84 protein-coding genes, 2 pseudogenes and 1 riboswitch are annotated in these 80825 nt (G+C 35.6%); of the genes and pseudogenes, 57 read left to right on the top strand and 29 right to left on the bottom strand.

Features of this window, described 5'->3' with window-relative positions; translation table 11 throughout:
- Positions 1 to 185 precede the first annotated feature (185 nt).
- Both ACIQXF_RS13470 and ACIQXF_RS13465 read left to right on the top strand, forming a co-directional pair.
- Positions 186 to 1373, top strand: coding sequence for an MFS transporter (locus ACIQXF_RS13470; protein WP_402783627.1), 1188 nt, complete (start codon positions 186 to 188; stop codon positions 1371 to 1373).
- A 312-nt stretch (positions 1374 to 1685) separates the two neighbouring features.
- A complete protein-coding gene (locus ACIQXF_RS13465) occupies positions 1686 to 2486 on the top strand; it encodes a copper amine oxidase N-terminal domain-containing protein (RefSeq protein WP_402783626.1) in 801 nt (266 codons plus the stop codon).
- A 418-nt stretch (positions 2487 to 2904) separates the two neighbouring features.
- Here the strand turns inward: ACIQXF_RS13465 and ACIQXF_RS13460 are convergent, their stop codons facing one another.
- The gene (locus tag ACIQXF_RS13460; protein ID WP_402783625.1) at positions 2905 to 5088 is read right to left on the bottom strand and encodes an MMPL family transporter; all 2184 of its coding nucleotides are present in this window, start codon (positions 5086 to 5088) and stop codon (positions 2905 to 2907) included.
- 240 nt (positions 5089 to 5328) lie between these two features.
- Between ACIQXF_RS13460 and ACIQXF_RS13455 the strand changes: the two genes are divergently transcribed.
- The 7 genes from ACIQXF_RS13455 (at position 5329) to ACIQXF_RS13425 (ending at position 11358) form a co-directional block, all read left to right on the top strand.
- Positions 5329 to 5865 (top strand): TetR/AcrR family transcriptional regulator, encoded by a 537-nt coding sequence (locus ACIQXF_RS13455; RefSeq protein ID WP_402783624.1) that lies wholly within the window; start codon positions 5329 to 5331, stop codon positions 5863 to 5865.
- A gap of 838 nt (positions 5866 to 6703) precedes the next feature.
- Positions 6704 to 7531 carry an AraC family ligand binding domain-containing protein gene (locus ACIQXF_RS13450; RefSeq protein WP_402783623.1) on the top strand — a complete coding sequence of 276 codons (828 nt, stop codon included), beginning with the start codon at positions 6704 to 6706 and terminating at the stop codon, positions 7529 to 7531.
- A complete protein-coding gene (locus ACIQXF_RS13445; RefSeq protein WP_402783631.1) occupies positions 7531 to 8160 on the top strand; it encodes a LysE family translocator in 630 nt (209 codons plus the stop codon). The genes ACIQXF_RS13450 and ACIQXF_RS13445 overlap by 1 nt, the downstream gene beginning before the upstream one ends.
- Before the next feature lie 283 nt (positions 8161 to 8443).
- The gene (locus tag ACIQXF_RS13440) at positions 8444 to 8632 is read left to right on the top strand and encodes a hypothetical protein (RefSeq protein WP_402783622.1); all 189 of its coding nucleotides are present in this window, start codon (positions 8444 to 8446) and stop codon (positions 8630 to 8632) included.
- A 52-nt stretch (positions 8633 to 8684) separates the two neighbouring features.
- A complete protein-coding gene (locus ACIQXF_RS13435; protein ID WP_402783621.1) occupies positions 8685 to 9950 on the top strand; it encodes an MFS transporter in 1266 nt (421 codons plus the stop codon).
- The gene (locus ACIQXF_RS13430; RefSeq protein ID WP_402783620.1) at positions 9925 to 10380 is read left to right on the top strand and encodes a hypothetical protein; all 456 of its coding nucleotides are present in this window, start codon (positions 9925 to 9927) and stop codon (positions 10378 to 10380) included. The genes ACIQXF_RS13435 and ACIQXF_RS13430 overlap by 26 nt, the downstream gene beginning before the upstream one ends.
- Before the next feature lie 225 nt (positions 10381 to 10605).
- Positions 10606 to 11358 carry an SDR family NAD(P)-dependent oxidoreductase gene (locus tag ACIQXF_RS13425; RefSeq protein WP_402783619.1) on the top strand — a complete coding sequence of 251 codons (753 nt, stop codon included), beginning with the start codon at positions 10606 to 10608 and terminating at the stop codon, positions 11356 to 11358.
- A 97-nt stretch (positions 11359 to 11455) separates the two neighbouring features.
- Here ACIQXF_RS13425 and catA read toward each other — a convergent pair whose 3' ends face one another.
- The 3 genes from catA to ACIQXF_RS13410 form a co-directional block, all read right to left on the bottom strand.
- Positions 11456 to 12109: a type A chloramphenicol O-acetyltransferase gene (gene catA / locus ACIQXF_RS13420; protein ID WP_402783618.1), complete on the bottom strand. Its 654-nt coding sequence runs from the start codon at positions 12107 to 12109 to the stop codon at positions 11456 to 11458.
- 164 nt (positions 12110 to 12273) lie between these two features.
- On the bottom strand, positions 12274 to 12795 hold the full coding sequence (locus ACIQXF_RS13415; protein ID WP_402783617.1) for a GrpB family protein: 522 nt from the start codon (positions 12793 to 12795) through the stop codon (positions 12274 to 12276).
- A 255-nt stretch (positions 12796 to 13050) separates the two neighbouring features.
- Positions 13051 to 14103 (bottom strand): NAD-dependent epimerase/dehydratase family protein, encoded by a 1053-nt coding sequence (locus tag ACIQXF_RS13410; RefSeq protein ID WP_402783616.1) that lies wholly within the window; start codon positions 14101 to 14103, stop codon positions 13051 to 13053.
- Positions 14104 to 14798: 695 nt separating this feature from the next.
- Between ACIQXF_RS13410 and ACIQXF_RS13405 the strand changes: the two genes are divergently transcribed.
- From ACIQXF_RS13405 to ACIQXF_RS13380, 6 genes are all read left to right on the top strand, one after another.
- The gene (locus tag ACIQXF_RS13405) at positions 14799 to 15305 is read left to right on the top strand and encodes a phage tail protein (RefSeq protein WP_402783615.1); all 507 of its coding nucleotides are present in this window, start codon (positions 14799 to 14801) and stop codon (positions 15303 to 15305) included.
- A 12-nt stretch (positions 15306 to 15317) separates the two neighbouring features.
- A complete protein-coding gene (locus ACIQXF_RS13400; protein ID WP_402783614.1) occupies positions 15318 to 15818 on the top strand; it encodes a phage tail protein in 501 nt (166 codons plus the stop codon).
- Positions 15819 to 15840: 22 nt separating this feature from the next.
- Complete coding sequence (locus ACIQXF_RS13395) at positions 15841 to 16365, top strand: phage tail protein (RefSeq protein ID WP_402783613.1); 525 nt, start codon at positions 15841 to 15843, stop codon at positions 16363 to 16365.
- A 49-nt stretch (positions 16366 to 16414) separates the two neighbouring features.
- Complete coding sequence (locus ACIQXF_RS13390; RefSeq protein WP_402783612.1) at positions 16415 to 21376, top strand: S-layer homology domain-containing protein; 4962 nt, start codon at positions 16415 to 16417, stop codon at positions 21374 to 21376.
- Positions 21377 to 21632: 256 nt separating this feature from the next.
- Entirely contained in the window at positions 21633 to 22430 is a 798-nt protein-coding gene (gene ant(9), locus ACIQXF_RS13385; protein WP_402783611.1) for an aminoglycoside nucleotidyltransferase ANT(9), read from the top strand.
- A gap of 424 nt (positions 22431 to 22854) precedes the next feature.
- Positions 22855 to 23058: a hypothetical protein gene (locus ACIQXF_RS13380; protein ID WP_402783610.1), complete on the top strand. Its 204-nt coding sequence runs from the start codon at positions 22855 to 22857 to the stop codon at positions 23056 to 23058.
- A 20-nt stretch (positions 23059 to 23078) separates the two neighbouring features.
- On the opposite strand, the gene ACIQXF_RS13375 is transcribed toward ACIQXF_RS13380, so the two are convergent.
- Complete coding sequence (locus ACIQXF_RS13375; protein ID WP_402783609.1) at positions 23079 to 23225, bottom strand: hypothetical protein; 147 nt, start codon at positions 23223 to 23225, stop codon at positions 23079 to 23081.
- Positions 23226 to 23421: 196 nt separating this feature from the next.
- Here ACIQXF_RS13375 and ACIQXF_RS13370 point away from each other — a divergent pair, with 196 nt between their 5' ends.
- From ACIQXF_RS13370 to ACIQXF_RS13360, 3 genes are all read left to right on the top strand, one after another.
- Complete coding sequence (locus tag ACIQXF_RS13370) at positions 23422 to 24471, top strand: Cfr family 23S rRNA (adenine(2503)-C(8))-methyltransferase (protein ID WP_402783608.1); 1050 nt, start codon at positions 23422 to 23424, stop codon at positions 24469 to 24471.
- Positions 24472 to 24557: 86 nt separating this feature from the next.
- On the top strand, positions 24558 to 25205 hold the full coding sequence (gene rplC, locus ACIQXF_RS13365; protein ID WP_402783607.1) for a 50S ribosomal protein L3: 648 nt from the start codon (positions 24558 to 24560) through the stop codon (positions 25203 to 25205).
- The gene (locus ACIQXF_RS13360; RefSeq protein ID WP_402783606.1) at positions 25199 to 25828 is read left to right on the top strand and encodes a hypothetical protein; all 630 of its coding nucleotides are present in this window, start codon (positions 25199 to 25201) and stop codon (positions 25826 to 25828) included. Before rplC ends, ACIQXF_RS13360 begins: the two co-directional genes overlap by 7 nt.
- Positions 25829 to 26014: 186 nt before the next feature.
- On the opposite strand, the gene ACIQXF_RS13355 is transcribed toward ACIQXF_RS13360, so the two are convergent.
- Positions 26015 to 26401, bottom strand: a complete 387-nt coding sequence (locus ACIQXF_RS13355) for a gamma-type small acid-soluble spore protein (protein WP_402783605.1) — start codon at positions 26399 to 26401, stop codon at positions 26015 to 26017.
- A 157-nt stretch (positions 26402 to 26558) separates the two neighbouring features.
- Between ACIQXF_RS13355 and ACIQXF_RS13350 the strand changes: the two genes are divergently transcribed.
- The 3 genes from ACIQXF_RS13350 (at position 26559) to ACIQXF_RS13340 (ending at position 29838) form a co-directional block, all read left to right on the top strand.
- Positions 26559 to 27170, top strand: coding sequence for a class I SAM-dependent methyltransferase (locus tag ACIQXF_RS13350; protein WP_402783604.1), 612 nt, complete (start codon positions 26559 to 26561; stop codon positions 27168 to 27170).
- Positions 27171 to 27555: 385 nt separating this feature from the next.
- Positions 27556 to 28092 carry a PadR family transcriptional regulator gene (locus ACIQXF_RS13345; protein ID WP_402783603.1) on the top strand — a complete coding sequence of 179 codons (537 nt, stop codon included), beginning with the start codon at positions 27556 to 27558 and terminating at the stop codon, positions 28090 to 28092.
- A gap of 24 nt (positions 28093 to 28116) precedes the next feature.
- Positions 28117 to 29838, top strand: a complete 1722-nt coding sequence (locus ACIQXF_RS13340; RefSeq protein WP_402783602.1) for an MFS transporter — start codon at positions 28117 to 28119, stop codon at positions 29836 to 29838.
- Between the two features lie 553 nt (positions 29839 to 30391).
- Here ACIQXF_RS13340 and ACIQXF_RS13335 read toward each other — a convergent pair.
- The 3 genes from ACIQXF_RS13335 to ACIQXF_RS13325 all read right to left on the bottom strand — a co-directional run bounded on the left by ACIQXF_RS13335 (position 30392) and on the right by ACIQXF_RS13325 (position 32762).
- Positions 30392 to 31696, bottom strand: a complete 1305-nt coding sequence (locus tag ACIQXF_RS13335; protein WP_402783601.1) for an alpha/beta hydrolase family protein — start codon at positions 31694 to 31696, stop codon at positions 30392 to 30394.
- Positions 31697 to 31874: 178 nt separating this feature from the next.
- On the bottom strand, positions 31875 to 32312 hold the full coding sequence (locus ACIQXF_RS13330; RefSeq protein ID WP_402783600.1) for a DUF3021 family protein: 438 nt from the start codon (positions 32310 to 32312) through the stop codon (positions 31875 to 31877).
- Between the two features lie 12 nt (positions 32313 to 32324).
- A complete protein-coding gene (locus ACIQXF_RS13325) occupies positions 32325 to 32762 on the bottom strand; it encodes a LytTR family DNA-binding domain-containing protein (RefSeq protein WP_402783599.1) in 438 nt (145 codons plus the stop codon).
- 531 nt (positions 32763 to 33293) lie between these two features.
- Between ACIQXF_RS13325 and ACIQXF_RS13320 the strand changes: the two genes are divergently transcribed.
- The 5 genes from ACIQXF_RS13320 to ACIQXF_RS13300 all read left to right on the top strand — a co-directional run bounded on the left by ACIQXF_RS13320 (position 33294) and on the right by ACIQXF_RS13300 (position 36368).
- The gene (locus ACIQXF_RS13320; protein WP_402783598.1) at positions 33294 to 33791 is read left to right on the top strand and encodes a S4 domain-containing protein; all 498 of its coding nucleotides are present in this window, start codon (positions 33294 to 33296) and stop codon (positions 33789 to 33791) included.
- A gap of 170 nt (positions 33792 to 33961) precedes the next feature.
- Positions 33962 to 34627 carry a copper amine oxidase N-terminal domain-containing protein gene (locus tag ACIQXF_RS13315; RefSeq protein WP_402783597.1) on the top strand — a complete coding sequence of 222 codons (666 nt, stop codon included), beginning with the start codon at positions 33962 to 33964 and terminating at the stop codon, positions 34625 to 34627.
- A 12-nt stretch (positions 34628 to 34639) separates the two neighbouring features.
- A complete protein-coding gene (locus ACIQXF_RS13310) occupies positions 34640 to 34882 on the top strand; it encodes a hypothetical protein (RefSeq protein ID WP_402783596.1) in 243 nt (80 codons plus the stop codon).
- 37 nt (positions 34883 to 34919) lie between these two features.
- On the top strand, positions 34920 to 35795 hold the full coding sequence (locus ACIQXF_RS13305) for an FAD:protein FMN transferase (RefSeq protein WP_402783595.1): 876 nt from the start codon (positions 34920 to 34922) through the stop codon (positions 35793 to 35795).
- The gene (locus ACIQXF_RS13300) at positions 35796 to 36368 is read left to right on the top strand and encodes a ferric reductase-like transmembrane domain-containing protein (protein ID WP_402783594.1); all 573 of its coding nucleotides are present in this window, start codon (positions 35796 to 35798) and stop codon (positions 36366 to 36368) included.
- 130 nt (positions 36369 to 36498) lie between these two features.
- Here the strand turns inward: ACIQXF_RS13300 and ACIQXF_RS13295 are convergent.
- From ACIQXF_RS13295 to ACIQXF_RS13285, 3 genes and pseudogenes are all read right to left on the bottom strand, one after another.
- Positions 36499 to 36678: pseudogene (locus ACIQXF_RS13295) on the bottom strand (transposase); the annotation flags it as partial.
- A gap of 279 nt (positions 36679 to 36957) precedes the next feature.
- Complete coding sequence (locus ACIQXF_RS13290) at positions 36958 to 38094, bottom strand: sensor histidine kinase (protein WP_402783593.1); 1137 nt, start codon at positions 38092 to 38094, stop codon at positions 36958 to 36960.
- A gap of 104 nt (positions 38095 to 38198) precedes the next feature.
- Positions 38199 to 38870, bottom strand: coding sequence for a response regulator transcription factor (locus tag ACIQXF_RS13285; protein ID WP_402783592.1), 672 nt, complete (start codon positions 38868 to 38870; stop codon positions 38199 to 38201).
- A 165-nt stretch (positions 38871 to 39035) separates the two neighbouring features.
- On the opposite strand from ACIQXF_RS13285, the gene ACIQXF_RS13280 reads away from it, so the two are divergent.
- On the top strand, positions 39036 to 39938 hold the full coding sequence (locus ACIQXF_RS13280; RefSeq protein ID WP_402783591.1) for a DMT family transporter: 903 nt from the start codon (positions 39036 to 39038) through the stop codon (positions 39936 to 39938).
- Positions 39939 to 39963: 25 nt separating this feature from the next.
- On the opposite strand, the gene ACIQXF_RS13275 is transcribed toward ACIQXF_RS13280, so the two are convergent.
- On the bottom strand, positions 39964 to 40650 hold the full coding sequence (locus ACIQXF_RS13275) for an ArsR/SmtB family transcription factor (RefSeq protein ID WP_402783590.1): 687 nt from the start codon (positions 40648 to 40650) through the stop codon (positions 39964 to 39966).
- An 86-nt stretch (positions 40651 to 40736) separates the two neighbouring features.
- On the opposite strand from ACIQXF_RS13275, the gene ACIQXF_RS13270 reads away from it, so the two are divergent.
- Positions 40737 to 41057 (top strand): antibiotic biosynthesis monooxygenase family protein, encoded by a 321-nt coding sequence (locus ACIQXF_RS13270; protein WP_402783589.1) that lies wholly within the window; start codon positions 40737 to 40739, stop codon positions 41055 to 41057.
- A 298-nt stretch (positions 41058 to 41355) separates the two neighbouring features.
- On the opposite strand, the gene ACIQXF_RS13265 is transcribed toward ACIQXF_RS13270, so the two are convergent.
- Entirely contained in the window at positions 41356 to 41835 is a 480-nt protein-coding gene (locus ACIQXF_RS13265; RefSeq protein ID WP_402783588.1) for a helical membrane plugin domain-containing protein, read from the bottom strand.
- 4 nt (positions 41836 to 41839) lie between these two features.
- Positions 41840 to 44776 carry a formate dehydrogenase subunit alpha gene (gene fdhF, locus ACIQXF_RS13260; RefSeq protein WP_402783587.1) on the bottom strand — a complete coding sequence of 979 codons (2937 nt, stop codon included), beginning with the start codon at positions 44774 to 44776 and terminating at the stop codon, positions 41840 to 41842.
- Between the two features lie 586 nt (positions 44777 to 45362).
- Here fdhF and ACIQXF_RS13255 point away from each other — a divergent pair.
- From ACIQXF_RS13255 to moaA, 3 genes are read left to right on the top strand one after another with little or no spacing between them, the layout of a single operon-like run.
- Positions 45363 to 45710 (top strand): Na-translocating system protein MpsC family protein, encoded by a 348-nt coding sequence (locus tag ACIQXF_RS13255; protein ID WP_402783586.1) that lies wholly within the window; start codon positions 45363 to 45365, stop codon positions 45708 to 45710.
- A 12-nt stretch (positions 45711 to 45722) separates the two neighbouring features.
- The gene (gene fdhD / locus ACIQXF_RS13250) at positions 45723 to 46526 is read left to right on the top strand and encodes a formate dehydrogenase accessory sulfurtransferase FdhD (protein WP_402783585.1); all 804 of its coding nucleotides are present in this window, start codon (positions 45723 to 45725) and stop codon (positions 46524 to 46526) included.
- 23 nt (positions 46527 to 46549) lie between these two features.
- The gene (moaA, locus tag ACIQXF_RS13245) at positions 46550 to 47566 is read left to right on the top strand and encodes a GTP 3',8-cyclase MoaA (RefSeq protein ID WP_402783584.1); all 1017 of its coding nucleotides are present in this window, start codon (positions 46550 to 46552) and stop codon (positions 47564 to 47566) included.
- Between the two features lie 280 nt (positions 47567 to 47846).
- On the opposite strand, the gene moaC is transcribed toward moaA, so the two are convergent.
- Genes moaC through ACIQXF_RS13230 form a run of 3 tightly spaced genes read right to left on the bottom strand, consistent with a single transcriptional unit; the run spans position 47847 to position 49403 of the window.
- Positions 47847 to 48329, bottom strand: a complete 483-nt coding sequence (moaC, locus tag ACIQXF_RS13240) for a cyclic pyranopterin monophosphate synthase MoaC (RefSeq protein ID WP_402783583.1) — start codon at positions 48327 to 48329, stop codon at positions 47847 to 47849.
- Entirely contained in the window at positions 48322 to 48912 is a 591-nt protein-coding gene (gene mobA / locus ACIQXF_RS13235; RefSeq protein ID WP_402783582.1) for a molybdenum cofactor guanylyltransferase, read from the bottom strand. The genes moaC and mobA overlap by 8 nt, the downstream gene beginning before the upstream one ends.
- Positions 48909 to 49403, bottom strand: a complete 495-nt coding sequence (locus ACIQXF_RS13230) for a MogA/MoaB family molybdenum cofactor biosynthesis protein (RefSeq protein ID WP_402783581.1) — start codon at positions 49401 to 49403, stop codon at positions 48909 to 48911. The genes mobA and ACIQXF_RS13230 overlap by 4 nt, the downstream gene beginning before the upstream one ends.
- 151 nt (positions 49404 to 49554) lie before the next feature.
- Between ACIQXF_RS13230 and ACIQXF_RS13225 the strand changes: the two genes are divergently transcribed.
- Genes ACIQXF_RS13225 through moaD form a run of 5 tightly spaced genes read left to right on the top strand, consistent with a single transcriptional unit; the run spans position 49555 to position 53064 of the window.
- The gene (locus tag ACIQXF_RS13225; RefSeq protein WP_402783580.1) at positions 49555 to 50571 is read left to right on the top strand and encodes a thiazole biosynthesis adenylyltransferase ThiF; all 1017 of its coding nucleotides are present in this window, start codon (positions 49555 to 49557) and stop codon (positions 50569 to 50571) included.
- Positions 50572 to 50584: 13 nt separating this feature from the next.
- On the top strand, positions 50585 to 51874 hold the full coding sequence (locus ACIQXF_RS13220) for a molybdopterin molybdotransferase MoeA (protein ID WP_402783579.1): 1290 nt from the start codon (positions 50585 to 50587) through the stop codon (positions 51872 to 51874).
- Entirely contained in the window at positions 51838 to 52362 is a 525-nt protein-coding gene (gene mobB / locus ACIQXF_RS13215) for a molybdopterin-guanine dinucleotide biosynthesis protein B (RefSeq protein ID WP_402783578.1), read from the top strand. The genes ACIQXF_RS13220 and mobB overlap by 37 nt, the downstream gene beginning before the upstream one ends.
- Positions 52359 to 52838: a molybdenum cofactor biosynthesis protein MoaE gene (locus ACIQXF_RS13210; protein ID WP_402783577.1), complete on the top strand. Its 480-nt coding sequence runs from the start codon at positions 52359 to 52361 to the stop codon at positions 52836 to 52838. The genes mobB and ACIQXF_RS13210 overlap by 4 nt, the downstream gene beginning before the upstream one ends.
- Positions 52831 to 53064 carry a molybdopterin converting factor subunit 1 gene (gene moaD / locus ACIQXF_RS13205; RefSeq protein WP_402783576.1) on the top strand — a complete coding sequence of 78 codons (234 nt, stop codon included), beginning with the start codon at positions 52831 to 52833 and terminating at the stop codon, positions 53062 to 53064. The genes ACIQXF_RS13210 and moaD overlap by 8 nt, the downstream gene beginning before the upstream one ends.
- Before the next feature lie 512 nt (positions 53065 to 53576).
- Here moaD and ACIQXF_RS13200 read toward each other — a convergent pair.
- The 3 genes from ACIQXF_RS13200 to modA all read right to left on the bottom strand — a co-directional run bounded on the left by ACIQXF_RS13200 (position 53577) and on the right by modA (position 56129).
- Positions 53577 to 54416, bottom strand: a complete 840-nt coding sequence (locus ACIQXF_RS13200; RefSeq protein WP_402783574.1) for a bifunctional 5,10-methylenetetrahydrofolate dehydrogenase/5,10-methenyltetrahydrofolate cyclohydrolase — start codon at positions 54414 to 54416, stop codon at positions 53577 to 53579.
- A 49-nt stretch (positions 54417 to 54465) separates the two neighbouring features.
- A riboswitch (ZMP/ZTP riboswitch) is annotated at positions 54466 to 54549 on the bottom strand.
- 134 nt (positions 54550 to 54683) lie between these two features.
- Positions 54684 to 55340, bottom strand: a complete 657-nt coding sequence (gene modB, locus ACIQXF_RS13195) for a molybdate ABC transporter permease subunit (protein WP_402783630.1) — start codon at positions 55338 to 55340, stop codon at positions 54684 to 54686.
- Between the two features lie 3 nt (positions 55341 to 55343).
- Complete coding sequence (gene modA / locus ACIQXF_RS13190) at positions 55344 to 56129, bottom strand: molybdate ABC transporter substrate-binding protein (protein ID WP_402783572.1); 786 nt, start codon at positions 56127 to 56129, stop codon at positions 55344 to 55346.
- Positions 56130 to 56290: 161 nt separating this feature from the next.
- Between modA and ACIQXF_RS13185 the strand changes: the two genes are divergently transcribed.
- The 3 genes from ACIQXF_RS13185 to ACIQXF_RS13175 all read left to right on the top strand — a co-directional run bounded on the left by ACIQXF_RS13185 (position 56291) and on the right by ACIQXF_RS13175 (position 58160).
- Positions 56291 to 57214 (top strand): substrate-binding domain-containing protein, encoded by a 924-nt coding sequence (locus ACIQXF_RS13185; RefSeq protein WP_402783570.1) that lies wholly within the window; start codon positions 56291 to 56293, stop codon positions 57212 to 57214.
- A gap of 123 nt (positions 57215 to 57337) precedes the next feature.
- Positions 57338 to 57469: a DUF3951 domain-containing protein gene (locus ACIQXF_RS13180; protein WP_402783629.1), complete on the top strand. Its 132-nt coding sequence runs from the start codon at positions 57338 to 57340 to the stop codon at positions 57467 to 57469.
- Complete coding sequence (locus tag ACIQXF_RS13175; RefSeq protein ID WP_402783569.1) at positions 57459 to 58160, top strand: SIR2 family NAD-dependent protein deacylase; 702 nt, start codon at positions 57459 to 57461, stop codon at positions 58158 to 58160. Before ACIQXF_RS13180 ends, ACIQXF_RS13175 begins: the two co-directional genes overlap by 11 nt.
- 32 nt (positions 58161 to 58192) lie before the next feature.
- Here the strand turns inward: ACIQXF_RS13175 and ACIQXF_RS13170 are convergent, their stop codons facing one another.
- The 3 genes from ACIQXF_RS13170 to crcB are packed head-to-tail and all read right to left on the bottom strand — an operon-like array spanning position 58193 to position 59244.
- Positions 58193 to 58540, bottom strand: a complete 348-nt coding sequence (locus ACIQXF_RS13170; protein ID WP_402783567.1) for a hypothetical protein — start codon at positions 58538 to 58540, stop codon at positions 58193 to 58195.
- A 15-nt stretch (positions 58541 to 58555) separates the two neighbouring features.
- On the bottom strand, positions 58556 to 58885 hold the full coding sequence (locus ACIQXF_RS13165; protein WP_402783565.1) for a fluoride efflux transporter FluC: 330 nt from the start codon (positions 58883 to 58885) through the stop codon (positions 58556 to 58558).
- Entirely contained in the window at positions 58882 to 59244 is a 363-nt protein-coding gene (gene crcB / locus ACIQXF_RS13160) for a fluoride efflux transporter CrcB (RefSeq protein WP_402783563.1), read from the bottom strand. Before crcB ends, ACIQXF_RS13165 begins: the two co-directional genes overlap by 4 nt.
- A gap of 468 nt (positions 59245 to 59712) precedes the next feature.
- Between crcB and ACIQXF_RS13155 the strand changes: the two genes are divergently transcribed.
- The 7 genes from ACIQXF_RS13155 (at position 59713) to ACIQXF_RS13125 (ending at position 67479) form a co-directional block, all read left to right on the top strand.
- Entirely contained in the window at positions 59713 to 60510 is a 798-nt protein-coding gene (locus ACIQXF_RS13155) for a cupredoxin domain-containing protein (protein ID WP_402783561.1), read from the top strand.
- A gap of 12 nt (positions 60511 to 60522) precedes the next feature.
- The gene (locus tag ACIQXF_RS13150; RefSeq protein ID WP_402783559.1) at positions 60523 to 62031 is read left to right on the top strand and encodes a hypothetical protein; all 1509 of its coding nucleotides are present in this window, start codon (positions 60523 to 60525) and stop codon (positions 62029 to 62031) included.
- Positions 62032 to 62453: 422 nt separating this feature from the next.
- Positions 62454 to 64196, top strand: a complete 1743-nt coding sequence (locus ACIQXF_RS13145; RefSeq protein WP_402783557.1) for an ABC transporter ATP-binding protein — start codon at positions 62454 to 62456, stop codon at positions 64194 to 64196.
- Entirely contained in the window at positions 64193 to 65929 is a 1737-nt protein-coding gene (locus ACIQXF_RS13140) for an ABC transporter ATP-binding protein (protein ID WP_402783555.1), read from the top strand. The genes ACIQXF_RS13145 and ACIQXF_RS13140 overlap by 4 nt, the downstream gene beginning before the upstream one ends.
- A gap of 617 nt (positions 65930 to 66546) precedes the next feature.
- Complete coding sequence (locus ACIQXF_RS13135; protein ID WP_402783553.1) at positions 66547 to 66960, top strand: hypothetical protein; 414 nt, start codon at positions 66547 to 66549, stop codon at positions 66958 to 66960.
- A gap of 112 nt (positions 66961 to 67072) precedes the next feature.
- The gene (locus ACIQXF_RS13130; protein WP_402783551.1) at positions 67073 to 67273 is read left to right on the top strand and encodes a hypothetical protein; all 201 of its coding nucleotides are present in this window, start codon (positions 67073 to 67075) and stop codon (positions 67271 to 67273) included.
- 29 nt (positions 67274 to 67302) lie between these two features.
- Entirely contained in the window at positions 67303 to 67479 is a 177-nt protein-coding gene (locus ACIQXF_RS13125) for a hypothetical protein (RefSeq protein WP_402783549.1), read from the top strand.
- Positions 67480 to 67558: 79 nt separating this feature from the next.
- Here ACIQXF_RS13125 and ACIQXF_RS13120 read toward each other — a convergent pair whose 3' ends face one another.
- The 3 genes from ACIQXF_RS13120 to ACIQXF_RS13110 all read right to left on the bottom strand — a co-directional run bounded on the left by ACIQXF_RS13120 (position 67559) and on the right by ACIQXF_RS13110 (position 69368).
- A complete protein-coding gene (locus ACIQXF_RS13120; protein ID WP_402783547.1) occupies positions 67559 to 67777 on the bottom strand; it encodes a hypothetical protein in 219 nt (72 codons plus the stop codon).
- A 146-nt stretch (positions 67778 to 67923) separates the two neighbouring features.
- Entirely contained in the window at positions 67924 to 68703 is a 780-nt protein-coding gene (locus tag ACIQXF_RS13115) for a hypothetical protein (protein WP_402783546.1), read from the bottom strand.
- 353 nt (positions 68704 to 69056) lie between these two features.
- The gene (locus ACIQXF_RS13110) at positions 69057 to 69368 is read right to left on the bottom strand and encodes a hypothetical protein (RefSeq protein ID WP_402783544.1); all 312 of its coding nucleotides are present in this window, start codon (positions 69366 to 69368) and stop codon (positions 69057 to 69059) included.
- Positions 69369 to 69831: 463 nt separating this feature from the next.
- Between ACIQXF_RS13110 and ACIQXF_RS13105 the strand changes: the two are divergent.
- The 11 genes and pseudogenes from ACIQXF_RS13105 (at position 69832) to lepB (ending at position 78274) form a co-directional block, all read left to right on the top strand.
- A pseudogene (locus tag ACIQXF_RS13105) lies at positions 69832 to 70588 on the top strand (SDR family NAD(P)-dependent oxidoreductase).
- A gap of 27 nt (positions 70589 to 70615) precedes the next feature.
- On the top strand, positions 70616 to 71050 hold the full coding sequence (locus ACIQXF_RS13100; protein ID WP_402783542.1) for a MarR family winged helix-turn-helix transcriptional regulator: 435 nt from the start codon (positions 70616 to 70618) through the stop codon (positions 71048 to 71050).
- Between the two features lie 50 nt (positions 71051 to 71100).
- A complete protein-coding gene (locus ACIQXF_RS13095; protein WP_402783540.1) occupies positions 71101 to 71457 on the top strand; it encodes a hypothetical protein in 357 nt (118 codons plus the stop codon).
- 655 nt (positions 71458 to 72112) lie between these two features.
- On the top strand, positions 72113 to 73033 hold the full coding sequence (locus ACIQXF_RS13090) for a VanZ family protein (protein WP_402783538.1): 921 nt from the start codon (positions 72113 to 72115) through the stop codon (positions 73031 to 73033).
- A 502-nt stretch (positions 73034 to 73535) separates the two neighbouring features.
- Complete coding sequence (locus ACIQXF_RS13085; RefSeq protein WP_402783536.1) at positions 73536 to 73949, top strand: GNAT family N-acetyltransferase; 414 nt, start codon at positions 73536 to 73538, stop codon at positions 73947 to 73949.
- On the top strand, positions 73942 to 74142 hold the full coding sequence (locus ACIQXF_RS13080; RefSeq protein WP_402783534.1) for a GNAT family N-acetyltransferase: 201 nt from the start codon (positions 73942 to 73944) through the stop codon (positions 74140 to 74142). The genes ACIQXF_RS13085 and ACIQXF_RS13080 overlap by 8 nt, the downstream gene beginning before the upstream one ends.
- Before the next feature lie 390 nt (positions 74143 to 74532).
- On the top strand, positions 74533 to 74775 hold the full coding sequence (locus ACIQXF_RS13075) for a DUF3888 domain-containing protein (protein ID WP_402783628.1): 243 nt from the start codon (positions 74533 to 74535) through the stop codon (positions 74773 to 74775).
- A gap of 638 nt (positions 74776 to 75413) precedes the next feature.
- Positions 75414 to 75665 carry a sulfite exporter TauE/SafE family protein gene (locus ACIQXF_RS13070; protein ID WP_402783532.1) on the top strand — a complete coding sequence of 84 codons (252 nt, stop codon included), beginning with the start codon at positions 75414 to 75416 and terminating at the stop codon, positions 75663 to 75665.
- Positions 75666 to 76097: 432 nt separating this feature from the next.
- Positions 76098 to 77033, top strand: coding sequence for an LCP family glycopolymer transferase (locus tag ACIQXF_RS13065; RefSeq protein WP_402783530.1), 936 nt, complete (start codon positions 76098 to 76100; stop codon positions 77031 to 77033).
- Between the two features lie 294 nt (positions 77034 to 77327).
- Complete coding sequence (locus tag ACIQXF_RS13060) at positions 77328 to 77498, top strand: hypothetical protein (protein WP_402783528.1); 171 nt, start codon at positions 77328 to 77330, stop codon at positions 77496 to 77498.
- Positions 77499 to 77716: 218 nt separating this feature from the next.
- Entirely contained in the window at positions 77717 to 78274 is a 558-nt protein-coding gene (gene lepB / locus ACIQXF_RS13055) for a signal peptidase I (RefSeq protein ID WP_402783526.1), read from the top strand.
- A gap of 525 nt (positions 78275 to 78799) precedes the next feature.
- On the opposite strand, the gene ACIQXF_RS13050 is transcribed toward lepB, so the two are convergent.
- Both ACIQXF_RS13050 and ACIQXF_RS13045 read right to left on the bottom strand, forming a co-directional pair.
- A complete protein-coding gene (locus ACIQXF_RS13050; RefSeq protein ID WP_402783524.1) occupies positions 78800 to 79273 on the bottom strand; it encodes a hypothetical protein in 474 nt (157 codons plus the stop codon).
- Between the two features lie 28 nt (positions 79274 to 79301).
- Positions 79302 to 79772, bottom strand: coding sequence for a DUF3879 family protein (locus tag ACIQXF_RS13045; RefSeq protein WP_402783522.1), 471 nt, complete (start codon positions 79770 to 79772; stop codon positions 79302 to 79304).
- Positions 79773 to 80825 lie beyond the last annotated feature (1053 nt).

The following is an 80825-nucleotide window of genomic DNA, read 5'->3' as shown; positions in this document are numbered from 1 at the left end:
TGGTTTTGGCTACCGAAATGATGCCCATCTTTTCCTCCGTTTACGTTTGGAAACAGGTCATTGATTTTGTCATCCCCAGATTTTGGTGATGAGCCAAAAAATTGTAATATTAGTATGTACGAATATTTACAATTTTGTTACTATGGATGTTATTAATTGAATATGAAACAACAAGGAGATACAGCATGTGGCGTAATCGGAATGTATGGATTATTTTATTAGGTGAATTTGTCGTTGGCCTTGGCTTGTGGGCTGGGATTATAGGGAATTTAGCATTTATGCAAGAGGTTGTTCCCTCTGATTTTCACAAGTCATTAATTATTTCTTGTGGGATATTAGCAGGTTTAGTAGTAGGTCCGTTGGCAGGCCGTATTATTGACCAGTCGAAGAAAAAAACAGTTGTCCAGCAGGCAAGTTTAGGGAGAATAGTCAGTGTCTTATTTATGTTTATGGCATTATATACGAACTCGGTTATTTGGATGATTCTATTTTTAATCACATTACAAATTGCTGCGGCTTTTTATATGCCTGCACTACAATCTATCATTCCAATGATTGTTAAGGATAATGATTTAATGACATTAAATGCTTGGCAAATGAATGCGCGAACGATTTCAAGGATTATTGGTACTGCAGCTGCAGGATTCATGTTAAGTTTCTTTGAGCTGAAATGGTTATACATCATTTCATTTATCGTCTATATTATTATGTTAGTCATTACGAGCTTCCTACAATTAGATGAATCGACTAATCAGTCTTTAACGAAAAAGGAAAAGGGGAATTTTAAAGAGGTTTTACCAATGGTGAAGGAACATCCTGTTGTAATCATGACTCTCGTTTTAATGTTAATTCCAACATTATTTTTAGGTTCTTTTAATTTAGTGATTATGAAAATTTCTGAGATTCATCAGTCTACGACCATCTCAGGATTACTGTATACAGTGGAAGGCATTGGTTTCATGTTAGGTGCAGCAGGTTTAAAAATGATTGCTGAACGCGTTCAACTGGGAAAACTACTCTTTACACTAGCTTTTATCATTGGTTCGATGGAGCTTATGCTACTATTGTCAGATATTAAATTCTTTGCGTTAATGGCATTTGGCGTTTTTGGTTTTTCAGTAGGTTGCTTTTTCCCAACTACAATGGTGATTTTTCAAAAGCAAGTACCAAAGGATTTCCATGGACGGTTTTTTTCATTCCGTAATATGATAGATTCTGTTGTCTTTCAGGTCGTTTTATTGTCAACAGGGATGATGCTAGATTTAATCGGTTTAAGTGGAATGGGACTAGTTTTTGGGATTATTAGCTTAAGCTTAACTTTTACATTTTTACTATACTCAAAGAAAAAGAATGTTGTTATGCATGCACATTAAAAATAAACAAAATGAACTGTCAAATCTGTATTCCATTTTGACAGTTTTACCTTCATTATTAAGTTTTTATCTATGGTGATACGATCCTATTTGAAATTGATGAGGTTAAAATTTTACTTTTAAAAGAATCTAAGAAAAATAGGAAAACCAGATACTAACATTACTCTAAACTCAAACGTTATTGCTCCTTTAAGTATGAGTAATCCAATATGGAGGATCTGCTAGAGCATTTGAGATTTTTACTAGTGCAAGTACATTAGGTAAAAATAATTTTACTGGAACAAATATTAATAAATAGAAGAGGTGTATATTATGCATACTAAATTCAAATTAATACTGTTATCTCTATTTGCTTTGATTTTGTTAATAGTCGCTCCACAAGGTTTTAAGGCCAATGCTTCATCGTTACCAGCTAAAGAAACACCGATTTATTTAAAAATGGATAAATATTTTATTCTCTATACACGACCAAGCGAGCCGTTTCTTGATCAGCAAGGACGCTTGTTAGTGCCTCTGCGTACTATACAGGATTTAATGGGTGGTGAGGTTTCTTATAACCATCAAACGAAAACTGCTACTGTTAAACTTTTAAACCAGACCTTTGAGTTAACAATTAACGCCAAAACAGCCTATGTTAATCAAAAAGAAATAACGATGGATACGGTTCCTGTGTTAAAAAATGGAGCAATGTTTTTACCACTTCGTTTATTTTTAGATAATACAGATATCGAGTACAAATGGAGAAATGATGTAAATTTGCTCCATATAACAGATAAGCGCGTTGTAGTAGGAGAACCATTTGAAAGTTTTGCTGGTAATGATTTTACGGCTGGTTATCTTGATGAGGCTTTCCACCTAAGTGCGTTTAAAGTCCAGAATTCTAGTATTAGCATCAAGGCACAAAATATGACAGGCAACACTGTGGCACACGGTAAAACAGATATTCAGCCACTAGTTCAATTCAATTCAGGTGGTTTTTCAGTAGACTCATATACACGACCTGGAAATAAAAAGATACCTGAAATTAATATTGGACAATCCTTTTGGGTTACTAAAGGCATAGGTATTCATGATCCAGCCTATATTATAGCTGTAGGAAGAAAAGCAAATTAAGCTATAAACCCCTTAAGCACGAGGGCACTGAAAAAGTAGATTTACGCCATGAATATTGGTGTAAATCTACTTTTTGTATCATAAAAAATAAACAATAAGCAACGGCTATCAGTACGACGATGGTTATGACAACATTCGGAAATGTTTCGGAGTAACCAATGGCTTTAAGGGTTTAGATATTAACATCCTCTCTTTCAAACATATGGTTACATCCATATCTTACAAAAGATTGTTTAATGATTTTATTTAATACGACTGAAGAACTTTTTTATAAAAAATTAAGATCATTTTTGTATTTCCTGTTGCATTAGAGCGCCCATTAGCCGTTGTAGAAAAAGGACTGAAGAATAATAAGAATCAACTTCCTTCAGTCCCATTAGTTAAAATTATTTATGCATTACTCGAAATTAACATTTTTTTATTTCTTCTTCCTTTTTTCTTCTATTTCTTTCATAAATGATTCTCCCTCAATATCTAAATTTGGTAGTAATTTATCTAACCACTTTGGCAAGTACCAAGAAGCTTTTCCCATTAAGATCATCACTGCTGGTACAATAGCCATTCTTACTACAAAAGCATCAAATATAACGCCAAATGTGAGTGAAAAGCCCATTGCTTTAATTATTGGATCTGGAGCTAACATGAATCCAGTAAATACTGAAATCATTATCAACCCTGCAGCTGTTACTACTCCACCACTATCTTTTATACCTGTTAAAACAGCTTTACGTGCATCCTTGGAATGTGTAAATACTTCACGCATTCTACTAACTAGAAAAACTTCATAGTCCATTGCTAACCCAAATAAAATTCCAATCACAATGACTGGTAAGAAGCTTAATACAGGATTAGCAACGGGAAATCCAAATAAATCAATTAAATTTCCATCTTGAATAACAAATACAGTAAATCCTAATGTTGCACCTAAAGATAGTAAGAATCCTAGTACTGCTTTTAATGGAACTAGAATAGACCTGAATACTAGTACTAATAAGATGAATGAAAATCCAATAATTAATAAAGCGAATATTGGCAATGCATCACTCAGTTTTTGTGATATATCAATGTTTACTGCCGTAGTACCTGTAACCATTAATTTTATATGTTCCGATTTTTCCAAGGTCTTTGCTTTTTCTCGAATATCGTTTACAAGATCTTTTGTTTCTGAATCGGCAGCTCCTGTATCTGGAGTTATAGAAATAAGATACAATTCTCCTGAAGGTCCAGGAATTGCCGGACTAACATTTTTTACATTTGATAACCCACTTAGCTCTTCTATAGTATCACTTAATGCTACTTGTAGATTGGTTGTTTCGCTTGAGGTTTTAGCAGCTACAATTAATGTTGAAAGATGGCCAGGGCCATAAGCTTTGGTAAGTAAGTCATATGCTCTTCTTTCTGTTGTCTCTTCACTTTTCGAACCGTTATCTGGTAATGCGAGTTCCATATGGAAAATAGGGATAGCAATTATAGATAGAAGTGTAATTCCAATAATTGCCACCTCCCGCGGGCGTTTTGCTACGAAATTTCCCCATCTATCGGAAGTGGTTTGTTTTTTATCACGTTTAATAATTTTGCTTAAAAAACTATTCTTTCTATCTGGTCCCACTTTATGTCCCATCAGACCTAAAAAAGCTGGAACCACAATTATTGCAATAAATATTGCGAATAATACGCAAAGGGCAGCAGATAGACCCATCATTGTTAAAAATGGTATTTTTGCAACAGATAAACCTAAGAGCGCAATGATGACTGTTATACCAGCAAACACTACAGCACTACCGGCTGTTCCATTTGCAATTGCTACAGACTCTTGGACAGAATATCCTTCTTTCCTTTGTTGTCTAAAACGAGTCATAATAAAGAGAGCATAATCAATGCCTACTGCCAGTCCCAACATTGCTGCTAACGTTATTGAAACTGAGGTAATATCCAAATAATTTGTTCCAATCATAATTAAAAAAATTCCTGTAGCTAGTCCAATAACCGCCGTAATAATTGGCAATCCAGCCGCTAATAAGGAAATAAAAGTAATTGCCAATATAACGAAAGCAACAATTACCCCAATTACTTCTGTTATTCCTCCAATTTCCATTTCAGAAAATGAAACATCACCAGAAAGTTCTGTTTGAATGCCAGCATCACGTATATTTTCGATGTTTTCTATAATATTTTTCTTTGATTTTTCCGATACCTTGTCTGCTGCTACATTATAAGTAACAATTGCATAACCAATATTCTTATCTTTATTTATATTCCCTAACTCTAATGGGCTTGCTACAGAAACAATATAACTATCTTTTTCTTTTATCACTTTCAATGTATCCGTAATTACATTATTAATCTCTTCAGAATCTAGGGTTTTATTTTCAGGTGCATTAAATACTAACTGTACTTGACTTGTATTAGAGGGGAATTCCTTTTTAATGAGGTGAAGGGCTTTTTCTGATTCTGATCCAGGTATAGACATGTCCTCAGAGAAATTTGACCCCAGGTTCATTGCAATAATTGCTATCACAAAGAGAATTAATATTGAGCCTCCAATTATTTTTTTACTATTGTTTGCCGCCAATTTTCCTAATTTATAAAGATACTTTGCCATTAACAGCTTCCTTCCATCCTAATTTTACATACAACACATTAAAACAACTAGTTATTGCTTAAACAAAAAGTTATTAATTAAACACCTTGTTGATTTAATGGCATAGACATAGTATATTAAGGCTAATTGAAGGTAACAATAAGCAAAATAAAAACAGGTGTTATTAAATAATCATTTATTAATTTTTTGTCCATTTAAAAACATATTAAAGTGAATTGGTTACTAAGGGAGGGGAAAAACGTGGTTGGTACACCAGGAAACCGAAGAACACTGTATAGTAAAAAGGTAATTATAGAGGCTTTTTTACTGCTGCTACAAGAAAAAAACTTAAATAAAATTACAGTTACGGATATTTGCAAAATGGCAGATATTAATCGCGGAACTTTTTATTCTTATTATAATGATCCCTTTGATTTAATGAGAAGTATTGAAGAAGAATTGATAGAGAAAATGATGAGTACAATTAATATTTCAGGAGAACAAAATATACTAAATGAACTTTTGAAATTGATACTTATAAATAAGGATCTCTGTAAAATCATTTTTAATGAAAAAAATGGCTCTCGTGTACTAAATACAGTTTTGAATTCTGCACATGATATAGCAATTGCAGAAATAAAAAAACAGTTACCAAATGCTAATGAGACTCATTTAGAATATTTTTTCACTTATTCGACAGGAGGAATCATTGAAGTAATTCGAAAATGGATAAATGATGATATGAAAATTCCAACTGAAGAAGTTGTACAAATCTTAGAAAGTATGAATGTCACTTAATCTCAATAGATTTGTTATTAGGAATAATTATCATTAACAGGTAAAGAGATTCTCTATATAAATAGCCCTTTATCATTGAATAATTTGAAAATTATTCAATATCGAACAGTTAAAGAGATGGTAATCTACTTCAACAAACGGAGGCGTTTATTGAATAAGAAAAATAACAATTTATTATTCATTTTTTAAGGATATAAATTAAATGAATCTAAATTGAAACAACTTCAAAGAGCTATGCTACTTATAATTTGTAGTAAGGCTCTTATCTTTTTGATTAAAATTAAATAACTTTACGAATTCAAATCACAAGAGGGGATTAATTATAAAACAGTAGCGAAAGAATTAGGATTAATCATTCAATGGTAAGACATTGGGTTTCAGGCAAAAGACTACTAAAATGCCACAGCAGAAGAATTTTATTACTCTTTGTAATATGGTAACTAAACAACAACACTTGGATTAGTTACAAAGTAAACAATGTCTTTAAGGAGTTGCCCGGATTGAAATGAAGCCGTTTCCCTCAGTCATATAGAAGATACAGATATACATATCTCAAACAAAGTATTATTAATTGATTAGTATAAATAATGTCTGCTTCTTAGGGAAAGTAGACATTTTTATGTGGAAATAACGATGTACCTCTAATTGTTAAAGGATAAAATCTTCAAGGTATTGATTAAATAAAAAATAGAACAAAAGAGATTCATTTATTGGGTTCGGTACTTAGGGAAGTTTGAACCAAAAGAATCTTTTCAAGGGGTGTATAAGCGCAATATCATACAAGAAAAGCTTTATCATAAATGATATTCTAAAATTGTCATTACGAGGGGGGATCGGAATGTTAAATGAAATTCGAACGGTTTATCTTGATTCTGAACTAAACATCGAAGCTTATCGATTTAAAGGAATCATGCAAAAGTTTCCTTCTCACTTTCATGAATATTATGTGATTGGATTTATTGAAGAAGGTCAACGTTCTTTAGTTTGTAAAGGTGAAGAGTACATAATTAATCCCGGAGCTTTATTATTATTTAACCCTTATGATACGCACAGTTGTGAGCAAATAGATGGTAAAACATTAGATTATCGGTGCATCAATGTAACACCAGAAATAATGAAAAAGATGGTTTTAGAAATCAATGGCAACGAATGCCTCCCGTGTTTCAACCAAAATGTTTTATATCATAGCGAGCTTATAGACAATTTAAGAGAACTGCATTTGAAAATCTCACAGGATGAGAGTGAGCTTAAAAAGGAAGAACTCTTTTTATACTTATTGGAAGAGCTTATTCAGAATTATTCTGACCTAGAAACACCTTTACCAGTTTCTGAAAGCACTCATGAAATTAAAGCGGTGTGTACCTATTTAGAGGAGAATTATACGAAGACGATTACGCTTAATGATTTAAGTGCTTTCTCAGGATGGAGCAAATACCACTTACTAAGAACTTTCACACAAAAAATGGGCATCTCCCCTAACAGCTACTTGGAAACAATTCGAGTAAATCATGCCAAAAAGCTTTTGGAACAAGGGATAAGGCCCATTGAAGTAACTTTCTTAACAGGATTTAGTGATCAAAGCCATTTGACTAAATTCTTTAAAAGACAGGTTGGGTTAACACCAAAACAATATATGAGGATTTTTGAAAATGAAGGAGGTTCATGATGGAAAACTTATTAGCGTATATCTTAATGGCCCTTATGATGTCTATGTTGCCCGGTACAGATACAGTACTTATTATGAAGAATACGCTTAGCCACGGATCAAAAGCTGGACGTTATACGATACTTGGCATGGCAACGTGTCTTACTTTTTGGACCATTATTGCTGTTTTCGGTTTGTCAGTTGTCATTGCCCAGTCCCTATTTCTTTTTAATACCATTAAGTATATGGGAGCTGCCTATTTACTTTACTTAGGCGTAAGATCATTTTTTTCGAAAAGTACACTCTCGTTAGAATCCGTTCAAGTAGAATGCCAGCACCCTCACAAGTCAGCGCACCAATATAATAAAGAGTCCTATTTACAAGGAGCCATTAGTAATATCCTTAACCCAAAGACGATCTTGGTTTACATAACTTTTATGCCACAATTTATTGATCTTAATGGAAATACAAATCAACAATTAATCGTGTTAGGATTAATACTCACTATAATAGCAGTGGGATGGTTTATGATTTTGATTTATCTAATAGATCATCTGAAGAAGTGGCTGAATAAACCTAAGTTCCAAATAATCTTTCAAAAGTCTACTGGTTTAATGTTAATCGGATTTGGAGTAAAAACAGCTGTTTAGCGTGTTCAAAGAAAAATAGTTTTATTACTTGTAGCACCGACTTCATTTACTGTCGGTGCTACATTTGTGCACCTGGCATGCACATGAATTATAGGGTGTAAGGTTCCGAACTCTGAAGACAGATGTAAGGGTAAACCAAGATGCTGGTTTATTGTGGGATTAAAAACAAGTGAATTACATTTGAGGGGGAATTAATATGAAAGTAGGCTCGGCATCATTTTGGAGACAAAAGAGCTGGAGAAAGCGTGGCATGCATTTAGGTTTGCGAACGCTGCATTAATGAGTGAAGCCCGTTGAATGTGAAAACATCGAGCATCCATGGTATAAAGTTAAGGATGAAATGAATAAATTTGAAGAACTGACAGGTGAGCTTTTAGCTTGTGGAACATGTTTAAAATCAAGATTACTAGATAAAACAACTTCATGTCCAATTTCTACTATGGATGATTTGTTAAAGTTGTCGAATGGGTAGATAAAATGGTAACGTTTTAATCATTGAGAGAGAAAGAGGGTGTGTTTGAAAAATGCATGGAAAAGCACAAGAATCCATTGAGAGTTATATAGATTCACCCGAAAAGCTAAAGAATTTGTATAAACGTGTGTTAATCGTTGTCAGTCTCTCACAAATTTTTGGTGGGGCAGGGCTTGCGGCAGGTATTACGGTTGGTGCTCTGTTAGCCCAACAAATGCTAGGAACGGATGCTTATTCGGGAGTACCTTCTGCTTTATTTACATTAGGTTCAGCAGGGGCAGCTTTAATCGTAGGGAAACTGTCACAACGTTATGGGCGTCGCACAGGTTTATCGACAGGCTTTATTGTTGGTGGACTTGGTGCAATTGGTGTAGTCATTGCGGCGATGATGAATAGTGTCATTTTATTATTCGTTTCTCTATTAGTCTATGGGGCAGGGACTGCGACAAATTTACAGGCACGATATGCAGGGACAGATTTAGCCAATAATAAACAACGAGCAACGGCTATTAGCACGACAATGGTTATGACAACATTCGGAGCAGTTGCAGGTCCAAATTTAGTAGAACTTATGGGGAAATTTGCCGTTTCTATTGGTGTTCCCGCGCTTGCAGGCCCATTTATCTTATCAGCAACAGCATTTATCCTAGCTGGTCTTGTCCTATTTATTATGTTGCGTCCTGATCCATTAGAAATTGCCAAAAGGGTAGAAGCTCAAAGACAAAAATATGAACAAGAGAATAAGACAGAATCCTCTAATAAAGCAATCAATAAAAGAGGTCTTACAGTTGGTGCAACGGTTATGGTTCTTACTCAAATTGTAATGGTTGCTATAATGACGATGACACCAGTACATATGAAACATCATGGTCATGGTTTATCGGAGGTTGGAATTGTTATAGGATTTCATGTCGGTTCCATGTATCTTCCGTCGCTCGTAACAGGTATTCTTGTTGATAAAATCGGACGAACGGCCATGAGTATTGCTTCGGGAGTGACTTTGTTATTTGCCGGTTTATTAGCGGCATTCGCACCAAGTGATTCTATGGTTCTATTAATTGTTGCTCTATCTTTACTAGGATTGGGCTGGAACTTTGGTTTAATAAGTGGTACTGCACAAATAGTAGATTCGACTGAACCTTCTACTAGAGCAAAAACGCAAGGGAAAATAGATGTTTTAGTTGCACTAGCAGGAGCTTCTGGGGGCGCTCTCTCTGGAATGGTAGTGGCTAATGCAAGCTATGCAATACTATCTTTAGCTGGAGGTCTTTTATCATTAGTACTTATCCCGGTTGTCATTTGGTCTAGAAAAGCTTAAAAATGTTGGTCAAAAACATAAAACAACAAGAGAAATGAGCCTGCTGCTAAAAAAATTCGGAGGGAGAAATTATATGAATTTTAAAAGAGTAAGACTTTGGTTGATTTTTCTCATCCTATTACTTTTATCAGGTTGTGATGGAGAAACTTTTATATTTTCGGGAGAAAGTAATAATTGGAGTGTACATTATGAAGTTGAGAAAGGTGATAGTTGCCAACCAACCAGTGGGACTATAAAATTTATTGGAAATGAACCTATTCCGAAAAAAATAGAGTATTCCTATGATAAAGCATCAGGTGTTGCGCCATTAGATGAACATGGTGTTTTTGTGTTACCTATTGGATGTACACATGAAACGGAAAATTCAGAAATTGAAATAACAATAACATGGGATAATCAATCAGAAACGATACCTTTAACAGTTAAATAATCATATATGCTCAATTAGTTGATTCGACAGAACCTTCCACACGAGTAAAAACGCAAGGAAAAATAGATGTTTTAGTTGCACTAGCAGGAGCTTCTGGACACTGAGTTAAGCTAACTAGTAATGTAACAAAAGACTCATTTTCTCATATATAAAAATCTCCTTCGCAAGGTTTAACGATGTAAAATGTAGAATTACTAGTAAAAACATTTTGTTAGGGGAGAAGCTATGCATAACTTATCAGGAAAGGTTATTCTCATCACAGGCGCAAGCTCAGGTATTGGGCTTGCTACCGACGAGTTGATGGCATCTAAAGGGGCTAAAGTAATTATTAATTATAATTCAAATGTGAAGGGTGCTATGGAAGCCGTCCAACGTATTCAAGAAAAAGATGGAGAGGCCATTGCAATTCAAGCTGATATTATGAATAAAGAAGAAGTGAACTCAATGGTTGAACAAGCTATTTCTTCATTTGGTACAATTGACGTTTTAGTTAATAACGCTGGTGGTGGCATACGCCAAAGTACATTTATGGATATGACTGAAGAGCTATGGGAAGAAACGTTCAAATTAAATGTAAATAGTGTTCTCTTATGCTCTCAAGCTGTATTAAGACATATGATTCCGAAAAAAGGCGGAAAAATTATTAATGTATCTTCAGCGGCTGCACGTATTGGAGGTGCAGGAGAAAGTATTCATTACGCTTCTGCTAAAGGGGCGATAAATACAATGACGATTGGAATGTCCAGAGAGCTAATTGAATACGGAATTATCGTGAATGGAGTAGCACCTGGAATGGTAGAAACACCTTTTCACGATAAATTTGCTCCTGGCGATAATCGACTTGAGCGTATGGCTTCATCTGTACCTATGAAACGAGCTGCGACACCTATAGAAATAGCAGAGGTAATTGCCTTCCTTTCTTCCGATGCTTCAAATTATATTCTCGGAGAAATTGTGAATGTTAGTGGTGGGAGATAATTTAAAAGTAGGAATTTTATAAGGGGAGATTAGAAAAGCGTTCCTGTAATAAGCTGGAACGCTTTTCTACAAAAGAAGTAGGTTTAGTAGAAAATATTCAATCTAATAACCAACCATAGGATTCATTGGCAAAATTCTGAAGATAATTCATGAATAAGCCTGCATGATAACCATCACAAACAGCGTGGTGCATTTGTAAAGAAACAGGAAGATAAGTGGCATCTCCCTTCTGCACAAATTTACCTGCAGTGATAATCGGTAAAAGGTAATTACCTCCATTATGAATGTTAAGATTAAAACCAGTAAATGAACTCCATGGAATCATGGATAGGTGAAAAACATTTTCAGGAATAGGGGATTTCGGAAATAAACTTATCCTACCTTTATATTTCTTTAAATCACTTTCGTAATTCTGATGGAACTGTTTAAAATTATCCGATGTTTCTGTCCAAATGCTGGAAAATGTCTCTGATTCCTCATTAAAAATCGTGTAACTTGGATTTAATTTTTCCCAATACCCTAATTCACCTTCACTATTAAAACATGTTCTAAATGCAATGTTAGTGTTGACAGCTTTTGTCACCATATAGATGAATGTTGGGTAAAACCTAAAATTATATTTTTTAATGTTTTTATACAGAATGCTAATATCTATTTCTGATGTCATACTAAATGTTGTTTGTTGGTTAAGATAATGCTCAAAATATTCGTGTCGATGCCATTTTTTTCGATCAATTTTATTGAAAATCATTATTATTTGCCTCCTAAATATTATTTTATTTAGAAGGCTATTTTCACTGCTTTTTTCATTCATTACACCCTTTCTATGATATTGTCTGATAAAAAATTATTTTACTTAACATTCTATATCCCTATTATATAGTAAAGAGGGCATTAAAGGACAACCACATTATATTAACGGACAGTCCAATGCCATTTAATAGCATCTTTTTCAACGTTTTTAACAAAATCGTCTTTCCCGTCGCAATAGCAATCAATATCATTTGGATGCTGCATGGCAAGTTGGCTCTTTATTTCTCCATACTGCCTGCAAACTTCGGGATGCACTCGAAGGTAATCTCTAAATGCTAAATGTCTTTCTATTTCTTTAATGTTGCTATATTGAAAAGCATGAATTTGATATGTGCGATGATCGCCACCTTTACGGAAATATCTTCTTCCAATTATCCCGAATTCGCCCTTAACTTCGTATCCAATCTCTTGAAATTGCTTAGAAAATGAATCCAATTTGTGAATATCATTGACTACTAGTAAAATATCAATAATGGGTTTTGCTTTTAGACCTGGAACTGATGTGCTTCCAATATGAAAACTATTCACCAATTCTTCTTGAAGGATAGCCCTAACAGAACGTTCCTCTTTCTGATAGTCGCTGCTCCAATTATGGTTATAATCTACAACTTTTATAATCCTCATTCAATACACCCCATTCATTATTTTATGTTACTTGACAAATTTTATATGATTATAAAAAATCTAATGCATTGTCAATGATGCTGTTTGAAAAAAAGAACGATGAAGAGTTTTATAGCAACTTTTCATCACTCTAAAGGGAGGTAAGCAAACACTCAATCTTTATTTTTGCTTATCTGTACCGAAAGCGAGGCGTCAGGTCTATGAATTTTTACTTTCTCGAGGGCAATACATTTTCTCGAGAATCTCAACGTCTTCTTATGAAGGTTGATCGGTACTTATCACACCGACTTTGCGTAATTCATTTAGTATCGCATCGTCTTTGTCATCATCATGACCAATATCCTCTGGTAGATGAGCCAGTTCCCAATCAAGCGTTTTTTTCAATCCTTCTTTAAAGGAGAAAATTTCTCTGTAACCTAGTTCCTCACGAATTCGCTTGGATTCGACGATGATATTTTGTTCTGTGCGCAAGGGGATACCTAGTTCATCTGGAAGGTGACCGGATGGAACTTGGATGATTTTACCTTGCCAATTCAGCTGGTCACCAATAGCATGAATGAAATCTAGCATCGTTCTAGTCTGAAGCTCTGCTATGTTATAGAGGCGCCCAGCTGCTCGCTTATTCGTAATCGCTAATGCAATGCCATAAGCAACATCCTCCACATATCCGTGTGACCAGAACCAATTTGCATAACCTTCATTTAGCAAAATAATTGGTCGGCCATGATGTAATGGCTTCAATTTGAAATAATGAAACAGTCTATGCTGTGGATCGTTTGGTCCGTAAACTGCGGGTAGGCGTACAACGGTTGCGGTCAGGTAAGGGTCGTTCATGACCATCTCTTCTAGAGGGATTTTGTCATAACGATTGCACCAATCATCGGAATCCTTAGTGGGGTCTTGGTATGGGTAACGATTGTTTCTAACAGCAGAATCTTCCGAAATCGGCAATGGCTCTAACGGTCCTTTGTCAGCCTGTCGGACTACACCATAGGCGCGATAAACATCCTGACTACTAATCATCACAAGCCGATTGGTAATGCCGCGGAATGTATGTAATACAGGCTCGATGTCTTTCTCTGTGTAAGCAATCATATCTACTACAACGTCAGGAGATAAGGATTGAAATGCCGCTTTGTGTTGCTCCAAGTGCATTTTGTCCCCATATATGTGCTTCACGGTGGAAGGCAAGTCAAATTCAGTCTTGCCTCGATGGAACAAGGTAATATCATGATAGCCCATAGCATGAAGATGGCGAATCACGTATGGTCCGATAAAATTAGTTCCTCCAATGATGAGAATTTTCATTCTGAACACCTCTACTTTCTGTTGTTTTGTTATGTTTAATATAACACAATGGCTCTTATTGGGTAATGAGGGTCTATTTGTATATTTGGTTGTTGTCAGTTCGTGTATTGTTTGATGTGGAATTCTTCAACAGCTTACTATTAAACCATGATAAGCAATAATCTCCTGCAGATAAGTATCAGTAAGTGTTATTTTTTTAAATGTTAATTCACTAAGTATTAACATTCGTCAGTATTATATTGTTGCTCTTTTTAGTATTTTTAAATGGAATGTACTTAATGAGAGAAAAGCTCTGAAGATCACGTAGAGGAGGATGTTTATTTTAGATTGATGTAAGAGTGAGTCCATCCACTTCGTACAATTAATTTGAATGGAATATGCTTTCCACTTATAGCGTGATTTGTTCGCACTTTTTGTAAATGCGATTTCCTCCCAATAAAATAAGAGCACTTATTCACTTATATGTACATTCTGAACATTGAATTCTATTAAGGAAGTGATATAACACGAATACATAAGTCAATGTCAAGGGATAAAATTTTGTTGTTTAATAGAATTGGTTAAAAAATGAATTATTGGATATCTAGGTAAATAAAATTATTTTATACGGAATATTCAAAATTTTCAACTAATTATTTCTGTTTTACAGTATTGTATTTTTTAAAGTCATAGATTCTTAAAGGATGGTGTTATTAATGGAAGCATACGTCGGAGAAATTCGAATGTTTGCAGGTAACTATGCCCCAGAAGGTTGGGCTTTGTGTAATGGTCAGCTATTATCTATTGCAGAAAATGAAATGCTTTTTTCATTAATTGGTACAACCTATGGTGGAGATGGACAAGCGACATTTGCATTACCTAATTTTCAAAGTAGAGTCGTAGTTCATCAAGGACAGAATCCAACGACTGGTACTAACTTTGTAATAGGTAAAATGGGAGGGGTGGAGTCTGTCAATTTAATCTCAGCGCAGCTCCCGGCACATACGCACCAGGTAAAGGCTTCTTCATTTGAAGGCACAACAACTAGTCCAGAAAATGCTGTTTGGGCAAAAGATATACAATATTCGACGCAACCACCAAATAGCACAATGAATGCCGCCATTGTTTCAAGTGCTGGAGGCAATATTCCTCATAACAATGTAATGCCGTTTTTGACAATTAGTTATATTATCGCTCTTTTCGGTATGTATCCAATGGAATAGGAGGTATGAAGAATGTGTGAACCATATGTAGGTGAAATTAGATTGTTTGGCTTTGGGATAGTTCCGAGAGGATGGGCACGATGCGATGGGCAAGTATTGTCAATTAATACAAACCAAGCCTTGTATTCAATATTGGGAGCAACTTATGGTGGTGATGGAAGAACGACATTTGCATTACCTGATTTAAGAGGAAGAGTTCCAGTTCATGTAGGAAACGGTGTCACATTAGGACAAAAAGCTGGAGAAGAGACGCATGTATTAACAATAAATGAAATGCCAGCCCATAGACATATTGTCAGCGCTAGTTCAGAAAGCGCTACGTTGAAAGTGGCTTCTGGAAATGTATGGGGCCCCTCTTTTAAAAACATTTATGAAACAGCACAGCTTAATACACAAATGAACATACAAGCTTTATCAGCAGCGGGAAATTCGCAGCCACATCAAAATATGCAGCCTTACAGTGTGGCAAATTACTGCATAGCTTTAGTTGGAATTTATCCATCAAGAAACTAGGAAAGAAAGGAGGTGGACGAAAGTGTCAGAAGCATATATTGGAGAAATCAGAATATTTGGCGGTAACTTTGCACCAAGAGACTGGGCTTTTTGCGATGGTCAGCTTATAAATATTGCTTCGAATAGTGCATTATATGCTATTTTGGGTACCACATATGGAGGAGATGGAAAAACAACGTTTGCATTACCAAATTTAAATGGTAGAGCAGCGATTCATCAAGGGACTGGTGTAGGATTAACGCCTAGAATTATAGGCAGTAGTGGCGGTGTATCCTCTGTAACACTGTTGGAAAATGAGATGCCTAATCATAATCATCTAGCAAATTGTAACAATCTTCAAACCACTAATAATGATCCAACTGGAGCAATATGGACGGAACAACAAGGGAAAGGCTCTGTCCCTGTCTATACGCCACAAGTAAATAAACAAATGAATCCATTGGCGATTGATGTAGCTGGTGGAAGTCAACCGCACAACAATATGCAACCATATTTAGGGCTGAGCTTTATTATTTGTTTATATGGAGATTGGCCTCCTAAGAGTTAAGGATTAATTGAACGAAGGGTGTGAACAACCAAGAAGGAGAGAATATAGAATGGCAAAAAAGATATTAACAATAACTTTGTGTTTGGTGTTAATTGTTTATAGTCAATTGGCAGGAATAGGGTTCGTGTCACCTTTAAAAGCGGAGGCTGCTGCTTGTGATCCATCTAATTTCCCGAAGTGTATACAGGATTTAACAGAAGCAAATTGGATCAGTGATGCAACAAATGGTTTTCAAGTGTCTGGTGTTACAGGAAATGATGGCATTAATTCATTTGAGTATAGTAATCTCCCCCCTGTTGGTCATTCTTTCAATCTAGATGAAACTTCAACAAAATCGATTAGAATTTCTGCTGGAGATGGATTTGCAAATGGCATATTTGATTTAAAAAGTTTGACATTTCAAACTACTAATGCTTATCCTGTTGAAGATTTATTTACTATCGAAATCAAAGGATTTGATATTTCAGGTACTCAGAAGGGATCTCCAATTGAATATGGAAGTAAACCGAATGAAACGATCAATGTGGTTCCTATTAATTTAGAAGGGATTAATTCTTTTGAGATTACTGCTAGTGTTCAACCAATAGACGTAATGGGGGCAAGATTATGGGATTTGGTGTTTACACAGTTTATGATAGATAATCCTACTATTCCAAATAATAATCCACCGATAATTACAAATGGTGCTATTACTTCCTCAAATATTACTACATCAGGAGTACAGTTGGACTGGGCTAAAGCATCTGACGATATAACAACTCAAGGGGATTTAGAATATCGGGTCTATCAATCTAGTAGTAACAATATTGATACGGTTAATGCAATTGAATCGAATGGGACACCATTAGTAAGCGGTTATGCCAAAGATATTAATTCTTTTATTGTGATTGGTCTTGCTGCCAATACAACCTATTATTTTAATGTTATTGTCAAAGATACCGATGGCAATAAGAGTGCATATACGATGCAGCAGGTAACAACCCTTTCCTTAAATAAACCACCAATATCTAGTAATGGAACCGTAAATGTAAACGAGGGCCAAGTGTATACATTTAATAGTACATCCTTCGCTTTTTCTGATGAAGATGCTGGGGATACTTTGCAACAGATTCAAATCAATGCAATCCCTAATAGCGGACAGCTCTTTCTAGATAGCAATGATAATCAGCAATTTGATGCTGGGGAAGCTATTGCAAATGGTACAACAATTAGTAAGGCAGATTTAGATGCAGGTGAATTAAAATATATTACCGAAAATGGCTCTTCTTCAGCTTTTACATTTAAGGTAAGCGATGGTATTGATTTTAGTACTGTCTATACGATGAATCTAGTCGTCAATGCACGGCCAGACGTGATAATTTCATCAAATAAGCCTAGTCCAACAAATAGTATTCCGATTTTTATAGCTATTGTTTTCAGTGGGTCAGTGACAGGTTTTACGGTTGCGGATATAGATGTTACAAATGGAAATGTTACATCTTTAGCAGGAATTGGTAACACATATACAGCCCTAGTATCACCAATTGCAGATGGAGCTGTGAAAATCAAAATTCCTGAAAAGGTTGTTACAAATAGTGGTGGTGCATTAAATAAAGCATCAAATGAATTACAAATAATCTATGATGGCACACCTCCTACTGATATTGAACTCAATAATACTACTGTACAAGAAAAGCAACCCCTTGGTACAACTGTTGGAACATTGACGGCAACAGATGCAGGAAGCTCACAAACATTCACGTATTCATTACAGTCTGGGGATACAAGCTTCTTTACGATTGATGGAAATGTATTAAAGACAAATATGCTGTTTGAATACGATACGAAAAATAGTTATAAGATTACGATAAGAGTAACAGATGAGGCTGGCAATACGTTTGATAAGGACTTTACAATCCAGATTACTAAAAATAACGCACCAACAGGCTCAATTGTGATAAATAATGGAGCAGCTTATACAAGTTCTACTAATGTTACCTTAACAATGACAGCAACTGATTTAGAAGGAGAAGCGATAGAAATGCGCTTTTCGAATGATGGTACTACTTGGTCTAGTTGGGAGCCAAAAGTATCATCGAAAAATTGGACGTTGTCAAATGGGGAAGGTAGTAAAACAGTATATATGCAACTAAGGGATTCTGCTGGCAATATATCGATTGTTTTCTCAGATACAATTGTGCTAGATACAACATCTCCAGTCATAATTGGGGTTACAAATAACGGTGTTTACAACACTGATGTAACAATTAGCTTTAATGAAGGAACGGCTACCTTGAATGGAGCTGTCTTCACAAGTGGAGCCACTGTAAGTACATCCGGAAATTATACTTTGGTAGTAACAGATAGTGCAGGTAATACGACAACCATTACATTTGTGATTGATAAAGCTCTGCCACTAGCTGTAGAGGTGAAGATCAAATCGAATAATCTGGATCCTACAAAGGCTAAGGTAGGAGATACGATCACATTAACAATGAAAACAGATAAAAATATCCAAATACCAACAGTTACCATTGCGGGGAAAACTGCAACTGTAACGGGAGCCATCACAAACTGGCAGGCAACATATGTTATAGCGAATGGTGATTTAGAGGGAACAGCACCTTTTACCATTAACTTTAAAGATTTACAAGGCAATTCAGCAACAGAGGTAACTGACGTAACTGACGGAAGCTATGTCATTGTCGATGGTATAAAGCCAACTGTAAAGAAGGTGACAATGGTTTCAACTAATGCCAATCCAGCAGTTGCTAAAGTAGACGATGTTATCACAATTGATTTTGAGTCAAGTGAGGACATTGTATCACCAAATGTAACGATTTTAGGACAAACAGCAAATGTAACCGATAAAGGTGATGGGGATGCTAAAACATGGCAAGCAAGCTATACGCTGAAGCCCGGAGACTCAGAGGGACCAATTAGCTTTACAATTGATTATCAAGATTTAGCGGGGAATGATGGCTTACAGGTAACAGAGGTTTCATCAGGAACAATTGTGGTGTTTGATAAAAAGGCACCTGAAATAACAACCTATTTCCCAATGCATCAGGCAATTAATGTTCAGCCTACAGAAAATCTCGTGTTAACATTTAATGAAAAGATCTTACCTGTAACTAGTAAAAACATTATCATTCGAAATGCTGCGGATAACCAAATTGTCGAAACAATTGGTGTTACACAAGCAAATGTTTCTATTACTAATGAAACTGTGACAATAAATCCTACAGTGGATTTGGCCCAAAATATTTCTTACAGCATTCAAATTGATGCTGGAGCCTTTACTGATTTAGCGGGTAATGCGTATGAGGGTATTACTGATGACACTACTTGGAATTTTACGACTAGCGCACTGCCAACATACACAGTTACGTATGACGGTAATGGGGCTGATGGAGGGAAAGTACCTACAGATGCAAAGCAGTATATAACTCAGGAGACAATCACAGTTCTGGGTAATACAGGTAATTTAATGAAAGCAGGATTTACATTTGTAGGATGGAATACGAAGGCTGATGGAAAAGGTGTTACTTATAAAGTTGGGCAAACTATTCAAATGGGGAAAGAGAATTTGATATTGTATGCTTTATGGTCAAAAAACAATGTACCCGGAGATGGAGGGTCATCAACCCCGAGTCCTACTCCAACACCTGACCCAAGTCCTGGCTCTGTTGCACCAAGTAATCAATTAAAGGTAAATGTTGTAGATCCGAGTATGCCAGACGAGGTGCTCCTACAAACAGTGCTAACACGTGTATTTAGTAACGGTAGCTTCCAGGATACAGTAAACTTTACAGTTGCAAATGCAAACGAGTTTCTTCGGAAATTAGCGAGTAAGGAAGAAAAAAGATCTCGACTTGTGATGCCCGATATGGACCAACCTGCAAGTGAAACAAAGGTGATACTTGCTAGGGAGGCTGCTAAGCGATTAACGGAGGGCAAATCACATTTCGGTATAGATATGGGAATTGTCAAAATAGATGTTCCTTTTGCTTCAATGAATGATTTCAATGAAGATATTTACTTCCGAATTATACCGATTAGGGATGCACTATTGCAGAAAGCTATCGAAGATCAGGCTAAACAAGCAGAAATAGTATCACAACAGAGTAATGGCGCTAATGTAAGGCTCGTTGGTCAACCTTTAGCTATTGATACAAATTTACAAAATCGTCAGGTAACATTGCTGTTGCCATTACCAGCGAACGTAACATCCGCTCAACAAGAAAATATGATGGTTTACGTAGAGTATAGTAATGGATCAGCCGAATTATTACGTGGGCGTTTTGTAGAATTTACTAAAGGGCAAACAGGTATTGTCTTTGATGTACAGCACTTTTCTACTTTTTCTTTACTATATGTAGAACAAGAGCAGGAAGAAGAACAACCCGAAAGAGAACCAATAGAGGTAAACAGAACATTTGCCTCATATATTCAAGGCTATACAGATGGCACTTTCCGTCCGAATGCAGATGTCACTCGTGCGCAAATGGCAGCAATGTTGGCAAGAAACCTAAGTGACAATCATGTACCAGAAGCATCTAATTTATTTTATGCAGATACAGCTAATTCTTGGGCAAGAAATGACATTGAGTATATACGTACGCAAGGAATCATGCAAGGACGCCAAGATCGTTCATTTGTTCCGAATGACATGATTACTAGAGCCGAAATGGCGGTCATTGCTGTAAGGTGGATTGAGAAGCAATGTGTAGAGGGGGCTACAGCTTCCCCATATTGTGAAATGAAGGCAAGTGGCAAAACGTATAGTGATGTGGCGTCCACACATTGGGCAGCAAAGGAAATCAATCACATAAGCGCGATAGGTATAATGGTTGGCTCAGGTAATGGTCAATTTAGACCTGAAGAGAAACTAACACGTGCACAGGCAGTAAAGGTACTAAATCGAATTTTTAATCGTCCAATACCAACTGAGGAAACAGAACAAATCTTTAAGGATATTCCAAGTGAGCATTGGGCATTCTTTGAAATTCAAGCAGCTACAACGAAATGAAATCATGAAAGATAATTACCGGAAAAATATCTTTTTATTAAGTAAAAAACGGATTTGGAAGATACATAATTTCCAAATCCGTTTCTTTTTATTCGATCATTTGAAAAAAAGTACGATAATTTATGTTAAAGTTTGATGAAATGGTCTGTATAAAGTGTTTCTTTTGTTCAGAAATCGGTCATTTAATGTATACCAATGAAACCAATATTAAACGTACATTAGGCGAACAAAATCAGAAGAGAGGAGTTTGTTGTTGATGAGCAATTTACGTAACGAAAAAATACCTAAACAAGCGATACAAGCATTAAAAATCTTAGAGGAGTTGCTTGGAAGTTCGATCGTAGGGGTATATCTTTTTGGTTCTGCAGTAAATGGTGGCTTACGCATAAACAGTGATGTAGATGTCCTAGTGGTTGTGAATGATAGTTTAACTGAAGTAACACGAAAAAAACTAACAGACAGACTAATGCTTATATCTGGAAAAATAGGGAATGCAGATTTTGTGAGACCACTTGAAGTTACGGTTATAAACCTTAGCGATGTTGTACCTTGGCTATATCCACCAAAAAATGAATTTATCTATGGTGAGTGGCTCAGAAGTGAGTTTGAGAAAGGAAAAATCCAGGAACCAATCTATGACCCAGATTTGGCTATTGTTTTAGCACAAGTGAGAAAGAATAGCATTTCTCTATTTGGTCCTGATGCTTCAGATATACTTGACCCCGTCCCGATGACCGATATTCGAAGAGCGATTAAGGAGTCTTCGCCTGGATTGATTGAGGGTATCAAAGGGGATGAGCGTAATGTAATTTTAACCCTAGCTCGAATGTGGCAGACAGTGTCTATCGGTGAAATTTCTCCAAAAGATGTGGCTGCAAAATGGGCTTCACCACGGTTGCCCAAAGAATATTCTTCTATACTCAACTTAGCCAGAAAAGCGTATCGAGGAGAATATGTTGATAAGTGGGAAGGACTGGATTTTGAGGTGACAGCACTCGTTAATCATATGAAAAACTCTATAGAATCGTGTCTTTGCCAGACCGAGGAAAAGTGATAACAATATAATGGGAGTTTTGTGCACATTTTCCGGAACTTATCATTAATGAGGTATAGAAGAATCCTCAAACGGAAGTAAAGGGAAAGTTGTTTTAATAAACCTATGAAACCACCTTTCACTTAGCTGAAATTTTATTCTGTACTTAACTAATAATGGCTACTAAACAACATTTGGAAGAGATTCAAAGTAAGATGAGGTCAGGGGTTAGACACCCCCCTCCTACACGATTTAACAAATGAAGCAGGTTGCTAACTGACCTGCATCATGTTGTTGCTGTCGCTACGCTTTCGCACAGACAAAACCATGTTGCTGTCGCTACGCTTTCGCACAAAAAACATCTGCAGGCCTAAGCACAAAATCGATTCCTGACGCAATTATGCTGAGGCATAATTGATACTTTACATAGGGGAATGTTTATGATATGGTACTTAATACTAATATTGACAAGAAAGAGGTGAAAGCAATGATAACTGTTTTTAGAATTTTGTTTGGTAAAACTGCAAAAGTTGGAAATCGTTTGGCGCACAAAGGGAGTAGTCTGTCCTTTTTTAAGCCAAATACCCATACAATAACAGTTATCGGAGCTTTTTCTCTACGGCAAATAAACTATAAAACAATGACATAATGTCCTTGTTTTATCTTCATTCAGCAGCTGAATGCGATGTTGATTACTTTTTCAGTGAGTGTCCAAACACCTACTGAAATAGAGGAACTCAGTCTAAAAACGCCACGTCCTGTGGTAACGACTGAGTGACCAACATCACGTTGGCCAATGCCTCTGGTGGATGCCACGGATTTTGAATTGTGCTCGCACAATTCAAAATCCAGACGCAATTACGCCAAGGCGAAATTGATTTGTTTGTGCGTAATTTTATTTAAGCGTAACACCGATAATTATGTCGGTGTTTTTTTGTGCCCTAAAAAGGCTAGATAATAACTCCCTTCTATCTACTCAACAAACGAGAGTTTTATGGAAGGATGAGAAAACATGCAACAAAAAAACAAATATATAAGAATTCAAGAGTTCTTGAAGCAGAATGGATTTCCTAATTTTAGAATGAATCAAATCACAAATGCTATATTCCAAGGGAGAATAAATAATTTCGAAGACATAACGGTTCTACCTAAATCCCTAAGGAAAATGTTAATACAGGAGTTTGGCGAATCGATTTTAAACCTTACTGCATTACAAGCACAACATTCTGAACAAGTTACAAAAGTTTTATTTGGAATTTCAGGAAATGAAAAAATAGAAACGGTAAATATGAAATATAAAGCTGGTTGGGAGTCATTTTGTATATCCTCACAGTGTGGTTGTAATTTTGGTTGTCAATTTTGTGCAACTGGAGATATAGGTTTAAAACGCAACTTAACGTCAGATGAAATTACAGACCAAATTTTGTATTTTCACTTAAAAGGACATTCAATTGATAGTATTTCTTTTATGGGAATGGGAGAAGCATTAGCTAATGTACAAGTTTTTGATGCTTTAAATGTACTTACAAATCCGGAGCTGTTTGCGTTAAGTCCTCGCAGGTTATCTATTTCGACTATAGGTATTATTCCAGGCATTAAAAAAATGACCCAAAACTATCCGCAGGTCAATCTGACGTTTTCATTACATTCTCCTTTTAATGAACAGCGAAGCAAGCTAATGCCAATAAATGAGCGCTATCCATTATTGGATGTAATGGACACACTTGATGAGCATATACGTGTGACCTCAAGAAAAGTTTATATTGCTTATATTATGTTGCCAGGAGTTAATGATTCTATTAAACATGCAAAAGAAGTAGTAAACCTTTTAAGAGGTAGATATAAGAGAGGGAACTTGTTCCATGTAAACATCATTAGATATAACCCAACTGTTAGTTCACCTATAAGGTTTGAAGAAGTAAATGAGAATCATGTTGTAAACTTCTATAAAGAATTAAAGTCAGCAGGGATTAATGTTACCATTAGAAGTCAATTTGGCATTGATATAGATGCTGCTTGTGGTCAATTGTATGGAAACTATCAAAAAAACAATAACCAATAAATAAGGGTGAGAGTAATGTTTAGAACGTGGGAAGTCCCCTAATAGTTTATTACTAACAATACATCAAAATTATTAGGAGGATATTTATGATAAAAGGAATCTTAGGAAGAAAAATAGGCATGACTCAAGTGTTTAGTGATAGTGGAGATCCTATAGTTGTGACAGTTGTTGAAGTGGAAGAGAATGTTGTGTTACAGAAGAAAACGTTGGAAAGTGACGGATACGATGCAATTCAAATTGGATTTTCTGATAAGAAAAATCCAAACAAAGCTGAAATTGGAAGAAGTCAAAAGGCAAATACCAATCCTAAAAGATTTGTTAAAGAAATTCGTGGAGCATCATTAGAAGTTGGAAAACGTATTAGTGCAGATATATTTCAAGAAGGTGACATAATAGATGTTACTGCTATATCTAAAGGAAAAGGATTTCAAGGTGTCATTAAAAGACATGGACATAGTGGAGGTCCTGCATCTCACGGTTCAAGATTCCATCGAGCTCCTGGTTCCATAGGTGTTATCGCTAAAAATGATGGCATGAAAGTGGCCAAAGGAAAAAAAATGCCCGGACGTATGGGTGGAAAACAGACCACTATTCAAAATCTTACAATTATAAAGGTTGATAGTGAACGAAACTTGTTGTTAATTAAAGGAAATATTCCTGGAGCTAAAAAGTCGTTTGTAAAAATAGAAACTGCAATTAAAAAATTGAATGAAAATGGTGATGATTCGTGTTAAATAAAAAGAATAATACCGGCCAAAGTATTAGTAGAGATCATGTAGTTATTACGGATTTTTTGATGTTGACAGACAATGATAAAATTGAACTACCGCCCATCGTAGCGAGAGTTAACGACTTTGAAATAAGTTTAAACTATTTAAATATTGAGCTGATTAACGACATGAAGTTGGGTATCATACCTTCTGAAATGTCTTCATCAGACCTTCTTGAGAGTTATTATTGTGCCCTTGAATCAGTCATTGAACATGAGCTTATTTCACAAAAAATGAATGAGGATAGAAGTATTTCTAGATGGGAACCTGAGAAAGATCAAATTACTGTTTGTATGCAAGAATTATTTGACGAGTTTGGAATCGATGTATCGGAAGAATACTCTAAACAGGAGATTGAAGAATTAGTATTGCAAGAATTGCGTATACAACGATTTATCGATAATCAGTTGGGAGACAATAGCGTATCCAAGGAAGAGATTGAACATGAATACCAAAATTCACCTGAAAACGGGGAAATACAAAAGGAATACATTCGTATTATCCTTGAATATGAAAAGCGAGAAGAGCAATATAAATCCTTTGTTCTCGAATTGAAAAAAGCAGCGTCAATTGAAACTTATTTATAATTTCGCTTGTCTAAAAAAGAAATAAGAAATTTGATGAATCCTTCCAAGTTTTTTGGAAGGATTTTTTCTATTTCTTACGTCAAGTGAAGAAACACTTGAGATATGTATTCTATATCAACAAAATGACAATTCCTAATATGGAAAAACCGGCAGAAAAAAGGTTGCCGGTTAGGGATGATATTCATTTTATTTTGTACCGTTTTCATTTCCAAATCGACCAGAAGCTTGTTTTTTGTTAGCTTCTGCTTGTTGGATTTGTTGTCTAATTTGATTCACATCAGTTTCATTCCCGAATTCTTCATTCATCGAATTCATTGCACCAGAAGCTTGCTTTTTGTTAGCTTCTGCTTGTTGGATTTGTTGTCTAATTTGATTCACATCAGTTTCATTCCCGAATTCCTCGTTCATCGAATTCATTGCACCAGAAGCTTGTTTTTTGTTAGCTTCTGCTTGTTGGATTTGTTGTCTAATTTGATTCACATCAGTTTCATTCCCGAACTCTTCGTTCATCGAGTTCATTGCATTTGGGATTTTTTGATTAAAGTTTTGATTGTTGTTATTCATGGATTTCACCTCCTGAAATTAGTCTGTGCAGAAGATGCTTTATTATTCGTAGATTTATTATAATGAGGTAACGAAGCAATTAGTTGAATTATGATTTGCAGAATCGTATCTTAAATAAATGGCAAGTATATAGGTTAGTTTATTAAGCCTGATTGGAGAGATAACTATGGGAAATACTGATAAGTTTGAAATGATAGCTAATATTTATGACACTCCTGAAAGGATTCAAATTGCAAAGGTATCATCTGATGCTATCCGGGATTATTTAGTTGACGCTAAAAGTAAGAATGCTATTGATTTTGGGTGTGGAACTGGTCTTGTTGGAATGAACTTGTTAGATGAGTTTAATTCAATGCTTTTTCTGGATACATCACAAAACATGGTTAATCAGATAAAGCAAAAAGTAACTAATTTTAATATTCAAAATGTAGATACGTTATGCTTTGATATGGAAAAGGAAACTATAACGGATTTACATGCAGACTATATTTTTATGGCTCAGGTTCTACTCCATATTCAAGATGTTGAACTAGTTTTATCAAGATTAATTGATGTTCTTGAAGAAGGAGGACATTTACTGATTGTAGATTTTAATAAAAATGAAAATATAGTTTCAGACATTGTTCATAACGGATTTAATTTAGAAGAGCTAACCGACATTATGACAAAAATAGGGTATAGGGATATTCAATTCAAAACTTTTTATAAAGGAAATAAAATATTCATGGGGCAAGATGCGTCTATGTTTATTCTTGATTCGAAAAGGGGACATCAGTAAAGAATGGCCTTAAATATTTCAGTTTCAAACATGGAAAAACAGGCGGTCGTTCTAATGGCTTTACAAGTGTGGTAATAAGTGAAAAATGAAATCATTGCTAAAATCCATTTTAATAAAGTCAAAAGTTTATTTGTTCATGCAAATACACATTTAAGACTGAATCCAATATTGGTTTCAGTCTTTGTTTTTGTTAAACAGATATAAGCGTTTAATTCAGGTTTAAATGGTCTAATTTTCAATATTCGTTTCTTGTTGGGCAACATCTTTCAGTTTATTTGGTTTTAGTGGTTAAACTTTACAAAATAATAAATTTCTTATATAATCAACAATCATATTAACAATGTTTATATGATTGTTGATTATATAACTGTGTGAGGTGCTTATTTTGAAAGGAAGAGATGTTGTTTTAGGGTTACTCATGGAAAAAGAATTATCTGGTTATGATATAAAAATAGTTTTTGAAGAAGTATTTACGTATTTTTTTGATGGCAGTTTTGGAATGATTTATCCGACTTTAAGACAGTTAGAAAAAGAGGGGAAAATAAAAAAAGAGGTTGTAATGCAAGAAGGTAAGCCAAATAAAAAAATGTATTTCATAACAGATGAAGGAAGGGAAGAGTTTTATCAATATATGAAGACAGATGTAGAGAAGGATGTTCTACGTTCTGACTTTTTAATGCGGATGTACTTTGGGAATTATACTGATACCCAAACAATGAAAAAGTGGATTGAAGAAGAAATTGAGAGAAAAGAGGCGTATGTTACAGATCTTCTTTTAAAATATGAAAAGTGGAAAGAAGGCATTACATTTGCGGAAGAGATTTCATTAGATGTTGGGATTGCATCTTATACTGCACAAGTTGAAACATTAAAAAATAAATTAGCGCAATTAACAATACAAGAAAAAAGAGATGAAAAGTAAAGTTTCATGAGGGTGGGGAAAGTTATGGAGCAACCAAAAGGATTCAAAATCGTTTTCTTAATGTGTTTAGGGATATTTTTGTGTATGATTGATACGACAATTATGAATATTGCCTTACCAGCAATACAGACTGATGTGAACACATCTTTGGAGAAAATGTCTTGGATCTTGAATGTATATACGATGTCTATTGCGGTATTAGCGATACCTCTAGGAAGGGTCGCTGATATCTTTGGAAAGGCAAAATTATATATTTTAGGTTTAATAATTTTTGGAGTTGGTTCAGCGTTATGTGCTCTTGCAAATACGGGGGATTTTCTAATTTTTTCTCGTTTTATTCAAAGTATTGGAGCTGCTGTTTTGTTTCCAACAAGTATGGTAATTGGAGTATCGGCAGTTCCATTGGCAAAAAGGCATATTGCGCTTGGGATTTTAGGAGTGACACAAGGGTTATCGGCAGCCATAGGTCCTGTACTAGGAGGTATTATTACACAAAATTTTGGATGGAGATGGGTATTCTTTGTAAATCTCCCTATTTGTGTCATTGGTGTTGTTTTATGTTTCATTATGTTAAAGATAAAGAATGAAGAACGAGTAGTTGCTAAAATTGATTGGACTGGATTAGTACTTTCTAGTTTTGCTATTTTCTTTTTCACACTTGTTTTAGTTAGAGGGAATACATGGGGGTGGCTGAGTAACTTTGCATGGATTTGCTATATCATCAGTGCTATTTCTTTTATTCTATTTATCTTAGTTGAAAGAAAAGTTACATCACCGATGATAAATTTACTGCTATTTAAAGATCGTACTTTTGTTGGGGCTTCTATTGTGGTAATACTTAGTAATTTGTTTTTAATTGGTGTAACTGTTTTACTTCCTACGTTTCTCACAAAAATACAACACCGAACAGAAATTGAAGCAGCTTTTCTAGTGACACCTATTTCTGCCATGATATTTCTAGTTTCTCCATTTGGTTCACTAATTATGAAGAAGCTTGGTAAGGTTCGGGTTATATTAGTGGGATTTATAGTTATGAGTTTTGCTTATTATTGTTTACAAATGATAGGAGTAGATTCAACAAGTAAAGAAATAATTATTCCGTGTATGATTTTAGGTGTTGGATATGGTTTAGTTGTTGGGCCAATTACTATATTAACAGCCTCTACATTTGAGGGTGAATTATTAACTGCTTCCCAAAGTGTTGTGTCCATGCTTAGACAAATAGGAATTGTATTGGCTGTGGCTATTTTTGTATCAGGCTTGACTCATAATTTATCAATAAATAAAGAAAATGTTTATCGCTATGCGGAAGAAAAAGTGCATGAACTTCATATCGATAAAGTGGAGCAAGAGCAAATATTAACAGTAACAAGGGATAGAATACAAAACAAGGACTTAGAGTCGAATATAGAAAAGAAACTTGGAACTGAAAATATGGGCATAAGTCAACAACAAAAGGAAAGCATGATTAAAGAGAAAGTAAATAATGCTTTAAATGAAGTCCCGGTAGAATACAGAGAAATAAAACGGTTAGAAATTACAAATCAAGTAACGAAAGTGGTTGAAGAAAAAATAGAGGGCATAAGGAGAGAAATTGATTCATTCTCGGATGATATTAGTCATTACGCTGAAAAAGAAATGGCAAAAAGTTTTACAGATTTATATAAAGTGAGTGTACCAATTATTTTTCTCTGTAGTTTAGTGGCTTTTATGTTTCGTAATAGAAAATTTGAAGTTGAAAGATAAAAGGACAAAATGTATTGTAAATTGTTGCCTTAAGATTTAGCATCTTAAGTATGAATAAACGGTTTCTGTACCGCTTAAAGAAAATGATTAGCTTTGTAAGAAAGATTGAACGTTTGTATTTTATTCTTAAAATTCAGAAAGTTATAAAAATTATGTGAGGACTTTGTTATCATTGCTCTTTCTTTACTAAGGTTGGTATGGAAGTTTGGTTAATTAGCGGTACCGCTCAAATAGTTGATTCGATAGAGACTTCCACCCGTACAAAACGCAAATTGATGTTTTAATTGACGTAACAGGAGATTCTGACGGTGCTCTCTCAGGTGATGGTAGTAGCTAAGTTAGTTTTACGACGCAGTCATTAGCAGGGGGCGTTTATTCTTAATTCTTATTTCGTTTGTGATTTGGCTAGAAAAAATGAACACTCTGATAAGTTCGCTAATTCGAATAGTTTAATAGAGGAAGCCCAATTAGACTTTGGGTTTCCTCTATTAAAATTTTGATCGCCGTATCCTCAATAACGACCACAAAGTGCCAGTTACGACAGAAATTTTGTTCAATATGTCTCTTTGGGATCGAAATGACCAATGCCTTTTAATTCATAGTTAAAAAATTCAAGAATTAATTCATTTTCAGTTTCAATACAGTAAGATTGATCAATGTCGGCTTTTCCTCCTTGTAGAATATTTGCCAGTATAGGAGAGAAAAGGGGTAAATCGGTCAAGCTTAAATGTTTTGCCCCTTGAAGATGAACAGTATATGCTTCTTTGAAGTGTTCATTTTTGGGGTTGTTTGCTATTAAAATGGAGTTGCTCTCGAGCTGTCCCCATACATCGTCAGAATAAATGTTAAGAAGTGGGGTCGTAAAGTCTTTGCTGCTAGCTACAAAATCATCCATTTCTTTCTTATAAACAAGCTCACTAAAGAACGGGGAATCAATATTTACAACTGCACTTATATCATTACGCTCTCTGTCTAACCAAACACTCGATGCACCACCCATTGAGTGTCCAAACACACCAATTTTCTCTGTATTGATATGTTGATAAATAGGGTCATTATCACTTTTGGCTTTTGTAAGTATTGTATCAATAACAAAATTCATATCGTCTGTTCGCAGTTTCATCCATTTTTGAATGATATTGTACTTTTCTTCATTCGAGTAAACGCCTTTATTCGTATATTTTTCGAATTCCTGGCGAAAATCTGAACTGACCATAGCTACGGTTCCATCCTCTGAACGAGTATAGAAGGAGTGATAGGGATGATCAATTGAAACGACTACATAACCGTGGCTTGCCAGCTCAGTATACGTTGATCTGTTGCTTATCTTGATACCCATTGCCCCATGTGAGAATACCAATAGAGGGTATGTTCCATCTCCCTTTTTGGGATACCAAAATTCCACATTAACAAATCTATTGTCTCCCTTATCAGTAAATTCCTCAATACGATTCTTATCAATATATGTGTCAGTAGCTGTTGCGACTTCATATTCTCCTGTCACTTTTGGTGATGGATGCTGCGGAAAAACAATTGTAGGTGCAAAAGCAAATACCAATGCCAATATCGTAATAATGGTTTTCCACACAATAGATGAAGTTTTGTATTTATGGTTATTAGTTTTGTTATGAATAAGAGAAATGGTTCCCTTTACTGCCAAAATAAAAAGTACTATAGCAAGCATGACCCAGCGAAAACTCCAGACAATCACCGATGAAACAGTAAGTATTACAAATACAATAAATACAGTAACCCTAACCCAACTCTTTATTTTTTTATGATTTTGCTTAGTCGCTATGCAGTAGATGGCAAAAGCAATCTCAAAAATCAAAGCTATTAATAATAGTAATATTCCCATAATCGTTCCTCCACTTCATAATTTTTTATGAAATCATCATAATAAACAGATGGGAGGATGTATATGGAAAAACGGTAAGTTGTATTCACAAGCCAATAAGATGCAAAAAAACGGTAAGCATTAATACTTACCGTAAGATAATTTGCTGCAGTCAACTACTGCTTGTTGATTTACTTGACTACTCACCAAAGTCTTTTTTTAATGCCTTTAGTTTTTCATTGATTTTTTTTGCATCTTGTTTATCATTTCGCCATGACAGAAGACGAACAATGATATAGATTACGGCAATTTGAAGTGCAAGACTGATTATACCTAATGCACCATCTACAAGATTAATAGCGCTGCCAAGGACAATCAATAAAATCTCCAAAGTGAAGAAATGAATTATAATCCTTATACGCATTTTCTTCTCACTTAGATCATTAGGAGAATATAAAATAAATCCCGTTAATGCACTTAAAAATGAAATTGCCATAATGATATAAATCGATTTCAAATCAAAGGCCATATCAGGATAAAATATTTGTCGCAATATAGTAACAATCATGATTATAGATGCGAAGATGATAAAGAAATTTTTAATTATCTTTTGTACTACAAATTCAAAAAAATTCATATGTATCCCTCTTTACAAACCAAGCATATTTTTAAGGACAGGCACATACTGCCTTGATATAACAGTACGTTCTCCATTATCTAGCACCGCTTCGAATCGACCACTTATGGTCGGATAAACAGATGAAATTTTCGTGATGTTCAATATAGTTGATTTCGATGCGCGAAAACAGTTTTTTCCTTTGCATAATTCCTCTAACTCGTATAGTTTTTGTTTTACCTCAAAAACGTTGTCTTTACAGTAAATAAAAACTTTGCCCTCGACTGCCTCAAAATAATAGATATCACTAAGCTTAATGCGGTGAATACTATCATTTTGATGTCCGAGTAAAACGGGATTTTCAGTTTTTAGCTTTTTGATGATGTCATAAATTTCGTCATCAACCTCATGACACCTAATAACAATCTCTTCTTCTAATTCTTGGCTTATTTCTTCTAGTGAAATTTTCATATTATCACCCACGAAAATTCAAATTAATTCAGTTTACTCGATTCTGTATAAACTTACAAATGAAGCACCGCTAAAAAGGCTTGTTTATCCTAATGATAACACCTCCATATACAATCTTTTTTTACATTTTATCAGATTAGCGTTTGGATTTTATGATAGTATCCAGAATCTGCTAAGTCAAGTGAAGGAGAAAGGGCATGTTAATAATTGTTGTATTTGTATGTAAGTATATGGTAATATCGGGATAACTCTATTTGGATAGAAAGGATACAGGAGAACACGTATGCCAACATTTACTTTGTAATGATCAATAAATTGGATAGCATTGCCCTCAAAAAAACAATGTTTTTTTCAAGGGGGTAGTATGCCCATTTTTCTCATTACAAAGGAACGTAGCAACCCTGTAGTCTCAATGCGTCAGGAGGTCCTTGTGTAGGATCTCCTTTTTTATTGATACAATAAATTTTACATTGTACTACGAGATATCCAAATAGGCGCTTGCGTACCTTTATCTTAAGAGGTGAAGGATTAATGTTAAATATTACATTCCACTGGAAGCTTTCTCAATTATCAGAACAAACTGTCAAGAAGCACTGCAAAATGTGTGGGAAAGTATCTGTTTTTACAGATACAAATGTACGAAGGCATAACGCAAATGGAAAAAATATTTACCAATATGCAATTTATAAATGTGAAAAAAATCATACGTGGAACAAGAAGTTAGCTATATATAAAACGTTCTCAGAGCACATCGCTGAAATGGAGGACCATAAAGAGGAATTTTCAATTTTGTCAACGATTGCGATATCTAGCTTAGCAGAACAAGGAATAAAGGTGATACACATTGTACTAGATGATGTGACAGGTAAACATCGAATTGATAAAGTGCTTGCAAACCAAATTGAAGATTGGAGCCGGTCACAGATCATCAAAAACATTGACAAAGGAACGATTCAATTAAATGATCAAGTCATTAAATCTAGTTCAAGATTGTCAAAGGGTGAACGCATTTCTATTTTCATTGACTGAAAGATTTTAAGTACTCTACGTATTAAAAATAATTGCATTATGAGCCATTTCTAAGTACAGAGTAATCTGTCTATAGAAATGGCTTTTTGTATGTGAAAATTTGTTTTAAAAATTCAGTCTCGTATCATTATTAAAACCTACAATGAAATCAAAGGAAAGGAGTGTTGTAGATGAAGATGAAAAAAATTAGTCTTGTTGTAGCTCTAATATTGGCAGGTTTTGCAACAAATGACGTAGTCGTGCATGCAGATGATCACAAAAAAGAAGATAAGAAATATGAAAAGTATAAAGAGTATAAAGAATATAAAGAGTATGACGACGATGATGACGATGACGATTACGAAGAGGAATATTATTATAAGGATGAAAAAGAAGGTGAAACTTACTACTACCAAGATGCTGTAACTGAAAAAGGTACTTGGAATATTTGGACACAAACAGTTGCAGCAGATAAAGAAGTACTACCCTTCACAAACTCTCAAAAGGTCACGGTAAAGGTAGAAGGTACAAATAAGGAGCAGAGCCTTTTTGTTATTCCAAAAGACGGAGAATTTTTTGTACCAGGAAAAATGGTAGCAGAGGTTTTAGGAGCAAAAGCAACCTTTTACAAAGCAAGTAAAATTTTAGATATCCAAGATCAAGCAAATGAATTAATTTTCCGTGCTGGAACTAATGTTGTCTATGATAACAAGGTGAAAACACCATCTCCTGCACAAGCATTTTATGTAAATGAAGAATTGTATGTACCTATTAGTACAATAACGAATGGCTTAGGCTATATAGCGGAATGGCAGGAAAATAATCAAACGTTTATATGCCAGCCAATTATGAAATAGGGGGGAAGCACTATGAAAGATCCGAAAAAATCAAAATGGGTATTAGGTGCGTCAGGGATTCTGTTATCTGCAGTATTACTAACTCAGATGAACAGTCCAACACAAGCCGAAACTACAGGTACAAATAATATTCAGGATGTAGATCAAAAAAATATGACAAAAAGAGAAAAAGAGCTAGTGCAGCTTGATTGGACAAACTTTGAAGTTACAAGTCAACCCGCTGTCAAAAGCGAGCGCAAAACAAAAAGAACTTAATGGAGTTGGTCGTGTGGATACACTAACTTTACACATAATGAATACAGAATTTTATTTAGCCATGCCAAAAGATGTGCACTTCAAGTGGAAAGAAAAAGCAGAGAAATGGCTTCAATATGTAGCACAAGAATGGTCAAGGTTTCAACCAAATAATGAATTGTCACAACTAAATGATTTAAAAGTTGGAGAAACGTTACGTATTAGTTCGTCTCTATTTGATTGTTTAGTGCAAGCAAATAAATATTATCAACTTTCAAATGGTTTATTTTCACCGTATCTTAAACGCCAATTAGAACAGCATGGCTACAATCAATCTTTCCCGTTTGACTTTGCTAAAAGCAAGGCATTTCAAAATCAGTCTCTGATTGTAGATCAACCATTCCAATTTTTAGACGGTGGGCAAGTGATGAAGGTAGCCCAGCAGGAAATTGATTTAGGCGGATTTGCTAAAGGGTATGCCATTGAAAAATTGGCGAATTGGCTTGAGCAAGAGGTATCCTCTGACTACGGACTAATAGACGGTGGAGGGGATATGAAAATGTGGTCTTCTGGAGAAAAAACTTGGACAATCGGAGTTGCAGATGCCTGGAATATCGATAAGGAAATTAGCTCCATTAAAATGAAAACAGGGGCCATTGCTACATCTAATCGAGTTTATCGAAGCTGGACACAAGGACCAATGAAGAAACATCATTTATTGAACGGTCAAACAGGTGAAATCGCAGATACAGAAGTATTACAAGCTTCAGTGGTTACATCCTCTTTATGTGATGCAGAGGTTGGTGCAAAACTCTGCTTTCTTATGAATGAGGATGAATTGCAGCAATGGTTCGAAAATAATTGTCAACAAAGTGCACGTTTTATTGTTAAAGAAGGGCAAGCAGCTTCTTGGAGAATGACAGGGGTGAAATAAATGCTTATAAGTACATGGGAATGGATTCGCTTATTAGGGTTTTTAGCGTATTTTTACTTTACAATTTCCATTATATTTGGTTTATTGAGGAAATCATCGTTTGTAAAATCACATAAAAATTTAATTTATCATATACACCAAAATGCAGGATGGTTAGGGTTAATCACTGTGATAGCCCATATGCTTGTGCTGATAATTGATAGTTATGAGCCTTATCGTTTAACAGAGATTTTAATTCCGTTCTCAGCTAACTATCAGCCGTTATCATCAGCACTTGGAACAATAGCATTTTATTTGTTTATAATGGTAATCATAACATCTGATTTATGGATTCGAACAATGAATCGCTCCTTATGGAAAAAAATTCACTTTCTTGTGTTACCAGCATGGGTCTTATCACTTGCCCATGGGGTGCTTATTGGAACAGATTCGGAAAATCCTTTAATAATCATGTTTTATGTAATCTCTGCTGGTCTTACTTTGTTGGTTTTGGTAGCAAGAACAGTAAGTCAGCTGAAGAAAAAAACAGATGGTTCAACATCACATAATAATAAAGAATCGGCTGGGACATAACTAGCTGATATTCAAGAAAAAAGAGAAATCGATGCTTTTCGATTTCTCTTTTTCTTGTTTGACCAAGTCTTTCTATTTTCTCTACCCTATTTTTCTGTTAATGACAGTGTATTTCCAAAAATTTATTTCCAATTTTCACCATTGTTCGTGGGTGATAGGCGGGGCAACCTGTGCTTCGAAGAAATAAATCGAACGCTTCATTTGGAATGCTTTCCACTAAGTCATGGATGGCGTAGGCAATATTTTCTTGAAGTTTTATTTCTAAATCTAGCGGTAAAACAACTTGATTCATGTTATAATTTCTAAACATAAGGACACTTCTTTCTGATTGGTTATGGTTTGGTCACTTTAATTTTATCAGAAGGTGTCCTTTCTTTTTATCAAAATTTATATGTTCAAATACAAAGCCTGGGGAATTTTACGAACAGTAAAATTCCCCAGGCTTCTTGTTATTTATTGAGGTTTTGTCCCAGCCTCTATCACTAAAACTCAATGAAAGATATTAGGTGAAGATTACCTCCACAAAACCCATATTAAGACTAAAATCAGTGGGGATGAAAATCCCCACTGATTAAGCATTTTATGATGATCAATTTTTAAGAGGGAATTCAATATGGAATGTAGTGCCTTTACCAACTTTACTTGTTGCGTAAATTTTTCCATTATGCTGTTCAACTATTGCTTTTGCTATGGCAAGGCCTAAACCAGTGCCATTTCGTTGACGCGAAGCATCACTTCGATAAAATCGTTCAAACACTAAAGGCAATTCCTGCTCAGTCATACCAATCCCACTATCGGCAACAGTAATTTTTACAGCTTCTTGATTCTTTGAAAGTGTAAGTGTTATTTTCCCGCTATTTGTATATCTAATCGCGTTCTCTAATAATATATAAAGCAGCTCTTGTATTTTCGATTCATCACCATGAAGCTCAATGTTTTCTTGAATTTCAGTAGAAAACTTTATTTCAGAAGGCATAATCCTTTGAAATTTTAAACTTACTTTTTCGAGTAAAGTAGATAATGATATTAATTCTTTATGAAGGGCAACCTGTTGCTGGTCGTGTCTTGCTAAGAATAACAGTTTATCTATTAGCTCCTTCATTATTTCAGCCTCATCCTTTAATTCGGCAATTAATTCTTTTCCAAGTGGGCTTAACTGTTTAGCTTCCTCTAATTCTAAAATTTCTAGTGAACTATAAAAAATACTTAGTGGTGTTCGTAATTCATGAGAGGCATCGGATACAAATTTCTTTTGCTTATTAAATGACCATTGAATGGGTATCATCGCTTTACCTGCTATATAATAGCTCAGTAGTCCAATTAAGACTGTGGAAATACAAGTTAAGAATATTAGTAAATACCTTACATTTTGGAAAAAGTGCTGCTGTGATGTCACAGATTTACCAACAATTATATATCCCTCTACCGCATCGTTGTTGAAAATTGGCTTTTTTACAAGCAAAAAATGTTCTTTTTGCCATTCATAATGTTTTTTAAGTTCTTCACTTGGTTCACTATTGTCAAATACTTTTTCAATCTGTTCTTTCAGTCCTTTATAGGATTCATCACCATGGACAAACTTGTGATCCTTTGTATAAATGTAGTAAAAAAAATTGCGGTTTGGGTCATAGCTTAAAATTTGTCTGTTTGCATGAGCATGTTCAAAAAAATCGTGCTCTTGCTTACTGTAGAAATCTTCTAATTCTAATATTTGTTGACTTTCCATTAATTTAACGAGTGAAAAATATATAACAATAACGAATAGCGAAAACAATAAAAAATAAAGCGTTGCATATAAATAAGATAATTTTTTCCTCGTTGTATGAAACATTAGTTATCCCTCAGTTTATAGCCAATACCTCTGACATTCTGAATACGTGATTTGGATTGGCCATCATCAATTTTTTTTCGAACAAGCTTTACTAAAGCATCTAAAGAATTATTCGAAACATCGTAATCGTAGCCCCATATATAAATACAAATTTGTTCTCTTGTTAGCACACGACCTTTATTAATAAATAAATATTCTAAAAGCAAAAATTCATTTTTAGTTAGCTCAATATCTTTATTATTGTACAAAAATACACGGGAATCTACATGCAGTTGTAAATTATCTATTTGGATGACCTGTTCAATGACTTTGTCTTTTCTTCGGAGTAATGCGCGAACCCTTGCTAATAGTTCTTCCATTTTAAATGGTTTTACTATGTAATCATCTGCGCCACTATCCAGTCCTTTAATAATGTCTTCTGTGTCATCCTTTGCGGTCAGCATTAAAATACTACCATTAAATCCAGTGTTTCGTAACTGTTGACAGACTTCAATTCCACTAAGTTTTGGCATCATCCAATCTAAAATCACAAGATCATATTTTTCTGCTAAAGTATGGTCTAGCGCATCCTGCCCATTCTCTGCCTCAGTGACATTGTGAAATTCTTTCTTTAAAATATGAACGATATTTCTTCTTAGTCGTGCATCATCTTCTGCAAGTAATATTCTCAAGGTAGCTTCCTCCTATTTACCATATTCAACTAACTATACGCGTAAAAAGTGATAAGAAACTGAAAAATCCCTTTCTCATCAATAACTTTATGTATTCCATACTTCGATAACAGTTGTAGTTTTTCCTATTTATAATGAACTTAGAAGTAGAAATGGGGGATAACAATGAATATTTATAAATTTATAGCTTTATTAGTTTTAACGACTTTTCTCATGGGATCATCATTTGCCATTGTCAAATTAGGGTTGCCGTATTCATCACCATTGTTGCTAGCTGCATTACGCTTTATACTAGCGGGGGCCTTGATGGCTGTCATCGTAGTTGCCTTAAAAAGGCCACACCCGACCTCATCAAAAAGCTGGATGAAAATTTTAATAATTGGAGCCTTTCAAACCGCTGGCGTTATGGGCTGTATTTTTTTAAGCCTACGTACTATTACCGCAAGTGAATCATCTATATTAACATTTACAAATCCATTGCTCGTCGTCGTATTCGCTACTTTATTTACAAAAGCACGTTATCGATTATATCAATGGTGTGGCGTTTTGCTGGGCTTAATGGGTGTTATAATTACGATGGGAGCACAATTTGAATTTAAAATAGGTATTATTTTTGGCGTTTTTTCGGCTATTTTTTGGGCAATGGCGACACTGTTAGCTAAAAAGTGGGGTGTATTATTTGATATCTGGATCTTATCTGCTTATCAAATGCTATTTGGTGGCTTATTACTTTTACTAGCTAGTGTCGTGTTAGAACAACCATTTTTTATTATTAATGGTCATTCAATCATTATTTTATTATGGTTAAGCGTTTTATCATCCATTGTACAATTTGCGGGGTGGTACTATCTTTTACAAAATAGCGATCCAGGAAAGACGAGTTCCTTTTTATTTTTAGCGCCTTTCTTTGGTGTATTAACAGGTTGGCTACTTTTAGATGACCCGTTAAAACCATCATTAGTTGTAGGTGGGATGTTTATTCTTGTTGGTATCTTTTTAGTGAATCGTAACTTTTCTACTTCGGCTATGAAAAATATCCGTGGAAAGATTGTAATTGATAATCGATAAATCTAGTCTTACCGCGAAAGAGATATTAAATGTCAAAGTGAAAAACTTCTTTAAAGCCAGTTCGTCCTTTTTCGGTGATTTTGATGGCTCGAATGGATGGGATACGAGTAATCCATTCTAAGTGTAATAAATGTGTAAGTAATCCGTGACCGAGTGCACCAGCTAGATGGTAACGTCGTTCACTCCAATCTAAACATGCATGGGAAAATGATCGACGCTTTCTTTTTAAATCATCTAAATCAAGACCGAAGTCTGTAAAAAACTTTACGCCTTTTGAGGTGATGAGAAATTGTTTTTCTTCAAGCTTTAAATAACCCGCCGTCACCAATGAGTCCGTTAATTGAATGCCTAGTTTACCAGCTAAATGATCATAGCAAGTTCTTGCATCTTGTAATAATTTAATTTGGCTGGATTGTTTTAAAGAGCGTACTTCAGGGGGAGGGGAAATCGCTAAAAAGGATTCTAGTAATTGGGCAATTTCTGATCCTGCTAACTGAAAATATCGATGGCGACCTTGTTGCTCAACTTTCACAAGTTTTCCTTCTACTAGTTTAGCAAGATGAAAGCTAGCAGTTTGCGGTTTTATGGCAGCCATATATGCTAGTTCGCTTGCAGTATGAAAACGACCATCCATCAAACTTGCGAGCATTGTTGCTCTTGAAGTTTCCCCAAGTAGAGATGCAATTTCAGCTATATTTGGATTAATGCTCATTCGTCACATTCCTTTCTACATTCATATTTCGATTTTAATCGAAGTATTTATCATTTACAATAAAAGTAACAGAGGAGGAGAAATTTATGGAAACTTATTATGCGGTAATTTTTACATCTCAAAGAACAGAGGTAGACGGAGAAGGCTATGGCAAGATGGCTGAAATAATGGATGAATTAGCACAAAAGCAGCCAGGTTTTCTTCGTGTGGAAAGTGCTAGAAATGCCGACGGAAAGGGAATTACTGTGTCCTATTGGGAATCATTAGAGGCTATTCAAGCATGGAAAGACAATACCAAGCATTTAGTAGCACAACAATTCGGTAAAGAGAAATGGTACAAGCAATATCATGTAGAGATTTGTAAAGTCATGAAAGATTATGCTTTTAGCAAAGAAGATTTTAAATAGAGATATGAAAATTTTGCTCCATTCATGTCCATCTCCATTACAATCTGTGTATCTTTAAAAAGATGTAAAAAAGTTATAATTAAATAGGAAGAAACTCTGAATCAAAGGTTGGATAGCAATAATGAACGAAAAAGGAGGGGGGTTCGAACAGTGGCAAAGTAAAAACCCCCTGTCTTGTGCAAAAGACAAGGGGGGCTTTATTGATCAGTATATCTTTTGTTAGGAGGGGAAATGCTTCACCGATATTAGTATCTTCGTTATATACCGAAGAACCAGTATTTTGCTTCATGTAACCATCTTATTCTTTTAAGCCTTTTCCAAGTCCTTTTAAGAAATGGACCCCAAAATTGAGCGCGCGATTGACATCTGGATCATTTAACATTTTAACTAGCTTAAAGGCACTAATTTTTTCATCTGCCTCAAGTGCTTTATTGGCTTCATCTACACCGGAATTTAAGCCCTCAATGAGCTTTGTAGTTGTTTCAGGATTTAGTTCAGTTAATGCCCCAGCAACACCCATTAAATTATTGATAATATTCGTCACTGGCTTGCGTGTTAATTGTCCTAGTGCAATATGGGCAACTTCCTCTTTAGCTTCAAGTAGTTTGGTAGCTGCCTCAAGTGCACCAATATCATTTAATTCTGCCATGATGGTAAAGACTTGATTAACCGTTTCTTCATTTTCAGATAGAAGTTGTTTTAGATTCTCTAATTTTTGTTCCTTAAGTTGTTCTTCCGTTAACTGCTGTTTTTTTATGCTTGTAATGGGTACAGCCATGCTATCACTCTCTTTCGTTAAGTGTTGTTAAGTGAACGTAGCCAGGACGATTCCATTTACGTTGTACCTCGACACCATTTTGAGGATGACGCTTTTTATAGCGTGGGTTTGTTCGAGGAAGTGGCGATTTTCCTTTTGGTTTTAGCACTTCCACTCGTATTTTTGTTTGTTTATAAGCCGGTGTTGATGTATTAATATCTGCAGCAGGGCCTGTTAAGAAGTTAATGGCTGAATCTTTGCTAACAGAGTTCATTGGTAAGAATAACTCATTACCTTGCACACGATCTGTGACGAGGGCATTTAACTTTAGCGCGCCATATGGAGATACTAAACGTAGTAGGGCTCCATCTTCAATGCCTCGTTCTTTCGCTAATTCTGGTGATACTTCAACGAAAATCTCTGGTACTTTCGATTGAATACCTTTCGATTTATTTGTTAGATTTCCTTCGTGGAAATGTTCAAGCATTCGGCCATTATTAATATGACAATCGTACTGTGCTTCAAATTCAACAGGTTCTACCCAATCATGTAAGGCAAAACGGGCTTTTTTGTCAGGGAAGTTAAAGCCATCTTCATAAAGTAAAGGTGTATCTTTACCATCAAGGCTACCCCAGCAGAAGCTACCCCAACCTTCTAATACATCATAATTGGCTTGAGAGAAAATTGGAGAAAGGCTAGCCATTTCATCAAAAATTTCACTAGGGTGTTTGTAATCCCAATTTGCTCCTAAGCGACGAGCAACGGCTTGCAAGATTTCCCAATCTGCCTTTGACTCACCAAGTGTTGGTAAGACTTGATACAAGCGCTGAACGCGACGTTCCGTATTGGTGAAAGTACCTTCTTTTTCAAGCGAAGGTGCTGCTGGTAAAATAACATCCGCATATTGTGCTGTGCGTGATAGGAAACAATCCTGGACAACAAAAAAGTCTAATTGTGAAAGAACCTCATCTACATGGTTGGCATTACAGTCAACCAGAGCCATATCTTCTCCCACTAAATACATCGCTTTCATCTTACCTTCCATAATCGCATCTAACATTTGCATATTATTACGACCTGGTTGTGGTTGAATTTTAACACCATAAGCTTTTTCAAACTTTGCTCGTACCTCATCATCTGTAACCCTTTGATAACCTGGGAATAGATTTGGTAGTGTACCCATATCACAAGCACCTTGAACGTTGTTATGGCCGCGAAGAGGGTAGGCTCCTGCACCGGGACGACGATAGTTACCAGTTGCTAAAAGAAGGTTAGAAATAGCGGCAGATGTATACGAACCACCTGTATTTTGTGTGACACCCATACCCCAAAGAACACAGGTACCGTCAGCATCACGAATCATTTCAGCAACATGGATTAATGTTTCTTTAGTAATACCAGTCATTTCCTCAGCGTAATCTAGTGTGTATTTTTCAAGCACTTGTTTTAAATCATCAAAATACAGAACATTTTCTTGAATAAAGGCTTCATCATGCCAACCTTGATCGATGATGTATTTTGTTACGGCCATTAACCAAACTTGGTCAGTCCCTTGTTTCGGATGCATGAAGATGTCTGAACGCTCAGCCATTTCATGTTTACGAATATCGGCAACTATTAATTTTTGCCCATGTAACTTATGCGCACGTTTGACACGTGTCGCCAAAACAGGGTGACCTTCTGCAGGGTTAGCACCAACAATGATGACAAGACCCGCCTTTGCGATATCTTTGATGGTGCCAGCATCACCACCCATACCCACTGTACGTAATAAACCATCAGTAGCTGGTGATTGACAGTAACGTGAACAATTATCTACGTCGTTCGTTTCAAACAATTGACGTGCCATTTTTTGAATTAAGTAATTTTCTTCGTTCGTAATTTTAGAAGAGGAGATAAAGCCAACAGAACCAGAACCGTACTCTCGTTGAATACCGCCAAGTTTTGTCGCGATCAAATCCAATGCTTCGTCCCATGATGATTCAACAAATTCATCATTTTTACGAATTAATGGCTTTGTAATACGTTCCTCAGAGTTGATGAAGTCCCAGCCAAATTTCCCTTTAACACAAGTAGAAATGGCATTTACTGGACCATCGGAAGGTTGTACTTTTAAAATTTTACGATCTTTTGTCCAAACTTCAAAAGAGCAGCCTACTCCACAGAAAGTACATACAGTTTTCGTTTTGCGAGTACGTTTACTCCGCATAGCCGCCTCGATTTCAGAAACCGCAAAAATTCCGCTATATCCCGGCTCAACTTCTTTAATTAAGCTAATCATTGGATCTAACATATCCTGTTTAAGTCCAGTCATAAATCCAGCCTCTCCAAGCATGGATTTTTCCATTAATGCGTTACATGGACAAACAGTTACACAATGACCGCAACTTACACAGGAAGAATCATTAATAGCAACACCTTCATCCCAAATAACTAGTGGTCTTTCTGCTTCCCAATCTATGGATAATGTCTCGTTAACTTGTAAACTTTGACAAACCTCTACACATTGGCCACATGCGATACATTGGTTAGGATCATATCGATAAAATGGGTGTGACATATCCACTTGATGGGGTTCAACTTTTGGTCTGTATGGATACTTTTGATGTTCGATTTCCATTAATTCTGCTGTGTTGTGTAATTTACAATTCCCATTATTATTATCACAAACGGTACAGTACAATAAGTGATTTTCTAGTAGGCGGTCCATCGCTTCGGTTTGCGCAGCTTTTGCTTTCTCAGAAGTAAGTAAGACATCCATGCCGTCAATTGCTTTTGTTGAGCAGGATCGAACTAATTGACCATCAACCTCAACGATACAAGTATCACACGTTTCGATAGGATCAACAGATGGTACATGACAAATCTGTGGATGAGCAATATCATGTTGATTAATGGTATTAAGGATTGTAGCCCCTTCTTTCACATCATACGGTACGCCATTAATTTTAATTTGAGTCAAGGTACTTCCTCCTTTTACACTGTGAGACTGATAGGACAACTTGTTACGGCTTAAGACAAAAAGGGAATAACATATCGAGTTAGTTAAAGAGTGTCTTGTTATCATTGTAATTCCCAAATGATCTTGAAGCTACCTCAAAATAGGTAAATTGCTAGATCGTAACAAATAGTCCTGTCTTTAGTTTTTAAAAAATAAAAAAATCCACCATGAAATGGCACGTCTTAGACATGCTAATGATTCATGGTGGATAAAATTCTTAGCAGGCCTTGCTAAAAACTCAATCTACTTTTATTTTTTAGTAACAATAGAATTCAAATATTAAAATCAACTATGCGAATCGTTTCACTTTTTTGTGTAAACTATGACATAGGAATCAAAATACATCAATTCCATTTAAGATATCATTTATTATAGCCTTTTCCTTCAAAATGAACAATATTTAACATAAAAGTTTTTAACTAATACCGAGTATCGAAAATTATTTTCTCTTTTATTTTTTTAAAAGTTGCTATATCATTAACAAACTGTAAGGGTGACCCCTATATTCATTGCATAAAAAGTTAATTACGATGGGAGAATCGTTGATATGTCTAAAAAAGTACATGCGTTTAACGATATGATTCGAAAATTACGCAAGGATTTATTTGGCAAGGGACCGGAACGTATTCATACGGTATTGGTTGAAAACATGGCTGTTTCAACTTTATATGGGAACATCACTCCGACAGAAAAATTTATTGCGAGTACGCCTGAAGGGCTAAAAATGGTGCATGCTGCACGGACAAATATGATTCAAGATTTATATGCCCAATCACCACCTGAAGGCATGGAAGAATTGATGGGCAGTAAGTTACTCCACCTATTTTCAGATATTAAAATTGAAGAAGATTTTGCTATTTCTGTTTTTGTTTTTGAAGAGAAAATAAGCGAATAAGGGAGATGCCGAATGGACAGAGCAGTAACAAGAGAGATTCTGCGTGTTGAAGGTCAGCAAGTGAAAAAAATAGATGATTTGGTTGTCACAGAATACGCTGTTACCGTGAAGATTAATCAGCAGGAATTCGTAACGATGGTGTGCACACCAGAGTATGTAGAAGATATGGTTATCGGGTATTTAGCTTCTGAACGAGTGATACGTAGTTACGAAGATATTGAAGAAATCTGGTACCAAGAAAAAGAAGGTTTTGTGCATATTAAAACAAAGCACATAAATCCTTACTATCAACAAACCCAAAATAAACGTTATATTACATCTTGTTGCGGTATGAGTCGACAAGGTTTTGTTTTCACAAATGATGCATTAGTGGCAAAAAAAATGGAAGATATTCATGTGAAAATTACAGCGAATGATTGTTTTCGTTTAATGAACGCTATGCAAGATTCTGCTGACATATTTAAAAAAACTGGTGGTGTTCATAATGCAGCGCTATGTGATGTGAATGGTATTGTTTTAAGTCGCATGGATATAGGACGTCATAATGCTTTAGATAAAATTTACGGCTATTGCCTACGTAATAATATTAGCATCCAAGACAAGATTATCGTCTTTAGCGGACGGATTTCGTCGGAAATTTTACTGAAAGTATCAAAAATTGGCTGTGAAATCGTTCTCTCCAAATCAGCGCCAACGGAATTGGCATTACAATTGGCTGAGCAACTTGGGATTACAACAGTAGGTTTTATCCGCCAAAATACACTGAATATTTATACACACCGAGAACGTATTCAATTGCCAACAGAAATACTTTAACAACATGAAAGTAGGAGATTTAAATGACGAATCTACAAGACCAATTACACAGACCGTTAAGAGATATAAGGATTTCAGTGACAGATCGTTGCAATTTTCGTTGTCAATATTGCATGCCTGCAGAAGTATTTGGTCCAGATTACGCATTTTTACCGTCCGATAAAATATTGAATTTTGATGAGATTGAACGATTAGTAAAAATTTTCGTTTCATTAGGTGTGAAAAAAGTACGCATTACGGGTGGTGAGCCTTTACTCCGTCGTGATTTGCCAGAATTAATTGAACGTATTCATCGCATAGCTGGGGTAGAGGATATTGCCTTAACAACCAATGGCACTTTATTGAAAAAATATGCACATGAATTGGCGAAAGCAGGCTTATCACGAGTCTCAGTCAGTCTAGATTCACTAAATGACGAGCGCTTTTTTGAGCTGAATGGGCATCGTGGAAAGGTAATAACGGTATTAGAAGGTATTGAAAAGGCTGCAGAAGCTGGTTTGCAAGTAAAAATCAATATGGTTGTCCAAAAAGGGAAAAATGATCAAGATATCGTTTCAATGGCAGAATTTTTTAAAGAAAAGCAGCATATTTTACGCTTTATTGAATATATGGATGTTGGTAATTCGAATGGTTGGCGGCTAGATGACGTTGTGTCGAAAAAAGAAATCATTGACCAAGTTCATCAATTTTCTCCTTTGAAACCTGTTGCCCCTAATTATCTTGGGGAAGTGGCGACGCGTTTTCAATATCAAGATGTTCAAGGAGAAATCGGCGTGATATCGTCTGTCACCGATTCTTTTTGCTCAACTTGTTCACGAGCTCGTCTATCTGCAGAAGGAAAATTATATACTTGTTTATTTGCAACTCATGGCACTGATTTAAGAGAGCTGTTAAGGGCAGGGAATGATGATGCAACCATTATCAAGTGTATTTCAGATGTATGGGAAAGTAGAAATGATCGCTATTCTGATGAGCGTAGTGAACAGACGATGACAAAAAGGAAAAACTCAAAAATTGAAATGTCTCACATCGGTGGTTAAAGTGAAAAATAGAAAAAAATCGGCAAAGCGATGCCAGATTTTTCTGTTTATCCCGCATAAACGGGCAGTAATATACTGTAGAGTAACAGGTACAAAACTCGCACTTTAAGATTTAAGTGAAGCAAAAAATATAAGTGGAAGAGCAACTGCCCGTAAAAGCCCGATTGGTGAGGGGCAACAGGATGTTGGTCACACAAGTGTTTTCACAGGATGTGAAGGTTTTAGCTTGTGTTCCTCAATCAGTGGGGATGAGGAAACCCCTGCTGATTGAAGTTTCACTTTATTTATGCATAAAGGTACCGCTTTTTCCGCCTGTTTTTTGAACAAGATAGGTTTCCTTAATAACCATTGTTTTATCAACAGCTTTACACATATCATAAAAAGTTAGTGCAGCCACGGATACAGCTGTTAGTGCTTCCATTTCAACACCTGTTTTCCCACTACATTTTACAGTTGCTTGAATATGTAGTTCATATCCATCCTTTGCTTTTTTATAGTCAAATTGGAGATCCGTCCCTTGTAGCATAATCGGATGACACATTGGAATAATATCGGCAGTTTTTTTAGCACCCATAATCCCTGCAATTTGTGCGACTTGCGTAGGATCCCCTTTTTTCATGTCACCTTGTTGGATGGCTTGATAGACTTCATCAGATAATGTAATCGTACTACGAGCGATGGCTGTACGTGTTGTAATTTCTTTTTCTGAAATATCGACCATTTTGGGGCGACCTTCCTCGTTCCAGTGTGTAAAATTATTCATAGTCAGACTCCTTTTTATCTGTTTGTGACCAATCTTGTTGGGCATTGATATTGATAAATGTTGGGTTTTTTTCTTCAAATGGAACATAACAAACTCGAAGTTGCTCTAACAAGACTTTCATACTCCGTTTGTTTTGCTTTATTAATTGATATGTTTTTGGTAACGCAGTGCGCCGATATAATGCAGCCAATGGTTGCAATCTTAACGCTTGTTTTGGAACAATTGCATCATAGCAATCATCAATATATCCAAGCATCTTTTGGATAAAATCTGCATTCATATAAGGCATATCACTAGCAACTACAAAAAACCACTCAACATCGGGACAAGCTGTCATGATATTGTGCAGTGCAAAAAGTGGCCCTTGATGGGGCTGTTTTTCAATGATCCATTGGACCTTTTCCTCGACAAATCTTGGTTGTAGGCTAGCATTCGTAGCAATAATTAATGGTTCAAGCTGATTTTTTTCTAAGGCGATGAGACTGCTTTTATATAAAGGCTGGCCAGCAAACAGCTCAAACATTTTGGGTTGACCATATCGAGAAGATTGACCGCCAGCTAAGATAACACCAGCAATTTTCATAGGCGATTTAGCTCTCCTACAAAATGTTGAACAGTAGGAAGAATTAGCTTTGTCATGGCAAGCGTCACAGCATTTGTTGAACCTGGTAATACATAGATGGCCGTTTGGTTGCGACTACCTGCTGTGGCACGACTAAACATAGCTTTTGGGCCGATTTCTTCATAGCTTAATGTTCGAAACAACTCCCCAAATCCCATCATTTCTTTTTCAAAAAGTGGGAGAATGGTGTCATAGGTTTGGTCTCTTGGTGTAAATCCTGTCCCACCTGTGACGATAATCGTATTGATAGTAGGATTAATGCACCAATATTTTACATGCTTTGAGATTTCAAGTGGTTCATCTTTTGATATTTGGTAGTCTGCTATTTCAAATGAAGCTTCTTGAAGTAACGTTTGAATACGCTGTCCTCCATGATCATCTGCCTTTGAGCGTGTGTCACTCACAGTTAAAATAGCCGCTTGGATTGGTTGTTGGTGATGCGTGGGATGCAAGGAATGACCTCCTTTTCTTGCGTTTTACATGAGCTTATTCCGTAATTAGAATCAGTGCAGATGAAGAATATTCCCACTGATTAAGTTTCACTTTATTATAAAGCTATAAACAAAAAGGTCAAACTAAAATTCATAGAAAGGCACAACGCTTATGCATAATAGATACTCTAGACAACAATTATTTAGTCCAATCGGAGAAAGAGGGCAGCAGGTGCTCAAACAAAAACACGTTCTAATCATAGGAGTTGGTGCCTTGGGTAGTGCCAGCGCTGAAGCACTTGTGAGGGCAGGCATTGGCAAGCTAACATTGATTGATCGTGATTATGTAGAGTGGAGTAATTTACAAAGGCAACAACTATATACGGAACAGGATGCGCAAGAAAAAGTTCCTAAAGTGATCGCTGCCAAAAAGCGACTTCAAAGTATTAACTCAGAGGTAGAAATCCATGTTGCTATTTTAGATGCTTGTACGGAGTCATTGCTGCCACTGCTTGAAGATGTCAATATCATGGTAGATGCAACGGATAATTTTGACGTTCGCTTTATGATGAATGACCTTGCACAAAAATATCACATTCCATGGGTATATGGATCTTGCGTTGGTAGTTATGGTGCGACTTATACGATTGTACCAGGCAAAACACCTTGTTTACATTGTTTGCTAAAAGTGCTGCCTAATACAGGGATGACTTGCGATACAGTGGGAATTATCAGTCCAGCTGTTCAAATCGTAGCCGCCTATCAAGTTACGGAAGTTTTAAAGCTTTTAGTAGGGGATGAAAAAGCCTTACGAAAAAGCTACTTAACGTTTGATGTGTGGCAAAATCAACATTATGAAATCAATGTGAAAAAAATCCGTCAGCATGATTGTCCATCCTGTGGGAATAATCCTACATATCCATATTTATCATATGAAAATCAAACGAAATTAGAGATATTATGCGGTCGTGATGCCATACAAATTCGACCCCCGAAACCGATTCACTATAATTTAGAGCAGCTTGCTGTACAACTACGTCCCTACGGTGATATTCAAATAAATCCTTATTTGCTTTCTTGTCAAACTACGGATTATAGAATAGTAATTTTCAAAGATGGGCGAGTAGTTATCCATGGTATACAAGATATACCAAAAGCGAAAAGCATTTACTATCGTTTATTAGGATAAAGGAGTGTGCCAAATGTTAGAAAAAAGAAAACCAATTGCGGTAGGAGAAGCTGTTCAACGTGTGATGGAATTTGCCTTTCAAGAAAAAAAGGAGTTTGTTTCATTATTAGAAGCACATGGACGTTTTATAGCAGAAGATGTAGCTGCGGATCACGATGTACCAGCTTTTGATCGTTCACCTTATGATGGCTATGCTATTCGTGCAGTTGATAGTCAAGAGGCCTCTTCAGAAAATCCAATAACCTTTCAAGTCGTTGGTGAAATTGGCGCGGGCTATGTATACGAGGGAGAAGTAGGCTATCGACAAGCGGTACGCATTATGACAGGTGCTCCTATCCCAAAAGGATGTGATGCAGTTGTCATGCTAGAATTAACACATACATTGCAAGAAAATAATCAAATGGTTATGGCGATTAAACGTACTTTTGAAGCGGGAACAAATATTTCCTATAAAGGAGAGGATGTTGAAAAAGGAGCAATTCTTATTAAAAAAGGACAGTATATTAATCCAGGAGTTGTGGCATTACTTGCTACTTTTGGTTATGATCAGGTTCCTGTTTATCGTAAAACAATCGTAGGTGTTATTGCCACTGGAAGTGAATTACTAGAGCCAGGCGAATCTTTACAGCTAGGCAAAATTCGTAATAGTAATGCCTATATGATTATGGCTCAAATTGAACGTGCTGGTGCAGCAGTCAAATACTTTGGCAAATTCAGCGATGATCTTAATTTGTGTATTGATATTGTTGAAAAAGCTTTACAGGAAGTAGATATATTGATTACAACAGGAGGCGTATCCGTAGGTGATTATGATTACTTACCTGCCATCTATGAAGCTATTGACGCAAAAGTGTTGTTTAATAAAGTGGCGATGCGACCTGGTAGTGTCACAACAGTTGCTGCTCGAAATGGTCAATTATTATTTGGACTTTCAGGTAATCCATCTGCTTGCTATGTTGGTTTTGAACTATTTGCACGTCCGATTATTCGAACTGCATTTGGCAATCAGCAACCTCATTTACGTAGAGAACAGGCTGTTTTAGGTACGGATTTTAAAAAGCCAAATCCATTTACACGGTTTGTACGTGCTAGTGCGTCATTTGAAAACGGTCAATTAGTTGCGGTTCCCTCTGGGTTTGATAAATCTAGCGCTGTTTCGTCCTTAGCGGAAGCCAATGCCTTTATTGTATTACCAGGTGGCTCACGTGGATACGAAAAAGGAATGCAAGTAGATGTCTTATTGTTAGAAGATTTGCAAGGAAGTGAGTGGCCTTGGGACAACATCAAAAAATTTTACAAATAGTAGGCTATCAAAATAGTGGAAAGACTACATTGATGGAGCAACTAATTATACAAGCTACTACGGAAGGGTTACGCGTAGGGACAATCAAGCATCATGGACATGGTGGTAGCCCTATGGTAGAAGCTTCAAAAGATAGTATTCGTCATGAGCAGGCTGGCGCAAGTGTCACAGCAGTTGAAGGAGAGGGTACTTTGCGCATGAGTATTCATCAAAGTAACTGGCAACTTGCTGATATACTAGCGATTTATGCATCCTTTCCGATGGATATCATTTTGATTGAAGGATATAAGAACGAACACTATCCGAAGATCGTACTTTTGCGATCGGCACAAGATCAAGCTTTGCTACAAAAAGTGTCCAATATCATCTGCGTGCTCTATTGGCCAAGCTATCCGCTCGATCAGTCACTAGCTATCCCAGCTTTTTCAATTCATGAACAAGCACAGTATATCGAATTTTTATTGAAAGAAATGAGGGGGAAATCATGACGACATCGTTGTTTGAGATTATTGATAAACCGATTGATGTAGAGGCAGTAAGGCAAAAAGTACTCAGTCGAAATGCTGGTGCGATTACAGTTTTTATTGGAACAGTACGTGAAATAACGAATGGCAAGAAAACACTGCATTTGGAATATCAAGCCTATCCGGCTATGGCGATTAAAATGTTCGAACAGATTTCTAAAGAAATAAAAGAGCAGTGGCCACAAGCAGAAGTAGCTATTACACATCGTGTGGGCCATTTAGGTATTTCCGATATTGCCGTAGTCATTGCCGTGTCATCACCACATCGTAAAGTAGCCTACATGGCGAATGAATATGCGATTGACCGCATTAAACAAATTGTTCCTATTTGGAAAAAAGAGTTTTGGGAGGACGGCACTGAATGGATTGGTGATCAACTAGAAAATGTCCCATATCCAAAGGGAACGCCTTCTATCGAAGAGGAGGAAAAGCGTGATTAATATTTTATTATTTGCTCACTTACAAGAAGCGATTGGGCAGTCAGAATTAAAAGTAGACTTGGCAGATATGACAGTTGGTCAAATTAAAGAGTGGATGGAAAATCAATATCCACAACTATCCTTACAGCATATGATGACTGCTATAAATGAGGAGTTCGCAACGGACACGATGATAGCCAGGGCGGGAGACACTATCGCCTTTATTCCACCAATCAGTGGTGGGTAACAAAAAAGATAGCTGATTCAACTACATCTCAGACTTTCGACAACAGGCGTCGAGAAATTCACTCTCGATGCCTGTTGTCATTCTTTTATCTACATACTCTTTTGTTAAATGATAATATAGTGTAGATTGACCAATTTATCCACTCTAATTAAAGGATGCTGATTTCCGTTACGGGCTACTTGCTTTGTTGCTGTCGCTTCGCTTTCGCACAGTAAACAAATTCGTTGTTGCTGTCGCTACGTTGCACTGCGCTTTCGCACAGAAAACATCTGTTGGTCTCAGGGTTTCGTCTTTCCCGCGGGAGTCAAGTAGCCCTTCACTACAATCAGCTGAAATGGACACATATAAGCAAAATATTAACAAAAAAACGCTCAATATAAAGCTAAAATTTCCCTAATCAACACACCTGTGATAATAAAGTTGTTTAACTTACAATAAAGTACTTTAAAAATAAGAAAGTTGTGTAATTCTTAGGACTAATCAGCAGGGTAGTTGCAACTTAAAGTTCTATTCTATAATAAATGTTTTTCTGCAGACTCTACTGTATGCTTTAGTAACATTGCAATCGTAACAGGCCCTACACCACCAGGAACGGGGGTAATAGCACTTGCAACTGTATAGCAGGAATCATATTCTATATCCCCAATATTCCCTTTATTGTAACCTGCGTCTAAAATCACTGAACCCCCTTTTAACCATTCACCTTTAATAAATTCTGGTTTTCCAATTGCGGCTACTACAATATCTGCTAATTTTAAAATATCAGGTAAATTTATTGTTTTTGAATGACAAGTAGTCACAGTAGCATTTTCATTTAAAAGTAGTGCAGAAACTGGTTTTCCTAAAATTGGACTTCTTCCAACTACAACAGCATGTTTTCCTTCAATAGGTATTTGATAATATTTTAAAATTTCTAGTATAGCTGCTGGTGTACATGAAGGGTATGTACTGAACCCGAGTGCTGTTTGACCATAGCCAGCACTTGTTACACCATCTACATCCTTTTTTATATCAATTGCTTCAAATGCCAGACGCTCATCAATGTGAGAGGGTACTGGGTGTTGCAGAAGAATGCCATGAACATCTTCATCCATATTTAGCTCTTTAATCGTTTTAATTAATTCTTCAGTTTCAATTTCTTTAGGTAGTTGAATACGAATAGACTTTATGCCGATTTTTTCACAAGCAGTCCCTTTCATTTTTACATAAGTTTCTGATGAAGGGTTATCACCAACTAATATAGTTGCAAGGCATGGAACTATACCTTTTTCTTTTAATAATTCAATTCGTTCCATCAAGTTGTTTTTTACTTCTTGGGCAACGATTTTCCCATCTAAAATGACCTTTTTCAAAAAAATCCCTCCTGAAATATAATAAAAAGAGACAAGAACTAAAAGTTCTTGTCTCTGCCCAGACGACCCGACGATATAAAACACAGCTCCCTTATGGTTTATTCCATAAATGTCGTCAGTTACTGTATTTTAAGCTTTGAATAAAGAATATCATTGTATGGAATTAAGTGTCAATTGTTCTTTCGCCAAGGATGCGTTAGTTTAATAAAAATTAAACAAATTTATTACTCATTTAGAGTTACTTACATAAATCGCAAGGATTTCTTTTTATTTTTGCATTAAATGAATGCTAAGAAGCATAATGAAGGAAATGCCTATCATACAAATGACCCATGTCCAAGCAAGTGCCATGTTTCCTGCATCAATGGCCATATAGATAGCAAGTGGCGTAGTTTGTGTTTTGCCAGGAATGTTTCCGGCAAACATTAAGGTGGCACCGAATTCACCTAATGCCCGTGTAAAGCTTAAAATGCCTCCTGAAACAAGTGCCTTCAATGCAAGCGGAATAGAAACGAGGCAAAAGACTTGCCATTCGTTAGCACCATCAACACGTGCAGCATTTTCAATTTCTTGATCAACAGACTCAAAGCCGTTTTTTGCCGATTGATACATTAAAGGAAAGGCAACAACAGTAGAAGCGATGACGGCTGCCCACCAGGTGAACATGACTGGTTGATTAAAAAGCCACATAATCAGGTTACCTAAAACACTATTTTTTCCAAAAATAATGATCAGAAGGAAACCTACTACAGTAGGAGGTAACACCAATGGCAAAAGCAATACCGTTTCAAGAAGTAATTTTCCTCTGAAATGGTGTGTTGCCATCCATTTACCAATCAAAATACCTGCCACTATAGTTATGATCCCTGCGACAAATGCAATCTCAACAGAAAGCTTAAGTGGTGACCAGAAATCAGTACCCATCAATTAATGAGCCTCTTTAAATCCATACTTTTTAAATACATTCATCGCTTCATCACTTTGTAAAAAGTTATAGAAATCTTCCACTTCTTTTGTATATTTACTATTTTTTATAATACCTACTGCATAAATAATAGGTGTATGTGTATCATCATTTGCAACAGAAACGATATCTACTTTTTCTGATGAAAGGGCATCGGTTTTATAAACTATACCTGCATCAACATTTTCTGTTTCTGCGTAAGTAAGTACTTGACGAACATCTTTTGTATACACCATTTTGGATTCTATCGCTTCCCAAAGTTGCATAGTTTTCAAAGTTTCAACACCATACTGTCCAGCAGGAACTGTTTCTGGTGTACCAAGAGCAATTTTTCCTGCTTGTTTTAAGCCTTCAAAGGATTGAATATGTTTTTCATTCTTTTTTGGAACAATTAATACTAAGTCGTTAGCTAAAAGATTCGTTCCCTGTTTTTTATCGATAATCCCTTTTTCTACAAGCGTATCGAATTTATCTTGTGCTGCTGAAAAGAAAAGGTCTACAGGAGCGCCCTGTAAAATTTGTTGTTGTAAAGCACCTGAACCGCCAAAGTTATAGAGGATTTTTATCGTATCATGTTCTTTTTTATAAGTTGCTTTAAGTTCTTCTAAGGCATCTTGCAAACTAGCAGCTGCAGAAATCGTTATTTCAACTGGTTCGTTTGTTTTCGTATTTCTTTCTTGGTTACCACAACCAGCCAATATGCCAACTAGTAGTAACAGTATAACAAAGAAACTATAAAATTTTTTCACATTAATCTTACTCCTTTTATAACTCGTTATAACAAGACATAACTAATTATAATAAGTTATAGATAAAAAGGAAATGCTTCATTGAGAAAAATTGTCAAGATGTTAAAAGAGGGTTAAATACGTTACCATAGAAAGAAGAGATTATAGGAGGGATTTTTTTAATGTCACAAGAACAATCCTATACGATAGAAGAGGTTGCACAACTATTAAAGGTTTCAAAATTAACTATTTATGATTTGGTGAAAAAGGGAGACTTGCCTGTTTTTCGTGTAGGTCGACAAATGCGTGTGGATACAACGGATTTGCAATTATATATTCAAAAGCGAAAAACGGGAGCAACGCCTTCTTTGACGCCCTCATCGACAGCCACTCTTACGAAAAACAATAAAATTATTATTAGTGGGCAAGATTTAGTATTAGATTTGTTAGGAAAGTATATAGAGAAAAAACATTCCAATAAAGTATTGCGTTCACATGAAGGTAGCTTTAATGGTGTCATGGCGATGTATAACGGAGAATGTGATATTGCTAGTTTACATATGTATGACGGAGATTCAGGGGACTACAATACGCCTTATTTAAAAAAGATTTTTGTGAGTCATGCATATATTCTCATCAATATAATTTCACGTAGAGCGGGCTTCTATGTTCAAAAAGGGAACCCATTGCAAATTCAGTCATTTGATGATTTTAAGACCAAGTCATTGAAATTAATGAATCGTGAGAAAGGCTCAGGTGCTCGGATTTTATTAGATGAGCAATTGCGCATTCATCACATATCTCCTTCCACAATTGAAGGGTATCAACATGAAGGAATGAGCCATATTGACGTAGCTTCTACTGTGGCAAATGGGCACGCAGATATTGGAATAGGGATAGAAAAAATCGCCAAACTCATAAATGTCGATTTTATTCCACTTGTGTTAGAACGTTATGATATTGTCTTATTAAAAACACCTGACAATTTACAACTGATTAACACTGTGAAAGCGATTTTGACTTCAGCAGATTTCCAATCAGAAGTAGCTGCATTAGGTGATTATGACTTAACTCAGACGGGTCATGTGATCTATGAAACGCTTTAATCATTAGTTGTTATATCCAATGATCAAAGGTGGTCAAACGATTATTTTGGACATTCATGAAAAAGTTACTCGAAAGAGAAAGGATAGGTGGTCAGATTGAATATTTGGAATAGTATTGTGCTTATGTTAAGTGTCGTTTTTTCAAGTATATTGATTCGCACTTTGTATCGCTTTTTTGTAAAAAAGAAAGTACCAACTATGACCTATACACCCTTTGATGATGCTATGAATGGAGAAATGAAAAATGACAATTGAACGATTAAGGGAGTGGGTGCAATCCTCAAATAATACGGTGATTTTAACAGGTGCTGGCATGTCAACCGAAAGTGGTATTCCAGACTTCCGTTCAGCATCAGGTTGGTGGAATAATATTGATCCTCGAACAGTAGCTACTACGGATGCATTGACACAGAATTATTCATTATTTTACGAATTTTATAAAATACGGATTGAAAATTTAGAAAAAGCAGCGCCACATGAAGGTCATAAAATTCTAGCTGACTGGGAAAAGCGAGGGAAAGTTTTATTAGTGGCTACACAAAATGTGGACGGTTTTCATCAATTGGCTGGAAGTCAAAAAGTAGAGGAATTACATGGCTCGATACGTTCCATTCGTTGTCATCGTTGTCAGCAAGCTGCTTCAATGGATAACTTTTTGAACAAGGTGAGTTGCTCACATTGCGGTGGTAAACTACGTCCAAATGTAGTGCTTTTTGGAGAAGGTTTGCCACAAGCAAGCTGGCACAAGACGATGGAGGCGATGAAAGCAGCTGAGCTTGTACTTGTCATCGGTACAAGCCTCGAAGTGTATCCTGTGAATCAACTCCCAATGATGACAAGAGGTAAAACCGTGTATATTAATTTAGATATTTCACAGCATGCAACTCAATTTGATATAACGATTGAGGGGAAAATAAAAGAAGTCTTGCAACAATTGCAAGTTTAAAAGAAAGGCGCCCTTGGAAAATTAAGAGGCGCCTAAAACATTTGTGGTAAAAATTCCTTCATAAAGCGTTGATTTTTACGCAACCATATTTTCAAAATCATACGATGCGTTAGTAGTCGTTGCCTTTTATGTGGTCTAGCTTTGGCCTCTATTAAACTTTGCAGTAGAATACATGTTTCTGTTGCAAATGCTTGAGGATCAACAAGGACATCTAGCTTATAATCAATTAACTGAACTGCCTGCACTTTTGCAAGTAATTGGGCAAAATGAATGTTCATCTCTGAATAGTTTTCGTCCAATTCTAGATCAATCAATGTATATAAAGTTCGTTCAATGTCAGTTTCGAGTAGTTGTAATTGTTCTGGTGTTGGCAGTGTCAAAAAATCACCTCATTTTTAAACCAATAAAAATCCGAGTGTCGCGCAAAGTATTCCGATTAAAACGGTAGTACATATATAAGTAATGGCTTGTCTCCATTTTTTCTGTTCAAAGAGCTGCAAGGATTCAAAGCCGAATGTAGAAAATGTCGTATAGGCCCCTAAAAACCCAATACCGATAAAATGCCAAAGCCAATCACTTAGGTGTAAAGCAAATAGAAAGCCGAGAGCAAAAGACCCTGTTATATTAATGAAAAATGTAACCCATGGATATGTATGAACAATCCATTTCCCTAGATAAAATCTCGTTAGCGCACCTAAAAATCCACCAATACCAATAAGAATCATAAAATGCGCCCCTTTGCTAATCTAATCCCCAGCCATGCAAAAACTAGACCGCCGAAAACACTCACTACAATATAGAGAACGGCTTGTAGATACTCACTATTTTGTAGGAGTAATAGTAACTCTAAAGAAAATGTCGAAAAGGTTGTAAAGGCACCCAAAAAGCCTGTACCAATTCCTAAAACAACAGGCGTTCGCTTTGTAAAAGTAGTAAAAAGCCATGCTAAGCAAAAGCAGCCAACTAAGTTAATACAAAGTGTTGTAAATGGGAAACCGCCTGAATTTGGAAGTATAAGACTAAGGCTATATCGACCGATAGCGCCCAGAAATCCACCAATTCCAACAGTTAAAAATGATTTCAAATGTTAGTCCTCCTTAAAACTTTATCCCGCATAAACGGACAGTAATTTATCTGCTTAGATTATCCTCCTCAACATTCAAAGAAAATAAAGAGGTTAATTCGTAGTTTAACTGCCCGGAATACATGATTGATGAAGACTAATGAACAGAGGGGATCAAGAAAATCCCTACCGATTAAGTTTCACTTTATATAAAGATTTTATCATGAGATGTAGTTTATTGAAAATGTCGTTTAGCTATCACTAAATTACCTATCTATAACGTCTAAAATATTATGTTTATATAACAATATAACTATAGTGAAAACAGTTTTTGGAAAGTCTGAAATGCAAGACTAAAGAATGAATTTTCTGATTTTTCTATAAATTAATTCGTATTTCATTGATTAGTAGAGTTTTTGAAGATTAAAATAGATATATATATTTATTGTCTTTCATAAATATATATAAATCAATTGGGGGTGTTTTTTTATGAAAAAAACAATAACATTATTTGTAGCAATGCTTGTGATGTTGGTTATTTTATCCGCTTGTAACAATGATACAGATGAAAAAGGGGCAGCAACAGAGAAGGATATAGGCTCACTTATTATTACTGGTGATACTGTGACAGAGCAAGGGGGATGTGTTCTAGCTAGTCGATTTTCGCCAGGAGATAAAATTATTTTCCGTAATAATGTTCTAGATGGAGTGACAAATGAGCAAGTAAAGGATGCGAAGGTACAAGTTCATCTTTCTACTGGGGAAACACTTGATATGCAATATGGGAAGCATGGCGACGATAATTTTTGGGTAGTTGCCTATCCTGTAACTAAAGATACACCAACGGGAACAATTGATTATTCAGTTACAGCTGAATATAAAGAGAAAAAGGGAGAATATAAGCCATTTAATGTAGCTCCTTCATTATTAACGATTGTGTCCGAAGAGGTGGCAACGGCTCCGAAGGAAGAACCAGTTTCAGCGGAGGTGGACCAGACTACTGTCGAAACAAATCAAAATGTGAATGTAATTGGTAAAAATTTTGAGTTTCACGGTCCAAAGGGAGAAAAAAATTTTTTTGTAAAAGCGGGAGAGGAAGTAACACTAACATTAAAATCTGAAGAAGGTGCACATGGCATCACTGTGGAGGGGTTAGATGTTAGTTTAGACAAGGATGGAACTGTGAAATTTACAGCTGAAAAAGCTGGAGAATATAATATGATGTGCAATGTTTTTTGTGGTGCCGGTCATGGTGATATGACAGCTAAACTAGTAGTTGTTCAATAAAGGAGGGTTTTTATGAAGCAGCGTAAATTAAAAACGCCTTTGCTCACCATTGTTGTCATGATGAGTTTAATGTTAATAGCTTGTTCTGATAAAGAGGAGCAAGCTATTAATGAACAGCAGACATCATCAGTTAACGACAACGGCGAAAAACAAGAAACAACGCAAGAAAAATTACTAAACAATATTACATTATCTAAATCCCGTGGTTTTGTCCGAGATGAGGTTACATTTGATGTAACGAATTTACAAGCAAATCAGCCAGTTGAATTAGTGTGGAATTCTATAAGTGGAGAGTATGTCATTGAGGATTTGTATGCGGTCATTGGACCAAAGTTTACAGAAAAAGAAATCATTTTACAGCAAGGTACCGCAGATTCGACAGGGAAATGGTCTGGAAAGTTTACTGTACCTGAAGGCTTTGGTGGGGATTTTACATTATGGGTTAAGCAGGAAGATAAAAAAATTGGACAAGTTGGTTACACTGTAGATCCATCCTTTGTTATGGAGCCTAAATCTGGCCCTGTAGGTACAGAAATCACCATCAAAATGGAGGGTCTTGGATGGAGCACATATATGCGTAATTGGCAATTAACGTATGATAATAAATATACAGGACTAATTACTGGAATTTCAACGAACGGAACAGCAGAAGCAAAAATTCGTGCGGCTGGATCTGTTGGTGAACATGCTATTCGTCTTCGTACAGGGTACTTAGGTATGCAGTATATTAATTATTTACAGTCACCATATCCAGACAAACCAGCACCAGATTTCATGTTTACAATTACTGATGGTGTTGCACCAACTATTACCAATCATGTCGAAGTAGTACCAGTTGCAGCATCTAATGGTGCTGAGATGCCAAAACTAAAACAAGCAGAAGGTGTAAAGGTTGAGCTAAGTAAAAATGAGGGAATTGTAGATGAACCTATGACACTGACATCTTCAGGTTTACCAAAGGAGACGGAAATAGAGCTTATTTGGAATACAATGAAAGGAAGTCGCGTTAGTGGTAATGGCTTTGGAGAGGAAACAACAGTATTAGGAAAAGTTAAAACGGATGAAAAAGGGGATTTAAAGCATGACTTTAAAGTGCCTGATGATTTAGGAGGTATACCTCATCGTCTAGATTTGGCTGTAGAAGGAAAAGTCTATGGTCAGGCATATTTGCGAATCTTACCTTCAATCGTGGATTTCTCCCCAAAATCAGGTCCAGTTGGTACAAAAATTACCATTACCATTAAAGGTGGTGGCTGGACTGAGTTTGATAACGCCTATTATCTAACGTATGATAATGCCTATACAGGTTATTTGTGTGCTTTTAATAGCCAAGGTGATTTAACGTTTGATGTGATTGCAACAGGGGATATAGGATACCATTTAATAGATTTATATCCTGGGATTTATAAGCAACAGGAAAAGGAAACAGATATGACATTAATTCCGCAATTAACCTATTCCACTGATCATCCTGGTTCAGCGATGCCTGCTATTCGATTAGCTTTTGAGGTCATAAAGTAGCATTTCATTGCTTTAAAGCGCTAATTATTTCCTAAAAAACGAAAAAAATAACAGTATGGTAGTTGACAAATATTTCTATAGTGTGATAACCTTCAAGAACACTATAACAAATTAAGCGAAGGAGGGCATGACAATGTTAATTTTATCAGTTTCAAATCAAAGCACATCTGCATACATTGTTCATGCCTAACGTTGTATTTTATATTGCAATAAAAGGCATGGGTTACACCTTGCCTTTTATAAAGAGACACATGCTCTTTTTTGGGGTATGTGTCTTTTTGTTGCAAAAAAGTTGTAGTGATTACAAAAAAAGGGAGTGTATGTAGTATGCGAAACACAGTACAAAAGATGATTTTCAAAAAGGAATTTCTAGATAGTGGGTAGCAAGGCTCAACAGCACTGGAGAAAGAAGGTTATAATGTATGTTTGATGTTTTAAGTAAATTAAGTTGGTTTTTCAAGAAATACTGGAAGCAATATACAGTGGCCATTATATTATTAATGGTTGCCAGTGGTTTAGAAGTTGTTCCACCGTATTTACTTGGTTCAATTATTGATATCTTGACTGCTGGAGAAATGACAACAGCTCTTTTAACGAAGTATATTTTGATTTTCGTTTGTATCATATTTGGTGGATATGTCCTTAATTTTGTGTGGCAATTCAGATTATTTGAAGGGGCTATTAACCTAGAGAAAATTTTACGTCGGAACCTCATGCAGCATTTCCTGCGTATGACGCCAACGTTTTATGAAAAAAATCGCACTGGAGATTTAATGGCTCGTGCAACAAATGATTTAAACGCAGTGTCACTAACTGCTGGCTTTGGGATTATGACCCTGATTGATTCCACAATCTATATGGGTTGTATTATTTTTGCCATGGGTTTTATGATTTCGTGGAAGCTTACATTTTTTGCAATGCTACCTGTACCGATAATGGCCATCCTTATTCAATATTTAGGGAAAATTGTACACGAACGCTATATGAAGGCACAGGATGTTTTCGGAGAGCTGAATGATAGTGTTTTAGAGTCCGTTGCAGGTGTGCGAGTTGTACGTGCATATGTGCAAGAAAAAAAGGATGAGGCAAGTTTTGCAGATATGAGTGAGGTTGTGTATGAAAAAAACATGCATACCGCAAAAATTAACGCCTTATTTGGACCGATTACAAAGATCGGTACTGGAATTAGTTATGTTGTAGCACTTGGCTACGGTGCCCATTTAGTTGCGACTGAGGCAATGACAGTTGGGCAGCTTGTAACATTCAATGTTTACTTAGGGCTAGCTGTCTGGCCAATATTTGCCATTGGAGAACTTATTAATGTGATGCAACAAGGTAACGCTTCTCTTGATCGTGTACAAGAAACGCTTAACTATGAAGCGGATGTTCAAAATATTACGAATCCACAGATGATTGCGACACCAAGTGCGATTGGCTTTGATGATTTAACATTCCAATATCCGATGAGTCAGGTGAAAAACCTCCAGCAAATTTCGTTGTCGTTGAAGAAAGGTCAGACACTTGGGATTGTTGGTAAAACGGGAGCGGGAAAAACGACTTTCCTGCGACAATTATTACGCGAGTATCCAATCGGTGGGGGACAGCTATCGATTGATGGGGTCGATATTACTGCACAAACGAAAGAGCAGTTACTCGACTGGATTGGCTATGTGCCACAGGATCATGTTCTATTCTCACGTACTATTCGTGAAAATATTTTGTTTGGGAAAGAAGATGCTACACAGGCTGAATTACAGCAGGCGGTTCGTGCAGCATACTTTGAAAAAGATTTAGATAATTTACCGATGGGTCTAGAGACGCTTGTTGGAGAGAAGGGTGTATCACTTTCGGGTGGACAAAAGCAACGCGTGTCAATAGCACGTGCTCTTATTAAAGACCCTGAAATTTTAATGCTTGATGACTCGCTTTCTGCCGTAGATGCTAAGACAGAAGCAAAAATTATTGAAAATATACAGCGCGAACGACAAGATAAAACGACGATTATTACAACGCATCGTTTATCAGGAATTCAGCATGCCGATTTAATTATCGTGCTTGATGAAGGCCAAATTGTAGAGCAGGGAACACATGAGCAGCTTCTTTCACAACAAGGATGGTATAAAGAGCAATTTGACCGTCAGCAGCTAGAAGGAGGTGCCTCATGAGTACGAGTCAACGTTTAACACGCTATGCAATGTATTTTAAAAAACCGATACTACTTGGATTATTTTTCTTAACAATCGCCGTTTTTACGGAGCTTGTTGGGCCGTTTATTGCGAAGCACATCATTGATAATTACATGACAATTGGCCGCATTGAATTAAAACCAATCACTTGGCTATTACTTGTATATTTACTTTTAGCGATAGCTACAGCTGTTTTACGATATTTTATGTATATTTATTTACAAATGGGTGCCAACCGTGTTGTACAAAAATTACGTAAGGATGTATTTGGCCATATTCAAACATTGCCAATTCAATACTTCGATAATTTACCAGCAGGGAAAATTGTAGCCCGTGTAACGAATGATACCGAGGCTGTTCGTAATTTATATGTTCAGGTACTGTCCAACTTCGCTACGAGCTTTATTTCTATTGTGGGCGTATATATCGCACTTTTCATTTTAAACTGGAAAATGGCATTCCTGGCATTGACTATGGTTCCAGTCGTTTATTTATGGATGATTTTATACCGTAAAGTTGCTTCGAAATATAATGATGTTATCAGAACAAAAATTGCCGATATTAACGCAATGATTAATGAATCGATTCAAGGGATGACGATTATTCAAGCATTCCGTCGTGAGCAGCAAATGACGAAGGAATTTGATGATATGAATAATGAGCATTATGCCTATGAACGCAAGCTTCTTTTCCTTGATTCTGCAACTTCCTTTAACCTTGTTAATACATTAAGACTGACTATGTTTACTATCTTTATTTTTTACTTTGGTACGCAGTCATTTACAGCAACGGAAGTTATTTCTGCGGGGACATTATATGCCTTTGTCGATTATTTAACAAAATTATTTAATCCAATAACAAATATCGTCAATCAATTTTCACAGCTTGAGCGCTCGCTTGTTGCAGGAAAGCGTGTCTTTGAGGTGTTAGATACTAATGGAGAGCCAGTATCTGAAAAAAGTTTACCTAGATATAAAGGAAATGTGGTGTTCGAAGATGTTTCCTTTGCCTATAAAAATGATGAATATGTATTGAAAAATCTATCATTTGAAGCACACCAAGGTGAAACAATTGCCTTAGTAGGTCATACAGGGTCTGGGAAAAGTTCCATTATGAACTTATTGTTCCGCTTCTATGATCCATCTAGAGGTAAAATTACGATTGACGGGGTTGATATTACGTCGGTTCCGCGTCAAACAATGCGTGAACATATGGGTATTGTTCTTCAGGACCCATACTTATTTACAGGAACCATTGCTTCAAATGTTAGTCTAAATAATCCTAAAATTTCACGCGAAAAGATAGAAGATTCATTAAAGGCGGTTGGTGGGGAGCGTGTATTAGCGAACTTGCCAAATGGCTATGATGAGCCGGTTATTGAGAAGGGTAGCACATTGTCATCTGGGCAGCGCCAGCTAATTTCCTTTGCGCGTGCTCTTGCCTTTGACCCTGCTATTTTAATATTAGATGAAGCTACTTCGAATATTGATACGGAAACAGAGGAGATTATTCAGCATGCGATGGATGTGCTGAAAAAAGGTCGTACAACATTCATCATCGCTCACCGACTTTCCACTATTAAAAATGCAGATCGTATTCTTGTATTAGATCAAGGTAAGATTGTAGAGCGTGGTACACACGATGAGCTATTAGAAGAGGGCGGTATTTACGAGAAGATGTATCAAATGCAGGCTAATTCATTGCAACAATAATCATTTGAATGGTTGTCTCCAAGATGATTAATAGATGTTTCTAATTCAATTGAATAGTATGAAAGAAGCCCCGCTTTATAAAAAATTATTAAAAGTCAAGAAAATGTTTAAAATCATTTACAATTAAGTAAGCAAATAAAATGTCACACATTTTATAAGGCAAAAGAGAGGATAGATGAACAGGATTAAAATACCTGTATTCATCTATCCTTTTTGTACAGCAAGGATCAACCGTTGCATCAGTTCCTTTTCGATAACTTCATGTATTTTCTTTGTGCATTATCAACATTTCGATTTGGTTTTACTTTACGATAATCCATTTCATTATCATTATTGAGGGTAGGTTTGACATTCTTACTATTCTCTTTTTGCTTATACGTCAGATTATAATTTAAAACACGAACCTTTGTACTTATTAATATTATGGATTTATAGATACAAAAGACTGTTTTCTTTAAAACAGTGTATATTATACCAATATTTGTTATGATTTATTGTGTAAATGGAATATATTTCATTTACACAGAAGTCCATAAACTCCTAGACCCTACATAAATATACTGCAAAATAAGACACAGCCTTTTTTAATTAAAATCGCTAAAGAAAGGAAGAAATCAATGAAAAAATTATTTACCTCTTTCGTATCATTAGTCTTAATTTTTAGTATGGTGGGAAATGTTTTTGCAGAAAGCAATAAAGTTAATTATGAATACTCAAGTGCATTGGTACAAGTTCTCCAATTAGATGAAATATTCGTTGGAGCCGTTGGAGTGGATGGGGAATTTCTTGTTTTAAATCAGCAAAAAGCAATTGATAATGGTATTTCATCCGATAAGATAAAAGAAGCAAAAGAAAAAATTAAAGAATATAATAAAATAACCAAAGACGTTCTGGAAATTTCACCCTTATTAAGTTTCGTTGGAAATCAAATTCAATTTGATGAAATAGAATCTGAAAAAAAGGGAGTTTCTAAGGAACTCATAAATTCAACAAAAAGTGATATAGAAAAGATTAATAAAAGAAGCAGTTAATGGTATCTCTACTTATGCTGCTTCTTGTGGAGGAACAAATAAGTACGAAGATCGTTTTTATGGTTATGATACGTACTTCGATAGTTGTATTACTACTAAAATTATAGGTTTATTGACAATTGCAGCAGGGATGGTAACAATTGCAGCTGTAATAACTGTGGCTATAAACCCTCCTGCGGGGATTGCTGTGGGAATTGCTGCCGGCTTACTTGGTATTGGAGCGGGTGCGTTAACATTTGCTAGTGCAAATGGATGTGGAATTTATATAAGATGGTCTTTTGATACGCCTATCTGGACAGGTTCACAATGTTAAAAAGTTAGTAATTAAAGGAGAGAAAAAAGGTGTCTGTGTTCCTACTTGCAAAAATACTTGGCGGTCTTGGAATTGTGTTGAATTTAATAATTTTATTCTTTAAAAAAGAGAAGAAAAAAGATGATAAGTATCTAATTTTCACACTTCTGCTAATTATTATTTCTGTTAACATTTCTATCTGGGTTATAGCAGGAGCTAATTCCTAAAGGAAAAAGAAAGGTGGATCCGTTAAATGGGATCCACTTTTTCTTTTAGAAAGATATTGAATGTCAATCTATTGCTTATCTAAAAGCTACTATTACCTTTTGCAATGAAGTCATCCACATTACCTGAACCCCCTTCAATACTAGCCTTTGCCATAGCACCTAAAACACTAGCAGATGTTTCCGAAAATGTACCGAAGAATGTAAAACCTACTAGATAAAGGGCCACCCTTGTCATTACTGCCTTTTCGTTTGAATCACTAGTTATTATATACAGTAATTTATACATTGTTGTATTCACAATTTTTGGGCTATATCATCAAATGCAATATAAAAAATACTGTATAAATTACTGGCTGCTCACTTTTAGAATTTTTATTTTACTGAGTTGGCTACCTCTTTAAATTTTTCCTCCTAATTTGGATTCAGATTGGCAAATTCATTGCACTAAATCGCTTCTTCATATCTCTCGATAATTCGATAACCTCCTCCAACTCGTGTTTCTTTTCGGGGGATTTTAGCTTGGCAACCTAAACAGGCCATTTTAGTAGGACACACCATATTGGTTACACAAACTCCAACAATTACATTATTTAGAACGCCCACATTTTCTTTATATTCTCTGAATTCCTGTTGAAGCTCTTTGGGACTACGCAATACAGCTTCATCTATATCTATATAATCCATAATAATATCGTGATATTCACTAACTTGTTGAGTTACTTGGCTCTGTGTTGGTTCCGAGTAATAGCCCGTTATATTTAAATCTAGTTGATGTAATGTTTTTGCTACTATATCGGTTGGTTCGTTGTGCCGTTGGACAGCTTCGGTGGCAAAAGCGTGCCGCAATAAGTGTGTATTCACTATAACTGTTTTTCCTTTTTGAGTCTCAAAAATAAGTCCGTGTAATAAAAAACGCAGGCGGGATGCAATGGCTTTATGATCTAATGCACTATTATGATACTGAAAGAAATAAGGCTTGGGTTCTTTAAATAGATGAATCCGACTCTTTTTGCCATATTTAACACTTGGTATTGTCACACCATTATAATGTTCAAGCAGCATTTTGCGGACCTTAGCAAGAATCTTCATAGTTTCAGTAGTGATGAAATACGGTTCTTCTTTGTCACGACCTTTTGGAATAGCTTTAAAGTAATGTTTAATATCCTCATTAACTTTAATTTTAAACGTCGAAATAAATATGTACAAAAACGCTTGTTTAACCAAGTACATTTTTGATTTCCTTTGTATAATACACCTTTACATGGAGTGGCGAGCATGATAGCCTTAACTGGTTAGCCAGCCCTTGATATAGCTGGGTTTTGGCTACCGAATCATGCGAGTAGAGGCTCCATGTTAAGTTGTAATTATTCACACACTTGTATATATACATTGTTATTTTGACATTTATACTTTAATGGACTTTAAGCATTCTTTTGTACAGTAAAAGTACACCACTATATATAAGTGATGTACTAATCATTCAATGTAATGTGCGACATTAAAGACAACCTCTTGATATTACTTTTATAATACATTCACTTGTCTTTAATTTTACAGAGTAAAGTGGGGCTTTCTATTTAAGATGAACTTCTTACATGTTTAAAGACATTGACTAAAAATAATAGTACTGAAAATGCTACAGCAATACCGCCACCAGATACAAAGAGCTCAAATAACCAGCGTGGTACATCTATATAAACCATCATCATACCAACTAAGAGGAACGGTAATCCAATATTGTAAAACCAAAATTGAGCTTTGGCCAGCCCTGTTTCGGCTGCATCTTTATAAATAGAATAAATCAACCCTATAAAGCCAGTTGTCAGCCAACCTAACACACCAATGTGAGCATGTGTCGCTTTCCATTGAAGTTCAACTGTATAATGCATAAAGAGTCCAAAAGCCAAAACAATCACGAGGTACAAGACTGAAATTTTTATCCATTTAGCACCTATTGTAACCAACTCCTTTCTCGAAAGTGATTTAGCTAGCTATTACAGTCTATTCTTGTAGAATAAAAAGTTGACACGTTATTCTTTGTAAAATAAAAAAGTATTTCAATGAAAAAAGCCTAATGATTGTGTAGAATAAACGTGTAAAAATGGTAATTGGCGATTGGTGGGCTTTGAAAATGGAATCTGAATGATTTACATTTTGAATCTGTTAAACAAGTTAACTATCCACCTTGTACCTATATAAAGTAGAGAATGGTATATTTTTAGCATTTTCGACACAAGCCAATAACTGCAGCTATCTGGTTATCGACGCAATTGAATGATGAGTAATTTAGTTTAGTTGTAATTAGTTTAATGTTAAACTAATTACGAATTAACGATAAGGAGATGCTTATCTATGAGTAAATTGCAAGATAAAATCGTAAATTATTACTGGCGGTGCTGGTGGTATTGGTAGCGGAATGGCTAAAGCGATAGTGAAAGAAGGAGCTATCGTCACAATTGTTGACCTGAATGAAGAGATGGGGAAAGCTACAGAAAAAGAACTACAACAGATTTCTCCAAAGTCAATGTTTTTACAAGCAAATTTAATGGATCGTGATAATTTGCCAAAAATTATCGATACAGTTGTAGAAAAATACGGTAAACTAGATGTGCTAGTTAATAACGCTCACGTATCTAAACAAGTAACAATAGAAGAAACAACACAGGCTGATCTTGATTTATCATTAGGCACTGGATTTTATCCAACGTTTTATTTAATGCAAGCCGCATTACCATATTTAAAAGAAACAAAAGGAAATGTTATTAACTTTGCATCTGGTGCAGGCCTACAGGGGCATGAAACACAAGCGGCATATGCAGCCGCTAAAGAAGCAATTCGTGGTATTTCACGCGTTGCAGCAAATGAATGGGGACGTTTTGGTATTAATGTAAATATCATTAGTCCGCTTGCCAATACACCAGGTGTACAAGCGTGGGCAAAAGCACAGCCTGAGTATTATGAAGCGGTTAAAAATAAAATCCCATTAGGTCGCTTTGGTGATATTGAAGAAGATATTGGACGTGTAGCTGTTTTCTTAGCTTCGGCTGATTCTCAATATATCACTGGTCAAACTATTATGGTAGACGGGGGTTCAATAATGCTTCACTAATTTCTCGGGTGTTCGAGGAGGATTTTTTTGAAACAGACAAATATTTTTAAACTCATTCATATGATTGAACAGGTGAATAATGCCAATATCATTCGTTTTACGAAAGCTTTCCCCTATCCATTAGGTATTTCACCGATATTAGTATTAAATGAGTTACACTTGAAAGGTCCGCAAAAGCAAGCCGTGTTAGCCGAAACTATTGGTTATACAAAAGGTGCAATGACGAGTATTGCTGAAAAATTAGTAAAGCTTGAGTTAGCAGAAAGACTGTATGATCCATCTGACCGTCGAACAATTCGCTTACAAATTACGAATGAGGGTGAAAAAGCTTTAATAAAAGCTCAATCAATTGGACAAGAGGTTTTTATGCAGCTTTTTGAAACATTGAATGATGAAGAAATTGCGCAATATTTGCTGATTCAAGAAAAATTAGTGCAAGGAATACAAGATAAAAACGAATAGATAAAAAAAGCCGTTTCATAGTTTTTTATTTTGATGCTGAAACAAATCAAATGGTGGACACTTACATTGCGGATAAATGGGCAAATGACTTAGAAAGTGAAATACGTCCTTTTATTAAAAAGAATTTTGGAGAAACAACTGATTTCTTCGTTTCCTTTACCAATGATATTATCGGGCAAGAATTAGGTATCGACCCTCTTAATCCTAAAGGTTATAAAGAGTTTGATGTTGCACCGATTATTCGTATTATAGTCACTCGCAAAAAGAGTGAAGATGACGAACAAATCTTAAATGAATTCATAGCTTTTCTAAAAAGCGAGGATAAATTACAACACGGTTCATTTGCTATGAGTTATATCGATGAAAGAGGTGTCATTTTAGATGATGAATGGAATAAAGATTTTTAATTAGATAATTTCTTCAATTAACGGGTACTTTAGATTAATAAGAACAGGACTTGCGTTTATGATTAATCTTCATATATGCAAGTCCTTTTGTTATGCTTCCTCAATCACTCTTGTAGCTTCCACATGGCTCTGTTGCTCCAATCAGACAACATGTGTCAATGATTCCTCAGCTCCACTATCAGCCCTCAATAGCTCGTTATATGCTTATAAGAAGTGCTACGGTTGCTATCGTTGCTCATAAAGCTTGTAGCAAGCACTCTATTAGCACAGCACTTCGTTATGCCACGCTCAACTGCGACACCACTTCTTTTGTGGAAGGTGTGTATTTGCTCTGAATACCAACCTGAAAGCTGTTCTGTGGTACTTAACAATGCACATAAGCTTAATGACTCGCTATCTCATTTTTGATACTAATAATATTTATATTTTCTTAAGAGCTATAATAAGAGATTCTTAAGATTTATCTACTATACTTCAGTTATAGCAAGGAAGTAAAACAAATTTAAACTTGCAATTACAGGAGGAAAAATATTATGAAATCAACAAAAATATTGGGATTAGCGTTAGCTGGGATATTAAGTTTACAATAAAACGAAAATTGATATTTTAGTATGATAAGATTTATTGTAAATTATGCCGAAATTAAGGAGAGATTATGGAAGTGAAATTACGGAAATTCATTATTGCAGGCACCATTTTATATACAATTTTAATTTTATATTTTTTGTTCTTTGCTTTTAATAGAGTAGATCATTCAACCAGCGATTATGGATATACATTTATGCTTGTTCCTGAAAAAGTTCCTCTTCGATTTCCAGAACCAACTTTTTCATGGTTATTCCAATTTGGAAACATTGCTGCTTTTATCCCTTTTGGAGTAGTAATTCCTTTGTTGTATCGTTCCAGTTTTGGGAAGTTCATATCCTTGTTTGTCTTGACGATTCTCGGTCTGGAATCGCTGCAGGCTTTAACTTATCTTGGCAGCTTTGATGTAGATGATGTTATATCCAATACACTAGGTGCAGCGATAGGTTTTATCGCCTATAGGGTTGGATTTTCTTCAAAAATTTCTTGCAAAAAACTTATTGCTTCGGCTCTATCTATTGGTGTTCTTCTAGTTGGGGTAATCGTGGTCTCAGAAACTATCAATTATGTTGTAGCGACAAGAGAAAGCCCTATTCAAGCATTACACGATGTGAAAGAAATGAATGGAACCATGCCTATGGCTGAGAATCTTCCAAGTTTCACTGTAGCAGGCAAGAAAATAGAACCTAAAATGAACGTGTATAACAGTGAAGGGGATAAAAGCAAATCATACACTTACGTCTTAGGGAACAAGAAAGATATAACACTCTATTCTTATTTTGGCATTCCAGACAATGGTGATTTCAAGGGAGAAGTCACTATACTGGCAGATGGAAAAGTAAGAGCTCAGTACAATGACCAATATAATAATGGGGCAGAACATTTAATCTTACCATTTTTTGTTAAGGTAAACGAAATTACGATTGTCGTTTCCGGGAAAGCTAAACTATGGGACGTTGGATTCAGTGAAATGAAGCATTGGTGGGAGTGAAGAATTAACATTATAAGGGGCTTGCTTTGCAATGTTTTCAACAAATATGGCACGACTGTTAGTGCAGACAAATAGAAAATAGTTAAACTTTTTTATAAAATCAAAGCTTAAACCTGCTGGATAAGAATCCATTTTGATTAAACTTTATTTCAAAGCAACAGTATTGTACATAATGACAATGAATTGAATAGTGATGAATTGGAACAAATAGCTTATTGGGGCCTGAAAGAATTGGAGAGATAATCTTTAATTATTGGGATTAGAACTACATTGATCGAAATTTTCTTCTTCAACTCCCATTAAAGAACGTAATCATCTTTCATTTTCTGTGGTGTAGTGTTAATTGTACACGACATGGATGGCTAACGGGGTGCTTTACTTGAAGATCATTGAGTTGCATAGGTAGCTTTTTTTCTTCTTAAATTAGCGGTATAAGGTAATAATAGTTCAATTATAGCAATCGCTTCTTTTACTAACGGGGCAGGATAGTTTAATAATGATATTGGATTTTTATGGTAAAATTAAAATTAGAAGAGAAGAAGAAGGGGAATTCAAAATGAAGGGGAAATTTTACGAACAACAAATAATATTAGAAAATCATCGAGTAAAATTAGTGCCATTTGAAGAAGCATGCAAAGACCAATTAAAACAGATCATTTATGACGAAGACCTATATTTTTCAGTAGAATGTAAAAATGATGAGGATTTAAAAAAGTACATAGATGATACAGTTAATCAAAGAAGATTAGGTAATTCATATCCTTTTTTAGTGATTGATAAGAGGACAAATGAAATTGCTGGATTAACAAGATATGGTCATATCCAATTTGACAATAAGCGTTTAGAAATTGGGTGGACTTGGTATGGCAAACATTTTAGAGGAACTGGATTAAATATAGCTTGTAAATATGAATGAACTATTGAAATACGCATTTGAAGTTATGAATTTTAGAAGAGTACAGTTTAGTGCAGATATAGAAAACACTCGTTCACAAAATGCAATTAAAAAGTTGGGAGCTACTGAAGAAGGTATATTTAGAGCAAATTATATTGATTCATCAGGGTTAAGTAGAGATGATGTTTACTTTAGTATTATTTATACAGAATAGAACGAAATTAAAAAAAGCGTATTTAAAGAATTTATTTAATTATTTAGCCTATGGGTGCAAATTTTCAAGATGAAGGGGGCCTTTTTCTTATTCCAAAAGAAAGATTGTGAAATATTGTACTTAAAGTAACGGGGGCTTTACTTGAAGATCGTTGAGTTGCGTATGCAGCTCTTTTCTCTTATTGACTAACGAAGCAGTTGAACAAGAATATTGCTTTACCTAAAGCAAATACTACCTTTTAAAAAGGTAGGTGATTAGATGAAAAAGATATCAGTAATATTTTTATTGTTATTAATTAGTTTAACATCTGTTTTAACTTGGAAATGACCACAGATAGCAGAGAATGTCAGTGCTGAAGAAATACATTCCGATTTTTATGATGTATTATTGGTGTTATTAGACCCGTATGCAAGGAAAGTAATTAATAAGGAATATCCAAGTCGTAGTTATGCACTTTGGGATGCAGAAATATTAGAAATTAAACGATTAACTGGTGGATATTCTCAGTATGATTTTACAGTGAAAGTAAAATATGATACGTATACAGGTCCTTTTAATCCACCTGAGGGTCCTATTACATTAACCTTTCTTGTAACAACAGAAGGGGTTTCAGTAAAAAATATTCAAAAGTAATTCATTATAAAGCTTTCTACCCTATTCAACTAACGGGGTGCTTTACTTGAAGATCACTGAGGCTGGGACAGAACTCGATTATTTTAAAAAATAGCGAAAATAGATAATAACTTTTTCGCTTCAATGAGTAGAGTGTTCCTTCCTAAATCAAAAAAATGTTAGGTCGAAATAAAATCGGTCTAACATTTTTCTTTTTGTCCCAGCCTCTTTTTTTTATTGAACAGGGCAGTTTACTTTTTTACTTCGATAAAATTCTCATTTCGAATACATTCGCCATGAGCGTAACGGGTTCTGTTTTGAAGTACAAAAAGAAAGAATCGCACTTAAACTAACGGAGGCTTTACCTGAAGCTGATTGAGCTGTTTTAGACAGCTCTTTTCCTTATTGTGCTAACGGAGCTGGTTATTTGAATATGGTATTGTAAACTTTATTGGCTCGAGTTAAAATTATAAAGTTTTTTAACACAAAAAATGTAGATTAAATGATGTACTACCTTTGATTGCAGGAATTATTTGTATAGTTATTTGAGTATTTTTCTAACGGGTACTATAGTAGAAGATCGTTTAGCTGTTTTGAGTTTGGAAGGGGTAATTAGATTTATTGAAACAAATTTAATAAAATTCTAGGGAGTGTTGTGGTTGGGAGGATATTTATTTGTATTATTTGTATTATTTGTAGGATTGATAGCCGGGGTTGTAAGCGGCGTTATAGGGACAGGGTCATCCATCATGTTATTGCCTGTTCTTGTCTTTACATTTGGTCCAAAACAAGCCGTCCCCATCATGGCAGTTGTTGCTGTAATGGCGAATATTTCAAGGGTTAATGCCTGTTGGCGTGAAATCGACTGGAAAGCTTTTGCCGCATACTCCATTACAGGTATAAATTATTAAACCATTTATTAAATCAATAGAATTGAAAGCAAAATAAAAAACGTACACCACTAAAATTGAATTTAGTAATGTACATTTTTATAATATATGCAACATTTTAAACAAGTTATGATGTAATAAACTATCATGTACATTTACTTGTTTTTAATATTACAGGGTAAAACGGCTTTTGTTTTGTAAACAGAAAAGTAAACGTGGTGGTTTGCTTTGGTATATAGCCTTAATACTTAGGAACTCTACAAAAATGCTCAAGATCCTGTAATATCTGTCTCGAACATTTGCTGTATTAAGGAATAGTTTGACGTACATTTAGTAAATACTAGTGTACGTCTTTTTTTCGTTCAATATGCATAAAATAGATTATGTAGACTTTTTTCCAACTTAAAACGTCAAAAAGAGGGGTAAATTTGGTGAGTACGAAAGGACTTATGTATGGAAAAAAACATGAAACGAACTAAGGAAAAAAACAGCAAGAAGAAAATTTGGCTTTGGATAGTAGGTAGCTTATCAGTAATTTTTTTAATTTTTATAGGTAATGCTTATTATACAATCCAGAAAACGATGAATAAAATAAATACACCATTAATTGAAACGACAGAAAATGCGGATATTGAGCAAAAAATAGTTACAAAAAAAGATCCGTTTTCTGTGTTAATGCTGGGAGTGGATGAGCGTAAAGACGATAGTGGACGTTCAGACACGATGATTGTCATAACGGTTAATCCAGAAAAACAAACGATGAAGATGCTTAGTATACCCCGAGATACTCGTACAGAGATTATAGGTCATGACTCCGTCGATAAAATTAATCATGCCTATGCATTTGGAGGCGTCCCTATGGCGGTGGATACGGTGAAGCATTTCTTAGATATTCCAATCGATTATTATGTGTTTATTAATATGGAGGGCTTTCTACAAATTATCGATACCATTGGTGGTGTAACTATTGATAATGACATGGATTTAACCTATGACTCCTACAAGTTTCCAAAGGGTGAGATAACTTTAAGCGGCGACGAGGCGCTGATTTTTTCACGTATTCGTTATGAGGATCCACGGGGTGATTTTGGTCGTCAAATTCGCCAACGACAAATTATTGAGGCGGTTATGAATAAAGCTTCGAAAACTCCGTCTATCTTATTGAAGGCGACAGATTTGCTGGATGTAGTAGGTGATAATGTCCGTATGAATTTTACGATGAAGGATTTAATCCAGCTGCAAAGTATTTATAAAAAAATGGATCATAATATTGATCAACTGTCATTTAAAGAGGGCGATGGTAAAAGAATTGACCATATATGGTACTACATTCCTAATGAGACAGAACTACAAAAAATTCAATCCGAATTACAAGAAAGTTTGAAATAAATTGGAAGGAGGTTGAATGTAACTATTTGAGTATAGTAGCTGTAAATCTGTTGGCTATGAAGGGAGGGAGATGAATGAATGGGAGGACCCAGGTGCTTAGGTATACAGCTCTCAATAATTGCATGCAAAGCTATGTACCTAAACGTAAAACACCAAAAAATCCAGTCAGGTCAGTTATGCGACACTTACAATTATTGTGTTTAAAAATTTTTATGTAAAAAAATAAAAAAATCATTCAGGTAGGGTGCATGCCTAGTTGAATGATTTTTTTATCTTTATTAATTCGAACTTTATTTGAAATATCAGAAAATTTGGTGTATAATCGTTTTAGAAATGGTTGAGGGAGTGATTGTGATGATTATTGGCACAATTTTATTAGCAGTAGCATTACCTGTAGGTATTGTCTTAGCAGTAGATTTAGTGAATGAGCAGCATCACTCTGCTACGCTAAATAACCATTCATAATCGAAAAACAATAAAATTGAGTTCGTCTAGGCAAAGTTATTAAATAGCTTTGTCTATTTTTTGTGTTCTTGAAACAATTTGTGTGATTAATTCGTCAATACACTGTATGAAATGTTATACTATAAATTGTTAGTTGAACCAATTGGGCGTTTATGGGCAGTTGATCTCTCACTAATGCCTATTAATGCGGGATAAAAAAACAGTATCGGGGAATGTGTATGCAAGAAGAGAAAACAAGTTTAAAAAAAGAAATACTATCCTATCTTAAAATTATTGTTATTACGGTTATCGTTGTATTAGGCTGTAAGCAATTTTTGTTTGCACCGATTAAAGTGCAAGGGGCTTCTATGTACCCAACTTATCATGATAAGGATATTATTATTGTCAGTAAAATGAGTAAAATTGAACGCTTTGATCAAATTGTCTTTCAATCACCAACAGAGGATGAATTATATATTAAACGAGTAATCGGCCTACCAGGTGATACAGTTGAAATGAAGGACGATGTTTTGTATGTCAATGGCAAAGCTTATAAAGAAGATTATGTAAATCGTCAAACAGAAGATCCAAATCAATTACGCATTACAGAAAACTTCACTTTAGAGCAATTAGTCAAAGAGAAAAAAGTGCCTGAAGGTATGTATTTTGTACTTGGTGACAACCGTCTGAAAAGTTACGATAGCCGCCATTATGGTTTAATCGCGAAAGATGCTATCTATGGTGAAGCTAAAGCAACACTATATCCGTTTAAGCATTTCCATATGGGTCCTAAATGAAACTTCAATTAGTTGGGGTTTTCCTCATCATCCACTGATTGCTGTAGATGAACACAAGCTATGTACTCATCATCCTGCGGAAACGCTTGTGTGACCAACATCGTGTTGGCCTCAATCGGGCTTTTACAGTTGATCTCCCACTTATATTTTTTGCTTCACTTCATCTTGAAGTGGGAGTCTTATTATTTGACGCTTTGCTTTCGGTACAGATAAATTACTGGGTTTATGCGGGATAGATTTAAAGAGGCTGGGACATAATTAATTGGTTCCTTCATAAAGCCGAATAATCTCTAAATTAATAAAACACGATAATTAGAAAAACCGAACTATCCCGAAACACTTCATGAGCGTTTCATTGGATAGTTCGGTATTTTTGTTGGCTGAAACACCTTTGCCCCAGCCTCCAGACTGTCGACAAGACATCAAGAAGTTCACTCTTAATACCTTTTGTCATTTTTTGTTAATTAACTATTGGGATAGCTCTATTAGGATTATATTGGATAGTAATAATTTTGTTTTATTTTCTTAATATGTGTAATTGACAGTCATTCGAGCTGTTGCTGTCGATACTACACCTGTTGAAATAATAGATACTTTCCAAGTACCAGTAGGGTCAGTATCATTGAATTGAGGAAGTGTTACAGACTTGCTACCACTTCCTGTAATATACTCCTGTGCTATATCACCATTTGGATGTTTTACCTGTAGGTAGAATGGAGCGCTTCCACTACTTACAGTCACATTTAGTGTTACACTACTCACTTTTGCATTTGATGGTACTGAACCTGAAGAGATATTAAAAGCTGTTGATTCTTGTCCATTTAATGAATTCATCGTACCAGTACTACCTGAAAAATAATTGGAAGCATAAGGTACTAAAGATGAATCTATAGCCTCTATTTCAGAAATTTGAGGTGCTGATTCTGCTGCAAAGCTAGGTGTGGGAACTGTCAATAGCATTGTAGATGCTGTCAATAAAAATAAAATGTGTTTTCTCATTACTTTACCCCCAAAATTGTTTGATAAACTATGCTTTAAAATCAATTTTTTGACTTTTAAAAGCTTCTGCTAGAATTTCAGGTTTTACTGGTTTGCCCCAATCCCATGTAGAGTCTTTTTCTTTAATAAATGTAGCAATGCGGTCAGCAGTATTTATTTTAAATTGCCCTAATGTATAGGCAGCAGAAGAACGCTCTGTTGCTGGGAGTGTTTCTAAGTATTTATTAATAATCATTGGAGATTTCGGATTTACGCCTGACATGCCTCCACGTTTTTCAAAAGACTCTTTTAAATCATTCATCAATTCTTGTTTCACTTTATCCGAAACAGGCACTATTTTTTTGTAGTCTTTATTTGTAATATTCCTTGGGTCGTTCTCATATGGATTCGGGTAACGTGGTGAATCGACCTGCTCTTTCATTTGGGCAAATTTCACCGTTTGTTGAATATTACTGATGGATGCAAAATTCATTGGTGATACGGAAAAATTTAACTTCATTTGTATTCTCCTTTCATTTCAAAAATATGTTATTTTCACTTATTATATCGTCTGCTTGTTAAAAATGTTAAGTTTTGTAAAATTTTTATCCAAATAACTCCTAAGTAAAAAGGTATTCGTTCAACAACGAATACCTTTTCATAGTGTTGAAAAATAAAATAGTCAAGGAAATCTTAGTGAATATTAGGCACCTTAAATGAGGTGATTTCCGTTCCAGGCTACTCGCTTTCCTGTGGGCGAGCGCCGAGCCGCTTCCTCCGCTACGCTCCGTGCAGGGTCTCGCCTGTCTCGCTTTCCCACGGGAGTCGAGTAGCCTTCCACTCCAATCAATGATAACGTAGATCTTCTATAAATTTAATGTATGTCAAAAATGAACTTTACCTATTCACCATAAATGGACGGTATAGAATTAAAAATGATGTGATTATACATCTGTTGTTACTATGCTATGTTTTAGTATTTAAAAGCATTTGTTGTTGCTGTCGCTTCGCTTTCGCACAGAAAACATTTGCTTCTAACGTTTCCTTTTGTACATAAAACATTTATTGTGAGCTATCAATTTATTACTATAAATTAACACAATGCAAAAAGGTACACGCTATGTGAAGTAGTTGATTGGAGTGGAGACTGGCGACTCCTTGGGGGATTAGCGTCACAGATGAGACCCTGGAGCGAGCAACGCGAGTGAAGCGGCTCATCGGACGCCCCCAGGAAAGCGCCCAGTCGGAACGGAAATCAACCTCTCTTTTTGCCGAAAAGTCATACAAATTATTTAATAAGTCACTTTAATTTCATTGACATAATAGTTTTTCAACAACATGAAAAGGTATTCGTTCAACAACGAATACCTTTTTTAGACTATCAACAAAATTATTTTATCTTTTTAGTTATCGGGTAATGCTGTACATACCGTATAAGCGGGGTAGTAGACACAAACTGTTGAATTTTCAACAGTTTCTTTTATGTGCGCCCGGCATGCGTATGAACTATAGGGTGCAAGTCCCGAACCCCGAAGACAGAAGTAGAGGTTAGCCAAGAGCAAGGGTGTCCGTG

This window comes from Lysinibacillus sp. NPDC097231 (assembly GCF_044761885.1).
Classification (GTDB): domain Bacteria; phylum Bacillota; class Bacilli; order Bacillales_A; family Planococcaceae; genus Lysinibacillus.
Note: the sequence above shows the minus strand (reverse complement) of the source record. Positions and strands in the feature narration are given on the sequence as shown.

Bases quoted from the DNA above. Each gene is read 5' to 3' on its own strand.
- ACIQXF_RS13470 (WP_402783627.1), top strand. From the start codon at position 186: ATGTGGCGTAATCGGAATGTATGGATTATTTTATTAGGTGAATTTGTC.
- ACIQXF_RS13465 (WP_402783626.1), top strand. From the start codon at position 1,686: ATGCATACTAAATTCAAATTAATACTGTTATCTCTATTTGCTTTGATT.
- ACIQXF_RS13460 (WP_402783625.1), bottom strand. From the start codon at position 5,088: ATGGCAAAGTATCTTTATAAATTAGGAAAATTGGCGGCAAACAATAGT.
- ACIQXF_RS13450 (WP_402783623.1), top strand. From the start codon at position 6,704: ATGTTAAATGAAATTCGAACGGTTTATCTTGATTCTGAACTAAACATC.
- ACIQXF_RS13445 (WP_402783631.1), top strand. From the start codon at position 7,531: ATGGAAAACTTATTAGCGTATATCTTAATGGCCCTTATGATGTCTATG.
- ACIQXF_RS13435 (WP_402783621.1), top strand. From the start codon at position 8,685: ATGCATGGAAAAGCACAAGAATCCATTGAGAGTTATATAGATTCACCC.
- ACIQXF_RS13425 (WP_402783619.1), top strand. From the start codon at position 10,606: ATGCATAACTTATCAGGAAAGGTTATTCTCATCACAGGCGCAAGCTCA.
- catA (WP_402783618.1), bottom strand. From the start codon at position 12,109: ATGATTTTCAATAAAATTGATCGAAAAAAATGGCATCGACACGAATAT.
- ACIQXF_RS13415 (WP_402783617.1), bottom strand. From the start codon at position 12,795: ATGAGGATTATAAAAGTTGTAGATTATAACCATAATTGGAGCAGCGAC.
- ACIQXF_RS13410 (WP_402783616.1), bottom strand. From the start codon at position 14,103: ATGAAAATTCTCATCATTGGAGGAACTAATTTTATCGGACCATACGTG.
- ACIQXF_RS13405 (WP_402783615.1), top strand. From the start codon at position 14,799: ATGGAAGCATACGTCGGAGAAATTCGAATGTTTGCAGGTAACTATGCC.
- ACIQXF_RS13400 (WP_402783614.1), top strand. From the start codon at position 15,318: ATGTGTGAACCATATGTAGGTGAAATTAGATTGTTTGGCTTTGGGATA.
- ACIQXF_RS13390 (WP_402783612.1), top strand. From the start codon at position 16,415: ATGGCAAAAAAGATATTAACAATAACTTTGTGTTTGGTGTTAATTGTT.
- ACIQXF_RS13380 (WP_402783610.1), top strand. From the start codon at position 22,855: ATGGTACTTAATACTAATATTGACAAGAAAGAGGTGAAAGCAATGATA.
- ACIQXF_RS13370 (WP_402783608.1), top strand. From the start codon at position 23,422: ATGCAACAAAAAAACAAATATATAAGAATTCAAGAGTTCTTGAAGCAG.
- rplC (WP_402783607.1), top strand. From the start codon at position 24,558: ATGATAAAAGGAATCTTAGGAAGAAAAATAGGCATGACTCAAGTGTTT.
- ACIQXF_RS13350 (WP_402783604.1), top strand. From the start codon at position 26,559: ATGGGAAATACTGATAAGTTTGAAATGATAGCTAATATTTATGACACT.
- ACIQXF_RS13340 (WP_402783602.1), top strand. From the start codon at position 28,117: ATGGAGCAACCAAAAGGATTCAAAATCGTTTTCTTAATGTGTTTAGGG.
- ACIQXF_RS13335 (WP_402783601.1), bottom strand. From the start codon at position 31,696: ATGGGAATATTACTATTATTAATAGCTTTGATTTTTGAGATTGCTTTT.
- ACIQXF_RS13330 (WP_402783600.1), bottom strand. From the start codon at position 32,312: ATGAATTTTTTTGAATTTGTAGTACAAAAGATAATTAAAAATTTCTTT.
- ACIQXF_RS13325 (WP_402783599.1), bottom strand. From the start codon at position 32,762: ATGAAAATTTCACTAGAAGAAATAAGCCAAGAATTAGAAGAAGAGATT.
- ACIQXF_RS13320 (WP_402783598.1), top strand. From the start codon at position 33,294: ATGTTAAATATTACATTCCACTGGAAGCTTTCTCAATTATCAGAACAA.
- ACIQXF_RS13315 (WP_402783597.1), top strand. From the start codon at position 33,962: ATGAAGATGAAAAAAATTAGTCTTGTTGTAGCTCTAATATTGGCAGGT.
- ACIQXF_RS13310 (WP_402783596.1), top strand. From the start codon at position 34,640: ATGAAAGATCCGAAAAAATCAAAATGGGTATTAGGTGCGTCAGGGATT.
- ACIQXF_RS13305 (WP_402783595.1), top strand. From the start codon at position 34,920: ATGAATACAGAATTTTATTTAGCCATGCCAAAAGATGTGCACTTCAAG.
- ACIQXF_RS13300 (WP_402783594.1), top strand. From the start codon at position 35,796: ATGCTTATAAGTACATGGGAATGGATTCGCTTATTAGGGTTTTTAGCG.
- ACIQXF_RS13290 (WP_402783593.1), bottom strand. From the start codon at position 38,094: ATGGAAAGTCAACAAATATTAGAATTAGAAGATTTCTACAGTAAGCAA.
- ACIQXF_RS13280 (WP_402783591.1), top strand. From the start codon at position 39,036: ATGAATATTTATAAATTTATAGCTTTATTAGTTTTAACGACTTTTCTC.
- ACIQXF_RS13275 (WP_402783590.1), bottom strand. From the start codon at position 40,650: ATGAGCATTAATCCAAATATAGCTGAAATTGCATCTCTACTTGGGGAA.
- ACIQXF_RS13270 (WP_402783589.1), top strand. From the start codon at position 40,737: ATGGAAACTTATTATGCGGTAATTTTTACATCTCAAAGAACAGAGGTA.
- ACIQXF_RS13265 (WP_402783588.1), bottom strand. From the start codon at position 41,835: ATGGCTGTACCCATTACAAGCATAAAAAAACAGCAGTTAACGGAAGAA.
- ACIQXF_RS13255 (WP_402783586.1), top strand. From the start codon at position 45,363: ATGTCTAAAAAAGTACATGCGTTTAACGATATGATTCGAAAATTACGC.
- fdhD (WP_402783585.1), top strand. From the start codon at position 45,723: ATGGACAGAGCAGTAACAAGAGAGATTCTGCGTGTTGAAGGTCAGCAA.
- moaA (WP_402783584.1), top strand. From the start codon at position 46,550: ATGACGAATCTACAAGACCAATTACACAGACCGTTAAGAGATATAAGG.
- moaC (WP_402783583.1), bottom strand. From the start codon at position 48,329: ATGAATAATTTTACACACTGGAACGAGGAAGGTCGCCCCAAAATGGTC.
- mobA (WP_402783582.1), bottom strand. From the start codon at position 48,912: ATGAAAATTGCTGGTGTTATCTTAGCTGGCGGTCAATCTTCTCGATAT.
- ACIQXF_RS13225 (WP_402783580.1), top strand. From the start codon at position 49,555: ATGCATAATAGATACTCTAGACAACAATTATTTAGTCCAATCGGAGAA.
- ACIQXF_RS13220 (WP_402783579.1), top strand. From the start codon at position 50,585: ATGTTAGAAAAAAGAAAACCAATTGCGGTAGGAGAAGCTGTTCAACGT.
- ACIQXF_RS13210 (WP_402783577.1), top strand. From the start codon at position 52,359: ATGACGACATCGTTGTTTGAGATTATTGATAAACCGATTGATGTAGAG.
- modB (WP_402783630.1), bottom strand. From the start codon at position 55,340: ATGGGTACTGATTTCTGGTCACCACTTAAGCTTTCTGTTGAGATTGCA.
- ACIQXF_RS13185 (WP_402783570.1), top strand. From the start codon at position 56,291: ATGTCACAAGAACAATCCTATACGATAGAAGAGGTTGCACAACTATTA.
- ACIQXF_RS13180 (WP_402783629.1), top strand. From the start codon at position 57,338: ATGTTAAGTGTCGTTTTTTCAAGTATATTGATTCGCACTTTGTATCGC.
- ACIQXF_RS13175 (WP_402783569.1), top strand. From the start codon at position 57,459: ATGACAATTGAACGATTAAGGGAGTGGGTGCAATCCTCAAATAATACG.
- ACIQXF_RS13165 (WP_402783565.1), bottom strand. From the start codon at position 58,885: ATGATTCTTATTGGTATTGGTGGATTTTTAGGTGCGCTAACGAGATTT.
- ACIQXF_RS13155 (WP_402783561.1), top strand. From the start codon at position 59,713: ATGAAAAAAACAATAACATTATTTGTAGCAATGCTTGTGATGTTGGTT.
- ACIQXF_RS13150 (WP_402783559.1), top strand. From the start codon at position 60,523: ATGAAGCAGCGTAAATTAAAAACGCCTTTGCTCACCATTGTTGTCATG.
- ACIQXF_RS13145 (WP_402783557.1), top strand. From the start codon at position 62,454: ATGTTTGATGTTTTAAGTAAATTAAGTTGGTTTTTCAAGAAATACTGG.
- ACIQXF_RS13140 (WP_402783555.1), top strand. From the start codon at position 64,193: ATGAGTACGAGTCAACGTTTAACACGCTATGCAATGTATTTTAAAAAA.
- ACIQXF_RS13135 (WP_402783553.1), top strand. From the start codon at position 66,547: ATGAAAAAATTATTTACCTCTTTCGTATCATTAGTCTTAATTTTTAGT.
- ACIQXF_RS13110 (WP_402783544.1), bottom strand. From the start codon at position 69,368: ATGCATTATACAGTTGAACTTCAATGGAAAGCGACACATGCTCACATT.
- ACIQXF_RS13095 (WP_402783540.1), top strand. From the start codon at position 71,101: ATGGTGGACACTTACATTGCGGATAAATGGGCAAATGACTTAGAAAGT.
- ACIQXF_RS13090 (WP_402783538.1), top strand. From the start codon at position 72,113: ATGGAAGTGAAATTACGGAAATTCATTATTGCAGGCACCATTTTATAT.
- ACIQXF_RS13080 (WP_402783534.1), top strand. From the start codon at position 73,942: ATGAATGAACTATTGAAATACGCATTTGAAGTTATGAATTTTAGAAGA.
- ACIQXF_RS13065 (WP_402783530.1), top strand. From the start codon at position 76,098: ATGGAAAAAAACATGAAACGAACTAAGGAAAAAAACAGCAAGAAGAAA.
- lepB (WP_402783526.1), top strand. From the start codon at position 77,717: ATGCAAGAAGAGAAAACAAGTTTAAAAAAAGAAATACTATCCTATCTT.
- ACIQXF_RS13050 (WP_402783524.1), bottom strand. From the start codon at position 79,273: ATGAGAAAACACATTTTATTTTTATTGACAGCATCTACAATGCTATTG.
- ACIQXF_RS13045 (WP_402783522.1), bottom strand. From the start codon at position 79,772: ATGAAGTTAAATTTTTCCGTATCACCAATGAATTTTGCATCCATCAGT.